General features: G+C 61.8%; 101 protein-coding genes, 2 tRNA genes and 1 pseudogene. 63 read left to right on the forward strand and 41 right to left on the reverse strand.

Annotated features, from left to right (window positions below):
• The 11 genes from ACW8PS_RS11970 to ACW8PS_RS12020 form a co-directional block, all read left to right on the forward strand.
• On the forward strand, nt 1-344 hold a 344-nt coding region (locus ACW8PS_RS11970; protein ID WP_491527673.1), incomplete at its 5' end, for a (d)CMP kinase.
• 80 nt (nt 345-424) lie between these two features.
• Entirely contained in the window at nt 425-1,120 is a 696-nt protein-coding gene (locus tag ACW8PS_RS11975; RefSeq protein WP_491527674.1) for a DsbA family oxidoreductase, read from the forward strand.
• A 278-nt stretch (nt 1,121-1,398) separates the two neighbouring features.
• A complete protein-coding gene (gene rpsA / locus ACW8PS_RS11980; protein ID WP_491527675.1) occupies nt 1,399-3,081 on the forward strand; it encodes a 30S ribosomal protein S1 in 1,683 nt (560 codons plus the stop codon).
• A gap of 272 nt (nt 3,082-3,353) precedes the next feature.
• A complete protein-coding gene (ihfB, locus tag ACW8PS_RS11985) occupies nt 3,354-3,644 on the forward strand; it encodes an integration host factor subunit beta (RefSeq protein WP_491527676.1) in 291 nt (96 codons plus the stop codon).
• A gap of 3 nt (nt 3,645-3,647) precedes the next feature.
• Nucleotides 3,648-3,989 (forward strand): lipopolysaccharide assembly protein LapA domain-containing protein, encoded by a 342-nt coding sequence (locus ACW8PS_RS11990; RefSeq protein WP_491527677.1) that lies wholly within the window; start codon nt 3,648-3,650, stop codon nt 3,987-3,989.
• A gap of 27 nt (nt 3,990-4,016) precedes the next feature.
• The gene (locus ACW8PS_RS11995) at nt 4,017-4,655 is read left to right on the forward strand and encodes a phosphoribosylanthranilate isomerase (protein ID WP_491527678.1); all 639 of its coding nucleotides are present in this window, start codon (nt 4,017-4,019) and stop codon (nt 4,653-4,655) included.
• 52 nt (nt 4,656-4,707) lie between these two features.
• The gene (locus ACW8PS_RS12000; protein WP_491527679.1) at nt 4,708-4,938 is read left to right on the forward strand and encodes an N-(5'-phosphoribosyl)anthranilate isomerase; all 231 of its coding nucleotides are present in this window, start codon (nt 4,708-4,710) and stop codon (nt 4,936-4,938) included.
• A 158-nt stretch (nt 4,939-5,096) separates the two neighbouring features.
• Entirely contained in the window at nt 5,097-6,326 is a 1,230-nt protein-coding gene (trpB, locus tag ACW8PS_RS12005) for a tryptophan synthase subunit beta (RefSeq protein ID WP_491527680.1), read from the forward strand.
• A 299-nt stretch (nt 6,327-6,625) separates the two neighbouring features.
• Nucleotides 6,626-7,180, forward strand: coding sequence for a hypothetical protein (locus ACW8PS_RS12010; RefSeq protein ID WP_491527681.1), 555 nt, complete (start codon nt 6,626-6,628; stop codon nt 7,178-7,180).
• 165 nt (nt 7,181-7,345) lie between these two features.
• Nucleotides 7,346-7,762 (forward strand): hypothetical protein, encoded by a 417-nt coding sequence (locus ACW8PS_RS12015; protein ID WP_491527682.1) that lies wholly within the window; start codon nt 7,346-7,348, stop codon nt 7,760-7,762.
• A 21-nt stretch (nt 7,763-7,783) separates the two neighbouring features.
• On the forward strand, nt 7,784-8,332 hold the full coding sequence (locus tag ACW8PS_RS12020) for a helix-turn-helix transcriptional regulator (RefSeq protein ID WP_491527683.1): 549 nt from the start codon (nt 7,784-7,786) through the stop codon (nt 8,330-8,332).
• 99 nt (nt 8,333-8,431) lie between these two features.
• Here ACW8PS_RS12020 and ACW8PS_RS12025 read toward each other — a convergent pair whose 3' ends face one another.
• Genes ACW8PS_RS12025 through pth form a run of 3 tightly spaced genes read right to left on the reverse strand, consistent with a single transcriptional unit; the run spans nt 8,432 to nt 10,121 of the window.
• Nucleotides 8,432-9,271: a DUF2332 domain-containing protein gene (locus tag ACW8PS_RS12025; RefSeq protein ID WP_491527684.1), complete on the reverse strand. Its 840-nt coding sequence runs from the start codon at nt 9,269-9,271 to the stop codon at nt 8,432-8,434.
• On the reverse strand, nt 9,241-9,450 hold the full coding sequence (locus tag ACW8PS_RS12030; RefSeq protein WP_491527781.1) for a hypothetical protein: 210 nt from the start codon (nt 9,448-9,450) through the stop codon (nt 9,241-9,243). Before ACW8PS_RS12030 ends, ACW8PS_RS12025 begins: the two co-directional genes overlap by 31 nt.
• Nucleotides 9,447-10,121, reverse strand: a complete 675-nt coding sequence (gene pth, locus ACW8PS_RS12035; RefSeq protein WP_491527685.1) for an aminoacyl-tRNA hydrolase — start codon at nt 10,119-10,121, stop codon at nt 9,447-9,449. Before pth ends, ACW8PS_RS12030 begins: the two co-directional genes overlap by 4 nt.
• 91 nt (nt 10,122-10,212) lie before the next feature.
• On the opposite strand from pth, the gene ACW8PS_RS12040 reads away from it, so the two are divergent.
• Nucleotides 10,213-10,899 (forward strand): FkbM family methyltransferase, encoded by a 687-nt coding sequence (locus ACW8PS_RS12040; RefSeq protein ID WP_491527686.1) that lies wholly within the window; start codon nt 10,213-10,215, stop codon nt 10,897-10,899.
• Nucleotides 10,900-11,002: 103 nt separating this feature from the next.
• Nucleotides 11,003-12,910: pseudogene (locus ACW8PS_RS12045) on the forward strand (FAD-dependent monooxygenase).
• Nucleotides 12,911-13,045: 135 nt separating this feature from the next.
• Here the strand turns inward: ACW8PS_RS12045 and ACW8PS_RS12050 are convergent.
• Nucleotides 13,046-13,711, reverse strand: a complete 666-nt coding sequence (locus ACW8PS_RS12050; RefSeq protein ID WP_491527687.1) for a 50S ribosomal protein L25/general stress protein Ctc — start codon at nt 13,709-13,711, stop codon at nt 13,046-13,048.
• Nucleotides 13,712-13,857: 146 nt separating this feature from the next.
• On the opposite strand from ACW8PS_RS12050, the gene ACW8PS_RS12055 reads away from it, so the two are divergent.
• Nucleotides 13,858-15,036: an MFS transporter gene (locus ACW8PS_RS12055; protein WP_491527688.1), complete on the forward strand. Its 1,179-nt coding sequence runs from the start codon at nt 13,858-13,860 to the stop codon at nt 15,034-15,036.
• Here the strand turns inward: ACW8PS_RS12055 and ACW8PS_RS12060 are convergent.
• Together ACW8PS_RS12060 and trpA are read right to left on the reverse strand one after the other, a co-directional pair.
• Complete coding sequence (locus tag ACW8PS_RS12060) at nt 14,991-16,154, reverse strand: alpha-hydroxy acid oxidase (protein ID WP_491527689.1); 1,164 nt, start codon at nt 16,152-16,154, stop codon at nt 14,991-14,993. The genes ACW8PS_RS12055 and ACW8PS_RS12060 overlap by 46 nt on opposite strands.
• A gap of 216 nt (nt 16,155-16,370) precedes the next feature.
• A complete protein-coding gene (gene trpA, locus ACW8PS_RS12065; RefSeq protein WP_491527691.1) occupies nt 16,371-17,162 on the reverse strand; it encodes a tryptophan synthase subunit alpha in 792 nt (263 codons plus the stop codon).
• Between the two features lie 193 nt (nt 17,163-17,355).
• Between trpA and ychF the strand changes: the two genes are divergently transcribed.
• Nucleotides 17,356-18,453 carry a redox-regulated ATPase YchF gene (gene ychF, locus ACW8PS_RS12070; RefSeq protein ID WP_491527692.1) on the forward strand — a complete coding sequence of 366 codons (1,098 nt, stop codon included), beginning with the start codon at nt 17,356-17,358 and terminating at the stop codon, nt 18,451-18,453.
• Between the two features lie 39 nt (nt 18,454-18,492).
• Here the strand turns inward: ychF and ACW8PS_RS12075 are convergent, their stop codons facing one another.
• Nucleotides 18,493-19,167: a lysophospholipid acyltransferase family protein gene (locus tag ACW8PS_RS12075; RefSeq protein WP_491527693.1), complete on the reverse strand. Its 675-nt coding sequence runs from the start codon at nt 19,165-19,167 to the stop codon at nt 18,493-18,495.
• Nucleotides 19,168-19,528: 361 nt separating this feature from the next.
• On the opposite strand from ACW8PS_RS12075, the gene ACW8PS_RS12080 reads away from it, so the two are divergent.
• The 10 genes from ACW8PS_RS12080 to rpoC all read left to right on the forward strand — a co-directional run bounded on the left by ACW8PS_RS12080 (nt 19,529) and on the right by rpoC (nt 32,465).
• Nucleotides 19,529-19,604 (forward strand) — tRNA-Trp (locus ACW8PS_RS12080).
• A gap of 174 nt (nt 19,605-19,778) precedes the next feature.
• Nucleotides 19,779-19,931 carry a hypothetical protein gene (locus ACW8PS_RS12085; protein WP_491527694.1) on the forward strand — a complete coding sequence of 51 codons (153 nt, stop codon included), beginning with the start codon at nt 19,779-19,781 and terminating at the stop codon, nt 19,929-19,931.
• Between the two features lie 303 nt (nt 19,932-20,234).
• Nucleotides 20,235-20,432: a preprotein translocase subunit SecE gene (gene secE / locus ACW8PS_RS12090; RefSeq protein WP_491527695.1), complete on the forward strand. Its 198-nt coding sequence runs from the start codon at nt 20,235-20,237 to the stop codon at nt 20,430-20,432.
• A 187-nt stretch (nt 20,433-20,619) separates the two neighbouring features.
• Nucleotides 20,620-21,153 carry a transcription termination/antitermination protein NusG gene (gene nusG, locus ACW8PS_RS12095; RefSeq protein WP_491527697.1) on the forward strand — a complete coding sequence of 178 codons (534 nt, stop codon included), beginning with the start codon at nt 20,620-20,622 and terminating at the stop codon, nt 21,151-21,153.
• A 130-nt stretch (nt 21,154-21,283) separates the two neighbouring features.
• The gene (gene rplK / locus ACW8PS_RS12100) at nt 21,284-21,736 is read left to right on the forward strand and encodes a 50S ribosomal protein L11 (protein ID WP_491527698.1); all 453 of its coding nucleotides are present in this window, start codon (nt 21,284-21,286) and stop codon (nt 21,734-21,736) included.
• A 3-nt stretch (nt 21,737-21,739) separates the two neighbouring features.
• Complete coding sequence (rplA, locus tag ACW8PS_RS12105) at nt 21,740-22,438, forward strand: 50S ribosomal protein L1 (protein WP_491527699.1); 699 nt, start codon at nt 21,740-21,742, stop codon at nt 22,436-22,438.
• 340 nt (nt 22,439-22,778) lie between these two features.
• Nucleotides 22,779-23,297 (forward strand): 50S ribosomal protein L10, encoded by a 519-nt coding sequence (gene rplJ / locus ACW8PS_RS12110; RefSeq protein ID WP_491527700.1) that lies wholly within the window; start codon nt 22,779-22,781, stop codon nt 23,295-23,297.
• Between the two features lie 76 nt (nt 23,298-23,373).
• Nucleotides 23,374-23,751, forward strand: coding sequence for a 50S ribosomal protein L7/L12 (gene rplL, locus ACW8PS_RS12115; protein ID WP_491527702.1), 378 nt, complete (start codon nt 23,374-23,376; stop codon nt 23,749-23,751).
• Between the two features lie 259 nt (nt 23,752-24,010).
• On the forward strand, nt 24,011-28,144 hold the full coding sequence (gene rpoB / locus ACW8PS_RS12120) for a DNA-directed RNA polymerase subunit beta (protein WP_491527703.1): 4,134 nt from the start codon (nt 24,011-24,013) through the stop codon (nt 28,142-28,144).
• 91 nt (nt 28,145-28,235) lie between these two features.
• Complete coding sequence (gene rpoC / locus ACW8PS_RS12125; RefSeq protein ID WP_491527704.1) at nt 28,236-32,465, forward strand: DNA-directed RNA polymerase subunit beta'; 4,230 nt, start codon at nt 28,236-28,238, stop codon at nt 32,463-32,465.
• Nucleotides 32,466-32,575: 110 nt separating this feature from the next.
• On the opposite strand, the gene ACW8PS_RS12130 is transcribed toward rpoC, so the two are convergent.
• A complete protein-coding gene (locus ACW8PS_RS12130; RefSeq protein ID WP_491527705.1) occupies nt 32,576-33,211 on the reverse strand; it encodes a sulfotransferase family protein in 636 nt (211 codons plus the stop codon).
• A 202-nt stretch (nt 33,212-33,413) separates the two neighbouring features.
• On the opposite strand from ACW8PS_RS12130, the gene ACW8PS_RS12135 reads away from it, so the two are divergent.
• Nucleotides 33,414-34,373, forward strand: coding sequence for a LysR family transcriptional regulator (locus ACW8PS_RS12135; RefSeq protein WP_491527706.1), 960 nt, complete (start codon nt 33,414-33,416; stop codon nt 34,371-34,373).
• Between the two features lie 160 nt (nt 34,374-34,533).
• On the opposite strand, the gene ACW8PS_RS12140 is transcribed toward ACW8PS_RS12135, so the two are convergent.
• Nucleotides 34,534-34,869, reverse strand: a complete 336-nt coding sequence (locus tag ACW8PS_RS12140) for an SHOCT domain-containing protein (RefSeq protein ID WP_491527707.1) — start codon at nt 34,867-34,869, stop codon at nt 34,534-34,536.
• Nucleotides 34,870-35,273: 404 nt separating this feature from the next.
• On the opposite strand from ACW8PS_RS12140, the gene ACW8PS_RS12145 reads away from it, so the two are divergent.
• The 16 genes from ACW8PS_RS12145 (at nt 35,274) to rplP (ending at nt 47,522) form a co-directional block, all read left to right on the forward strand.
• Complete coding sequence (locus ACW8PS_RS12145; protein WP_491527708.1) at nt 35,274-36,128, forward strand: glycosyltransferase; 855 nt, start codon at nt 35,274-35,276, stop codon at nt 36,126-36,128.
• Nucleotides 36,125-37,003, forward strand: coding sequence for a DMT family transporter (locus ACW8PS_RS12150; protein WP_491527709.1), 879 nt, complete (start codon nt 36,125-36,127; stop codon nt 37,001-37,003). Before ACW8PS_RS12145 ends, ACW8PS_RS12150 begins: the two co-directional genes overlap by 4 nt.
• A complete protein-coding gene (locus ACW8PS_RS12155; protein ID WP_491527710.1) occupies nt 36,996-37,835 on the forward strand; it encodes a glycosyltransferase in 840 nt (279 codons plus the stop codon). Before ACW8PS_RS12150 ends, ACW8PS_RS12155 begins: the two co-directional genes overlap by 8 nt.
• Before the next feature lie 263 nt (nt 37,836-38,098).
• A complete protein-coding gene (gene rpsL / locus ACW8PS_RS12160) occupies nt 38,099-38,470 on the forward strand; it encodes a 30S ribosomal protein S12 (RefSeq protein WP_491527711.1) in 372 nt (123 codons plus the stop codon).
• 12 nt (nt 38,471-38,482) lie between these two features.
• A complete protein-coding gene (gene rpsG, locus ACW8PS_RS12165) occupies nt 38,483-38,953 on the forward strand; it encodes a 30S ribosomal protein S7 (protein ID WP_491527712.1) in 471 nt (156 codons plus the stop codon).
• Between the two features lie 39 nt (nt 38,954-38,992).
• Nucleotides 38,993-41,110: an elongation factor G gene (gene fusA / locus ACW8PS_RS12170; RefSeq protein ID WP_491527713.1), complete on the forward strand. Its 2,118-nt coding sequence runs from the start codon at nt 38,993-38,995 to the stop codon at nt 41,108-41,110.
• 86 nt (nt 41,111-41,196) lie between these two features.
• Nucleotides 41,197-42,372, forward strand: coding sequence for an elongation factor Tu (gene tuf / locus ACW8PS_RS12175; RefSeq protein ID WP_491527714.1), 1,176 nt, complete (start codon nt 41,197-41,199; stop codon nt 42,370-42,372).
• Nucleotides 42,373-42,456: 84 nt separating this feature from the next.
• The gene (rpsJ, locus tag ACW8PS_RS12180; RefSeq protein ID WP_224813467.1) at nt 42,457-42,771 is read left to right on the forward strand and encodes a 30S ribosomal protein S10; all 315 of its coding nucleotides are present in this window, start codon (nt 42,457-42,459) and stop codon (nt 42,769-42,771) included.
• Nucleotides 42,772-42,784: 13 nt separating this feature from the next.
• The gene (gene rplC / locus ACW8PS_RS12185) at nt 42,785-43,510 is read left to right on the forward strand and encodes a 50S ribosomal protein L3 (protein ID WP_491527715.1); all 726 of its coding nucleotides are present in this window, start codon (nt 42,785-42,787) and stop codon (nt 43,508-43,510) included.
• Complete coding sequence (gene rplD, locus ACW8PS_RS12190; protein ID WP_491527716.1) at nt 43,507-44,127, forward strand: 50S ribosomal protein L4; 621 nt, start codon at nt 43,507-43,509, stop codon at nt 44,125-44,127. The genes rplC and rplD overlap by 4 nt, the downstream gene beginning before the upstream one ends.
• Complete coding sequence (locus ACW8PS_RS12195) at nt 44,124-44,420, forward strand: 50S ribosomal protein L23 (protein ID WP_491527717.1); 297 nt, start codon at nt 44,124-44,126, stop codon at nt 44,418-44,420. The genes rplD and ACW8PS_RS12195 overlap by 4 nt, the downstream gene beginning before the upstream one ends.
• A 447-nt stretch (nt 44,421-44,867) precedes the next feature.
• Entirely contained in the window at nt 44,868-45,710 is an 843-nt protein-coding gene (gene rplB, locus ACW8PS_RS12200) for a 50S ribosomal protein L2 (RefSeq protein WP_491527718.1), read from the forward strand.
• Between the two features lies 1 nt (nt 45,711).
• Entirely contained in the window at nt 45,712-45,990 is a 279-nt protein-coding gene (gene rpsS, locus ACW8PS_RS12205) for a 30S ribosomal protein S19 (protein ID WP_491527719.1), read from the forward strand.
• 3 nt (nt 45,991-45,993) lie between these two features.
• Complete coding sequence (gene rplV, locus ACW8PS_RS12210) at nt 45,994-46,374, forward strand: 50S ribosomal protein L22 (RefSeq protein WP_491527720.1); 381 nt, start codon at nt 45,994-45,996, stop codon at nt 46,372-46,374.
• Nucleotides 46,374-47,096 carry a 30S ribosomal protein S3 gene (rpsC, locus tag ACW8PS_RS12215; RefSeq protein ID WP_491527721.1) on the forward strand — a complete coding sequence of 241 codons (723 nt, stop codon included), beginning with the start codon at nt 46,374-46,376 and terminating at the stop codon, nt 47,094-47,096. The genes rplV and rpsC overlap by 1 nt, the downstream gene beginning before the upstream one ends.
• Before the next feature lie 12 nt (nt 47,097-47,108).
• The gene (gene rplP / locus ACW8PS_RS12220; RefSeq protein ID WP_491527722.1) at nt 47,109-47,522 is read left to right on the forward strand and encodes a 50S ribosomal protein L16; all 414 of its coding nucleotides are present in this window, start codon (nt 47,109-47,111) and stop codon (nt 47,520-47,522) included.
• Nucleotides 47,523-47,849: 327 nt separating this feature from the next.
• On the opposite strand, the gene ACW8PS_RS12225 is transcribed toward rplP, so the two are convergent.
• The 13 genes from ACW8PS_RS12225 to ACW8PS_RS12285 form a co-directional block, all read right to left on the reverse strand.
• Nucleotides 47,850-48,659, reverse strand: coding sequence for a division plane positioning ATPase MipZ (locus ACW8PS_RS12225; RefSeq protein ID WP_491527723.1), 810 nt, complete (start codon nt 48,657-48,659; stop codon nt 47,850-47,852).
• 351 nt (nt 48,660-49,010) lie between these two features.
• Nucleotides 49,011-49,232 carry a 50S ribosomal protein L31 gene (rpmE, locus tag ACW8PS_RS12230; RefSeq protein ID WP_491527724.1) on the reverse strand — a complete coding sequence of 74 codons (222 nt, stop codon included), beginning with the start codon at nt 49,230-49,232 and terminating at the stop codon, nt 49,011-49,013.
• 13 nt (nt 49,233-49,245) lie between these two features.
• Entirely contained in the window at nt 49,246-49,629 is a 384-nt protein-coding gene (gene rplS, locus ACW8PS_RS12235) for a 50S ribosomal protein L19 (protein WP_491527725.1), read from the reverse strand.
• 268 nt (nt 49,630-49,897) lie between these two features.
• Complete coding sequence (gene trmD, locus ACW8PS_RS12240) at nt 49,898-50,707, reverse strand: tRNA (guanosine(37)-N1)-methyltransferase TrmD (protein ID WP_491527726.1); 810 nt, start codon at nt 50,705-50,707, stop codon at nt 49,898-49,900.
• A 154-nt stretch (nt 50,708-50,861) separates the two neighbouring features.
• On the reverse strand, nt 50,862-51,380 hold the full coding sequence (gene rimM / locus ACW8PS_RS12245; RefSeq protein WP_491527727.1) for a ribosome maturation factor RimM: 519 nt from the start codon (nt 51,378-51,380) through the stop codon (nt 50,862-50,864).
• The gene (locus tag ACW8PS_RS12250; RefSeq protein WP_491527728.1) at nt 51,377-51,616 is read right to left on the reverse strand and encodes a hypothetical protein; all 240 of its coding nucleotides are present in this window, start codon (nt 51,614-51,616) and stop codon (nt 51,377-51,379) included. The genes rimM and ACW8PS_RS12250 overlap by 4 nt, the downstream gene beginning before the upstream one ends.
• A gap of 17 nt (nt 51,617-51,633) precedes the next feature.
• Nucleotides 51,634-52,044, reverse strand: a complete 411-nt coding sequence (gene rpsP / locus ACW8PS_RS12255; protein ID WP_491527729.1) for a 30S ribosomal protein S16 — start codon at nt 52,042-52,044, stop codon at nt 51,634-51,636.
• Between the two features lie 42 nt (nt 52,045-52,086).
• Nucleotides 52,087-52,383 carry a chorismate mutase gene (locus tag ACW8PS_RS12260; protein ID WP_491527730.1) on the reverse strand — a complete coding sequence of 99 codons (297 nt, stop codon included), beginning with the start codon at nt 52,381-52,383 and terminating at the stop codon, nt 52,087-52,089.
• A gap of 79 nt (nt 52,384-52,462) precedes the next feature.
• Nucleotides 52,463-52,990 carry a GNAT family N-acetyltransferase gene (locus ACW8PS_RS12265; RefSeq protein ID WP_491527731.1) on the reverse strand — a complete coding sequence of 176 codons (528 nt, stop codon included), beginning with the start codon at nt 52,988-52,990 and terminating at the stop codon, nt 52,463-52,465.
• A gap of 239 nt (nt 52,991-53,229) precedes the next feature.
• Nucleotides 53,230-54,735: a signal recognition particle protein gene (gene ffh / locus ACW8PS_RS12270; protein ID WP_491527732.1), complete on the reverse strand. Its 1,506-nt coding sequence runs from the start codon at nt 54,733-54,735 to the stop codon at nt 53,230-53,232.
• Nucleotides 54,736-54,896: 161 nt separating this feature from the next.
• Nucleotides 54,897-55,427 (reverse strand): hypothetical protein, encoded by a 531-nt coding sequence (locus tag ACW8PS_RS12275; protein ID WP_491527733.1) that lies wholly within the window; start codon nt 55,425-55,427, stop codon nt 54,897-54,899.
• A gap of 133 nt (nt 55,428-55,560) precedes the next feature.
• Nucleotides 55,561-56,055 carry a hypothetical protein gene (locus ACW8PS_RS12280; protein WP_491527734.1) on the reverse strand — a complete coding sequence of 165 codons (495 nt, stop codon included), beginning with the start codon at nt 56,053-56,055 and terminating at the stop codon, nt 55,561-55,563.
• A gap of 92 nt (nt 56,056-56,147) precedes the next feature.
• The gene (locus ACW8PS_RS12285; protein WP_491527735.1) at nt 56,148-56,735 is read right to left on the reverse strand and encodes an FMN-dependent NADH-azoreductase; all 588 of its coding nucleotides are present in this window, start codon (nt 56,733-56,735) and stop codon (nt 56,148-56,150) included.
• A gap of 107 nt (nt 56,736-56,842) precedes the next feature.
• Between ACW8PS_RS12285 and ACW8PS_RS12290 the strand changes: the two genes are divergently transcribed.
• Together ACW8PS_RS12290 and ACW8PS_RS12295 are read left to right on the forward strand one after the other, a co-directional pair.
• Nucleotides 56,843-57,733 (forward strand): LysR family transcriptional regulator, encoded by an 891-nt coding sequence (locus tag ACW8PS_RS12290; RefSeq protein WP_491527736.1) that lies wholly within the window; start codon nt 56,843-56,845, stop codon nt 57,731-57,733.
• 1 nt (nt 57,734) lies between these two features.
• Entirely contained in the window at nt 57,735-58,616 is an 882-nt protein-coding gene (locus tag ACW8PS_RS12295) for a DMT family transporter (protein ID WP_491527737.1), read from the forward strand.
• Nucleotides 58,617-58,703: 87 nt separating this feature from the next.
• Here ACW8PS_RS12295 and ACW8PS_RS12300 read toward each other — a convergent pair whose 3' ends face one another.
• A complete protein-coding gene (locus ACW8PS_RS12300) occupies nt 58,704-59,036 on the reverse strand; it encodes an ArsR/SmtB family transcription factor (RefSeq protein ID WP_491527776.1) in 333 nt (110 codons plus the stop codon).
• A gap of 144 nt (nt 59,037-59,180) precedes the next feature.
• Here ACW8PS_RS12300 and ACW8PS_RS12305 point away from each other — a divergent pair, with 144 nt between their 5' ends.
• From ACW8PS_RS12305 to ACW8PS_RS12335, 7 genes are all read left to right on the forward strand, one after another.
• Nucleotides 59,181-60,101, forward strand: coding sequence for a DMT family transporter (locus ACW8PS_RS12305; RefSeq protein ID WP_491527738.1), 921 nt, complete (start codon nt 59,181-59,183; stop codon nt 60,099-60,101).
• Nucleotides 60,102-60,271: 170 nt separating this feature from the next.
• Nucleotides 60,272-60,604, forward strand: coding sequence for an AtpZ/AtpI family protein (locus ACW8PS_RS12310; RefSeq protein ID WP_491527740.1), 333 nt, complete (start codon nt 60,272-60,274; stop codon nt 60,602-60,604).
• 81 nt (nt 60,605-60,685) lie between these two features.
• On the forward strand, nt 60,686-61,462 hold the full coding sequence (locus ACW8PS_RS12315; protein WP_491527777.1) for a F0F1 ATP synthase subunit A: 777 nt from the start codon (nt 60,686-60,688) through the stop codon (nt 61,460-61,462).
• A 79-nt stretch (nt 61,463-61,541) separates the two neighbouring features.
• The gene (locus tag ACW8PS_RS12320; RefSeq protein ID WP_491527742.1) at nt 61,542-61,766 is read left to right on the forward strand and encodes a F0F1 ATP synthase subunit C; all 225 of its coding nucleotides are present in this window, start codon (nt 61,542-61,544) and stop codon (nt 61,764-61,766) included.
• Nucleotides 61,767-61,849: 83 nt separating this feature from the next.
• Entirely contained in the window at nt 61,850-62,386 is a 537-nt protein-coding gene (locus tag ACW8PS_RS12325; protein ID WP_491527743.1) for a F0F1 ATP synthase subunit B', read from the forward strand.
• A gap of 4 nt (nt 62,387-62,390) precedes the next feature.
• Nucleotides 62,391-62,945 carry a F0F1 ATP synthase subunit B gene (locus ACW8PS_RS12330; RefSeq protein WP_491527744.1) on the forward strand — a complete coding sequence of 185 codons (555 nt, stop codon included), beginning with the start codon at nt 62,391-62,393 and terminating at the stop codon, nt 62,943-62,945.
• Nucleotides 62,946-63,061: 116 nt separating this feature from the next.
• Nucleotides 63,062-64,081 (forward strand): zinc-binding dehydrogenase, encoded by a 1,020-nt coding sequence (locus ACW8PS_RS12335; protein ID WP_491527745.1) that lies wholly within the window; start codon nt 63,062-63,064, stop codon nt 64,079-64,081.
• Between the two features lie 137 nt (nt 64,082-64,218).
• Here ACW8PS_RS12335 and ACW8PS_RS12340 read toward each other — a convergent pair whose 3' ends face one another.
• From ACW8PS_RS12340 to ACW8PS_RS12350, 3 genes are read right to left on the reverse strand one after another with little or no spacing between them, the layout of a single operon-like run.
• On the reverse strand, nt 64,219-65,214 hold the full coding sequence (locus ACW8PS_RS12340) for a P1 family peptidase (protein ID WP_491527778.1): 996 nt from the start codon (nt 65,212-65,214) through the stop codon (nt 64,219-64,221).
• Nucleotides 65,214-65,954, reverse strand: a complete 741-nt coding sequence (locus ACW8PS_RS12345) for an SDR family oxidoreductase (protein ID WP_491527747.1) — start codon at nt 65,952-65,954, stop codon at nt 65,214-65,216. Before ACW8PS_RS12345 ends, ACW8PS_RS12340 begins: the two co-directional genes overlap by 1 nt.
• A 51-nt stretch (nt 65,955-66,005) precedes the next feature.
• Nucleotides 66,006-66,776 (reverse strand): helix-turn-helix transcriptional regulator, encoded by a 771-nt coding sequence (locus ACW8PS_RS12350; protein ID WP_491527748.1) that lies wholly within the window; start codon nt 66,774-66,776, stop codon nt 66,006-66,008.
• 82 nt (nt 66,777-66,858) lie between these two features.
• On the opposite strand from ACW8PS_RS12350, the gene ACW8PS_RS12355 reads away from it, so the two are divergent.
• Nucleotides 66,859-70,062: a reductive dehalogenase gene (locus tag ACW8PS_RS12355; protein ID WP_491527749.1), complete on the forward strand. Its 3,204-nt coding sequence runs from the start codon at nt 66,859-66,861 to the stop codon at nt 70,060-70,062.
• A 10-nt stretch (nt 70,063-70,072) separates the two neighbouring features.
• Here the strand turns inward: ACW8PS_RS12355 and ACW8PS_RS12360 are convergent, their stop codons facing one another.
• Nucleotides 70,073-70,900 (reverse strand): universal stress protein, encoded by an 828-nt coding sequence (locus ACW8PS_RS12360; protein ID WP_491527750.1) that lies wholly within the window; start codon nt 70,898-70,900, stop codon nt 70,073-70,075.
• A 232-nt stretch (nt 70,901-71,132) separates the two neighbouring features.
• Here ACW8PS_RS12360 and ACW8PS_RS12365 point away from each other — a divergent pair, with 232 nt between their 5' ends.
• On the forward strand, nt 71,133-72,368 hold the full coding sequence (locus ACW8PS_RS12365) for a lytic murein transglycosylase (protein WP_491527779.1): 1,236 nt from the start codon (nt 71,133-71,135) through the stop codon (nt 72,366-72,368).
• 104 nt (nt 72,369-72,472) lie between these two features.
• Nucleotides 72,473-74,077, forward strand: coding sequence for a 5-guanidino-2-oxopentanoate decarboxylase (locus tag ACW8PS_RS12370; protein ID WP_491527751.1), 1,605 nt, complete (start codon nt 72,473-72,475; stop codon nt 74,075-74,077).
• A 17-nt stretch (nt 74,078-74,094) separates the two neighbouring features.
• On the opposite strand, the gene ACW8PS_RS12375 is transcribed toward ACW8PS_RS12370, so the two are convergent.
• From ACW8PS_RS12375 to ACW8PS_RS12390, 4 genes are all read right to left on the reverse strand, one after another.
• Nucleotides 74,095-75,324: an MFS transporter gene (locus ACW8PS_RS12375; protein ID WP_491527752.1), complete on the reverse strand. Its 1,230-nt coding sequence runs from the start codon at nt 75,322-75,324 to the stop codon at nt 74,095-74,097.
• The gene (locus ACW8PS_RS12380; RefSeq protein ID WP_491527753.1) at nt 75,321-75,977 is read right to left on the reverse strand and encodes an urease accessory protein UreH domain-containing protein; all 657 of its coding nucleotides are present in this window, start codon (nt 75,975-75,977) and stop codon (nt 75,321-75,323) included. Before ACW8PS_RS12380 ends, ACW8PS_RS12375 begins: the two co-directional genes overlap by 4 nt.
• 216 nt (nt 75,978-76,193) lie before the next feature.
• Nucleotides 76,194-76,269, reverse strand: a tRNA-Ala gene (locus ACW8PS_RS12385).
• A 639-nt stretch (nt 76,270-76,908) separates the two neighbouring features.
• Nucleotides 76,909-77,244: a TIGR02300 family protein gene (locus ACW8PS_RS12390; protein WP_491527754.1), complete on the reverse strand. Its 336-nt coding sequence runs from the start codon at nt 77,242-77,244 to the stop codon at nt 76,909-76,911.
• Between the two features lie 119 nt (nt 77,245-77,363).
• Here ACW8PS_RS12390 and ACW8PS_RS12395 point away from each other — a divergent pair, with 119 nt between their 5' ends.
• Both ACW8PS_RS12395 and ACW8PS_RS12400 read left to right on the forward strand, forming a co-directional pair.
• The gene (locus ACW8PS_RS12395) at nt 77,364-78,059 is read left to right on the forward strand and encodes a M48 family metallopeptidase (protein ID WP_491527780.1); all 696 of its coding nucleotides are present in this window, start codon (nt 77,364-77,366) and stop codon (nt 78,057-78,059) included.
• 27 nt (nt 78,060-78,086) lie between these two features.
• Entirely contained in the window at nt 78,087-78,743 is a 657-nt protein-coding gene (locus tag ACW8PS_RS12400) for a GntR family transcriptional regulator (protein WP_491527756.1), read from the forward strand.
• Nucleotides 78,744-78,988: 245 nt separating this feature from the next.
• On the opposite strand, the gene ACW8PS_RS12405 is transcribed toward ACW8PS_RS12400, so the two are convergent.
• The 10 genes from ACW8PS_RS12405 to ACW8PS_RS12450 all read right to left on the reverse strand — a co-directional run bounded on the left by ACW8PS_RS12405 (nt 78,989) and on the right by ACW8PS_RS12450 (nt 90,374).
• Entirely contained in the window at nt 78,989-79,141 is a 153-nt protein-coding gene (locus ACW8PS_RS12405; RefSeq protein WP_491527757.1) for a hypothetical protein, read from the reverse strand.
• Nucleotides 79,134-80,522 (reverse strand): dihydrolipoyl dehydrogenase, encoded by a 1,389-nt coding sequence (gene lpdA / locus ACW8PS_RS12410; RefSeq protein ID WP_491527758.1) that lies wholly within the window; start codon nt 80,520-80,522, stop codon nt 79,134-79,136. Before lpdA ends, ACW8PS_RS12405 begins: the two co-directional genes overlap by 8 nt.
• A gap of 334 nt (nt 80,523-80,856) precedes the next feature.
• Nucleotides 80,857-82,356, reverse strand: coding sequence for a 2-oxoglutarate dehydrogenase complex dihydrolipoyllysine-residue succinyltransferase (gene odhB, locus ACW8PS_RS12415; RefSeq protein WP_491527759.1), 1,500 nt, complete (start codon nt 82,354-82,356; stop codon nt 80,857-80,859).
• A gap of 3 nt (nt 82,357-82,359) precedes the next feature.
• The gene (locus ACW8PS_RS12420) at nt 82,360-85,326 is read right to left on the reverse strand and encodes a 2-oxoglutarate dehydrogenase E1 component (protein WP_491527760.1); all 2,967 of its coding nucleotides are present in this window, start codon (nt 85,324-85,326) and stop codon (nt 82,360-82,362) included.
• A 79-nt stretch (nt 85,327-85,405) separates the two neighbouring features.
• Complete coding sequence (locus tag ACW8PS_RS12425) at nt 85,406-85,894, reverse strand: hypothetical protein (RefSeq protein ID WP_491527761.1); 489 nt, start codon at nt 85,892-85,894, stop codon at nt 85,406-85,408.
• A gap of 90 nt (nt 85,895-85,984) precedes the next feature.
• Nucleotides 85,985-86,866, reverse strand: coding sequence for a succinate--CoA ligase subunit alpha (gene sucD, locus ACW8PS_RS12430; RefSeq protein WP_491527762.1), 882 nt, complete (start codon nt 86,864-86,866; stop codon nt 85,985-85,987).
• A gap of 186 nt (nt 86,867-87,052) precedes the next feature.
• Nucleotides 87,053-87,253: a hypothetical protein gene (locus ACW8PS_RS12435; protein ID WP_491527763.1), complete on the reverse strand. Its 201-nt coding sequence runs from the start codon at nt 87,251-87,253 to the stop codon at nt 87,053-87,055.
• Between the two features lie 99 nt (nt 87,254-87,352).
• Nucleotides 87,353-88,546, reverse strand: a complete 1,194-nt coding sequence (gene sucC, locus ACW8PS_RS12440) for an ADP-forming succinate--CoA ligase subunit beta (protein WP_491527764.1) — start codon at nt 88,544-88,546, stop codon at nt 87,353-87,355.
• Nucleotides 88,547-88,878: 332 nt separating this feature from the next.
• A complete protein-coding gene (gene mdh, locus ACW8PS_RS12445) occupies nt 88,879-89,841 on the reverse strand; it encodes a malate dehydrogenase (protein WP_491527765.1) in 963 nt (320 codons plus the stop codon).
• A 221-nt stretch (nt 89,842-90,062) separates the two neighbouring features.
• A complete protein-coding gene (locus ACW8PS_RS12450) occupies nt 90,063-90,374 on the reverse strand; it encodes a hypothetical protein (protein ID WP_491527767.1) in 312 nt (103 codons plus the stop codon).
• Between the two features lie 306 nt (nt 90,375-90,680).
• Between ACW8PS_RS12450 and ACW8PS_RS12455 the strand changes: the two genes are divergently transcribed.
• From ACW8PS_RS12455 to ACW8PS_RS12485, 7 genes are all read left to right on the forward strand, one after another.
• Nucleotides 90,681-91,538 carry an HpcH/HpaI aldolase/citrate lyase family protein gene (locus tag ACW8PS_RS12455; protein WP_491527768.1) on the forward strand — a complete coding sequence of 286 codons (858 nt, stop codon included), beginning with the start codon at nt 90,681-90,683 and terminating at the stop codon, nt 91,536-91,538.
• The gene (locus tag ACW8PS_RS12460; protein ID WP_491527770.1) at nt 91,538-92,089 is read left to right on the forward strand and encodes an NnrU family protein; all 552 of its coding nucleotides are present in this window, start codon (nt 91,538-91,540) and stop codon (nt 92,087-92,089) included. The genes ACW8PS_RS12455 and ACW8PS_RS12460 overlap by 1 nt, the downstream gene beginning before the upstream one ends.
• Nucleotides 92,090-92,167: 78 nt before the next feature.
• Nucleotides 92,168-93,199 carry a MaoC family dehydratase gene (locus ACW8PS_RS12465; protein ID WP_491527771.1) on the forward strand — a complete coding sequence of 344 codons (1,032 nt, stop codon included), beginning with the start codon at nt 92,168-92,170 and terminating at the stop codon, nt 93,197-93,199.
• A 52-nt stretch (nt 93,200-93,251) separates the two neighbouring features.
• On the forward strand, nt 93,252-93,662 hold the full coding sequence (locus tag ACW8PS_RS12470; RefSeq protein ID WP_491527772.1) for a hypothetical protein: 411 nt from the start codon (nt 93,252-93,254) through the stop codon (nt 93,660-93,662).
• 161 nt (nt 93,663-93,823) lie between these two features.
• The gene (gene sdhC / locus ACW8PS_RS12475) at nt 93,824-94,216 is read left to right on the forward strand and encodes a succinate dehydrogenase, cytochrome b556 subunit (RefSeq protein WP_491527773.1); all 393 of its coding nucleotides are present in this window, start codon (nt 93,824-93,826) and stop codon (nt 94,214-94,216) included.
• Between the two features lie 3 nt (nt 94,217-94,219).
• Nucleotides 94,220-94,591: a succinate dehydrogenase, hydrophobic membrane anchor protein gene (sdhD, locus tag ACW8PS_RS12480; protein ID WP_491527774.1), complete on the forward strand. Its 372-nt coding sequence runs from the start codon at nt 94,220-94,222 to the stop codon at nt 94,589-94,591.
• Nucleotides 94,592-94,616: 25 nt separating this feature from the next.
• On the forward strand, nt 94,617-95,563 hold a 947-nt coding region (locus ACW8PS_RS12485), incomplete at its 3' end, for an FAD-binding protein (RefSeq protein ID WP_491527775.1).

The raw sequence follows: 95,563 nt of genomic DNA on the forward strand, positions 1-95,563 counted from the left end.
TGGATTTTCAGCACGCCTTTGCGCGGCGTCTGGGCGGTGCGGTGCTGGACGGGCGCGATATCGGCACGGTGATCTGCCCGCAGGCGGATGTGAAGCTGTATGTCACCGCATCCGATGAGACCCGCGCCACAAGGCGGCACAAGGAATTGACCGAGGCCGGGCAGAAGATTTCGCCGGAGCAGGTTCTGGCCGATCTGCGCGAACGCGACGCCCGCGACAGCGCGCGCGCAACCGCGCCGCTGAAACCGGCCGAGGATGCGGTGTTGCTGGACACCACCGCGATGACGATCGCAGATGCGGTGAAAATCGCGGTGGGCCATGTCGAGACCAGGCTGGCCGGATGAAACGGCGGGCCGGACCTGTCCCGATGTGACGGGCCGGTTCGCCAAATAGCGGGAGCATCCTGCTGGAAAATGAGGATATTTTGACCCCGGTAAAGATCTCATACTATTCGGATGTGCTGTGTATCTGGGCCTATGTGGCCGAACGCAGGCTGGAAAAACTGGTGCAGGATTTTGGCCAGAAGATCCAGATCGAAGCCCGGTTCTGTTCGGTGTTTCCCGATGCCTGGGGCAAGATCGAAACCAATTGGGGGGCGCGTGGCGGCTTTGCCGGGTTCAACCGGCATCTCAATGAGGTGGCGGCAAGGTTTCCCCATATCGAGGTGGATGGCGACCTGTGGCAAAAGGTGCGGCCGCGCACATCGGCCAGTGGCCATCTGTTTTTGAAAGCGGTCGAGATCGAGGCCCGCGAACAGGATGGCGAAACCGATGACACTCCCTATTTCGACCGCCGGATGGTGCGGGCGGCGGCGGCGTTGCGGCGGGCGTTTTTTGTGTCCGCGCGGGACATATCGGACTGGCAGTGCTTTGGCGAACTTGCCGAGGAACTGGGGCTGGATTACGGGCGGATCGAGGCCCGGATACAATCGTCCGAGGCGGTGGCGGCGCTGGCGGCTGATTATGATCTGGCGCAGAAGCTGGGGGTAATCGGCAGCCCGACATTTCTGATGAATGAGGGGCGACAGAAGCTGTTTGGCAATGTCGGTTACCGCTTGCTGGAGGCGAATGTGAACGAATTGCTGCATGATGCGTCGGGCGATGAGGCAAGCTGGTGCTGAGCGGCCATTCGGGCCCCCGGTCCGGCCGCCTTCGATCAATCGCAGGCAGACCCCCGGGGGGCTTGCCTTGCTGGCCCATCGCCAGTATATACCGCGCGTCTACAAGGCGGATATGCCATAAAACAAAGAGACGAGCAGGGTCGGGACATTTCCGGCCCTCTTTGTTTTGCCGGACCGTCAAGACCAACCCGTTCCGCATCAATTGCGGGCACCAACCAAGACCGGCGGAGACAACCGCGCGGCCAGATAAAACGTTTGAAAAAGGAACCTGAGACCACATGGCTCAAAACACATCCATGGAGGAATTCGAAGCCCTCCTCAATGAAAGCTTCGAAATTGACACGCCCAAAGAGGGCTCGGTTGTCAAAGGCAAGGTTCTGGCGATCGAAGCCGGACAAGCCATCATCGATGTCGGCTACAAGATGGAAGGCCGCGTTGATCTGAAAGAATTCGCAAATCCCGGCGAAGCCCCTGAAATCGAAGTCGGCGATGAGGTCGAGATCTTCCTGCGCTCGGTCGAAAACGCCCGCGGCGAGGCTGTCATCAGCCATGAAATGGCCCGCCGTGAGGCCGCCTGGGATCGTCTGGAAAAAGCCTATGCCGACGAAGAACGCGTCGAAGGCGCGATCTTTGGCCGTGTCAAGGGTGGCTTCACCGTTGATCTGGGCGGCGCGGTTGCGTTCCTGCCCGGCTCTCAGGTCGATGTGCGCCCGGTGCGCGACGCCGGCCCCTTGATGAACCTCAAGCAGCCGTTCCAGATTCTGAAAATGGATCGTCGCCGTGGCAATATCGTCGTGTCGCGTCGTGCCATCCTGGAAGAATCGCGTGCCGAACAGCGCGCCGAAGTGATCGGCAAACTGACCGAGGGCGATGTGGTCGAGGGTGTCGTCAAGAACATCACCGAATATGGCGCGTTCGTTGATCTGGGCGGTGTTGACGGCTTGCTGCACGTCACCGACATGGCCTGGCGCCGTGTGAACGACCCCAAGGATGTGCTGTCGATTGGCGAAACCGTCAAGGTGCAGGTCATCAAGGTCAACAAGGAAACCCACCGTATCAGCCTGGGCATGAAACAGTTGCAGGAAGATCCGTGGACCCTGGTCGAAGGCAAGTATCCGCTGGAAAGCACCCATACCGGTCGCGTCACCAATATCACCGATTACGGTGCCTTTGTTGAGCTGGAACCGGGTGTCGAAGGTCTGGTTCACGTCTCTGAAATGTCCTGGACCAAGAAAAACGTGCATCCCGGCAAGATCGTATCCACCAGCCAGGAAGTCGAAATCATGGTGCTGGAGATCGACACCGCCAAACGCCGGGTCTCGCTTGGTCTCAAGCAGACCATGCGCAACCCCTGGGAAATCTTCCAGGAGCAATTCCCGGTCGGCACGCAGGTCGAGGGCGAAGTCAAGAACATCACCGAGTTCGGTCTGTTCGTGGGGCTCGAGAACGACATCGACGGCATGGTCCATCTCAGCGATCTGACCTGGGAAGGTCGCGGCGAAGATGTGATCGGCAACTACCGCAAGGGCGATATCGTGCAGGCCGTGGTGTCCGAGGTCGATACCGACAAGGAACGGATTTCACTGTCGATCAAGGCGGTCGAGGGCGATCCCTTTGCCGAGGCCATTGACGGCATCAAGCGCGGCTCGATCATCACCGTTACCGTCACCTCGATCGAGGATGGCGGCATCGAGGTCGAGCATGAGGGCATGAAATCCTTCATCCGCCGCTCGGATCTGTCGCGCGACCGCTCTGAGCAGCGCCCCGAGCGTTTTCAGGTCGGCGACAAGCTGGATGTGCGCGTCACCAATGTGGACAGCCGCTCGCGGCGTCTGGGTCTGTCGATCAAGGCACGTGAGATTGCAGAAGAAAAAGAGGCCGTCAAACAGTATGGCTCCTCCGATTCCGGGGCATCGCTTGGCGATATCCTTGGGGCCGCGCTCAAGGGCGACGACGAGTAATCCATCGCCTGCGCGAAAGAATCGGGGCTCCGCGGCAACGCGGGGCCCTTTTCCATTCCGGGTTCCATTCCGGGGCCGAATCACACCTGCGCGCAGCCGCGGATGACCCGGGGGCAGGCCCTGAAAACCGCTGGACAATCGGCAACAAGATGCCGGATCACGCGCATTGACCGCAGATTTCCCCGCTTTTCCAACGGCTTTCCGTTTCCCTGCCGCCGCTTTCTGCCTATAGTCGGCGGACAGAGACAAGAATCCGCGACCGGGGGGTTTGGATGATACGTTCGGAACTGATCCAGAAACTTGCTGATGAAAATCCGCATCTCTATCAACGCGATGTCGAGCGGATCGTCAGCGCCATCTTCGAGGAAATCATCGAGGCTCTGGCGCAGGGCAACAGGGTGGAACTGCGCGGTTTCGGCGCGTTTTCCGTCAAGAAAAGGGATGCAAGGATCGGACGCAACCCGCGCACCGGCGAAAGCGTCAATGTCGAAGAGAAACACGTTCCCTTCTTCAAGGCCGGAAAGCTGCTGCGCGACAGGCTGAACGGTTTGGAGGGGTCCTGACAAGTGCGCTACATCAAATACCTGTTTCTGGCCGCCATCGCCCTGGTTCTGGTTCTGCTTGCGCTGGCCAATCGTGCCCCGGTGACCCTGACCGTTCTGCCGACCGGCCTGGCCGAATGGGTCAACTGGAACTTCACCATCACGCTGCCGATGTTCATCGTCCTGCTGGGCGGTATCGTGGCGGGCCTGCTGATCGGCTTTGTCTGGGAATGGTTTCGGGAACATCGCCAACGCGCCGAGGCCAAGGCGCAGCGCAAGGAACGGGACCGCCTGGCGCGCGAGGTTGACGCCCTGCGTGGCCAGGCCCGCCAGGAACAGGATGATGTTCTGGCCCTGCTTGAGTAGCGGCCGGGCGCGCGTTAAGGCGGGGTCATGACCATCGCAATAAAATTCTGCGGCCTTAGCCGAGTGGATGACATCATCGCTGCGGCAGGGGCCGATGCGCGCTATGTCGGGTTCGTGCATTTCGAAAAATCGCCGCGCCATGTCTCTATTGCTGAAATGGCGGCGCTGGCGGTTTGCGTGCCTGCCGGCCTGGCCAAGGTGGCGCTGACGGTGAATGCCGATGATGCGGCTCTGGATGCGATGCTGGCGATTGTGCCGCTGGATATGTTGCAACTGCATGGCAGCGAATCCCCCGCCCGCGTGGCCGAGGTCAAGGCGCGCTATGGCCTGCCGGTGATGAAGGCGGTGGGCATTGCCGATGCCCGCGATCTTGCCGCGATTGATGCCTACGCGCCGGTGGCCGATCAGTTGTTGATCGACGCCAAGCCGCCCAGGGGCGCGGATCTGCCGGGCGGCAACGGGCTGGCCTTTGACTGGCGCTTGCTGGCGGGGCGCAAATACTGGACCCGACCCTGGATGCTGGCCGGTGGCCTCACGCCCGCCAATGTGGCCGAGGCGGTGCGGCTGACCGGTGCCCGCCAGGTCGATGTCAGTTCCGGCGTCGAAACCGCGCCGGGGGTAAAGGATGCGGGCCTGATCCGGTCCTTTGCCGACGCCCTGCGGTGAAACGCGCCACGCTTTAAGCATATCTTTACCTTGCCGCGTGATGGTTTCGGGCATGGCAGCATTACCCGAATATCTGACTGCGGAGCTTTGGCTGGATCAGGTTTTCTCCTCGAACGAGGCGCGTCGCGGCGGCGTGGTCAAGCGTCAGATCCGGGATGTCGAGCGTCTGGTCGGGCGCGCCGCATTTGCCAGGGCGGTGGAACGCAAAGGGTTTCAGGCGGTTGAAAACGGGCGTCATTTCGTGATCTTCTGCAATGGGCACCCGATCCGACGGCTGCGCTGAAAGGGCCTTCGAAGGCCCTTGCCCAAGCCGCTTCAAAGCGGCTTTCCACGCGGTTTCGAAACCGCGTTGCCAAAGGCGCGTCAAAGCGCCTTTGCCTTGTCCTTCACACCCGGCTCGCTTAGGAACGGGCGAACGATCCTGTGTGGGGAACCCAAGCAATGGCCGAAGACCTGATCAACTCATTCATGACCGGCCCCGACGAGGCCGGCCGATTCGGCGATTTTGGCGGGCGGTTTGTCAGCGAAACCCTGATGCCGCTGATCCTCGAGCTGGAAAAACAATACGAATACGCCAAGACCGATGACAGTTTCTGGGCCGAAATGAACGATCTCTGGACCCATTATGTCGGCCGCCCGTCGCCGCTTTACCTCGCGGATCGGCTGACAGCCCATCTGGGCGGTGCCAAGGTCTACATGAAGCGCGACGAGCTCAATCACACCGGTGCCCACAAGATCAACAATGTTCTCGGTCAGATCATCCTGGCCCGCCGCATGGGCAAGACCCGCATCATCGCCGAGACCGGTGCCGGCCAGCACGGCGTCGCCACCGCCACTGTCTGCGCCAAGTTCGGCCTGAAATGCGTGGTCTATATGGGCGCGCATGATGTTGAACGACAGGCCCCCAATGTCTTTCGCATGAAACTGCTCGGGGCCGAGGTGATACCCGTCACCTCCGGGCGCGGCACGCTGAAGGATGCGATGAATGACGCGCTGCGCGACTGGGTCACCAATGTGGGCGATACGTTTTATTGCATCGGCACCGTCGCGGGCCCGCATCCCTACCCGGCCATGGTGCGCGATTTCCAGACCATCATCGGCAAGGAAGCCAAGGCGCAGATGCAGGAGCGCGAGGGCCGCCTGCCCGACACGCTGATCGCCGCCATCGGTGGCGGCTCGAACGCCATGGGCCTGTTCTTTCCCTTCCTCGACGACAAATCGGTCGACATCATCGGGGTCGAGGCCGGCGGCAAGGGCGTCGATGACAAGATGGAACATTGCGCCAGCCTGACCGGCGGGCGCCCCGGCGTGTTGCATGGCAACCGCACCTATCTGTTGCAGGATGATGACGGCCAGATCCTCGAAGGCTACTCGATCTCGGCGGGGCTGGATTACCCCGGTATCGGTCCGGAACATTCCTGGCTGCATGAGATCGGCCGCGCCAGATATGTCTCGGTCACCGATGTGGAGGCGCTGGCCGCCTTTCAGCTTTGTTGCGAGCTGGAAGGCATCATCCAGGCGCTGGAGCCGAGCCACGCGCTGGCCCATGTCATCAAGCTGGCCCCGACGCTGCCCGCCGATCACATCATCTGCATGAACATGTGCGGACGCGGCGACAAGGATATCTTCACCGTCGCCCGCGTGCTCGGTTTCGAGATGGGTGGCCATTAGGTCAGGACCCATCGCTGCCTTTTTTCGGCCTATCGCGCGTCGCGCCTGATCGGATGCGAGCATTCATCACCCGGACCGAGGCATCGTTCGCGCAATCGAATGCGTTCGGGTCGGCCGGTGAATTCGATTTGGCGCGACGCGCTCTAAACCTCAGTTTATGGGCCTCAGCGCAGGTTTATGCGAGGGGGATTAAACCTCGCGTCAATGGCCCCAGCCCGGCACATGGCTGATTTGGGTCAACAGGCGGCAAGGCTCAGTCAGACCGAGTCGCCCTGAAAATTGACCCAAAGGAGAACGACATGAAACTGAAACCGATTGCCGCATTGACCGTAGGTGCCGCCCTGATCGCCACCGCCGGCCTGGCACAGAGCCAGAACCCCGTCATCAATGCCATCGTGGCGGAGCTTGAAGCCTCGGGTTACACCTATATCGAGGTTGATGCCTCGCGCACCAGAATCGAAGTCGAGGCCCGGGGTGCCATGGGTCAGATCGAACGCTACTACACTCCTGATGGCGTCTTGCTGCGCGAGGAAATCGAGGGGAACGGCGTGGAGATCGAACGTGTCTATGACGCGGATGGCAACGTCACCAGTGAAACAATCGACGATGACAGCAGCAGCTCCGACGATGACAGCTCTGACAGCAGCACCGACGATGACAGCTCCGACAGCAGCACCGACGATGACAGCTCCGACAGCAGCTACGACGATGACAGCTCCGACAGCAGCTCCGACAGCAGCTCCGACGATGACGACGACGAAGATGACGACGACGACGAAGATGACGACGACGACGAAGACGACGACGATGACGAAGATGACGACGACGACGACGATGACGACGACGACGACTGATCCGTCCCGATATGGCAATTGCTCCGCCAGAAATGGCGGAGCATCCCCCCTTCCCACATGGTTTGCGGCAGACCCGAGCCGCTCTTGCCAAAACGCGCTGTCAGACCGCATATCGAGGCCAATTTTTCGATGCTAATCAAACGCAAACTGATCTAGAGTGACATCATGCGCACCCTGACCCTCATTTTCTGTCTTGCCTTTGCGACGCCCGCCTTTGCGGATGGCGTGTCGGCGGCACGGCTTTGGATCGCCCAGTTGCAGGCCACGGGCTATTCCGAAATCGAGCAAGGTCGCACCTGGCTTGGCCGTATTCGTATCACCGCCGAACGCGGTGAAATCGAGCGCGAGATCATCCTCGACCGGACCACCGGCGAGGTTCTGCGCGATATTTCCCGCTCAGAGGACGGCGACGTTCACTCCCCGTATGAAGATGACGACGAGGATGAAGGCGACGAAGAAGAAGATGGCGACGGTGAGGGCGATGATGATGATGAAGACGATGAAGCCGACGACGACGACGATGATGACGATGACGACGATGATGGTGATGATGACGACGATGGTGATGATGACGATGATTGAGCGTAGAATGACGGCAGTGCAATGACCTGGGCGTTGCGGCTTCTGGTGATATTTCAGGCCGGTTTCACGGCTGTTTTTTTGTGGGATCTGGGGGCCAGCATACTTGGCCTGCGCAGCACACCCCTGTCGTGGCAAATGCGCGAGGTGATCGAGGTCGGGGCGGCCCTTGGTCTGCTGGCGGGTCTGATTGTGGGCACGCTGGTGCTGCGCAATGCCCGCGCCCGGCAAATTCTGGCCGAAGATAATCTGCGCGCCGCATCGGGTGAATTCATGGCCGTTGTCCATGATCGTTTTGCCGATTGGGCGCTGACGCCCGCCGAACGCGACGTGGCGCTTTTTGCGCTCAAAGGGCTCAGCCTCGCCGAAATCGCCGATCTGCGCGACACGTCCGAGGGCACGGTAAAGGCCCAGACCAACGCAATCTACCGCAAGGCAGGCGTCACCGGCCGGCCGCAATTGTTGAGCCTGTTCATCGACGATCTGCTGGCGACCGAACCCGATCAGACCTCCGCTCAACTCCGCATCGAAAAAGAAGATGCATTGCTGCAGATCGAACGCAAGGCTCCGTAATCGGCGCGTCGGCCCCGTGCCACCACGCCACCGGCACCCTATCGCGCGGCCATGCGCGGGCTATGGTGCCGCAGGCACCTGCGAAAGTCCGGGCCGGGATCAATCCGCCAGCCACCTGATCCAGCGGCCATGAAAATCAACCCGCGCCAACAGGGTTTCCTGACCCGAGGGCCAATACCGAACTGTCAGCGCCGCGCCATCCTCTGTCTCATCCGCCTCCATCGCCAAATGCGCCAGCGGGGCATCAATCGTCGCTCTGGCCCCTGCCGCCGCCAACGCTGCGCGGCACCGATCTGCTGTCTCCGGCGGGAAATACTGCCAGGCGATGGTATGGTAGACCATATGCAGAGTGCCGGGCCGAACTGGCGCCAGTCGTGCCTCAAGCCAGCCCGCCGCATCGCCCCGGTCGGGCCGGGTCCGGGCGATGGCGATGGCCGCCTGCGTCAGCGCCGCACGCTGTGGCTGGTCGGGCCAGAGATAGGCCAGCAGCCGCAAGGCCTGATCAGGGTCGGACGGGTCCAGCGGATTGAGGTCAACCCCGGCGCGATCAACGACATCAATCGGCCCCGCGCCGGGCCGCGGGCCCTCCCATTGCGGGGTCAGGGTCACCGGGCTGCCCGGACTTCCGATCCCGGCTGCCAGATAATAGGCGTCGAAATGCAGGTTCAGCCCGGCGCTGGCCCCCAGTTCCGACAGGACCAGCGGCAGGCCCGATTTACGCTGCACCCACGCCGCCCCGGCCAGCAAGGCCGCCGCCCGACGCACTTCATTGGTCTGCGGCGGTTGGTCCAGCCAAGCCAATATCTGCGCCGAATGGGCGTCGATGGCCGCAGCCACCGCCTGTTCCAGCACCTCATCCGAAACCACATGCGGCGGATAGGCCGCCATCAGCCCGGCATCGGCGCGCCTCAGCACCAGCGCGTGCAACGCGCCCGCCAACCGCAAAGGCCCATCGCCGTCGGATCCCCCGGCCAGCTCATCAGCCGCGCCGAAACCGGGCCGCTTCCGCCCTCGATGATGCGCCAGAAAAGCGGCAGCGCCCGGGCCATGAAAGGCGATCCGAGTGCAGCGCAGGCGCGCGCCTGGCGGGCAAAAGCCGCCGCCATCGAATGGATCACCGGAACCGGTCCATCAGCCGTTGCATCGCGCTGCGTTCCTCGGGTGGCGGTGCCGGCTCGGCAGGTTTGGCCGGTTTTGCCGGTTTGCTGGCAGAGGATCGCTGCGGCGTGGTGCGCAACGCCACCGCATTGGTGAACTTGCCCCCATCGCCCGCCGCCAGATCACCGGCCCCGTCCGAAATACCGGCCAGCAGATCCTCCAGCCAGCCCTGTTCGGCCTTGGCGAAATCCGACAGCACATAGGCCGAAACCCGGTCCTTGTGGCCGGGATGGCCGATGCCCACCCGCACCCGCATGTAATCCTCGCCGATATGGGCATGCAGCGACCGCAACCCGTTATGCCCGGCATGGCCGCCGCCGGTCTTGACGCGCAGCTTGCCGGGGGCCAGATCCAGCTCATCGTGAAACACGGTCACATCGCCCGGTTCCAGCTTGAAAAACCGCATCGCCTCGCCCACCGATTGGCCCGACAGGTTCATGAAGGTCTCGGGCTTCAGCAGCGCCACTTTCTCGGATCCGAACCGCCCCTCGCTCAGGCTGCCCTGAAACTTGGCGCGCCAGGGCGAAAACCCGTGATCGGCCGCGATCCGGTCCACCGCCATATAGCCGATATTATGCCGGTTACGCGCATATTTGGCCCCCGGATTTCCCAGACCCACCCATAATTTCATGCCGTCTCCGCCCGCGCTTGCCAAAAAAATGCCATGCGCGTTCTATAGGCGGGCGGAAGCGATCTTTCAATCAATCCGACAGGGCATCCCCATGACCACAGTCACCCTTCACGGCATCACGCTGGAGATCCCGCAGGCGGTGCAAACCCCCGGCCTGATGGGTCGCCTGACCCGCGGCACCTATGAGGAGGACGAGGCCCACGCCGCCAGAAAACGGATCCAGCCCGGCTTTCGGGTGTTGGAACTTGGGGCCGGGCTTGGCTTTGTCTCCAATATCTGCGCCGCGCAGGCAGGCCCCGAAAATGTGATCAGCGTCGAGGCCAACCCCGCCATGATCCCGGTCATTCGGGCAAATCTGGACCGTAACGGCCATCAAAAGGCGCAGCTCATTCATGGGGCGGTAACCGGCGGTGATGGCGGCGGCGACATCACCTTTCAGGCCAATGCGGCCTTTCTCGGCGGCTCGCTGGCGCGCCCTGATGCGGAACCCGCCGAACGGGTCGATGTGCCCCGGATCGGCATCCGCAGGCTGATCGCGCGCCACAGCCCGCAGGTCGTGCTGATGGATGTGGAAGGGGCCGAGGCCGAGCTGTTCGACGCGCCCTGGAACCCGCAGCTTCGCTTCCTGATCGTCGAACTGCACCCGCCGCGCTACGCCACATCCGTGATCAAGCGGATCGTCGATTGCATGTCGCAGACCGGGCTGACCTATGACCCGCTCACCTCGCGCGGGCGCATCCTGGGCTTTCGAAAGCTGTGGGCAGGGCAGGCGGGCTGACGGGCGCAAGGGCACCATTGATCCTGCTCAGACCGCGTAATGACCTGCCCGGCTGACAATGATATCACGCAGAGATGGCAGAACCGCCGCAGGAGGCATGGGCATGCAATATCATCTGGAAGGCTTCCGCGCCGGGGATCCGTCGATTGCCGCTGCCAATGCGCGCATGGCGCGTGATGGTGTCGATGTGCTCATCATCGGGTGCGGACCCGCCGGTCTGACGCTGGCAACCCAGCTCGCCATTCTCGGGGACATCTCGGTGCGCATCGTCGAGCGCAAGCCAGGCCCGCTGGAAATAGGCCAGGCGGATGGCATCGCCTGCCGCTCGCTCGAAATGTTCGAGGCGTTCGGCTTTGCCGGGCGTGTGATCGCGGAAGGCTACCAGGTCAACGAGGTGAGTTTCTGGCGCCCCGGCGCGGAGGGGGCACCACTCATGCGCGCCGATCGCATTCAGGATGTGGAAGACGATCTTTCCGAGATGCCGCATATCATCCTGAGCCAGGCGCGCATCCATGACTTCTACCTTGAAACCATGGCCCGATCGCCGATCCGCCTGACCCCTGACTATAATTGCGAACTGGTTTCGCTGACCCGCGCCGATGGCTCCGATTTTCCGATTGCGGCGGTGGTTGCCTGTCTGGACAGGGGCGGCAAGGCGGAAACCATCCGGGCCAGATATGTCGTGGGCTGCGACGGCGCGCATAGCAAAACGCGCGCTGAGATGGGGCTGGCGCTAAAGGGCCGCTCGGCACGACAGCTTTGGGGCGTGATGGATGTTCTGCCACGAACCGATTTTCCCGATATCAGGCTGAAATGCGCGATCCAATCGGCCGATCAGGGCAGTCTCCTGATCATTCCCCGCGAAGGCGGCTATATGGTCCGCCTCTATATCGAACTTGACGCATTGGCCCCCGATGAACGCGCATCCGATCGCGGCGTGACACCGGCACAGTTGATCGACAAGGCGCGCAGGATTCTGTCCCCTTTCAAGCTTGAGGTCGCGCAGGTCGCGTGGTGGTCCGCCTATGAGATTGGCCAGCGCGTCTGTGATGCCTTTGATGATGTCACCGAATCCGAAAGGGGTTCGAAAAGACCACGTGTTTTCATTGCCGGAGATGCCTGTCACACGCATAGCCCGAAGGCCGGGCAAGGCATGAATGTCTCTATGGCCGATGCCTTCAATCTCGGTTGGAAACTGGCGGCTGTCCTGCGCGGCCAGGCACCTGCCGAATTGCTCGACACCTATTCCTCCGAGCGCCGCGCCAAGGCGCAGGAACTGATTGATTTTGACCGCGACATGGCGCGCCTGTTCAGCGAAAGGCCAAAGACCCCAAAAGACGCCGCCCGGTTCCAGGCCTATTTCAGGAAACATGGCCGCTACACCGCAGGGGTCGAAACCTGCTATGCGCCTTCCCTGATAACAGGGGATGCGCGCCATCAGCGCCTGGCAACGGGGTATCGGGTGGGCAAGCGCTTCCATTCCGCGCCGGTTGTCAGGCTGGCCGATGCCAAACCAATGCAGCTTGGGCATGTCTTGAAGGCCGACGGGCGCTGGCGGATCATCGGTTTTGCGCCGTAAACGGATCCGGGTGACGCAGCCGGCCCGGTCGGTGCATTCTGTGCAGAGCTGGCGGGCCTGATCGATGCCGTGACCCCGCCGGGCGCGGATCGTGACGCGGTGATCGATATCCGCGCTGTCTTTCAGGGGTCACATCGCGACATCGATGTCGCCAAGCTGCCAGAGCTGCTGTTGCCCCGAAAAGGGTCTTTGCGCCTCTCCGATTACGAAAAGGTTTTCTGTGCCTCGCAGCGTGATGGGGATATCTTTGACATGCGCGGCATTGATCGCAATCAGGGTGCCGTCATCGTTGTGCGACCCGATCAATATGTCTGTTTGGTGACCCCGCTCACAGGCAGCGTCGAGATCAGGAATTTCTTTGCCGATGTGATGGCGTTCCAGGCCCCTGTCGCTGCACCAGATGCGCCAGGGCACCACCGAACTGAAGCTTGACCACAGGGCCGCAACCGCCGCGTCAGACGCGACAGGCTCTGGCGGACCCGGCCGGGTCAAGGGGTATTGCCAAAGAAAAAACGCGAGGCCGCCAGGCCCCGCGTTTCCAGTTCTGCACATGAAACCGGGAAGAACTTACTTTTCTGCGGCGTCTTCTTCTCCGACGACGGCCACTTCATCGGCCTCGATGGCACCATCCTCGTCCTCATCCGCATCCCCGCCACGGGCCAGACCCGACGGGGCCGAGATATTGGCAATGACGAAATCGCGATCGACGGTCACTTTGGCACCTTTGGGCAGGCTCACCGAGGAGATCGAGACATTGTCACCGATTTCCAGTTCCGACACGTCGATGGTGATGTGATCGGGAATATCGCCCGCCGTCACCTTCAGCTCCACCTCGGGGCGGATCAGCGTCAGAACGCCGCCTTTGGTCAGGCCGGGGCATTCCTCTTCGCCGACAACTTGGACCGGAATGAACAGCGCGATCTTGGTGGTGCGGCGCAGGCGGATGAAATCGACATGCGTCGGCAGGTCTTTCACCACATCACGCTGCACGGCGCGGCAGATTACGCGCACATCGTCCTGGCCCTCCATCTTCAGATTGAGAAGCGTCGACAGGAACCGACCCGCCCGCAGGCGCTTGATCAGTTCGTTAAAGGGGACTTGCAAGGCAATCGGGTCAACCCCGCCACCATAAACAACTCCGGGCACCATGCCATTGCGGCGTGCTTGACGGGCGGCCCCCTTGCCTGTCCCCGTCCGTGCCTCGACTACGAGATCAGGAATCTCTCCAGCCATAGGTATTCTCCATATGAATTATGGGCGGCCTCCAAGGGTGTCCGCCACGTGAAGCCGTGCCTATAGACGAGATGGCAGAGCTTGAAAAGGGCCAGGGTCTGCTTTGGCGTTTGCTTTGGGGGATGGCCCGTGGCAAGCGCAGGCCCATGTCGGTTCTCCGTGCTCTCAGCCTCACCCGTCGCCCCGCGCATGGCTTTGCCGTGATCGGGTTTCTGTGGGGCAGTTTCGCGGCGCAGTTGCCGGTGATCAAATCCGCCCTGGGGGTTGACGATACCCTATTCGGCATCCTGTTTCTGGGCACCGCATTCGGGCTGTTGACCACGATCTGGCTGGCGCCGCTGTTTGACCGGCTCCTGCGTCGCCGGGCCATGCCGGTTGCCGCCCTGATGGTCGCATCGGCGTTCCTTTTGCCGGGGCTGGTGACGCAGCCGGCGCTGTTCATGGGCGTGATGATGTTGCTCGGCCTGACATCGGGGCTGTTGGATGTCGTTGTCAATGCCCGCGTGTCCGAATTGGAGGCGGTCAATAACCGGTCCCTGATGAACGCCAATCACGGCGTCTTTTCACTGGCCTATGCGGCGGCGGCCATCCTGACCGGGCTGGGCCGCGAGTTTGGCCTGCCGCCGATCACCATATTCGCGGGCTTCTGGCTGCTGATCGTGGGGATGAGCACCCGCATGGCGATGGATCCGACCCCGGTGGGCGAGGCTGACCGCAAGGCGCAGGGCCGCTTTCCCTGGCGCATTGTCCTGATCTGTGGCGCCATCGTGCTGGTGGCGTTTTTCGTTGAGGCCACGGTCGAGACCTGGTCGGCGATCCATATTGAGCGCACCCTTGGCGGGCGCGCGGCCGAAGGCGCCTTTGGCCCGGCCGTTCTGGGCCTGACGATGGCGTTCGGGCGGTTTTCCGGGCAGGTGATCGCGGGCCGGTTTTCCCAAACCTTGGTGATCATCCTCGGCTCGTTGATGGCAGCGACAGGCGCGCTGATCGCGGCCGCGGCCCCCATGCCTGCCGTCGCCTATCTGGGTTTCGGCACCATGGGGCTTGGCATTTCGGTGGTCGGGCCGATGGGGCTGGCGCTGGTGGGCCAGCTTGTCCGCCCGGGCCGGCGCACCGCCGCCGTGGCCCGTGCCGCCGTGATCGGCTTCATGGGGTTCATGGCCGCGCCCGCCGTGATGGGCCTGATGTCGGGCGCGTTCGGCTTGCGCATGGCCTATGTCGCGGTGGCGGCCCTGGCGCTGATCGGGCCGGTGCTGGCATTGCTGATCCGGGCCAGCTTTCAGGCCCAACTGCCTTCGAAATCGGCGGGCACCAGCAGGTTGTGACGGCCCAGATCCGCCACGTTCCGTTCGCCACATAGCGCCATGGTGGTGTCCAGCTCCTTGTGGATCACCTCCAGCGCGGCGGTCACGCCAGCCTCGCCCATCGCCCCCAGCCCATAGACAAAGGCGCGCCCGATATAGGTGCTTCTGGCCCCCATCGCGACGGCCTTCAGCACGTCCTGACCCGACCGGATGCCGCTATCGAGATGCACCTCGACCTTGTCACCCACCGCATCCAGGATCGCGGGCAGCATCCTGATCGAGCTCAGCGCGCCATCCAATTGCCGCCCGCCATGGTTCGAGACCACAATGGCATCGGCCCCGATATCGACCGCCCGGCGCGCATCCTCGGCATCCAGAATCCCCTTCAGAATCACCGGCCCGTCCCACATCTTCCGCAATTCCCTGACCCGGTCCCAATCCAGCGCATGGTCAAATGCCTTGGCGGTCCATTCCGACAGCGAGGCGGGGTTGTCGACACCCTTGGCATGGCCCACGACATTGCCAAAGCTGCGCCGTTTGGTGCCCAACATGCCCAGACCCCAATGCAGCTTGGTCATCATGTTGGCAATCGCGGCGGGCGTCAGTTTTGGCGGGGCCGACAAGCCATTTTTGATATCCTTGTGGCGTTGCCCCATGATCTGCAGATCCACCGTGATCACCAGCGCCGAACAGGCGGCGGCCCTGGCCCGGTCAAACAGCCGCACCATGAAATCATCGTCTTTCAGGGTGTAGACCTGAAACCAGAACGGGGCGTCGGTGTTTTCGGCGACATCCTCGATGGAACAGATCGACAGCGTCGACAGCGTGTAAGGCACGCCAAATTTCGCCGCCGCGCGCGCCGCCTTGATCTCGCCATCGGCGCATTGCATGCCGGTCAGCCCGACCGGCGCCAGCGCCACCGGCATCGCCACATCCTGGCCCACCATCTGCGTCGCGGTGGAGCGATTGGTCATGTCAACGGCCACCCGCTGACGCAGGCGGATCTGCTCGAAATCAGAGGAATTCTCGCGGAATGTCTGCTCGGTCCAACTGCCCGATTCCGCGTAATCATAGAACATCCGGGGCGTGCGGCGTCGGTAGATACGCTTGAGGTCGTCGATGTTGGTAATGACAGGCATGTCGGGCGCTCCGGGCGAAATTGGTAAAATGGAATTACCAATTTACAGCGGCTGGCACAATGGCCCTGTTGTCAAAGGGGGCGTCAGAACAGGACCAGAGCCGCCAGGCCAGGGCCGACCAGCGGGCTGGGGACAAACAGAAAACCGGCGACCAACCCGCCCGAAATGGTCGGTCCGGCACCCAGGACTGCAAACAGGGCCAACGCAATCATCGCCTCAGGCCCGGTGCGCGCCGTCAGCCAGCGATCTGACGAAGCTCAGAACCTCGGCCACCGGCTTGCCCGCCGCGATCTCGCTGACAATGGCCGATCCGACGACCGCGCCATCGGCGATGCCGGCAATGGCCCGGGACATCTCCGGCGTGCGGATGCCAAAGCCCACGATGACCGGCAGATCGGTCTGCGATTTGATCCGCGCAACTTCCGGGGCGACATCGCCAGCCTCGGGGGCCGCGGCCCCGGTGATGCCGGTGATCGAGACGTAATAGACAAATCCGGAGGTGTTCTGCAGCACCTTCGGCAGGCGTTCATCATCGGTGGTGGGGGTTGCCAGCCGGATGAAATTCAGCCCCGCCGCCTGCGCCGGAATGCACAATTCGGCATCTTCTTCGGGCGGCAGGTCGACCACGATCAACCCGTCGATCCCGGCGGCTTTGGCCTCATCCAGAAACCGGTCGACGCCGCGGCTGTAGATCGGGTTGTAATAGCCCATCAGCACGATCGGCGTGGTGGTGTCGGTCTTGCGGAACTCGGTCGCCAGCGCAAGCGTCTTGAGCAGCGTCATGCCACCCGCCAGCGCCCGTTGCCCGGCCAGCTGGATGGTGGGGCCATCGGCCATCGGATCGGTAAAGGGAACCCCAAGCTCGATGATGTCAACGCCTGCGCCGGGCAGGCCCTTGACGATCTCCAGCGAGGTCTCGAAATCGGGATCACCCGCCATCACATAGGTCACAAAGGCCTTTTTGCCCGCCGCGTTCAGCCGCGCGAATGTGTCGTCGATCCGTGTCATATCGGTCCCCTGCCATCTCTCAGGCCCGGTTTGGCGAAAGCGGCGGCGGAAATCAATGGGCAGTCGGGCGGGCCGGTCGGGTCAGACCGGAATAATCGCGCGCGCTGTCGGCCGGATTATACGACAGCCACCGTTGCAGCGCCCCCGCCTTGGGCATAGAAGGCGCCGGTGATCAGCCAAGCGGAGTAAGCACATGGGTTTCAGAATGGGTATCGTCGGTCTGCCGAATGTCGGCAAATCGACGCTCTTCAATGCATTGACCCGGACCGCCGCCGCGCAGGCGGCCAATTTCCCCTTTTGCACGATCGAACCCAATGTCGGCGATGTCGCGGTGCCCGATGACCGTCTCGATACGCTGGCCGCGATTGCCGGATCGAAACAGATCATCCCGGCGCGGATGACCTTCGTCGATATCGCCGGCCTGGTGAAAGGCGCCTCACGCGGCGAAGGTCTGGGCAATCAGTTTCTCGCCACGATCCGCGAAACCGACGCCATCGCCCATGTGCTGCGCTGTTTCGAGGATGGCGATGTCACCCATGTCGAGGATCGCATCGACCCGATTGCCGATGCCGACACCATCGAGACCGAATTGATGCTGGCCGATATGGACAGTATCGAAAAGCGCCTGGTCAACATCACCCGCAAGCTGCGCGGCGGCGACAAGGACGCGGTGCAGCAGGAACGCCTGCTCCGGGCCGCGCTGACAATGCTGGAGAGCGGCAAACCGGCCCGCATGGTCGAGGTCGCCGCCGATGATGCCAAAGCCTGGAAGATGCTGCAACTGCTGACCGCCAAGCCCATCCTCTATGTCTGCAATGTCGATGAGGCCTCGGCCGCGTCCGGCAATGAATTCTCGGCCAAAGTGGCCAGGATGGCCGCCGATCAAGGTGCCGCGCATGTCGTGATCTCGGCCCGGATCGAAGAAGAGATCAGCCAGCTCGACCAGGATGAGGCGGCCATGTTCCTGGAGGAAATGGGGCTGGCAGAGGCGGGCCTCGACCGGCTGATCCGCGCCGGGTATGAATTGCTGCATCTGGAAACCTACTTCACCGTCGGCCCGAAAGAGGCCCGCGCCTGGACCATCCGCGCCGGCACCACCGCGCCGAAAGCCGCGGGCGTCATCCATGGCGATTTCGAACGCGGCTTCATCCGCGCCGAAACCATCGCCTTCCCCGATTACGTGGCCAACAAGGGCGAACAGGGCTCAAAAGACGCCGGCAAGATGCGCGCCGAGGGCAAGGCCTATGTGGTCAAGGATGGCGATGTGCTGCATTTCCTGTTCAATACCTGACGCGCCGCCGCCGCTTCCGGGCTGCGGGCACCGCTGCGCTCAGATCTGCGGCTGATCATGCCCCATGCGCCGGTCCGCTTCGGCACTGACATCATTCATGAACCCCTGCAGGTCCAGCGCCAGCGCTTCGGCCTGGCCGGGATGCAGCTTTCGCGGCACCGGGCACTCCCATTGCCGCCACAGCATTGTGATCTCGTTGAACGGTTTGGGAAACATCAGCCGGTCCCAGGTCGACCAGGTCCAGAACCGGCGGCAGGAAAAGGAAAAGACAAAGGTCGGGACCTGTGCGACCCGCGCCCATTGGATCGGGGTTGTCTTGGCGATGCGCGCCGGCCCCCTCGGACCATCGGGTGAAATCCCGATCGAGATGCCGGATTTCAATCCCTTGATGACGCTGCGCATTTCGGTGGTTCCCAATATGCCTTTGGGCATTGGAATGGTCTCATAGCCAAACCGCTGATGCAGCACACCAAACAGCCGTCCCGCCCGCGCGCTGGAGGTCAGGCTGCGGCATCGGGCCCGGTCGAAGCGGAACATGTAGGGTGTCATCACCAGCCGCTGGTGCCAGCAGACAATGATCACGCCACCATGATCATTGATCGCCTGCGCGACCGCGTCCCAGCCGTCCTCCTCAACGCGGGAACTGGCCTTGATCGCGCGTATCCAGGTGGAGAACAAGGCGGCCGCCACGCCCAGCGTGACCCGGTGGTTCAAAATGCGCCTGCGCAATGGCCTGAAAATATCGCCCCCCCAATTTCCAGATGATGCTCCTGGCGGGTGCATCTACCATGGGACCGTTTGGGTCAACGAAATTCGCGGGCCGGGCGGTCCTGGCCCTGGCATTGCGGCGGGAAATCCGGGCCGTATCCTGCGCCCGCGCCTTGACATCAAGACCGTGACGCGGCGGCAGGCGCTGGCGTGGTGGGATCGGCCGATTGACACCATCCCGCGCCCCATGAGGCCGCAATCTGCGCTGCCGGCCTGGCCACACTTGACGCGGCAGCGCAGAGTTTGGCCGCGTCCACGAACGGCTCTTGATTCCGGCTGGGCGATGGCATATCCGATGCCTCGGTCTAGGGGTGTAGCTCAGTTGGTAGAGCATCGGATTCCAAATCCGACGGCCGGGGGTTCGAGTCCCTCCGCCCCTGCCAGTTTTCCTTGTTTTTGTCCGCCGGCTCAGCCTGGCATTGCAAACTGGCACGCTCACCCGAAAGGGGCGGCGATGTCAGAGGAATTTCACCCCGATCATCTGGCGCGAATGGAGATGCTGAAAGACCTGACCGGGGCCAGCGTGGCCAACCTGGTGCCGGTGCCGGCCGACCGCCATGGCGCAGGCCGAACCGGTGCACGCGATCATCGCCGGATTTGGCTGCCATCGGCATCGCAGCCCGATCCTCGTGCGCCTCTCCACTCCGGACGAAGCGGCCTGTATCGCCTCGGGCGATTTCCCGCATCTGGCCGGGTTGAAGCAGGATTGACGCCAGAAAAGTGACACTTCTGTCATTTATAGCGCGTCGCGCCTGATCGGATTCGAGCATTCATCGGCCGGACCGAGGCAGCGTTCGTGCAATCGAATGCGTTCGGGTCGGCCGGTGAATTCGATTTGGCGCGACGCGCTCTAAAAGTGACACGGGCGTCATTTATTCGTGACAGATGCGTCATTTATTTGTGACGCCGGCGTCATTTTTTCTGTCTGGCATCCGCGAAGGCACCGCTTGCAACGGGGCGCGGCGATGCGTATATACCCCCGGTCAGACGCACGTAATTTCGGAAAATCCCCCATGGCCATGACCAACCCGCTTCAGTTCCTGCAACAGACCCGCTCGGAAATATCCAAGGTGGTCTGGCCGTCGCGCCGCGAGGTTCTGGTAACCACGCTGATGGTGTTTGCCCTGGCCATTGTCGGTGCCGCGTTCTTCTCCTTTGTCGATATCCTGATCCGCATGGGGCTGGAGCAGGTTCTGAGCCTTGGCGGCTGATCAAAGAAACCGTGGCTGAACCCCTTGATTCCCCGTTGTTTCAGGGATAGGTCACGCCTCAATTCCTATGAAATGGCGTGCGTCGATTCGTGATGTGCGCTGTTTTTTATTGGGGCCGATCAGGCAAGCCCTTGGGAACACATTGAATTTCGGGCCATTGGCCCACGCACGAGGAACGGGCTGCGATATGGCGAAACGGTGGTATTCGGTCTCTGTGCTCTCGAATTTCGAAAAGCGCATCGCCGAGCAGATCAAAACTGCCGTGGATGAGGGCGGTTTGCAGGACGAAATCGAAGAAGTGCTGGTCCCTGAAGAAGAAGTGATCGAGATCCGGCGCGGCAAGAAAGTGACCGTGCCGCGCCGGTTCATGCCGGGCTATGTTCTGGTCCGCATGGAGATGACCGACCGCGCCTATCACGCGATCAACTCGATCCAGCGCGTCACCGGATTTCTGGGCCCGCAAGGCCGCCCGATGCCGATGCGCGACGACGAAGTGAACTCGATTCTGAACCGGGTCGAAGAAGGCGAAGCCGCACCGCGCAACACGATCACCTATGAGATCGGCGAAAAAGTGAAGGTCAACGAAGGCCCGTTCGAAGATTTCGACGGCATGGTCGAGCAAGTTGATGACGAGAACCAGCGCCTCAAGGTGACGGTCTCGATCTTTGGTCGGGAAACCCCGGTCGAACTGGAATTCACGCAGGTCACGAAACAGACCTGACATACGCATTCGTGGGAGGCGAGGGGCACGCGTGCCCCGGACCGCACCACGCTAATCGAGAGGCCCGGAACGCGTTTCGGGCTTATAGGGTGGGTTTTCGGACCCGCCGATGACAAGAAGGAGAGGCCAGATGGCCAAGAAGCTTATCGGCAAGATGAAGCTGCAGATCCCTGCGGGCAAAGCCAACCCGTCGCCGCCCGTGGGCCCGGCGCTGGGTCAGCGCGGCATCAACATCATGGAGTTCTGCAAGGCGTTCAACGCCAAGACCCAGGATATGGAAGAAGGCGCGCCTTGCCCGACCATCATCAGCTATTATCAGGACAAGTCCTTTTCGATGGACATCAAGACGCCGCCTGCGTCGTATTTCCTGAAAAAAGCCGCCGGTCTGAAAAACGTCGGCAAACGCAACCGCCCCCGTGGCGCGGAACTGCCGGGTCGTGAGACCGTGGCCACCGTCACCGTCAAACAGGTGCGCCAGATTGCCGAGGCCAAGATGAAGGATCTGACCGCGAATGACATCGAAGCAGCGATGAAGATCATCGTCGGTTCGGCCAAATCGATGGGTATCGAGGTGAAAGGGTAAATCATGGCAAAGCTTGGAAAACGCACCCGCGCCGCCCGTGAGGCCTTCGCCGGCAAGAACAACATCACCGTCGAGGACGCCGTCGCCCTGGTCAAGGATAATGCCAAGGCCAAATTCGACGAAAGCATCGAGATCGCGATGAATCTGGGCGTCGATCCGCGCCATGCAGACCAGATGGTCCGCGGCACGGTCACCCTGCCCAACGGCACCGGCAAGACCGTTCGCGTCGCCGTGTTTGCCCGTGGCCCGAAGGCAGAAGAAGCCCAGGCCGCCGGGGCCGACATCGTCGGTGCCGAGGATCTGATGGAGGCGGTTCAGGCCGGCAAAATCGACTTTGAACGCTGCATTGCCACCCCCGACATGATGCCGATCGTCGGCCGTCTGGGCAAGGTTCTGGGCCCGCGCAACCTGATGCCGAACCCCAAGGTGGGCACGGTGACGATGGATGTGGCCGAGGCCGTGAAGGCGGCCAAGGGCGGTCAGGTTCAGTTCCGCGCCGAAAAGGCCGGTGTGGTTCATGCCGGTATCGGCAAGGCCAGCTTCAGCACGGAGCAATTGGTCGAAAACGTGCGCGCCTTTGTCGATGCCGTGTCGAAAGCCAAACCTGCCGGTGCCAAGGGGGCCTATATGGAGAAGGTGTCGCTGAGCTCGACCATGGGCCCAGGTGTGTCGGTGTCGATCGACAGCGCGACCGGCAACTGAGACCACCGGTGCGCCGCGGGCGCATCTTAACGAATTCCGGGCATGTCAGTGCCCGGATGACGGGGCCAGAATACCGGCCCCGTTCTGTCCGAGACGGAGGGTTGGGCGAAAGCCCGCTAATTCCTTCCTGAGATGGGAAGCGAGACCCAGGAATTTCCGAAGGGCACACCTTCGGGCGATCTTATGGCTCGGGACCCTGACTTGGACCCGAAGCGGTGGGGCAACCCACCATCAAGGGTCGGGGCAACCCGACATCAAGACTCGGGGCAACCCGATATTAAAGGTCGGGGTAACCCGATATTCATGAGCCGGGGGTTCGCCCCCAAATTGGAGTAATACTGTGGATAGAGCCCAGAAAGAGAAAGTGGTCGAGGAACTTGGCCAGATCTTCGAAAGCTCTGGCGTCGTCGTGGTCTCGCACTACGAAGGCCTCACGGTTGCCGAGATGCAGGATCTGCGCGCGCAAATGCGTGAAGCGGGTGGATCCGTTCGTGTCGCCAAGAACAGGCTCGCCAAGATCGCCCTTGAGGGAAAGCCGTGCGAAGGCATTGCCGACCTGATGACGGGCATGACCGTTCTGTCCTTTTCCGACGACCCCGTGGCAGCTGCCAAGGTCGCGGAAGCATATGCCAAGGCGAATGACAAATTTGTCATTCTTGGCGGTGCAATGGGCGAAACGGCACTGGATCCCGCCGGTGTGAAAGCCGTCGCAGCGATGCCATCCCGCGAGGAGCTCATTGCCTCCATCGTTGGCTGCATTGCGGCGCCTGCTGCAAACATCGCGGGGGCCATTGGCGCACCTGCATCGAACATCGCGAGCATCCTTTCGACCATCGAAGAGAAGGCGGAAGCCGCGTAACGCAACCTTTGAGACCGCATCGTAGGGCATGGCCCATACGACGTTGGAACACAAACCTAGAGACGGAACCTGTAATATGGCTGATCTGAAAGCACTCGCCGAAAGCATCGTCAACCTGACCCTGCTGGAAGCACAAGAACTGAAAACCATCCTCAAGGATGAGTATGGCATCGAGCCCGCCGCTGGCGGCGCCGTGATGATGGCAGCCGGTGGCGACGCCGGTGGCGAAGCCGCCGAAGAGCAAACCGAATTTGACGTGATCCTGAAGTCGCCCGGCGACAAGAAGATCAACGTCATCAAAGAGGTTCGTTCGATCACCGGGCTGGGCCTGAAAGAAGCAAAAGACCTGGTCGAAGCCGGCGGCAAAGCCGTCAAGGAAGGCGTCGACAAGGCCGAAGCAGAAGACATCAAGAGCAAGCTGGAAGCAGCTGGCGCAGAGGTCGAACTGAAGTGATTGCCATCCCGGCCGTTGCTGGCCGGGACGCGACATCAAATGGCTGGATCCGGGGGAAGCCCTCCGGGTCCGGCCAACCTCGTCTTAGCGAGGGCCCGCAAGATGGCGGGTCTTCTCTAAGGCGCGGTTCAATGGATCGGGAGCCTGCCGGTGGGACGGTGGGCACGAATTGGTCCGAACCCGCTGGTTTCAATGTGCGGCCGCGCCGGTGCCCCGACGGTGTGTGCAATACAAACGAAACGGAAAGGTGTTTGAGAGCATGGCTCAGACCTACGCAGGCCAGAAACGTATCCGCAAATTCTATGGCAAGATCGACGAAGTATTGGAGATGCCGAACCTGATCGAGGTTCAGAAATCCTCGTATGATCTGTTCCTGAAATCCGGTGATCAGGAAACCCCGACCGATGGCGACGGCATCAAAGGTGTCTTTCAATCGGTGTTCCCGATCAAGGATTTCAACGAGACCGCCGTGCTTGAATTCGTCAAGTATGAGCTGGAGCAGCCGAAATACGATGTTGAGGAATGCCAGCAGCGCGACATGACCTATGCCGCGCCGCTGAAGGTGACCCTGCGCCTGATCGTGTTTGATATCGACGAGGATACCGGTGCCAAATCGGTCAAGGATATCAAGGAACAGGACGTGTTCATGGGCGACATGCCCCTGATGACGCCCAACGGCACCTTTGTCGTGAACGGCACCGAGCGCGTCATCGTTTCCCAGATGCACCGCAGCCCCGGCGTGTTCTTTGACCATGACAAGGGCAAGACGCACAGCTCGGGCAAACTGCTGTTTGCCTGCCGCATCATCCCCTATCGCGGCTCGTGGCTGGATTTCGAGTTTGACGCCAAGGACATCGTATTCGCGCGCATCGACCGGCGCCGCAAACTGCCTGTCACCACGCTGCTTTATGCCATGGGTATGGATCAGGAAGGCATCATGGATGCCTATTATGACACCGTGACCTTCCGGCTTGAGAAAAACCAGGGCTGGGCCACCAAGTTCTTTCCCGAACGCGTGCGCGGCACCCGCCCGACCTATGATCTTGTTGACGCCGCCACCGGCGAAGTGATTGCCGAGGCAGCGAAGAAGATCACCCCGCGCGCGGTCAAGAAACTGATCGACGAAGGGACCGTGACCGAGCTGCTGTTGCCGTTCGACCAGATCATCGGCCGCTATGTTGCCAAGGACATCATCAACGAGGAAACCGGCGCGATCTATGTCGAGGCCGGCGATGAGCTGACCTGGGAGCTGGACAAGGAAGGCGAAGTGACCGGCGGCACGCTGAAGGAGCTGCTGGATGCGGGCTATACCGAGATCCCGGTTCTGGACATCGACAATATCAATGTCGGCCCCTACATGCGCAACACCATGGCCGTCGACAAGAATCTGGGCCGCGATACCGCGCTGATGGATATCTACCGGGTCATGCGCCCGGGCGAGCCGCCCACCGTGGATGCGGCTTCGGGCCTGTTTGATCAGCTGTTCTTTGACAGCGAGCGCTATGACCTCAGCGCCGTCGGCCGGGTCAAGATGAACATGCGTCTGGCGCTGGATGCCGAAGATACGATCCGCACGCTGCGCAAGGAAGACATTGTCGCCTGTATCAAGGCGCTGGTCATGCTGCGCGATGGCAAGGGCGATATCGACGATATCGACCATCTCGGCAACCGCCGGGTGCGTTCGGTCGGCGAGCTGATGGAAAATCAGTATCGCGTCGGCCTGTTGCGCATGGAACGCGCCATCAAGGAACGCATGTCATCCGTCGAGATCGACACGGTGATGCCGCAGGATCTGATCAACGCCAAACCGGCGGCGGCGGCAGTGCGCGAATTCTTTGGCTCCAGCCAGCTTAGCCAATTCATGGACCAGACCAACCCGCTGTCTGAAGTGACCCATAAACGCCGCCTGTCGGCGCTTGGGCCGGGCGGTCTGACCCGTGAACGGGCCGGGTTCGAAGTGCGCGACGTGCACCCGACCCATTATGGCCGGATGTGTCCCATTGAGACGCCGGAAGGGCCGAACATTGGCCTGATCAACAGCCTTGCCACCTATGCGCGGGTGAATAAATACGGCTTCATCGAGACGCCGTATCGCAGGGTCGTTGACGCCCAGGTGACCGACGAAGTTCAGTATATGTCGGCGACCGAGGAAATGCGCCATACCGTGGCGCAGGCCAACGCAACGCTGGACGAGAATGGCAGGTTCATCAACGAACTGGTGAACACCCGCCGCTCGGGCGAATATACGATGAGCCCGCGTGACAATGTGGACCTGATCGATGTCAGCCCCAAGCAGCTGGTTTCGGTTGCCGCCTCGCTGATTCCGTTTCTGGAAAACGACGACGCCAACCGCGCTCTGATGGGGTCGAACATGCAGCGTCAGGCAGTGCCTTTGTTGCAGGCGGATGCGCCGTTTGTGGGCACCGGGATCGAGGCTGTCGTGGCCAAGGATTCGGGCGCGGCCATCATGGCCAAACGCGGCGGTGTGATCGACCAGGTCGATGCACAGCGGATCGTCGTGCGCGCCACTGAGGATCTGGAGCTGGGCGATGCCGGTGTCGATATCTACCGCCTGCGCAAATTCCAGCGTTCCAACCAGAACACCTGCATCAACCAGCGTCCGCTGGTGAAGGTGGGTGACAAGGTCAGCAAGGATGAAGTGATTGCCGATGGCCCCTCCACCGATATGGGGGAACTGGCGCTTGGCAAGAACATCATCGTCGCGTTCATGCCGTGGAATGGCTACAACTATGAGGACTCGATCCTGATCTCCGAGCGCATTGCCCGCGATGACGTCTTTACCTCGATCCATATCGAGGAATTCGAGGTCGCCGCCCGCGATACCAAGCTGGGACCGGAAGAGATCACCCGCGACATCCCCAATGTCGGTGAGGAAGCGCTGCGCAACCTCGATGAGGCCGGCATCGTCTATATCGGCGCGGAGGTCGAGCCGGGCGATATCATGGTCGGCAAGATCACCCCCAAGGGCGAAAGCCCGATGACGCCGGAGGAAAAACTGCTGCGCGCCATCTTTGGCGAAAAAGCCAGCGACGTGCGCGATACGTCATTGCGGGTCAAGCCGGGTGATTTCGGCACCGTGGTCGAGGTGCGCGTCTTTAACCGCCATGGTGTGGAGAAAGACGAGCGTGCGCTTCAGATCGAGCGTGAGGAAGTGGAGCGTCTGAGCCGTGACCGCGACGACGAGCTGCATATTCTGGAACGCAACATCTATGCCCGCCTGAAGGGCATGATCCTTGGCAAATCCGCCGTGAAGGGGCCAAAGGGCGTCAAGTCGAATTCGGAGATCACCGAAGAATTGCTGGAGACACTGAGCCGTGGCCAGTGGTGGCAGCTGGCGCTGGGCGACGAACAGGACGCCGCCCAGGTCGAGGCGTTGAACGAACAGTTCGACATCCAGAAACGCGCGCTTGATCACCGGTTCGAGGACAAGGTCGAGAAAGTGCGCCGGGGCGATGATCTGCCGCCGGGTGTGATGAAGATGGTCAAGGTGTTCATCGCGGTGAAGCGCAAGCTGCAGCCGGGTGACAAGATGGCCGGGCGTCACGGCAACAAGGGCGTGATTTCCAAGGTCGTGCCGATGGAGGACATGCCGTTCCTCGCCGATGGCACCCCGGTTGATTTCGTGCTGAACCCGCTTGGTGTTCCCAGCCGGATGAATGTCGGTCAGATCCTGGAAACCCATATGGGCTGGGCCGCGCGCGGCATGGGGCTGAAAATCGACGAGGCGCTTGGCGAATACCGCCGGTCGGGCGACATGACCCCGGTGCGCGACGCCATGAAGATCGCCTATGGCGGCGTCTATGACGAAATCATGGTCGATATGGACGAGGATCGTCTGGTCGAAGTGGCCGGCAATGTCACCAAAGGCGTTCCGATTGCCACGCCGGTGTTTGACGGTGCCAAGGAGGCCGATATCAATGATGCCCTGACCCGGGCCGGGTTTGACACCTCGGGCCAGTCGGACCTGTTTGATGGCCGCACCGGTGAACAGTTTTCCCGTCAGGTGACGGTGGGTGTGAAATACCTGCTGAAACTGCATCACCTGGTCGATGACAAGATCCACGCGCGCTCTACCGGGCCTTACAGCCTTGTCACGCAGCAGCCTCTGGGTGGCAAAGCCCAGTTCGGCGGCCAGCGTTTCGGGGAAATGGAGGTCTGGGCGCTGGAGGCATATGGCGCGGCTTACACGCTGCAAGAGATGCTGACGGTGAAATCCGATGACGTGGCGGGCCGGACCAAGGTTTACGAGTCGATCGTCAAGGGTGAGGATAATTTCGAGGCCGGCGTGCCGGAATCGTTCAACGTTCTCGTCAAGGAAGTGCGGGGCCTCGGCCTCAACATGGAACTCCTGGATGCGGAGGAGGAAGAGTGACGGAAAAAGCGCCTTTGAAGGCGCTTTTCGAAGGCGCGTTGACGCGCCTTCCCCCCTCTTCACCGACGCACAGCCTGAGAAAGGTCAAGACATGAACCAGGAAATCACCAACAACCCGTTCAACCCGCTGGCCCCCCAGAAAGTGTTCGACGAAATCAAGATCTCTCTGGCCAGCCCCGAGCGGATCCTCAGCTGGTCTTACGGCGAGATCAAGAAGCCCGAGACCATCAACTACCGCACGTTCAAGCCTGAGCGTGATGGCCTCTTTTGTGCCCGCATCTTTGGCCCGGTCAAGGATTACGAATGCCTGTGCGGCAAATACAAGCGGATGAAATATCGCGGCGTCGTCTGCGAGAAATGCGGTGTCGAGGTTACGCTGCAAAAGGTCCGCCGCGAACGCATGGGCCATATCGAGCTGGCCGCACCGGTGGCCCATATCTGGTTCCTGAAATCGCTGCCCTCGCGGATCGGGTTGATGCTGGACATGACCCTGCGCGATCTGGAGCGGATCCTCTATTTCGAGAACTACGTCGTCATTGAGCCCGGCCTGACCGACCTGACCTATGGCCAGTTGATGAACGAAGAAGAGTTCATGGACGCCCAGGATGCCTATGGCATGGACGCGTTCCAGGCCAATATCGGTGCCGAAGCCATCCGTGAGATGCTGCAGGCCATCGATCTGGAACAGGAAGCCGCGACGCTGCGCGAAGACCTGAAAGTTGCCACCGGTGAGCTGAAGCCCAAGAAAATCATCAAGCGGCTGAAAATCGTCGAGAGCTTCCTGGAATCGGGCAACCGCCCGGAATGGATGATCCTGACCGTGATCCCGGTCATTCCGCCGGAACTGCGCCCGCTGGTGCCGCTGGATGGCGGTCGCTTTGCGACATCGGACCTGAACGATCTCTATCGCCGGGTGATCAACCGCAACAACCGCCTGAAGCGGCTGATCGAGTTGCGCGCGCCCGACATCATCATCCGCAACGAAAAGCGGATGTTGCAGGAATCTGTCGATGCGCTGTTTGACAATGGCCGTCGCGGTCGCGTCATCACCGGGGCCAACAAGCGGCCGCTGAAATCGCTTTCCGATATGCTGAAAGGCAAGCAGGGCCGGTTCCGGCAGAACCTGTTGGGCAAGCGGGTCGATTTCTCGGGCCGGTCCGTCATTGTGACGGGTCCCGAATTGCGGCTGCATCAATGCGGGTTGCCGAAAAAGATGGCGCTGGAGCTGTTCAAACCCTTCATCTATTCGCGGCTGGAGGCCAAGGGCCTGTCCAGCACCGTGAAACAGGCCAAGAAGCTGGTCGAAAAAGAGCGCCCCGAAGTGTGGGACATTCTCGATGAGGTGATCCGCGAACATCCGGTGATGCTGAACCGGGCACCGACGCTGCACCGGCTTGGCATTCAGGCGTTCGAGCCGGTGCTGATTGAGGGCAAGGCCATCCAGCTGCACCCGCTGGTCTGTTCCGCCTTCAACGCCGATTTCGACGGCGACCAGATGGCCGTGCATGTGCCGCTGAGCCTTGAGGCACAGCTGGAAGCCCGCGTTTTGATGATGTCGACGAACAACGTTTTGTCGCCCGCCAACGGCGCCCCCATTATCGTGCCGTCGCAGGATATGGTTCTGGGCCTTTATTACCTGACGCTTGAGCGCAAGGGCATGAAGGGCGAGGGCATGGCGTTTTCCGATATCGACGAGGTGAGCCACGCGCTGAATGCCGGTGAAGTGCATCTGCACGCCAAGATCCAGGCCCGCATTGCCCAGATTGATGACGAAGGCAACGAGATCAGCAAACGCTTTGAGACCACACCGGGCCGCCTGAAACTGGGCGAGCTTTTGCCACTGAATGCCAAGGCACCGTTCGACCTGGTCAACCGGCTGATGAAAAAGGGCCAGGTTCAGGAAGTGATCGACACCGTCTACCGCTATTGCGGCCAGAAGGAGAGCGTCATTTTCTGCGACAAGATCATGGGGCTGGGTTTCCGCGAGGCCTGCAAGGCCGGGATCTCGTTTGGCAAGGATGACATGGTCATTCCCGACACCAAATGGGAAATTGTCGATGGCGTGCGCGAGCAGGTCAAAGGCTTTGAGCGGCAATATATGGACGGGTTGATTACCCAGGGCGAGAAATACAACAAGGTCATTGATGCCTGGTCGAAATGTAACGATCAGGTCACCGCCGCCATGATGGAAACGATCTCGTCCAAAAAATTCGACGAAAGCGGCGTCGAGCAGGAGCCGAACTCGGTCTATATGATGGCCGATTCCAAGGCTCGTGGCTCGGTCACGCAGATGAAGCAGTTGGGCGGTATGCGCGGGTTGATGGCCAAACCTTCGGGCGAGATCATCGAAACGCCGATCATCTCGAACTTCAAGGAAGGTCTGACCGTTCTGGAATATTTCAACTCCACCCACGGGGCGCGCAAAGGCCTGTCGGACACGGCGTTGAAAACCGCGAATTCGGGCTATCTGACCCGGCGTCTGGTTGACGTGGCGCAGGATTGCATCGTGCGTCTGGTCGATTGCGGCACCTCGCGATCCATCACCACCGAAGCGGCAACCCGTGATGGTGAGGTCGTGTCATCGCTGGCCGAACGCATTCTGGGCCGGACGGCAGCCGAAGATGTGCTGGTTCCCGGCACTGATGAGGTTCTGCTGACTGAGGGTGAGCTGATCGACGAACGCAAGGCCGAAGCGGTTGACAAGGCCGGTGTTGCGCAGATGCGGATCCGGTCGCCGCTGACCTGCGAGTCCGAGGAAGGCGTTTGTGCCACCTGCTATGGCCGGGACCTCGCGCGCGGCACGCGCGTGAATACGGGCGAAGCGGTGGGTATCATCGCGGCGCAATCCATCGGTGAACCCGGCACGCAGCTGACAATGCGGACCTTCCACATCGGTGGGGTGGCCCAGGGTGGTCAGCAATCGTTCCAGGAAGCGGGGCAGGAAGGCAAGATCGAGTTCCGCAATGCCAGCCTTCTGGCCAATGAGGCCGGAGAACAGGTTGTCATGGGGCGCAACATGCAATTGGTCATTGTCGATGACCAGGGCGAGGAACGCGCCAGCTTCAAGCTCAGCTATGGCTCCAAGGTCCATGTTGCTGAGGGCGCATCTGTCGCACTTGGCGATCGTCTTTATGAATGGGACCCCTATACCCTGCCGATCATCGCCGAAAAGCCAGGCACGGTGAAGTTCGTGGATCTGATCAGCGGCATTTCGGTGCGGGACGATACCGATGATGCGACCGGCATGACGCAAAAGATCGTGTCGGACTGGCGATCGGCCCCGAAAGGCAACGAGCTGAAACCAGAGGTCATGATCATCGGCGAAGATGGCGAACCGATGCGCAACGATCTGGGCAATCCGGTGATCTACGCCATGTCGGTTGACGCGATCCTGTCGGTCGAGGACGGCCAGCAGGTGCCGGCCGGTGAGGTTATCGCGCGGATCCCGCGTGAGGGGGCCAAGACCAAGGATATCACCGGTGGTCTGCCGCGTGTGGCGGAACTGTTTGAAGCCCGTCGTCCGAAAGATCACGCAATCATCGCCGAAAAGGATGGTTATGTGAAGTTTGGCCGCGACTTCAAGAACAAGCGCCGCATCGCGATTGTTCCGGCCGACGAAGCGCAGGAGCCGGTGGAATACATGGTGCCCAAGGGCAAGCACATCCCCGTGGCCGAGGGTGATTTCGTCCAGAAGGGCGACTATATCATGGATGGCAACCCGGCCCCGCATGACATTCTGCGGATCCTGGGGATCGAAGCGCTGGCCAATTACCTGATCGACGAGGTGCAGGATGTCTACCGTCTGCAGGGCGTGAAGATCAACGACAAGCATATCGAGGTGATCGTGCGCCAGATGCTGCAAAAATGGGAGATCCAGGATTCAGGAGAAACCACGCTGCTGAAGGGCGAGAACGTCGATAAGGCCGAGTTTGACGAAGCCAATGAGAAGGCGATTGCCAAAGGCGGACGTCCGGCCACGGGCGAGCCGATCCTTCTGGGGATCACCAAGGCCAGCCTGCAAACCCGGTCGTTCATCTCGGCGGCATCGTTCCAGGAAACCACCCGCGTGCTGACCGAGGCATCGGTGCAGGGCAAGCGTGACAAGCTGGTCGGCCTGAAGGAAAACGTCATCGTCGGGCGTCTCATTCCGGCCGGCACCGGTGGCGCGACGCAGCAGGTTCGCAAGATTGCGCAGGAACGCGATCTGAAGGTGATCGAGGAAGCCCGCGCCCAGGCCGAAGCTGCCGCCGCATTGGCCGCACCCGAGCCCGATCCGGCCGAGGAGGGTCTCTTCAAGAAGCCGGTATCCGAGGATGAATAACCTCTGCGCCATCTGACAAGAAAACCCCCGCCGGTGAAAACTGGCGGGGGTTTTTCATTTGCGCCGGATAAACCGGCAGCAGGTGATGACCCGGTCAGAAAGATGAACCGTCAGGCCACCGCAGGCTCGCCCCCGAAATGCGCCCAAAACTCATCGCGGGCATTGCTGCGCGGGAACTCCGTGCCGGGGGCGGCCACACCAAGGAAACGGCACAGCGGATCCCAGCCATCCGACGGCGTGAAGATCAGCAGCCGGTCGGCCGGGATGGTGGCGCGGACTTTTTCATTGTTGCGCCGATAGGCGGCGATCGAGGTGTCCCGGTCCAGCCCGCCGAACACATCTTTCACAAGAAGCTTGTCCATCGTTTCGAATATGGCCGCGATCGGTGGCGGCAGGGGCAGGCTTTCACGATGGGCAAAGAACTTGCCGATTGTGGTTGAATAGCTGGCCCACCAGTCATCCTCGGGGCGTTCGGTATGGATCACCCTGGCATCGGGAAAGGCGATGGCAAGCTGGTGCCAGACCGCGGCACCGGGAAAATCGACCTGGCTGGTATAATCGGCAAAGACCTCTGCCCAATCCAGGTCCACACCCTTGGCAAGATCGGCCCAAAAGGCGGGCTGGGCCGGGTGTCCCATCACCTCGACCATGTGATGGCAGGGGCCAAAGCCCAATTCCTCGAGCGCCATTTTTGTTGACATCGTGCCTGTCCGGCCAAAGCCGGAGCCAATGATTTTCAATCCCATCGGAACGGGTCCTTTTCTGCTGAATGAATGTTGGTGCACTTTCGGAAAAACCTGCATCCCTGAACGCTGCCTGAAATCCTGGATTTCACCGCGTTAGGTGATACATCATGCCCCAGCTATTCCGAGAAGTGCCTTAGGTTGTGATGTGGGGCCAGATTGCGCCAACCCGCCACAGCCTGCAAACGAAAGGTTTTCAGCGGTCATGAAGGAAATTCAGCTACACCGGATCGACCTGAATCTGCTGGTGGTTTTCGAGGCCCTGATGGTGGAAGGCAGCGTCGCGGCTGCGGCCGGGAAACTGGGAAAGACGCCCTCGGCCGTCAGCCATGCGCTGGCGCGGCTGCGCGAGCAGGTGGGCGATCCGCTGATGGTCAAGGTTGGCGGGCGCATGCAGCCAAGCCCCTTTGCCATGACCCTGATCGAAGATGTGCGCCCGATCCTGCGCGCCATCAAGCGTATCCTTGCCCTGCCAGAGCCGTTTGATCCCGCCACCAGCGACCGGGTTTTTCGCGTAGCCTGCCCGATTTCGGGGCGGTTTTTGTCCGAGGTCATGAACCGGGTTCATCGCGCCGCCCCCGGGGTCAAGCTGGAATGGCTCTCGGCACCGCGCCAGGTCTATGCCGCCACCGCTGAAGGGTTGGTCGATATCGCCCATCTGGGCGGCGAAACCCGGCTGCCGGACGGGTTGGACGAGATCGAGGTTCCGAGTTTTCAATGGACGAGTTTCATGCGCGCGGGCCATCCGGCGCTGTCTGATTGGGGGGCTGAAGCCTGGTCAAGCTACGGCCATGTGCAGGTGAGTATTGCCAATGACTCGCCCAGCCCCCTGGAAAATCATACCGGTGCCCGGCCGCCGGAGCGGCATGTTGGCGCTATGATTTCGGAATTTTCCAGCCTGGGGCCGTTGCTGGCGCGCAGCGATCTCATTGGCACGTTTCCCCGGGTTCTGATGGCCTGGGACATGGAAACCTACGATCTGCAACCGCGGATCCCCCCGATATCGCTGCCGCCATTTCGAACCCGCTTTTTCTGGTCGTCGCGATTGGCAAATGATCCGGCTTCTAAATGGATCAGGGGTATCGTGTTGGATGCCTATTGCGAGGTTCATCACGAGGCCAACGCCCGGGTGGAGCGGGTTCTCGCCCTTGCCGGGGGTCAATAGGGGCTGACCCATGGCGCGGATTACCCAACTGATCTGAAAAAAAGCCCCCGCCGGTGAACACGGGCGGGGGGCTGTTGGTTTGGGGTGGGGCGGAACCAAGGGATCCCGCCCCTGAGCGTCTGGCCATCCCCGGAATATGTCCCGACGCGGCCAGACCGGGCTATTCGCCAAGCGCGCGTTTGCGTTCCTCGAACTCGTCGCGCTCAATCTCACCGCGTGCAAAGCGGTCCCTGAGAATATCGAGAGGGGCCTTGCCGGGCAGGGGCGCTGCCCCCGTGCCCTGACCGGGGGCCGCCCCGATCCAGCGCACTGCCAGGACGATCAGAGCGACGATACCGGCGAGGAAAAGGATCATCATCAGCGGCCCCAGGAACATCCACCCGCCACTGCTCCACATATGCGGTTCATACCCGTAGAGGGGCCGGATATCGGTTTGCGCCCAGGCTGCCACTGAAAGGGCGGGCAGGGCGATGGTTGAAAGGAGGAAGGGTTTCATGATCTGCTCCTTGATCTGTAAAGTCCGAGACATTTTCGGGCCATGGCGGCCCGGGCACGAGGGGCGGTTGACTCTGTCTGACGAACCGCCGCGACATGCTTCACATAAGGGGCGTGCGCGACGCCTTCCAGATCCGGCTGCCGGGCGTTTTGTATGGTTTTGTATGATGTTGCTGGCGCAGGGGAAATTCAATTGCCGCATTCTTGTCGCGGCCAGGGCAGTGCGCCGCATTCGGGCGCGCCTTGTTCCATGTCAACCGGCGCGCTGAACATTCGGGATCAAACCGCAAGGGCAGTTTTCTGGTTGGCTGAATCCTGTCCCGGATCCATTCCACCTTTGGGATTCCCTCATCCGGCCATTTCGCTTAGCATCGCGGCAAAGAAAAATCGCAAGAGAGCAGAGCCATGCCCCCCCCCTTCAACAATCAGATCGTCGGCCTGTGCCGGTTTTCCTATCTCGGCGAGGGCGGGTTCGAGGCCTCGAAACTGGGGATCGAGGCGCTGATGGAGGAGCTTTACGACCAGCAACGCATGAACCGGCGGTTTGCGTTTTTCGAGAAGCTCTGCCTGCCGTCGCTGGCGGCGCAGAGCGACCTCGATTTCAAGCTTGTGGTTCTGATCGGCACCTCGATGCCGATGCGGTTTCGCACCCGGCTGAAGGGCTTGGCCGATCAATACCCGTTTCTGCGGATCTGCGCATTCGAGCCGCACGGGCCGCTCAATTCGACAAGGCGGGCCTATCGCCGCGGGCTGAGCGACGGCGCCGATTTCATGACCGGGTTCCGGATTGATGATGATGATGCGGTGGCGGTGGATTACATCGAGAAAACCCGCGCCGCCGCCGATCACATGATCGCGGCCGGATGGGCCGATGCCGATCACCCGGTCGTGGTGGCGTTTCATCGCGGCATCTACTGGGACATGAACGACAAGGAGACCCCGTTTCACGATTTCCGCGAAATCGGGCCTCTGGGTCTGGCCAGCGCCATGATCACCAAACCCGATGACCAATCCAACATGTTTCGCTGGAACCATCGCCGGGTGGGGGCCTATACAAGGATGTGGACCGACCCGACCGACCTGATGTTCCTGCGCACCCTGCATCAGCATAATGACAGCGACCGGTCGATCCCGCCAGGCGCGGTGGTCATTGAAAAACCCAGGGCCAGGGCGATCTTGCGCAATCGGTTCGGGCTGGACCCTGACGTGGTGATGCCGCTGATGTGGCGCAAGTTCGGTGGCGCGGACGGGGCCGAATGACGCTATCGCCAAATCTGCGCGGCGCGGTCTATATGATGGGCAGCATGGCGGCATTCACCTTCAACGATGCCTGCGTGAAACTTCTGGCACCTGAGATGCCGCTGTTTCAGATCATCTTTTTGCGCGGCGTGCTGACCAGTGTTCTGATCGTCGGGCTGGCCTATGCGATGGGATTGCGGAGCATGCGCATTCCGCGCGGCGACCGTTGGCTTGTGGTCGGGCGCACGCTGGCCGAACTGGGGGGGATGGTCAGTTTCCTGACCGCGCTGTTGCATATGCCGCTGGCCAATATCAGCGCCTTTCTGATGTCATTGCCGTTGACGGTATCGCTGGCGGCGGCGGTTTTTCTGGGCGAACCTGTGGGCTGGAAACGTCTGATTGCGATTTTGGTCGGCATGATCGGCGTCTTGCTGATCGTGCAGCCGGGGACGGCGGGGTTCAATTCCTATTCGCTGCTGGTCTTGCTGGCGGTGGCGCTGTTCACCGCGCGGGACATCTTTACCCGGCAGCTGTCGGACGCGGTGCCGTCGCTGGCGGTTGCGGTGATCACGGCGGTCTCGGTTGCCGGTTTTGGCGGGGTGATGATGATCCCGCAGGACTGGGCGGCAGTCTCGTCACGCGGGGCGGTGCTGGTGGCGTTGGCGGCGGTGTTCATCATCGCGGGCTATCTGTTGTCGATCATGGTGATGCGGGTGGGCGAGGTCAGCTTTGTGGCGCCGTTTCGCTATACCATGTTGATCTGGGCGCTGGCATTGGGCTGGTATCTGTTCGGTGACTGGCCGGATGTCCTGACGCTGGCGGGGGCGGGCGTTGTGGTGGCAACCGGGATATTCACGATCTATCGCGAAAGCAGGGTGAGGGCGGCCAATGGATAGCGATCCCAGATTGCAGGTGCTGGGCCTGTGCCGGTTTTCCTATCCGGCCGAACTGGAGGGGTTTCAGACCCGCCATGCCACGATGGCCGAGCGGCGGGCGGCGCTATATGATCCGGCGCGGATGGAAACCCGTCTGTTCTGGTTCGAACATATCGCCTTGCCCGGGCTCAGGGCGCAGACGCGGGATGATTTCACGCTGCTGTTGCTGATGGGCGATGATCTGCCGCAACCCTATAGGGCCCGGCTGCTGGCGATGATCGCCGATGTGCCACAGATCCGGCCGCTATTTCGCGCCACCGGGCCGCACCGGTTGGTCTATCGTGAGATCCTGCGCGCGGCGCGCGATCCGGCGGCCGATATGGTGGCCGAGTTCCGGCTGGACGACGATGACGCGGTGGCGGTGAACTATGTTCAGATGATCCACCGGGCGGCACCGCAGATCCGCCCGTTATTTCGGCAAAAGGGCCGGGTTGCGCTGGATCAGGGCAAGGGCGTGGTGGTGAGCGCTGACGGGGCCGAGATTGCACTGACCCCGGTGATCAGCCATTGTTGGGCGGCGGCGCTGACGGTGTTCCTGAAGCCCGGTGATGCGGCCTGTGTGATGGATTTCCCGCATCAGAAGGTCTGGCAGCGGATGCCGCTGGTTTCGCATACCGGCCAGCTGATGTTTCTGCGCGGTGTGCATGCCACCAATGACAGCCCCGTGGGCCTGGCCGGCACCGGCACGTTTCGGTTGGACCCCGAGGATTGCCCCGACCTGCTGGCGCGCCGCTTTGGTGTCGATATCGCCGCGTTTCGGGCCGGCTGGGCGGCATTATCGCACCGCCTGTGATGCGGCGGCCAGATGGCCCCGGTGCGGCTGTTGACACCCCATCCGATTCCCCCTATATCCCGCGCCACTTGACCCCTCATGCGTTCATCGCTTTTGGGGCCATACAAACAGATTTGAGTGGTCATGATCCGGGCAAATAGTGCCTCGATCCTCTGAAACTTCCACCGCTGTGTCCTCCAGGTAGGGAAAGGGCACATGCGGTATTGGCGTTTTCGCGTGTGCGTTGGCGTCAGATGACATGAACGAGCGAGACGGGGAACCGAATGCCAACGATTCAACAGCTGATCCGCAAACCGCGGCAGCCCAAAGTAAAACGGTCCAAGTCGCAGCACTTGGAATCTTGCCCTCAGAAACGTGGTGTCTGCACCCGCGTCTATACCACGACTCCGAAAAAGCCGAACTCGGCGATGCGGAAAGTGGCCAAGGTGCGTCTGACCAACGGGTTTGAGGTGATCAGCTATATCGGTGGTGAAAGCCACAACCTTCAGGAACACTCGGTTGTCCTGATCCGCGGCGGCCGGGTGAAAGACCTTCCCGGTGTCCGCTACCACATTATTCGCGGTGTTCTCGATACGCAGGGCGTGAAAGACCGCCGTCAGCGTCGTTCGAAATACGGCGCCAAGCGCCCCAAATAAGAGGATCATCCGATGTCCCGTCGTCACGCCGCCGAGAAGCGCGAAGTTCTGCCCGACGCCAAATTTGGCGATAAGGTTCTGACCAAATTCATGAATAACCTGATGATCGACGGCAAGAAGTCGATCGCAGAGCGCATCGTCTACAACGCCTTTGACCGGGTTGAGGAAAAGCTGAAGCGCGCGCCCGTGGAAGTGTTTCACGAAGCGCTGGAGAATATCAAACCCGCGCTTGAGGTCCGGTCCCGCCGGGTCGGTGGTGCCACCTATCAGGTGCCCGTCGAGGTTCGCCCCGAACGCCGCGAAGCGCTGGCCATCCGCTGGTTGATCAAGGCCAGCCGGACCCGCAATGAAAACACGATGGAAGAACGTCTGGCCGGTGAACTGGTCGATGCCGTCAATTCGCGCGGCTCTGCCGTGAAGAAACGCGAAGACATGCATAAGATGGCCGACGCCAACAAAGCGTTCTCACATTACCGCTGGTAACTCCGGCTTCTCGTAAATTCCGCCCAAGGATCTAATTCAATGCCACGCGACTATCCGCTCGACCGCTACCGCAACTTCGGGATCATGGCCCATATTGATGCGGGCAAGACCACCTGCACCGAGCGTATCCTGTATTACACCGGCAAATCGCACAATATCGGCGAAGTCCATGATGGCGCGGCCACCATGGACTGGATGGAGCAGGAGCAGGAGCGCGGCATCACCATCACCTCGGCTGCGACCACCACGTTCTGGGAACGCACCGAAGATGGCGAAACCACGGATACCGAAAAGCACCGCCTGAACATCATCGACACCCCCGGCCACGTGGATTTCACCATCGAGGTCGAGCGGTCGCTGGCGGTTCTGGATGGCGCGGTTGCCGTTCTGGATGCCAATGCCGGTGTCGAGCCGCAGACCGAAACGGTGTGGCGTCAGGCCGACCGCTACAAGGTGCCGCGGATCGTGTTCGTCAACAAGATGGACAAGATCGGTGCGGATTTCTTCAACTGCGTCCACATGATCAAGGATCGCACCGGGGCCACACCGGCTCCGATTCAGATCCCGATCGGATCCGAGACCGAGCTGGAAGGCATCATTGACCTGGTCACCATGGAAGAATGGGTTTGGGAGGGTGAAGATCTGGGCGCCACCTGGGAAAAACGCCCGATCCGCGACAGCCTGAAAGAGACCGCCGAAGAATGGCGTGCCAAGCTGATCGAGATCGCGGTCGACATGGATGACGACGTGATGGAGGCCTATCTGGAAGGCGAAGAGCCTGACGTGCCGACGCTGCGCCGCCTGATCCGGGCCGGCACGCTGGCCATCAAGTTCATCCCCGTTCTGGCTGGCTCTGCCTTCAAGAACAAAGGGGTTCAGCCGCTTCTGAACGCCGTGATCGACTATCTGCCGAGCCCGATGGACGTGGTCGATTACATGGGCTTCAAACCCGGTGACGAAACCGAGACCCGCAACATCCCGCGTCGCGCCGATGATGACATGCCGTTCTCGGGCCTGGCCTTCAAGATCATGAACGATCCCTATATGGGCACCCTGACCTTCACCCGGATCTATTCCGGCAAGATTGCCAAAGGTGATACCTTCCTGAACTCGACCAAAGGCAAGAAAGAGCGCATCGGCCGCATGGTGATGATGCATTCCAACAAGCAAGACGAGATCACCGAAGCCTTCGCGGGTGACATCATCGCGCTGGCCGGTCTGAAAGACACCACAACCGGCGATACGCTATGCGCGATCAACGATCCGGTGGTTCTGGAAACCATGACCTTCCCCGATCCGGTGATCGAGATCGCGGTTGAGCCCAAGACCAAGGCTGACCAGGAAAAGATGAGCCAGGGTCTGGCGCGTCTGGCGGCCGAAGATCCGTCTTTCCGGGTGGAAACCGATATTGAATCGGGTCAGACCATCATGAAGGGCATGGGCGAATTGCACCTCGATATCCTGATTGACCGGCTGCGGCGGGAATTCAAGGTCGAGGCCAATATCGGCGCGCCGCAAGTGGCCTATCGCGAGACCATCGGCCATGAGGTCGAACATAGCTACACCCACAAGAAACAGTCGGGTGGGTCGGGTCAGTTTGCCGAAGTGAAGATGATCATCAGCCCGACCGAGCCCGGTGAAGGCTATTCCTTCGAGAGCAAGATCGTTGGCGGGTCGATTCCCAAGGAATACATCCCCGGCGTCGAAAAAGGCATCAACTCGGTCATGGATAGCGGCCCGCTGGCCGGCTTTCCGGTGATTGATTTCAAGGTCACCCTGATCGACGGCAAGTTCCACGATGTGGATTCCAGCGTTCTGGCCTTCGAGATCGCGGCACGGATGTGCATGCGCGAAGGTATGCGCAAGGCCGGTGCGAAGCTGCTGGAACCGATCATGAAGGTCGAAGTCGTGACGCCCGAAGAATATACCGGTGGCATCATCGGCGATCTGACCTCGCGTCGCGGTCAGGTGCAGGGCCAGGATTCGCGCGGCAATGCCATCGCGATTGATTGCTTCGTGCCGCTGGCCAACATGTTTGGCTATATCAACACCCTGCGGTCGATGTCTTCGGGGCGGGCGAACTTTTCCATGCAGTTCGATCACTATGAACCGGTGCCGCAGAACATCTCGGAAGAGATCCAGTCGAAATTCGCATAATCGGGATGGCGGGGTGAACCCCGCCCTACCCAAACCGTAGGGTGGGTTTTCAATCCACCACCCAAAGGAAAATCAAGGAGGCCAATATGGCAAAGGAAAAGTTTGACCGCAGTAAACCGCATGTGAACATTGGCACGATCGGCCATGTTGACCACGGCAAGACAACGCTGACAGCGGCAATCACGAAGTATTTCGGTGATTTCAAGTCCTATGACCAGATCGATGGCGCGCCCGAGGAAAAGGCCCGCGGCATCACGATCTCGACGGCGCATGTCGAATATGAGACCGAGAACCGCCATTACGCGCATGTCGACTGCCCCGGCCACGCCGATTACGTCAAGAACATGATCACCGGCGCGGCCCAGATGGACGGCGCAATCCTGGTGGTGAACGCGGCTGACGGCCCGATGCCGCAGACCCGTGAGCACATCTTGTTGGGGCGCCAGGTCGGCATTCCCTACATGGTCGTCTACATGAACAAGGTCGATCAGGTCGATGACGAGGAGCTGCTGGAACTGGTCGAGATGGAGATCCGCGAGCTGCTGGATAAATATGAGTATCCCGGCGACGATATCCCGATCATTCCGGGTTCGGCCCTGGCCGCTCTGGAAGGGCGCGACGAGGAAATCGGCGAGAAATCGATCCGCGCTCTGATGGCGGCTGTTGACGAATATATCCCGACCCCCACCCGCGCGATCGACCAGCCGTTCCTGATGCCGATCGAGGATGTGTTCTCGATCTCGGGTCGTGGCACGGTTGTCACGGGTCGTATCGAACGTGGCGTGATCAATGTTGGCGACAGCATTGAAATCGTTGGCATCAAGGACACCAAGACCACGACCTGCACCGGTGTGGAAATGTTCCGCAAGCTGCTGGATCGCGGTGAGGCGGGCGACAATGTCGGCGTCCTGCTGCGCGGCATCGAACGTGACGGTGTTGAGCGCGGTCAGGTGCTGTGCAAGCCGAAATCGGTCAACCCGCACACCAAATTCGAGGCCGAGGCCTATATCCTGACCAAGGAAGAGGGTGGCCGTCACACGCCGTTCTTTGCCAATTACCGTCCGCAGTTCTACTTCCGCACGACGGATGTGACCGGCACCGTGATGCTGCCCGAGGGCACGGAAATGGTGATGCCCGGTGACAACCTGAAATTCGAGGTCGACCTGATCGCCCCCATCGCCATGGAAACCGGCCTGCGTTTCGCCATCCGCGAAGGCGGCCGCACCGTTGGTGCCGGGGTCGTTTCGAAGATCATCGACTGAATACGACCTACGGGTTCGATGAGGGCTACCGGATGAGCCGGTGGTCCTCCTATCAACTCCAACGCCCTTGAAAGGCTGATACCAATGGCAGTCCAAAGCCAAAATATTCGCATCCGGCTCAAGGCCTTTGACTATCGCGTTCTGGATGCCAGCACGCAAGAGATCGTCAATACGGCCAAGCGCACCGGTGCGCAGGTGCGCGGGCCCATCCCGCTGCCGAACAAGATCGAGAAATTCACCGTTCTGCGTGGCCCCCACGTGGACAAGAAATCGCGCGACCAGTGGGAAATCCGGACCCATAAGCGTCTGCTCGATATCGTGGACCCGACGCCGCAGACCGTGGACGCGCTGATGAAGCTCGACCTGGCCGCCGGTGTTGACGTTCAGATCTCGGTTTGAGGAGGGCAATCAGATGCGCTCTGGAGTAATCGCGAAAAAGGTGGGCATGACCCGCCTGTTCATGGATGACGGCAAGCAGATTCCCGTCACCGTTCTGCAACTCGACAACCTGCAGGTTGTCGCACAACGCACCGCTGAAAAGGATGGCTATTCGGCTGTTCAGCTTGGCGCCGGCACGGCCAAGGTCAAACGCGTCAGCCAGGCCATGCGTGGCCATTATGCGGCGGCATCGGTCGCCCCGAAGCGCAAGCTGGCCGAGTTTCGGGTATCGCCTGAAAACCTGATCGAAGTGGGGGCCGAAATCTCGGCCGAGCACTTCCTTGAGGGGCAAAAGGTCGATGTCTCGGGCATCTCGATCGGTAAAGGGTTTGCCGGTGCGATGAAGCGGTGGAATTTCAAGGGCCTGCGCGCCACCCATGGCGTGTCGATCAGCCACCGTAGCCACGGCTCCACCGGCCAGTGTCAGGATCCCGGCAAGGTGTTCAAGGGCAAGAAGATGGCCGGTCACATGGGTGCCGCCCGTGTCACCACCCAGAATCTCGAAGTTGTCCGCACCGATGCGGATCGCGGCCTGATCATGATCAAGGGCGCGGTTCCGGGATCGAAAGGCGGATGGGTGACCATCAAGGACGCCATGAAGAAGAAACTGCCTGAGGGTGTTCCCTTCCCCGCCGCGCTGAAAGGCGCCGCCGTGGAAGAGGCTCCTGTCGAGGCTCCGGCTGAAGGAGCGGAAGAATGAAGGCTGATGTCATCAAACTGGACGGCGGCAAGGCCGGCACCGTGGATCTGGATGAGGCCCTGTTTGGCCTGGAACCGCGCGCCGATATCCTGCATCGCGTTGTCCGCTGGCAGCGCAACAAGGCGCAGGCCGGCACCCACAAGGTGAAAACCCGGTCCGAAGTGAATTACTCGACCAAGAAGATCTATCGCCAAAAAGGCACCGGTGGCGCACGCCATGGTGCCCGTTCGGCCCCGATCTTCCGCGGTGGTGGTGTTTACAAAGGCCCGACACCGCGCAGCCACGCCCATGATCTGCCCAAAAAGGTGCGGGTTCTGGGGCTGAAACACGCCCTGTCCGCAAAGGCGGCAGCCGGTGAACTGGTGGTGATCGACTCCATCGCGATGGATGCCGCCAAGACCGGAACCCTGGCCAAGCAGGTCAAGGAACTGGGCTGGAAGCGGGCGCTGATCATCGACGGCTCGGAAGTGGACGCAAACTTTGCTCTGGCGGCAAGCAATATCGAAGGTCTCGATATTCTGCCGACCATGGGCGCAAACGTCTATGATATCCTCAAGCGTGACACCTTGGTGATCACACGCGCAGGTATCGAAGCACTGGAGGCTCGTCTGAAATGAGTGCCAAAGCTGAACATTACGACGTGATCCGCAAGCCGGTCATCACGGAAAAGGCAACCATGGCATCAGAGGCCAACGCGGTTGTGTTCGAAGTGGCGATCGACGCGAACAAACCCCAGATCAAGGAGGCGGTTGAAAGCCTCTTTGGGGTCAAGGTCAAAGCGGTCAACACGATGATCACCAAAGGCAAAACCAAACGGTTCCGGGGTGCACTCGGGCGCCGCAAGGACGTGAAAAAGGCCTATGTGACGCTCGAAGAGGGCAACATGATTGACGTGTCTACCGGTCTGTAAGGGCGGGGATGAATGACTGGAAGGGCCTTCACGATTGTGAGGGCCCTTTGTCATTGAGACATGCCGAAGATACCGCGGTTTTCGTAATGCTGTGTTCAGCCGCACCGATCCGGGATTGGCCCGGCCTCAACCAGACCGCCCCCTGGGCTGGCGATTGGTCGACCTGCGCATATCGCTCAAGGGTCTTCTGGATCTGGCGGGTAAAAAGTGGTCAGGATTAGCCTTGCATCGCCATCGCGCGGTCTGGCCATCGCGCGGACTGGGCTCTTTCTTTCGACGCCCTATTGACCCTGTTGGTGCCCTCCACTACTAGACCCCATCGGCTTGGCCCCGGATTCGTCCGGGGCTTCGCTTTTGGTCTCAAGGCCGCAAAACAGGGCACCTACGGGGGCCTATAGCATCAGGGTCATTCACGTGACCCACACAAGCAAACGGAAGACAGTAAACATGGCACTCAAGTCGTATAAGCCAACGACGCCGGGCCAGCGTGGGCTGGTTCTGATCGACCGTTCGGAGCTGTGGAAAGGACGTCCTGTCAAATCCCTTACTCAGGGTTTGAGCAAACATGGCGGCCGGAACAACACCGGACGGATCACCATGCGCCGCATTGGTGGTGGCGCAAAGCGTCTCTATCGCATCGTTGATTTCAAGCGCAACAAGATGGATGTTCCGGCAACCGTCGAACGCATCGAATATGACCCCAACCGGACCGCGTTCATTGCGCTGATCCGCTATGAAGACGGCGAACAGGCCTATATTCTGGCCCCGCAGCGTCTTGGTATCGGGGACAAGGTGATTGCGTCCGCCAAAGCAGATATCAAACCGGGCAACGCAATGCCGTTTTCCGGCATGCCGATCGGCACCATCATCCACAATATCGAGCTGAAGCAGGGCAAGGGTGGCCAGATCGCCCGTGCCGCCGGCACCTATGCCCAGTTCGTCGGTCGTGATGGTGGTTATGCGCAGATCCGCCTGTCCTCGGGCGAATTGCGCATGGTGCGTCAGGAATGCATGGCCACCGTTGGTGCCGTGTCGAACCCCGACAATTCGAACCAGAACCTTGGCAAAGCCGGTCGCAACCGCCACAAGGGCATCCGCCCCTCTGTGCGTGGTGTGGTGATGAACCCGGTCGATCACCCCCATGGTGGTGGTGAGGGTCGGACCTCTGGTGGTCGTCACCCGGTTACGCCCTGGGGCAAGCCGACAAAGGGTGCCAAGACCCGTAACAAGAACAAAGCGTCCAGCAAGCTGATCATCCGCTCGCGTCACGCCAAGAAGAAGGGCCGCTGATATGAGCCGCTCAGTCTGGAAGGGCCCTTTTGTCGACAGCTATGTCCTCAAGAAGGCCGAGAAATCCAAGGAATCGGGTCGTCACGAGGTCATCAAGATCTGGTCGCGCCGGTCTACCATCCTGCCTCAGTTCGTGGGTCTTACCTTTGGCGTCTATAATGGCCGCAAGCATATTCCGGTGAATGTCACCGAGGACATGATCGGCCAGAAGTTTGGTGAATATTCGCCGACGCGGACCTTTTACGGTCACGCGGCTGATAAAAAAGCGAAGAGGAAATAAGCCATGGGCAAGGATAAAAATCCCCGCCGCGTGGCGGATAACGAGGCGATGGCCAAGCTGAAGATGCTGCGCACTTCGCCTCAGAAACTGAATCTCGTGGCTCAGATGATCCGTGGCAAGAAAGTGGAAAAGGCGTTGACCGATCTCACCTTCTCGAAAAAGCGGATTGCGATTGATGTGAAGAAATGCCTTCAATCCGCCATCGCCAATGCCGAAAATAACCATAACCTCGATGTCGACGAACTGGTCGTGTCCGAGGCCTATGTCGGCAAGAACATGGTCCTGAAACGCGGCCGTCCCCGTGGCCGTGGCCGGTTTGGCAAAATCGTCAAGCCGTTTTCGGAACTGACCATCACTGTGCGTCAAGTTGAGGAGCAAGCCTAATGGGACATAAAGTCAATCCGATTGGCATGCGCCTTCAGATCAACCGCACCTGGGACAGCCGCTGGTATGCCGATACCAAGGACTACGGAAACCTCCTGCTGGAGGACATCAAGATGCGCGCGTTCATTCATGAGGAGTGCAAGCAGGCGGGTGTTTCCAAGGTCATCATCGAACGTCCGCACCGCAAGTGCCGCGTCACCGTCCACACGGCGCGCCCGGGCGTGATCATCGGCAAAAAAGGTGCCGATATCGAAACCCTGCGCCGCAAGCTGGCCGCCATGACCGCCAGCGATCTGCATCTCAACATCGTCGAGATCCGCAAGCCGGAACTGGATGCGCAATTGGTTGCGGAAAGCATCGCACAGCAGCTGGAACGCCGGGTGTCGTTCCGTCGTGCGATGAAACGCGCCGTGCAGAACGCGATGCGGATGGGCTCGCTCGGGATCCGTGTCAACGTCGCGGGCCGCCTTGGCGGGGCCGAGATTGCGCGCACCGAATGGTATCGTGAAGGCCGTGTGCCCCTGCACACATTGCGCGCCGATATCGATTATGCCCATGCCGAGGCAAAGACGGCCTATGGCATCATCGGCATCAAGACCTGGATCTTCAAAGGCGAGATCATGGAGCACGACCCGTCGGCCCATGATCGCCGTCATGCCGAGGCTCAGGAAGGTGGCGGTTCGCGTCCTCAAGGCGGCGGTCGTCCCCGCCGTGACCGGTAAGGAGTAGAGAAGATGCTGCAACCAAAGCGCACCAAATTCCGCAAGATGCACAAGGGCCGTATCCGGGGCCAGGCCAAGGGCGGGTCTGACCTGAACTTTGGCACCTTCGGGTTGAAGGCGATCGAGCCCGAGCGGGTCACCGCCCGCCAGATCGAGGCCGCCCGCCGCGCCATGACGCGTCATATGAAACGTCAGGGCCGGGTCTGGATCCGGATTTTCCCGGACACGCCGGTGACCTCCAAACCGGTCGAAGTGCGGATGGGCAAGGGTAAGGGTTCGGTCGATTACTGGGCCTGCAAGGTCAAGCCCGGCCGCGTGATGTTCGAGATCGACGGCGTGAACGAAGACATCGCGCGTGAGGCCCTGCGCCTTGCCGCGATGAAACTGCCGGTCAAGACCCGCACCATTGTTCGGGAAGACTGGTAACCGTCCTTTCCGCTTCATGGGAATGACGTGGTTGAGAATAGACAAACCCCCGCTGAAAGATCAGCGGGGGTTTTCTGATCTGGCGCGGGCACTTTTGGCAATGCGCCTCAGCGCCGATCAATAGCACCTCTCAGAAAACCTGAACCCCTTAACGCTGCCTGAAATCAAAGATTTCAACGCGGTTCAAGCGATGCACCCTGGCTCAGCTATTGGCGAGAAGTGTTTTAAGGAAGCCTTGCGGTTTCCGGAGGTGCCGGTTCGGAGATGCCCGCGCAAATCCGGATCGCGCCGCAGGTGACATCGAAAGCGTTCCGGCATGCCGAGGCGTCAGAAATCGACCGTCACGCCCGGCAAATTCATCGCCTTGACCAGATCGCGCACTTCCTGGCGGGCGGCGACATTCGAGATGTTCATCTTCTCCACCCCCATCTCGCGCAGATCCAGAAGCGTCATGCCGGTGGGGAACAGTTCCCGAAAGATCACCCGTTCGGACAGGCCGGGTGCCACACGAAACCCAATCCGCTTCGACAGCGCGGTCAGGGCGTCGCCGACCTTGCGCTTGTTATGCATGTATTGCGCGCCCAGGCGGTTGCGAACCACGATCCAGTCGATCGGGGTCAGCCCGGCGCGGGCGCGAAGCTGGCGGGCGTGCCAGACCATTTCCGAATAGACCGACGGGCCCTTGATGTCATAGGTCTCGGGGTCGATCCGGGCCAGCAGGTCGAAATCGACAAAGCTGTCATTCAGTGGCGTGACCAGCGTATCGGCCAGCGAATGCGCCACCTGGCTGAGCCGGGTATGCGAGCCGGGGCAGTCGATAACGATGAAATCACAGCCGCTCTCGAGATTGCTGACAGCCGCCGAAAGGCGCAGGTCATAGATATTGTCGTCAGGGCCAAGCTGGCTTGGGTCGACCTCCGGCAAGTCGATCAGCATCGGGGCCGCCAGCGTCAACTGACGTCTGGTGATGGTGGCCTGCCGGTTCTCGATATAGCGGCCAAAGCTTTGTTGGCGCAGATCCAGATCCAGCCCGCCAACCCTGTGTCCCATGCGGGCCAGCGCGGTTGCCACATGCATGGCCGAGGTCGATTTGCCCGAGCCGCCCTTTTCGTTGCCGAAAACGATGATATGCGCCACCGCTGTCCCCTTATTATTGTCTGGCCGCGGTTTTCTTTGCGATAGCTGGCCCGATGCGGCGCAATATACGGAACCGCGCGGCCAGTGTTAAGCGCGAAACCACGCCATCTCCGATCAGGGCGCATTATTCCTATCTGTCCCAGGATTGGCTCGGACTGTCAGGTGCTTCCTGTCCGGCCGGAAAGAGCACAACCAATTCCCGGCACCGTCACAGGCCCGGATCGCGGGCAGAAGGAGGCAATGTCGCGGTCCACGCGCCATTGGGCTGAAGCCAAGCAAACCGCCCTGAATGCGAAAACGCCGCCCCGGACAAGGGCGGCGTTTTTTTGTAAATCCGAGATGGTCGCAGGTTCAGAAACCCAGACCTTCGTATTTTTTCTTGAACTTGGACACGCGCCCGCCAGTGTCCATCAGACGTGCGCCGCCACCGGTCCAGGCCGGGTGAACGGTGGGGTCGATATCCAGCGCCAGCTGGTCGCCTTCGGACCCCCAGGTGGATTTCATCTGGATGACATCGCCATTCGTCATCTTGACGTCGATGATGTGGTATTCGGGATGGGTATCTTTTTTCATGACATCCGCTCCTTCAGGTTTCAGCGCCGGATTTGGGCTTGTAATTGGTGACTTCCGCGATCCGGGCCGATTTGCCGCGACGCGCGCGCAGGTAATACAGCTTGGCACGGCGCACACGGCCACGACGCACGACGGTGATGCTGTCGATATTGGTGGAATGCAGCGGGAACACACGTTCCACGCCTTCGCCAAAGCTGATTTTGCGGACGGTAAAGGATCCCGCAATGCCCGCGCCGTTCTTGCGCGCGATGCAGACGCCTTCGTAGTTCTGGACACGGCTGCGCGTGCCTTCGGTCACTTTGTAACCGACGCGGATGGTGTCACCCGCTTTGAAATCCGGGATGTCTTTTCCCAGGGCGGCAATCTGCTCCGCCTCGATCTGTGCGATCAGGTCCATCGCAATTCTCCAACAATGATCACGGTTTGCCCGCGAATGTGATGTCGCCCCAAGCGCTCTTGGTCTTCTTCCGGGTCCGCCGCTGCGCCCGCCAGAGATCAGGTCAACTTTTCCTTCTTGCGCGATGTGATCTTGAGGGGCCGCAAGGGCAGGGCGAAGAAACCCCGTTTGCCGTGGCCCGGCCAAACACAAAACGGTTCCGCTGAGTCGGATCAACCCGACCGGAACGGGCGGTGTGTAGGGCAGGGCGCGCGCATATGCAAGGGTGTTAGCGGGGTTTGCGGGCCAGATAGGCGGCCCAAAGATCGGGGCGTCGGTCTTGCGTCAGTTTTTCGGCCTGATCCCGGCGCCAATCGGCAATGCGTTTGTGGTTGCCGGACAGCAGCACTTCGGGGATTTCGTGGCCCAGCCATTCGGCGGGTTTGGTATATTGCGGATGTTCCAGCAGACCGTCAGAGAAGCTTTCCTCGATCGTCGAGGCCTGATTGCCCAGAACATTCGGGATCAGCCGGACGGTGGCGTCGATCAGCGCCTGGGCGGCGATCTCGCCGCCTGTCATGACAAAATCGCCAAGGCTCAGCTCTTCCATGTCGAAATGCTCGATCACGCGCTGATCGACCCCTTCGAACCGGCCGCATAGCAGCGTCATGCCCTCGGCTTTTGAAAACCGCGCCGCGTCGGCCTGGGTGAAGGGCTTGCCCCTGGGCGACAGGAAGACACGCGGCCAGCGGGCGCTATCGGCGGGCGTGCCGCGCGATGCCAGGCCCAGGGCGCGGCCCAGAACATCGGCGCGCATCACCAGACCGGCCCCGCCGCCGGCGGGCGTATCATCGACCTTGCGATGCTTGCCGATGCCAAAGGCGCGCAGGTCGATGGGCTCCAGCGCCCACAGCCCGTGCTGCAGCGCCTTGCCGGTCAGCGATTGACCCAGAACGCCCGGGAATGCCTCGGGGAACAGGGTGATGACCCTGGCCCGCCAGGCCCCTTTCAACTGCGGCGTGGGCGTCACCAGATCGCGTGGCGTATGGCTGGCGCTGATCGACAGGCGGCCATGGGATTTGTTCAAAGGCGTGGACATGGCCGAAGGCGTTACCGCGATTGGGCTGGCAAGACAACCGCCGCAACGCCAGGCTTGGGACAAGTGATTTCAGGAGGTCCGCCTGCAAGCGGCCTGTTCGGGGGGGCATGCAAATTGCCCTGCCGATGGCGGCGGCATTGCCTTTTGCAGGCGGTCATGGTCCATCGCCGTCGAAAAGCCCCTCTGGCGGATCAATCACAACCCGGCCCGCGCTCAGATCGACCGTCGGCACCACGGCCCGCGTGAAGGGCACCAGAACGGTGCCTTTCTGGCCCTGGACGCGCAGCTCCAACAGATCGCCGCCGCCGTGATTGTGGACGGCGTGGATCCGGCCCAGATCGGCACCGCCGGTATCAACGGCGGCCATTCCGATCAGATCGGCATAGTAGAACTCATCATCGGGCAGGGCAGGCAGCGCATCACGCGGGGCGAAAAGCGTGGTGCCGCGCAGCGCGTCGGCGGCTTCCTTGGTCTTGACGCCGGACAGGCGCACCGCAAAGCCGCCTTTGACCGGGCGGGTGATGGTCAGCGTGTAGGTGGTGGTGCCGTCTTCCGTGCTCAAGGGGCCGTAATCGCCCAATGCAGAGGGGTCGGCGCAAAAGCTTTTGACCCGTGCTTCGCCACGCACGCCATAGGATCCGGTGATGGCACCAACGCAGATACGATCGGTCATGTTGCGGCCATCCCTTCGGATATCAGGTTGAGTTCGGCCCGGGATCTTTCGAACTGGTTCCGGCGAAAGGCCATGCCCCGATGGCGCGGCGATGTCGCGAAATGCTGGAGATCGCGCAGCGGGTGCAGCAGCACCTGGTTTTCGTCTTTTCCGTGCGACATGGCCACAAACCCGGCCGCCTGCGCGGCGCGGGCCTGTGCCTGATGGATGATACCTGTCCAGTATCGGGGGGCCATGTCTGAGGACGTCCCGCTTATTGTGTGGTTTCTTCTGCGGCGGCTTCCTCGACCGGGGCCTGTTCTGGCGCGGCAGGGGCTTCAGCAGCTTCCGCGGCCTTGGCGGCCTTTTGTTCGGCGCGGTCGGTTGCTTTCTTGCCGGGGACGCCTTTTTTCGGGTTCGAGCGGGTCGTTTTCTCAACCACACCAGCAGCTTCCAGGAAACGCGCCACGCGGTCGGTGGGCTTTGCGCCTTCGCCGAGCCAGTATTGCACGCGTTCCATGTTCATCTGAACCCGGTCTTCGCTGTCTTTGGGCAGCAGCGGGTTATAGGTGCCCAGTTTCTCGATATAGCGGCCATCGCGGGGCATGCGGCTGTCGGCGGCCACGATGCGATAGAAGGGGCGCTTTTTCGAGCCACCACGGGCGAGACGGATTTTCATGGCCATTTGAGTTTCTCCTTTGAAATGGCGGGTGCGGGCAAAAGCCCGTTATTCCTGGTGTTTCTTGTGATGTTGGATGACTTCCTGAATGACGAAATTCAGGAATTTCCTGGCGAATTCGGGGTCCAGATCGGCCTGTTTTGCCAGATCTTCGAGACGCGCGATCTGGGCTTTTTCGCGCGCGGGGTCTGATGGCGGCAGGGCGTGTTCGGCTTTCAGCCGGCCCACGGCCTGGGTGTGTTTGAAGCGCTCGCCCAATGTGTAGACAAGGATCGCGTCGAGCCGGTCGATGCTCTCGCGGTGGTCTTTCAGCAAGGTGGCGGCGCGGGTGGCGGGGGTGCTCATGTCAGGCCTCCGTTGGGCGAAATCGGCGATGCACACCCCGTGCACACCCGGTGCACATCCTGTGCATACAGTCGGCGCATCATGTCAGGGCCTCCGGCGCGGGGTGGCGGTAGATGTCGCAGGGGCCAAAACGGTCATGTTCAAAACTGCCGTCGAGCGTGGCCCCCATGCGTTTGGCCAACGCCGCCGACCGGATATTGCCGCAGGTTGTCATGCTGATGGCGGTGGTCCAGCCGAGCATGTCATAGGCGTAGGCGCGGGCGGCCAGCGCCGCCTCCAGCGCGATGCCGCGGCCTTCGGCCTCCTCCATCAGGGTCCAGCCGATTTCGCGCTCGGGCCAACCGGCGGGGAACCAGAGGCCGGCCCGCCCCAGGTAGTGGCCGGTGGATTTTTCCTCGATGGCCCAGAACCCGAAACCGCGCAGCGCCCAATGCCCGAGGAAGGCCGCGATCATGCGCCAGGTCTGTTCGGCGCTGAGCGGGCCGCCGACATGTTCGGCGCGCGGCGAGGCGTAGAAGGCAGCTTCGGCGGCGATGTCCGAGGCCTGATGGGCCCGCAGGATCAGCCGGCCGGTTTCCAGCCTGGGGATGGTGAAAGTGGCCGTCATTGCACCGCCCCCGGTGCCGGGTGGCGGTGGGCCGGAACGGCCCTGCCCATCCGCGGCGCGCGTCGGGCAGGGCGGTTCGTCTCAAGCGAGGGGATATGCAGGTCAGCGGTCATGATCTCAGCCAAATTGACGCGCTGCCGCGCGGCTCTGATTCTGGCAGGGGGTGCCGGGTCGTCTTGCCGGGAGGGCAGTGCGGATGCGGGCGTGTGGATTTGAGTATTTGGACAAAGAAGAAGCCATTATTTCTTTTTTCCCAGACCGGAGAGACCGGGCGGCAGCGCCGCGCCCCCGAGGCCGGGCAGGGTGGGGGATTGGCCCATTTGGCGGGCGGCAGCCTCCATTGCGGCCGGATCCATGCCGGGGCCAGCGCCGGGCATGCCGGGCATGCCGCCGCCTTTGCCGAACAGCGCGCCAAGGCCGCCGCGCATCATGCCCTTTTTGCCCATCTTGCCGAGCTTTTTCATTGCATCCGACATCTGGCGGTGCATTTTCAGAAGCTTGTTGAGGTCCGAGACATCCTGCCCGGCGCCGGCTGCGATGCGTTTCTTGCGGCTGGCCTGCAGCAGGCCGGGATTGGCGCGTTCGCGTTTGGTCATCGAATTGATCAGGGCGATCTGGCGGCGCAGGACGGAATCGTCAAAGCCGGAGTTCTGCATCTGTTTGGCCATCTTGCCCATGCCGGGCATCATCGACATCATGCCCTCCATGCCGCCCATCTTGAGCATCTGATCAAGCTGGCTGCGCATGTCGTTCATGTTGAACTGGCCCTTCTGGAACCGCTTCATCATGCGCTCGGCCTGTTCGGCCTCCAGGGTTTCCTGTGCCTTTTCGACCAGCGCCACGATGTCGCCCATGCCGAGGATGCGCCCGGCGATGCGCTCGGGCTCGAAGGTTTCCAGCGCGTCCAGTTTTTCGCCGAGACCGACAAAGCGAATGGGTTTGCCGGTGATCGCGCGCATGCTGAGCGCCGCACCACCGCGCCCGTCGCCATCCATCCGGGTCAGCACCACGCCGGTGACGCCGATCTTGTCGTCGAATTCGGATGCCACATTGACCGCGTCCTGACCGGTCAGGCCATCGACCACCAGCAGCGTTTCGCGCGGCGTTGTGATGTTGCGGATTTCCTGTGCCTGGGCGATCAGTTCAGCGTCGATATGCAGGCGGCCTGCGGTGTCGAGAATATAGACATCATAGCCGCCGAGGCTGGCCTGGGTCTTGGCGCGTCTGGCGATCTGCTGGGCGGTTTCGCCTTTCACGATCGGCAGGGTATCGACGCTGATCTGGGTGCCGAGGATGGCGAGCTGTTCCATCGCGGCGGGGCGGTTGGTGTCGAGCGAGGCCATCAGCACGCGCTTGCCCTCGCGGTCTTTCAGGCGCTTGGCGAGCTTGGCGGTGGTGGTGGTCTTGCCCGAGCCCTGCAGCCCGACCATCAGGATCGGCGCGGGCGGGTTGTCGATTTTCAGCGTGCCGGGGTCGCCATCGCCGGTCAGGGTGGAAATCAGTTCATCATGGACGATCTTGATGACCTGCTGGCCGGGGGTGACCGATTTGGTAACGGCGGCACCGGTGGCCCTGGCCTCGACCGCCTTGATGAAGGACCGGGCCACGGGCAGCGAGACATCGGCCTCCAGCAGGGCCACGCGGACCTCGCGCATCGCGGTCTTGACGTCATCCTCGGACAGGGCACCCTGCTTGGTCAGGCGGTCAAAGACACCAGAGAGGCGTTCGGACAGGTTTTCAAACATCGGGCGCGGCCCTTTCCTTTTGGTCGTCATCTGCCCCCTTGAGATAGGGGACATGCCGGAATGCACCAACACCCCCGTGGGCGAAACCTCGCTGACGGGGGGCGATCCTGAGTATTGCCCCAGGACCGGAAGACAGGTGCTTCCGGGTATTGCGGCGGGGTTTAGTCGCCGAGCGCGGGCGAGTCAACACAAGCCGCAGTCAGCGACGTGATGTCACCTGCCAGCCAATCCCGGCTTTCGATGGAGTGCAGCAGGAAAGATCGGCGCAGGTCGAAGCTGTCCCATTCTTCCTGGGTGATCGGCGGGCGATCATAGGGCCACTGGCCTGCCTCGCCATAAAGCGTGACCGTCATCGGGCCGCGAAATTCCTGACCGACAAAGGTCAGCCCCTCGACATCGACGGCATAGAGCCCGACCAGATTGGCGGCCTGGTCGCGGCTGGTGCTGATGACCGACCACAGGCGCCCGGCGATGTCGCCGTCCAGCACCATGGTGCCGGTGACCAGATGACCGATTGCGCCGCCTTCCTGCCGGAAGGAGCGCACGGTTTCGAACTGGGCCGAAACCGACAGGGTCGTGCCCGGCGGATAGGGGCCGATGCCCTGGGTGACCACCAGATCAAAGCTGAGGGTGCAGGTCAGGGCAAAGGCGGTTCGGGGGAGAAGAAAAAAGAGGATTGCGATACGCCACATGGGATCAGCCTAGCACGGGCAAACCAATGGCAACATGGTGTTGTCTCTTGCCTATGCGGCGCATCCTGGAATCGGTGCGCCTGTTCGGCCCGGATGTAGGGCACCGGGAAGGGTCACCAAAAACAGAATGCCATCACTCGCCTCTTGTTTGGTCCAACCAGGACGCCACCGCAGAATGGGCATTGTTGGCGGCGGTTTTTGTCAAGAAATTACTGATCTTGAGTTCGGAAAGCCCGGCACTTTCGCGGGGCGCAAAAACGAGAACAGAATAATCCGTTCGATAACGTCCCCTCAACATAGTCTCGGTCCGCATGACGACATGTTCCAGATCGCTGAGTGCCATCTTCATGTTCTTCTGTCCGAAGGGGAGATGAACGGAAAAGCGGATCATGTCCTGATCGCGGTCAAGGGTCAGTGAATGGTGTGTTTTAAGGCCTATGAAGCCAAGCAGAATCATAAAAATCCCGAGGGCGGCAAAACTCCATCCGAACCATTCGCTGTCGCCTTCTGCAACAATCTTCAGCCCAAGCCAGATCGCGCCCGGACCCATTGCGATGACCGCAAGCGCGACCAGACGTTGATGGCCCGTCAGGACAAGGCGGCGGTCGGTATTGGTTGTGACCTTCAAAGGTGGCTCTCCGGTTGGGCGAGGGACAATCGGGGCAGGCTAGAGGGCCGGGGTCGATCTGTCCAGAAACGGAGAGCCAGCTTATCAATGGCTCAGGCTGCAATGACCAGATCGTTCACCTGATCATGGGCGGATTTCAATGTCGCTTCAGGATCGATGCCCAACCGGTCGGCGGTGATGAAATCAACCTCGGTGATGCCGATGAAACCCAGGACATGGCGCAGGTAACCGGTGGCAAAATCAATCGGTGACCCGGCTTCGGTTCCGCCCGAGGCGACAGCGATAATGGCCCGCTTGCCGGTCAACAGGCCTTGGGGGCCGGTTTCGGAATATTTGAAGGTAACGCCGGCGCGGGCGACCAGATCGACCCAGGCCTTGAGCGCGGCGGGCACGCCGAAATTGTAGATCGGCAACCCGATGACGATTGTATCGGCACCCTGAAGCTCGTCGATCAGCCTGTCTGACAGGGCCAGCACGTCACGTTGCGCCGGGTTGCGGTCGCCCTCGGGCGTGAAATTCGCGCCAACCCAGACCTCGTCAATCAGCGGCAGACCATCGGCGAGGTCGCGGGTGGTGATGTCGGCATTCGGAAACCGGGCAAGGATACGGGCCGTCAGGTCGCGGGAGACGGAGCCCTGGCGGCGCGCGGAGGCGTCGATGCGCAAGATGGAATGGGGCATGGGTATGGTCCTGTCTGAGAGCGTTGCTGTGGTGGACAGGATATTGGCCCTTGCGCGATCAGGCACAATCTGGACAAATGAGAGAGTATAGGTGCAGGAACGCGCAGATGTCATTTGACCATTGGGATGAAATTCGCACCGCCTATCAAGTGGCGCGCATGGGAACCGTCAGCGGCGCGGCGGATGTGCTGGGGGTCCATCATGCGACCGTCATCCGCCATATCGACGCGCTGGAGAAGCGTTTGGGTGCAAAACTGTTCCAGCGCCACGCGCGCGGCTACACGCCGACCGAGGCCGGGCAGGATCTGCTGAGTGTCGGGACACGGGCCGATGATCAGTTCACCCAGCTGGCAGGCCGCATCAAGGGACGCGGCAACGAGGTGACCGGCGATCTGGTCGTCACCTCGATCAGCGGGCTGTCGGCCCTGCTGGTGCCGGCCATGGGCGAGTTTCAGGAACGTCACCCCGATTTGCGGGTGCAGCTGATCACCGATCCCCGCCTGTTCCGCATGGAATACGGCGAGGCGCATGTCGCCATTCGCGCCGGCAAACCGGGCGACAGCCCCGACAATATCGTGCAGCCGTTTTGCACCAGCTCGGTCGGGCTCTATGCCAGCAAGGAATATGTTGCCGCGCATGGCTATCCCGATGACACCAACCTGGACAGCCACCGGTTCATCGGAACCACGATCGAACATTCGCGGGCACCGTTTCTGCGCTGGATGAACGAAATGGTGCCCGATGATTGCATTGTTTTCCGCACCAACGAGATGGATACGTTCCGCCATGCGGTGCGGGCCGGGATGGGGATCGGGTTCATTTCGCGCGCCGAGGCAATGGATGATGACGAACTGGTCGAAGTGCTGCCGCCGCTGGAAGAATGGTCAACCAAACTGTGGCTGGTCACGCATATGGATCTGCACCGGACCGCAAAGGTGCAGACCCTGTTGCGGTTCCTGAAGGAAAAGGTGCAGGACTGGCCGGTGGATCCGGCCTGACATGGGCGGTATTTCACGCGGGCATCTGGCGATGCTGGGTTTTTCGGCGCTGGTGGCGGGGTCATTTTCGCTGGGGTCGCTGGCGGCCAATCATATTTCGCCCATTGCGCTGAATGCGGTGCGGTTTGTCATTGGAGCCTGCGTGCTGGCCGGGGTCGCAATAGCGACCGGGGGATTGCCCGCGCGGGCCTGTCGCGCGCCTTGGCGCTATCTGGTTCTGGGCGGGCTGTTCGGCTTTTATTTCGTGATGATGTTCGAGGGGCTGAAGACGGCCCCGCCGGTATCTGCCGCGGCTGTCTTTACATTGACACCGGCGATGGCGGCCGGGTTCGGCTATCTGCTGCTGCGCCAGCATATGACGGGGCGGATGGCGGTGGCGCTGGGGTTTGGCGCGGTCGGCGCTCTCTGGGTGATTTTTCGGGCCGATCTGGGCGCGCTGCTGGCGTTCGAGATCGGGCGGGGCGAGGCCATCTATTTCATCGGCTGCATTGCGCACGCGCTCTATGCGCCGCTGGTCCGGGTGCTGAACCGCGGCGAAACTGCCGTGGTGTTCGCCTTTGGCACCATGGTCGGTGGGGCCGTTATGCTGATGGGCTGGGGCTGGCGGGATGTGGTTGCGACCGATTGGGCGGCCCTGCCGGGCATCGTCTGGATCACGCTGGCCTATACGGCGGTGTTTGCCAGCGCCGCGACCACGGTGTTGTTGCAGTTTGCAGCGCTGCGTCTGCCGGCCTCGAAAGTCATGGCCTATACCTATCTCACCCCCAGCTGGGTGATCTTGTGGCAGGTCGCCCTGGGCAATGGCGTGCCGAGCGCGCTGGTGCTGGTGGGCGTGGCGCTGACGGCAGTGGCGCTGCTGTTGCTGTTGAAGGATGAGCATTGATGCGGCGGCCGGGCGGGTTTGCGGCGCGGGGTTTCGTGGGGGCCAGCCCCCACACCCCCGAGGTATTGGAACCAAGATGAAAGAGGGTCAATCGGGTGGTTCGTTAAGTTCCTGTGCCAGGAATGCTTCGAACGCATCCAGGTTGACCGGCTCGAACTGCCCGAATCCCTGCATCCAGACCGAGGCCGGTTTCATCGCGTCGGGATCAAGTTTGCACCACTTTACCCGGCCGCGTTTTTCCTGCGTGATCAGGCCCGCCCCGGCCAGGATCGTCAGATGTTTGGAAATCGCCGCCAGCGACATCTCGAACGGCTCGGCCACATCGGTGACGGCCATGTCATCCTCCAGCAGCATCGTCAGGATGGCGCGGCGGGTGGGGTCGGCGAGGGCCGCGAAAACAGTATCGAGAGAGGTGGCCATGGCGCTCACGCTACGCGGGGCCGCGCGAAAGGGAAAGGCCCCGCCATCGCGCCATGTGATAACGCGTATCACAAAGGATGAATTGTGCATGGGTCAGGTTTGGCGCTAGGGTGGCGCGGTTTTTCGGAGGCAGGGTTTCATTCAATGTCATTGCGCCACTGGTTGATCATTTTCCTGCTTGGCATGGGCTGGGGGTCGTCGTTTTTCTTCAACGAGATCCTGTTGCGCGAACTGGGACCGATCACGGTTGGCCTGGGCCGGGTCGCGATGGGGGCGCTGGGCTGCTGGATCTGGCTGGTGATGCGCAAGAAGGCCTGGGCGGTTCCGCGCGTCGCGATCGCGCAGCTTGCCGTTTTCGGCATGGTCCAATATGCGATCCCGCTGACGATCTATCCTGTCATGCAGCAGTTCATCACGTCGAGTGCCGCCGGTATCGTCAATGCGATCACGCCCATCATGGTGGTTCTGGTCAGCCATGTCTGGCCCGCAGGCGAGCGCGCGACGCCGCTGAAATCGGTCGGCGTGGTTCTGGGGTTTCTGGGGATCATGGTGATGACGGTGCCGAGTTTTCAGGGCCAGGGGGCGTCGAACCCATGGGCGCTGATCGCAACCATGGCGGCACCTTTGTGCTACGGTGTGGCGGTGAACCTGTTGCGCCGCATGGACGCCTTGGACCGGACGGTGCTGACGGCCTGGTCGCTGAGTTTCGGGGCCTTGATGATCGCGCCGCTGGCGCTGTGGGCTGAAGGCATTCCGGTCATCACCCAGGCGGCAACCCTGGGCGCGCTTGTCATCATCGGTTTTGTGCTGACCTCGGTGGCGTTCATCGTGCTGTTCTGGCTGGTTCCCATCGTCGGGGGCACCACGGCCTCGACCATCACCTTCATTGCGCCGATATCTGCGGTTTTGTTGGGGGTATTGGTGCTGAACGAAGTGATCGGTGTTTTCCATATTGCCGGTATGGCGCTGATCTTTGCCGGGCTTTTGTTCATTGACGGGCGATTGATGCGGATTTTTCGGTCGCGTGTCGGCGATGCAGCCCCGGATGTTCAACCAAAAGGTTGAATATGGCGATTGGCCGATTTGGGGGGCGGGCCGCGTGGGCAGAATGCCATGGGTAGAAATTACCTTGATATTTCAAATGGTTATGCGGCCTTCCCTGGGCCAAACTTCGCGTTGACTCCGCCCGCCTGGCTGCCTAGGTTCCGCGGAACGCCTCTGACGGGGGAATTTCGATGTCTGACCACCCTGATCCCGAGCGCTTGCGGGCGCTGGAAGACCGGCTGGCGCGGCTGAAAGGCAAGGACGACGAAAAGCCCCATACCGAGGAACATTATTCCATGGCGCAGCATGCCTGGCGGATGGTGATAGAGCTGGTGGCCGGTCTGGGGATCGGATTTTTGATTGGCCTTGGTCTGGATGTCCTGTTTGGCACCAAGCCCTGGTTGATGGTGATATTTACGATGCTGGGTTTCGCGGCCGGGATCAAGACGATGATCCGATCGGCGCAGGAAATGCAGCGCGACGCGATGGCCGCCGAGGCCGCGCAAGACGACGAGAGGGAATGACAGGTGTCTGAAGATACAGCATCCAGCGGCGCGGAAGCCCTTGTGGAAAGTGGCTCTGGCCATGCGGAAACGGCGGGTGCCATCGCCACCGGCGGAACGAGCCATGATATACCCGGCGTCGCGCCGAGCGGTTTGCAGATCCACCCGATGGAGCAGTTCGAGCCTGCGCGCCTGTTCGGCGAGGGTGATATCTTCTGGTATACGCCCACCAATGTGACCCTTTGGATGTTGCTGGCGGTTCTGGCCGTTGCCCTGATGATGGTGGCCGGCGCTTCGGGCCGCGCGATCATTCCCAGCCGGGCTCAATCCATCGCTGAACTGACCTATGGCTTTGTGCGCAAGATGGTCGAAGATGTGGCCGGCAAGGATGCGCTGGCCTTCTTCCCCTATATCCTGACCCTGTTCCTGTTCATATTGATGGCAAATTTCCTGGCGCTGCTGCCGATGAGCTTTTCCACCACCTCGCAGATCGCGGTGACGGCGGTGCTGGCGATGGCGGTGTTCCTGACGGTAACCGTGGTCGGATTTGTCAAGAACGGCACCAAGTTTCTGGGGCTTTTCTGGGTCTCTTCGGCCCCGTTGGCGCTGCGCCCCATTCTGGCGATCATCGAATTGATCTCGTATTTCGTGCGCCCGGTCAGCCACTCCATTCGTCTGGCCGGCAACATCATGGCGGGCCATGCGGTGATCAAGGTTTTTGCGGGCTTTGCCGGCGTCCTCGGTGTGGGGGCAGTGCTGCCGATCCTGGCGATTACCTCGATGTTCGCGCTCGAGGTCCTGGTGGCCTTCATCCAGGCCTATGTCTTTGCCATCCTGACCTGTGTTTATCTGAGGGACGCATTGCACCCATCCCATTGACGTGGCGGCGGGTTCAACCCGTGCCACGGCATCCGAAACAACCACCTATTCAAAACTTCCAATCGTAAGGAGAACTCTCATGGAAGGCGAACTCGCACATATCGGCGCAGGTCTGGCAGCAATCGGTTCCGGCGCAGCCGCAATCGGTGTCGGCAACGTGGCCGGCAGCTTCCTGTCCGGCGCATTGCGCAACCCGTCTGCCGCCGCCGGCCAGACCGCGACCCTCTTTATCGGCATCGCATTTGCAGAAGCTCTGGGGATCTTCTCGTTCCTCGTTGCCCTGCTGCTGATGTTCGCCGTCTAAACCCCTCGCGGACCATCCTTACGACCGGATCGCAGGCCGCATGGGCCGGCGGTCCGGGGTAACCCGGTTCCCTGGAGGACAAGATGGCTGAAAATGTGTCAGAAGTTGCAGAAGCTGTAGAATCCGCCCCCGGAATGCCGCAACTCGACTTTTCTACTTACCCGAACCAGATCTTCTGGCTCGTCGTTGCCATTGTGGCGATCTATCTGATCCTGACGCGCGTGGCGCTGCCCCGGATCGGGGCCGTTCTGGCCGAGCGACAGGGCACGATAACGAATGATATCGCCGCCGCCGAGGATCTGAAACGCCAGGCCACGGATGCGGAGGCTGCCTATAACAAGGCGCTGGCCGACGCCCGCGCACAAGCGCAGGCCATTGCGGCCGAGGCCCGGGCCGAGATCATGGCCGACCTGTCGGATGCCATTGCCAAGGCGGATGCCGAGATTGCCGCCAAGGCTGCCGAATCCGAGGCCCATATCGCCGAGATCCGCGCCGGAGCGCTGGAGGCGGTGGAAGCCGTCGCGCGCGATACCGCGGTTGAGATCGTGGCAGCCCTTGCCCCCACCGCGGCCGATGATGCGGGCATTGCCGCAGCTGTCGCCGAACGCGTGAAAGGATAGAGTCATGAAACGTCTGACCCTTCTGTTCGTTCTGATCGGCAGCCCGGCTTTTGCGGCGGGCGACTATTTCTTCTCATTGTTCAACACCGATTTCGTGGTCGTTCTGGCCTTCCTCGTGTTCATCGGCGTGTTGCTCTATTTCAAGGTGCCCGGCCTGCTGATGGGTCTGCTGGACCAGCGTGCCGAAGGCATCCGCAACGATCTGGATGAGGCGCGCGCCCTGCGTGAAGAGGCGCAGACCATCCTTGCCTCCTATGAGCGCAAGCAGCGCGAAGTGGCCGAGCAGTCGGAACGAATCATCGCCCAGGCCCGCGAAGAGGCACAGCTTGCCGCCGCACAGGCGCGGGCCGATCTGGAAGCCTCGATCACGCGCCGGGTTGCAGCCGCGACCGATCAGATCGCCTCGGCCGAGGCCGGTGCCGTGCGTGAAGTGCGCGACCGGGCCGTATCCATCGCGGTTGAAGTGGCCGCACAGGTGATTGCATCGAAAACCAGCGCCGCACAGGCCAACAAGCTGATCGACGCGGCGATTTCGGATGTGAAGACGCGCCTGCACTGAGCCGTTCCTTTTCGGGACAGTTACAATCCCCCGGGCTGACCTCGCGTCGGGCCGGGGTTTTCCTTTGCGGGTTCCGACCCCAGCTTGCAATGATCCGTCAGCAAGGAGACCCGGCAATGGCCCTGCCTGCAACAATGACTGCCCTGGTATTGCGCGAAGATGGCTATGCCACCGACCGCGCCACCGATATGCCCCGCGACCTTTCCCCCTATCTGGATCTGGCCGATATTGCCGTGCCCGAGCCCGGCCCGGGCCAGGTGCTGATCAAACTGGCCCGCGCGGCGGTAAACCCGTCTGACCTGATGTTTGTGGCCGGGCTTTACGGCCAGCGCCGCGTCAAGGGCAGCCCGGCGGGGTTCGAGGGCGTGGGCGAGATTGTGGCCGGCGACACACCGCTGATTGGTCACCGGGTCAGCTTTTTCGCCAGCGGATCGGGCAGCTGGGCCGAATATGCCCTGACCGATGCCAATATGATGATCCCGGTCAGGCCGGATCTGCGCGATGAGGACGCTGCCGGGTTAATCGTCAATCCGGTCACTGCGATGGCGATGTTCGATATCGTGCGCGCCGATGGTGCCGGCAGTTTCATCCTTACCGCCGGGGGATCGCAGCTTGGCAAATTCCTGATCGGTCTGGGCAAGGATAACGGGATCGCCCCGATTGCGGTGGTGCGCCGGGGTGAACAGGTCGAGGCGCTGAAGGCCATGGGGGCGGCGGAGGTGCTGGTCAGCTCGGCCCCGGATTTCGCCGCCCGAATGGCTGCCGTGATCAAGGCAGATGGGCCGCGCATCCTGCTGGATGCCGTCGCCGATCAGGTCTCGGCCGATATTTTCTTTGCGATGCCGCGCGCGGCCCGTTGGGTGCCATATGGGCGGTTGGCCACCACGCCCCCGGTTCTGACTGAAATGGGGCAGTTCATTTTCATGGGCAAGAAGATCGAAGGCTTCTGGCTGAGCGCCTGGATGCGCGCCACGCCGGTTGAAAAACAGGGTGCCGTGATCTCGCAAGTGCAGGCGCGCTTTGCCAGCGGGGCCTGGCGCACCGATATTTCCGAGACCCTGCCGCTGGATCAGGCGCTTGGCCGGTTTCGCGCCGCGCTGTCGGTTGGCGGCGCGAAGTTACTGCTGGCCCCTTGAGGTCAGGGCCGGTCGATCCTGCGCCACCGGTTTGAGCGATCTTTTCATGATCAGCGCAGGGCGCATGAAAAAACGCCTTTGCGGCGCAATGGCGGTCAGGGTCGCGGTCGCCATGTCCCGAGGGCGCTCTGGCCTTGTCAGCCCGGTCTGAACCGGTCGCGCCAGCTGGGCAGCGTATCGCCCGGCGCGGGCGTTGCATGCCAGACGCCGCGCGCAATGGCCCGCGACAGGCACAGCGCCGCTGCATGGCCAAGCTGCAACGGGTCCCAGATCGGATCGCGCATTGGGCGGGCCCCGGTTGCGGCGGCAAAGATCAGATCGCCATCCATCGGAGTGTGGCTGGGATAGATCGCGCGCGCCATGCCGTCATGCGCGGCGGTGGCCATGCGGGTGGCCTGGGCCTGGGTCAGATCGGCATCGGTGGCGACAATGGCGATGGTGGTGGCCTCGCCGATGCGGCCCTTGTGCAGAGGCATCGCAGCCGGGTCGAAACCGGCGGCCGGGCCGAGACCGCCAAATTCGTCCGCCATCTCAAACGGGGCGGCCCAGAAATGCGGGCTCTGCCCGACGGTGACCTGGCCAAGCGCATTGACCACGACCAGCGCACCGACCATATGGCCCGAGGGCAGACGCAGCGAGGCCGACCCGAGGCCGCCCTTGAGATCGGCAATCGTGGCCCCGGTGCCCGCGCCGGCAGTGCCAAGCGCGAATTTCGTGCCCGCCGCCTGCAACGCCGCAGCGCCAAGTCGTTTATAGGGGTTCTGGGGCCAATTCTTGTCGCCGCCACTCAGCAGATCAAACATGATCGCGGCGGGCACGATCGGCACGCGCTGATCACCGACGGCAAAGCCGCGCCCCTGTGCGCGCAGCGCGTCGGCCACGCCCGATGCCGCATCCAGCCCGAAGGCCGATCCGCCCGACAGCACCAGCGCATCGACCTGTTGCACAATCTTGTCGGGGGCCAGCAGGTCGGTCTCCCGCGTGCCCGGCGCGCCGCCCATGACATGCAGGGCGGCGGTAAAGGGGCGGTCCGACAGCAGCACCGTGGCCCCGGTCTTGACCTCATCATCCTGCGCATTGCCGACCCGAAGCCCCGCCACATCGGTGATCAGGTTGAGGGGGCCGGGGGTCATCATATGCAGCGCCCTCCATCCACTTCCATCGCCACGCCGGTGACCATGGCGGCCTCATCCGAGCACAAATAAAGCGCCGCATTGGCGATGTCCTGCGGCGTCGAAAACCGGCCAAGCGGAATCGTGGACAGAAACTTTGCGCGGATCTCGGGCGTGTCCTCGCCCATGAAGCTTTTCAGCAAGGGCGTTTCGCCCGCCACCGGATTGACCGCATTGACGCGGATGCCAAACGGGGCCAGTTCCACCGCCATGGTCCTGGTCGCGGTGATCATCCAGCCCTTTGAGGCGTTATACCAGTTCAGGTTGGGCCGCGGTGACACCCCCGCCGTCGAGGCCACATTCAGGATCACGCCTGCGCCCGCAGCTTTCATATGCGGGACAATGGCGCGCGCCGTCAGATAGACCGATTTGGCATTGACCGACAGGACCCGGTCAAATTCTTCCTCGGTCACATCCTCCAGCGGTTTCGGCTTATGGGTGATGCCCGCATTATTGACCAGAATGTCGATCCGGCCCCATTTGGCCAGCGCCGCCTCGGTCATCGCGGCCACATCGCTGGCAAGGCTGACATCTGTCACTTGCGCGGTTGCGCCGATATCGCTGGCCACGCCCTGCGCCGCGTCCGGGTTCAGATCTACCACCAGAACCTGCGCGCCCTCAGTCACGAACCGCGCCGCGATGCCCGCGCCAAAGCCCGACCCGGCCCCGGTTATGATCGCCGTTTTTCCATCCAAACGCATATGTGCCCCCTTTGCCGCCAAGGTTCCATGAAACGGCGGGATCGAAAACCCCTATCGCGCGTCGCTGAGCACAAGGGCCACCAGTTGCGCGGCCGATGCGGTGCCAAGTTTGCGATAGGCCCGGCGGCGCAGGGTGCGGATGGTGTTCTCGGACACCCCCAGTTCCAGGGCGCTGCCCGCCACGGTGACGCCGCGCACGATCAGGTCGCAAACCTGTGCCTCACGCGGCGACAGGGTGGCGAACCGGGCGACATTGCGTTCCCTGAGTGCGGATGCGCTGGCGCGGCTGGAAAAATGGAAGGCCTCCGACCCCACGATCCGGTGGCGCAGCCCGATCAGTTCATGGGCCAGCGGCAAGACCTGTTTCAGCCGGGTGAACTCCGCGTCTTTGATCCAGCCGGCCTCCGCGCCGCGCAGATAGAAAGACAAGAACCCGGCCCGGCCCGACCGCGACGAAACCGTGACCCGTTCGATCACCCCGTCGCGGATATAGATCGGCGCGCGCGGATCATCGGCGGGCGGGTGCCAGCGTTCAACCGCCAGCCCGCCGCCCTTGGCGCGGGCAACGCGGGCCACGATGTCATCGCGCAGCAAATCATTGGACAGGATGGTGCGGGCGTTGCGGGTGAACCAGTAATCGCTCATCTCGCCCGACCAGACCGACAGCACCGGGTCGGGGCGCGCCATATCGGCGATGTAGAAGGCACCGAAATTGGCGATGCTGGCGGCGGCGCGGATATGGGCCAGCAGATGCTGCCCGAAATCCGGCCCCGGCACCGAAGCGGCAAGCCGCGCCGCCGAGTCGCGGGGAAGGGGGATCATATTGTCATCCATTCGGGTGACATGACTATCGCCGCTGGTGCCGCTATTCAAGGCACAGCCCCGGCCCGGCGGAAGGAAGCAGATGACGCGCATTTTCTCGGACAAGAACCGCCCCGTTCATCTCGGCCCCTTCCCGCTTGAACGCCTAGTGCGGGTGGAGGCCGTTGATCTGGGCGCGGTGCCGGCGATGGTGCCCCTGTCCTTTCGCAGACCGGATGCCCCCGAAAGCATCGTCAATGCGATGGCGGATTATCAGGCGATGATGGATGCGATCCGCGACGGGCTGGTCAACAAGGCGATGGCTGAAATTCCCGCCGACCCGGTCGAGCGCGCCAATCATCTCAAGGCGTTCGGCTATTTCTCGGATGCCGCGATGGTGGGGATTTGTGCCTTGCCGCAATCGGCGCTGCTGGCCAGCCCGATCACCAACCCCGATATTGACCGTCTGGCGCAGGATTTACGCACCCGGCAGACCAAAACGCTGGCCTCGGGCATCGACGTGATCATGGCCGATCTCAAGGAAAGCATGCAGGCCCCGCCCGGCACAATTGATGGCCACACCCATGCGATCGTGTTTTTGTATGAGAACCCGCGCAGCCCCGATGAGGATGAGGAGGGGTGCGAGTGGTTGCAGAATGCGCTGGCCCATCGCGCCTGCATCCGGGCCACTGAAACCGCCTGCGTGCTGGCCAATTACATTCGGCTGTTGGGCTTTGACGCCAAGGCCCATTCGGCTGCGGCCAGCGATGTTGACCTGAACAAGCTGACGGTCGCGGCGGGGCTGGCCTGGGGCGGTGATGACGGGCTGGTGGCCCCCTATATCGGGGATCGGTTCGGCGTGGCGGTGGTGACCTGCGCCATGGACCTGGCCTGTGACCAGCCGCTGGCCGCGCCGGACCGGCAACCGGCATTCAGGACACGCGGCCCGGCCTGGTGGGTGGGCAAGGGCTTTGCCCGCTCGGCGCTGAATGCCAACCCCTATGACAAGCGCCGCTTCGTCGATGGCGCGCATCCGTTCGAGAAACTGACCCGCGTCGACACCCCCACCACCTATATTGACGAGGCCCGCGTGGCCCGGGTTCCCAAACGCGCCGACATGTTCGCACGGGCGCAGTTTGGCGATATGGGCAAGGCCTTGCAGGACGGGGCCAGGGGCGGGCATTATGTGCGCAAGGCGGCCCCGGCTTTCGCGCAGCGCCGCGCGCTTGGGGCCTTCGTGCTGTTGCAGGACGGGCCCGCGGGCGACGGTTCGCGCCCCGATGATGCCGCCCGCAACGCGGCCAATATCAAGGCGGCAAGCTATTTTCTGGGGGTCGATGCGGTCGGCATCAGCCGCTGCCCGGACTGGACCTGGTATTCCCATGATGCCACCGGCCAGCCCATCGACCCGCCGCATGATCAGGCCATTTCGATGATCATCGACCAGGGCTATGAAACCATGGAAGGCTCATCGGGCGATGACTGGATCGCGGTGGCGCAATCGATGCGCGCCTATCTGCGGTTTTCCCTGCTTGGCGGCGTGATCGCGGCGCAGATCCGCAATCTCGGCTACAAGGCCAAGGCGCATTCCGTGATGGATGGCGAAGTGCTGCAACCGCCGCTTTTGTTGCTCGCGGGTCTGGGTGAGGTCAGCCGCATTGGCGAGGTCATCCTGAACCCCTATCTGGGCCCGCGGCTGAAATCGGGCGTGGTCACCACCGATATGCCGATGACCCATGACAAACCGATTGATTTCGGCCTGCAAAAGTTCTGCGAATCCTGCAATAAATGCGCCCGCGAATGCCCCTCGGGGGCCATCACCGCCGGGCCGAAACTGATGTTCAACGGCTATGAGATCTGGAAATCCGACAGCCAGAAATGCGCCACGTACCGGATCACCACCAAGGGCGGCGCAATGTGCGGGCGCTGCATGAAAACCTGCCCCTGGAACCTTGAGGGGCTGTTCAAGGAGGCCCCGTTCCGATGGGCGGCGATGAAGATCCCGCGCGCCGCGCCGCTCTTGGCCCGGCTCGATGATGCGGTGGGCAATGGCGGCCTCAACGATGTCAAGAAATGGTGGTGGGATATCGAATTGCAGCCCGATGGTTCCTATCGCCCGTCCCGCCATTCGGTGAACCGCCGTGATCTGCAAAAGGATCTGGACCTGAAATTTGAGGATCAGACGCTGGCGGTCTATCCTGCGCCGCTGGCCCCGCACCCCTGGCCCTACCCGTTTGCGATGGATCGCGAAAAGGGTATCGAGGCCTATCAGGCCATGATCACGGCGCGCGAATATCAGGCGCGTCTGAAAGCGGGCGAACGCGATTTTCTGCATGAATATCAGGTGCCCGGCGATGCGCCGGTGATTCAGGTCGTGGTGAGCAAGGCTGAGGCGATGGCCCCCGATGTCACCAAATACGAGTTTCGCAGCCTGGATGGCAGTGATTTGCCGCAATGGAGCGCGGGGGCGCATCTCGATATCGTGGTGGCCCCGGAATTTCTGCGCCAATATTCGATGTCGGGCGATCCGGCGGACCGTAGCAAATACCAGATCGGCGTGTTGCGCGAAGATGCTGGGCGCGGCGGCTCCCGGCTGATGCACCGGATCTTCAGCGAAGGGCGCAAGATATTTGTCTCAAAGCCGATCAATCATTTCGAGCTGGTGGAAAGCGCCAGCAAGACCTTCCTGATGGGCGGCGGCATCGGCATCACGCCGATGATCGCCTTTGGCCACCGGCTGCATGCCATCGGGGCGGATTTCGCGCTGCATTATTCCTGCTCCAGCCGGGCCGGGGCGGGGTATTTCGAGGATCTGGCGGCGATGCCCTGGGCTGCGCATGTTCATCTGCATGTCTCGGATGAAGGCAGCCGGGCCGATCTTGCGGCTATTCTGGGCAGATACCAGCCCGGCCAGCATGTCTATACCTGCGGGCCTGATCGCTACATGCAGGGCGTGATTGCGGCGGCAGAGGATGCGGGCTTTCCCGAAACGGCGCGGCATCTGGAATATTTCTCGGTGCCCGAAATGCCGGATTATGAAAACCACGCTTTTACCCTGCGGCTGAGGGACGGGCGCGACATTGCGGTGCCGGCGGACAGATCAGCGGCCGAGGCGTTGCAGGCGGCGGGCTTTGCCATCGACATCAAATGCGAGGATGGCATTTGCGGGGTGTGCAAATGCGGCGTCCTGTCGGGCGCGGTCGAACATCGCGATTTTGTGCTGTCCAAGGCGCAGCGCGAAACCGCGATGATCACCTGCCAAAGCCGCGCGGCGGATCCGGGCGGGGTGATCGAGCTGGACCTCTAAACGCGCCGATTCAATGGCTCATCAGAACCGGAATTCGGGCCGATTTAAGGATCTCATGGGTCACGCCACCAAACAGATCCTGCGAGAACTTGCTGTGCTCAAACGCCCCCATGACCAACAGCTCGGCCCCGACCTTTTGGGCGGCCTCGTCGATGATCCTGGCAATCGAGCGCCGGTCGCGCGGCATATGCAGGCTGGCGGCATGAACGCCGTGACGCTCCAACAGCGCCATGATACCGCCGCCCGGCACCACCTCGGGCGGCGAATTGCCGATCGTCAACACCGTGACCTTTGGTTTTTGCTCAAGCGTCTGCATCGCGTCGCCAAGCGCGCGGGCGGCTGATTTCTTGCCGTCCCAGGCAATGATGGCGTGGCGCGACAGGCCCTCGGCCTCGTAGCCTTCCGGCACGATCAGCACCGGACGACCGCTGTTCAGGGCAATGCTTTCGGGGTTGGCGGCCATATGGGCATCGGTCAGGGCGCTGCCTTGCGTGCCGGTGACGATCAGGTCGTAATAGCGTGCCAGTTCCGACAGGCGCAGCCCATCTTCGGGTTCGAGATCGATGAATTCCGACCGCTCAGCCATGCCCGATTTTTCCATGGTCTTGGTGAATTTGCGCGCGATCTCCTGGATATGGTCCCGCTCTGCGGCGCGCAGCCGGTCCATGATGTCGCGCGGGATCATGCCCTGAAACCGGGTCTCCATCGGCGCGCGGCCATGGCGCAGAACGCCGGTCAGGTAACTGTCATGCTGTTTGGCAAGGCGCAGCGCGTGGCGCAGTTCGCCGCCACCGGCTGTCTCGCCGCTATAGGCGCAAAGGATGGATTTCAGGCTCATGTCAGATTCCTGTCTGTCGTTGTGGCGGGGCTTGGTCGATCCGGGGTGTTTCACAAATTCATCAAGCCTCACATGCCTGTAACATATAACAGCCTGCGCCAAAACCGAAAGAATGGAAAAAAGGGGCAGGGTGTCGCGGTATCGGGCCATGAGCGTGGCCCGTCCCATTGCCAGCCCGCGGAATTTCGGTGCAATCTGGCGCAGGCCGAACGCAGGAGGTGCCGCCATGCCGATCCAACCCACCCGTCGCGCCGTGGCCCTTGGCTTGCCTGCCCTGGCACTTGCGGGCTGCGCCACGGGCCTCAGCTTGCCGACGCGGGCCGCAAATGAATGGCGCAGGGTGCCCAATGCCGATTTCGACGCCTGGTTGGCGGGGTTTCGGGCCCGGGCGGTGACAAATGGCATATCCGAGCCGACCATGGCCCAGGCTGCGCGGGCCATGGGCTATGTGCCGCAGGTCATTGAACGCGACCGAAACCAGGCCGAATTCAACCGCACGATGGAGGATTACCTGGCCATCGCGGCCTCCGATGAACGCATTGCAGAGGGGCGCGCCAAGATGCGCCAGCATGCCCGCACTCTGGCGGCCATCGAGGAAAGGTTCGGCGTCGAGAAACAGGTTCTGGTCGCACTGTGGGGGATGGAGAGCTTTTACGGCACCCGGATGGGCGATGTGCCGGTGCTGGCGGCGCTGGCGACGCTGACCTTTGATGGCCGCCGCGAACGGCTGTTCAACGCGCAGCTGATGGCCGCCCTCAGGGCGATTGATCGCGGCGAGGCGCGGGTTGCGGATATGCGCGGATCCTGGGCCGGGGCCATGGGCCACACCCAGGTGATGCCGGAAGTGCTGGAGAACTATGGCGTCGATTTCAACGGCGACGGGCGCAAGGGCGTCTGGGATGCCGACCCGACCGATGCGCTGGCCACGACCGCCAATTATCTGGCCCGGTTCGGCTGGCAGCGCGGCCAGCCCTGGGCGGTCGAAATTCAGGTTCCGGAGGGGTTCGATACCGGTCTGACCGGGCGCGGCAACCGGCGCGCCGCAAATGCCTGGGCTGCGATCGGCGTGCGCGACATGGATGGCGCGCGGGTGCCGGATCATGGCGAGGCCTGGATCCTGCTGCCGATGGGCATCAACGGGCCGGGTCTGATGGCATTTGGCAATTTCCGCTCGATCTGGCGCTATAACCCGGCCGAAAACTATGTCATCGGCATTGGTCATTTGTCGGACCGGTTGATCGGTGGCCCGCCCATTCGCGGCAGTTTTCCACCCGATGAAAACGGGCTGACCCGGGCCGGGCGGCTGGATGTGCAGCGTCTTCTGACCCGGGCGGGGTTCGATACCGGCGGTGTCGATGGCGTGATCGGCCCGGCCTCGCAAGCGGCGATCCGGGACTATCAGCGCGCCAACGGGCTGGCCGTCGATGGCATCGCCAGCGCGGCGCTGCTGACCCATCTGCGGCGCTGACCCGGGGGGTCGGATCCGGCCCGCGAAACGGGCTGGCATTCCCGGTGCGGGGGTGGTCAAGATATGGCAATGCGGTATCGGCCAGCGAAAGGGAGACCCCCGGGATGAGCATGACTTGCGGTGAGGCGACGATGCGCCTTTTGGCGCGCTATGGCGTGACCACGGTGTTCGGCATTCCGGGCGTTCACACGCTGGATCTGTGCCGGGGCCTGTCGGGCGGGGCCAATTCGGGTGCCATCCATCACGTGCGGGCGCGCAATGAACAGGGCGCGGGCTTTATGGCCGAAGGCTGGGCGCGCGCCACGGGCCAAGTGGGCGTCGCCGTGGTGATATCGGGGCCCGGCGTGACCAACGCGGCCACCGCGGTAGGGCAATGCCATGCCGACAGCCTGCCGATGCTGTTGATCTCGGCCGAGCCTGACAGCCGATCCCTGGGCAAGGGCTGGGGCGTGCTGCATGAGATCACCGATCAGAAACGCGTGACCGAACCGATGACGGCCTTTTCGGCAACCGCCGCCTGCGCCGCCGATATTCCCGACCTGATGGCGCGCGCCTTTGCGGTTTTCGCCAGCAGCCGGCCGCGGCCTGTCCATATTTCGCTGCCGATGGATGTGCAGGCCGAGCTGGTCGAGGAGATCTGGGAACCGGTGCCGCTGCCGGGGCGCCCCGCGCCTGATATGGGCCTGATCGGCCAGGCGGCGGATCTGTTGCGCGCGGCAAAGCGGCCTTTGATCTTGGTCGGAGGCGGGGCCAACGGGGCCTCGGCCGACCTCACGGCCATCACTGAGATGCTTGGCGCGGCGGTGATTCCGTCCAGCGCCGGCAAGGGCATCGTTGCCGATGATCACCCGCTGTCGCTGTCGGCTTCGATGGGCAAACCGGAGGTGCGCGATTTCGCGGCCCGCGCCGATGTGATTCTGGCCCTGGGCACCGAACTGGCCGAAACCGATAGTTACGTGCCAAGGATGGACCTGCCCGGCGATATCATCCGGGTCGATATCGACCCGGCCAAGATCAGCGATCTCTATCCGCCGAAACTGGGTATCGTGGGCGATGCCGGGCCGGCCATGGCGGCGCTCAGGGCCGCGCTTGGCGATGCCACCCCCGCAGGCGATATCAAGCCCGAACTTGACAGCCTGCGCGCCAGCATCGAGGCGACGCTGAACCCCTCAGAGCGCCAGCATATGCGCCTGTTGCGGCTGCTGGATGATTGTGCGCCGGACGGGATCATCTGGTCCGCCGATGCCACCCAGATCGCCTATACCGCGCTGTTTGGCCTGCCCGCCCGCGCGCCCCGGCGCTGGATGTATCCGGCCGGGTTCTGCGCGCTTGGCAATGCGTTGCCCAATGCGATCGGGGCCAGGATGGCCTGTCCTTCGGCCCCGGTTGCGGTGATTGTCGGCGATGGCGGGTTCATGTTCACCATGCCGGAACTGATGGCGGCGGCCGAACAGGGCATGTCGCTGCCCATCATCTTGTGGAACAATGGCGCGCTGAAACAGATCCGCGACGATATGGACCTGCGCGATATCGACCGGGTCGGAGTGGATGGGCTGAACCCCGATTTTGCGATGCTGGCCCGATCCTGCCATTGCGCGGCGGCAGCCCCGGATAGCGAAACCGCCTTCCGCGACGCCTTCGGTGCCGCCTTGCGTGCCGATCGGCCAACCCTGATCGAGGTCCATGAAGACAGCGAATGGTTGTTGTGAAGGCCATGGGCCTGCGCTTAATGGCGCGACGCAAGAAACGCAGCCTGACCGATGGCCGCGGCGCAGGCGACAAGGAAAACGGTCCATATCCCCAGGCCTGCCACCGCAAAGCCGCCTGCAATCGGCAACACGAAAGCGGGCGCGGTCAACGCGTTGAAATAGCCGCTATAGGCGGGGCGTCGGTCATCGGGTGATATCTCCATCAACAATCCGATCACCGCGATGGTCAGGCCATTCGACAATGCGCCGAGCCAGAAAAACACGACCAGCAGGGCCGTCATCACCGCCGCCTGCGGCACCGGTATCAGCAGCAGGCCCAGAAGGATGAGCGGCGGCACCAGCCGGGCGATGGCAACCCCGCGCATCAGGCTGAGCTTGCCCCGGCGATCGCCCCACCAGCCCCAAAGCGGATTGGCAACAAGCGCGCCAGCGGTCTGAACCCCCAGCAACAGCGCTACGTTTTCAAACCCCACCCCAAGCGTTCCTGCCGCCACGATGAAAAACGGCGCAGCCATCAGAACCGCCCCGCCACACCATTGCGCAAAGACGAAACGGCGGAATAACGGGTCATTACGGAACACCACGAACCCTTCGCGCAGATAGGCCATGAAGCCCGGTGCGGATTTGGGCGCGGCAGGGCGGTCGGGCTCTCCCATCGCGACGAAGATCACCGAGGAAAACACCATCAACAGGGCCGCAATGGCCAGCACGGCGGCATAGGAGAGCGGAAAATCGAGCACCCGCAGCAGCCTGTCGGCCAGCACGGCAACCCCAAGCGCGACCAGCCCGCCGCCAAAAAAGCGGATCGAGAGCATCCGGCTTCTGAGATCGGAGGGCACGGATCGCGCGACGATATCATTATAGGGCACGCCGACAATGCCGCTGAGAAAGGCGTAGATGACCCACAGCGTCAGCGTTGCCGCGCCGATTGCGGCATATGACCAGCCGGCGATTGCGCCGAACCAAAGAATGACGGCAAGGGCCGCGATGGCCAGGCTGCGCCCGAAGGCACCGATGATATAGAACGGCATCGAGGAGCCGCCGCGACCGGCGAAATAGCCGACAAAAAGCTGCGGCAAAAGCCAGCCGAGCCGCAAGATGGTCGAGACGGCCCCGACCGCGACGGCGCTGCCGGTCAACTGAAACACCAGCGCCGACATGACCGTCGCACTGTCGACCGCCGCCGAGCCTGCCTGAAAGGCGGTGCCCGCGCCCGCCACGTGCCAAAAGCGGCGGCGCGGTGTCATGTGCCGCTCCAGTCGATCGGATCGACAAACAGACCGAACCAGACCGACCAGATGCCAAGAATGATGAAGACCCCGCCCAACAGCCAGCGACGCGGCCGCAACCAGTCAGCCAGCCGGTCGAGCGGCTCGGCCAGGCGCGGCGCGACGCTGAGCGGCAGCAACGGCAGCGACAGCGCCAGTGCGAAGACCGCCATCATCAAAAACCCCGTCATGGCCGAGCCGCTGACCGTCGCGGTGCCGATCAGCCCAAACAGGATCGGTGCCGCGCAGGCGGGAATGTTGAGCCCGAAAGCCAATCCCTGAAGCAACGGATTCGACGCCGCTTTCCACCGCTCCGGGGCCATTCGAATGCGGTGCCGCATCGCCTTGTCCCATCCGGCAAGGATTGCGAGGCCAAGAGCAAGGTAGATGGTGCCGAACACCAGCCATGTGCCGGTCTGCACGCCGATAAGGCGCTGCCCCAACATCACGATCAGACCACCGAACCCGCCCATCACGACGAGCCTGGCCAGCAAAAAGACCGATGCCGCGCCAAGACGTGCGCTTATCGGTCGGCCCCTTTGGCCACCAAGGAAAAGCATATGGGCCCCGATCGTGCAGGGCTCAACGAACCCCAGCAAGCCAAGGCCAAAGGCAAGCAGCAGCGTTTGCATCGTAATGTCCATCGAGAACCGCCCATTGATTGTTCGCGCCCATGGTGGGCCTTCCACCGGCTGGAGCCTCAAGCGTTAATCTTGCTGGCCGCATCCGGCCAATGACAGAATTGTGACATGTGGACCGGTCGGGTCAGCCTGAGACGGCCCGACTTGATCGACGCGATGCCGCCCGGAAGCCGAATTTCGCGACTTTCGCAATGATCTGGAAAAGATTGGTGGAGCCTAGCGGGATCGAACCGCTGACCTCCTGCATGCCATGCAGGCGCTCTCCCAGCTGAGCTAAGGCCCCATCTACATCCGCCGATGCGAATGTAGGGGCGGTTTAGGTGGTTGCGCGGGGCAGATCAAGCGGAAAAACTGCCTGTGCCGACCCAATTTCCCGGCCCGGCGCAGCGCGGCAATTCTGCTCTGTATCGGCCCCGAGGCTCAATGGGTCCGGGCCCCAGGCAGCCGGCGCGCAACCGATCCCGGCCCCGACCGGGTTCAAGCCCCCATCGACGGGTGCTGCCCGCGACTTCATTGGCCATATCCACTACCCCTGGACAAGGCGTGTTTCACTCAGTGTCGTGAAGGGGGCTTGGAACTGTTCGAAACCCGGACCGCGCCCGTGACACCGATCATCATGTTCCGGTAGCCCATGGGCATTGTCGTTCGCGGCCCAGCCTTTCCCTCCGGCCCTTCCCTCCGGCCCTTCGCGCAGAAAATCGGCGCGGGGCGGGTGGGGGAATTGGAGGAACAGGAAAAGACCGGGAATACAAAAGCCGATTTTGGCAAGGATGCCCCGGATCGACATTGCAGCTCGCCAGGGGTCCCGATCCGAATTCATCCGGTCGGGTTGGACCAAGCATAGCCAGACCGGGCCGATTCCGATCAATCCACATAAAGACGCGCGGGCGTGTTCGCGCCCGCGCCGATCAGGGTCCTGACCCTAGCTGTCGTCGTCATCGGCGGCGACATCGGCAATATCGTCCAGCGCGACAGTGTCGTCATCATCGTCATCCAGCAGATCATCGTCCAGATCGATATCTTCTTCAACGACAGGTTCCACTTTTTCGACAACCGCGTCGTCATCAGCGGGTTTGGCCTTGGCTTTGGTCGCCGCCTTGTCGGGCTTGTCAGCCACCAGGGTGCGCGATCCCTTGCCGGTGTCGATATTCACCACTTCGCCGGAATACGGGCTGACAACGGGTGTTTTGTTGAGATCGAAAAACCGTTTTCCGGTGGTCGGGCAGACCCGCTTTACGCCCCATTCTTCTTTGGGCATGACACCTCCTTCAATCATCGCTATCGAGTGAATGCGGCACCTGACACAATGTTCGGGGGCTGTCAAAGCCTTTCCGTGAAGGGCGGGGCGCCAATCAGGGCAGAAGCAGGCACATGGCCATGAAATTCCATATTCTGGCGGGCGATCCGCCGATCGAGGTGGCCCTGAAACGACACCCTCGGGCGCGTCGGTTTACGCTTCGTGTCTCGAAATCATCGCGCATGGTCAGCCTGTCGATGCCCGCGCAGGCGCGGGAAAGGGAGGCGCTGGAGTTTCTGACCGAACGGGCCGGGTGGGTGCGCAAACATCTGGATGCTGCGCCCGAGATGCAGCGCCCCGCCATCGGGGCTGAGTTTCCACTCTTGGGCGTGGATCGCCCGATCGTGGCCGGGCCGGGTCGTGTGGCGCGATTTCGCGAGGGGCAGATCCTGATGCCGGAAAATGGCCGTTGCGGGCCCCTGCTGGCGACGCTGCTCAAAGCGATGGCGCGCGAGGCGCTGGTTGCACGCTGCGATCACCACGCAGGCCGGCTTGGCCGCCCGTTTGGCCGGATCACGCTGCGCGATACCCGGTCGCGCTGGGGCAGTTGTTCGAGCCGCGGCGATCTGATGTTTTCCTGGCGGCTGATCATGGCCCCGCCCGAGGTGCTGGATTATGTTGCCGCCCATGAGATGGCACATCTGGTCGAAATGAACCATTCTCCCGCGTTCTGGGCTGCTTGCGCGCGACTTTGCCCGGGCTACCAGGCCCCACGCCGCTGGTTGAAGACCCATGGCAGCGCGTTACAGGCGTGGCGCTTCGACAGCTTGCCCTGAGATCGTGCTTGTGATCACGTGGGCACCATGTTGCTGACCCAACGCCCCAGTGAAACCGGTGCCGTCCAGGTGGCGCATGATCGTGTCTTTCGCGCGCTGCGCGCCCGGATCATGCATGGCGAGATTGCGCCCGGAAAAGCGCTGACCCTGCGGGGCATCGGCAAGGAATACGGGGTCTCGATGACGCCCGCGCGCGAGGCGGTGCGGCGGCTGGTCAGCGAGGGTGCGCTGTCATTGTCCTCATCGGGCCGGGTGGCGACGCCGGAACTGAGCAATGACCGGATCGAGGAACTGGCGGCCATTCGCGCGCTGCTGGAGCCGGAGCTGGCGGCCCGCGCCCTGCCACGGGCGCATATCGCCCTGCTGGAGCGGCTTGATACAATCAATAACGGCGTGGCCGAGGCCGTTGCAAAGCGCGATGCGGTTGGCTATATCCGGGCCAATCTGGAGTTTCACCGGGCGTTGTATCTGCGCGCGCAAGCCCCGGCGATGCTGGCACTGGCGGAAACTGTCTGGTTGCAGATGGGCCCGACGATGCGGGCGCTTTACGGGCGGTTGCGGCGGACCGAGCCGCCGCGTCATCACCGTCTGATTCTGGCGGCGCTGAAGGCGGGCGATGAACCGGGGTTGCGTCTGGCGGTGCGGGCCGATGTCACGCAAGGGTTGCGTCTGATGGCGGGCTAAGGCACTTCTGGCCAATGCCTGAGACAGGGTGCATTGCTTAACGTGTTGAAATCTTGGATTTCAGGCAGCGTTAAGTGGTTCATGTTTTCTGAGAAGTGCTCTGGGGGTCGACGCGGGCTTTGCCGCGCCGACCGGTTGGGGGGCCAGCCCCCCAAACCCCCCGAGGTATTTTCGCCAAGATGAAAGATCAGGTCTTTTCGATATGGGTGGTGGGGAGCCAGCCTTCGCGTCCTTGCGGGTGCCCGTCAGGATATCTGCGGGTTTTCGACCCATTGCCAACCGGGGTATTCGTCGCTCTTGCGCCCCGGCGTGACGGTGTCGCCTGCGCGTATCGCAAGCGCCGGATCATAGTTTTCGCGCCACGTTTTGGTGACGCGCAACGCTTTTGTCTCAGGCATGGATCGCGCCATCGCCGCAGGCAAGCGCGGCTTCGCGCACGGCCTCGGAACAGGTCGGGTGGGCGTGGCAGGTCAGGGCCAGATCCTGCGCTGAGGCTCCGAATTCCATCGCCACGCAGACCTCATGGATCAGCTCGCCCGCGGCGGGGCCGATGATATGTGCGCCCAGAATGCGATCCGTGTCCTTGTCGGCCAGGATCTTGACGAAGCCCTCGCCCTGATGGATCGCCTTGGCGCGGGCATTGCCCATGAAGGAAAATTTTCCGACCTTGTAGGCGCGGCCCTCTTCTTTCAGGGATTCCTCGGTCTTGCCGACGGTCGCCACCTCGGGTGTGGTGTAGATGACGCCGGGAATGACGCCATAATTGACATGGCCATGTTTGCCCGCCAGAATCTCCGCCATGGCCATGCCCTCATCCTCGGCCTTGTGGGCCAGCATCGGGCCGGTGATGGCATCGCCGATGGCGTGGATGCCTTTGATGTTGGTGGCCCATTGGGCATTGGTCCGGATCTGGCCGCGGTCGGTCATTTCGACGCCAAGCGCTTCCAGCCCCAGACCGTCGACGAAAGGCTTGCGGCCGGTGGCGACCAGAACCACATCGGCATCCACCTGATGAACGCTGTCATCCTTGCGCAGCTTGTAATTCACCTTGGCCTTGGTTTTCAGCGCCTCGACGCTTTGAACCGCTGCCCCCATGATGAATTTCAGCCCCTGTTTCTTCAGAATGCGCTGGAAGGTCTTGGCGACATCGGCATCCATGCCGGGCGTGATCGCGTTGAGATACTCGATCACTGTAACCTCGGCCCCCAGACGGGCATAGACCGAGCCCAGTTCCAGCCCGATCACGCCTGCGCCAATAACCACCATCTTGCGGGGCGTTTTGGAGAGGCTGAGCGCGCCCTCGGAGGTTACGACGATCTTTTCATCGATCTCGACACCAGGCAGCGCGGTCGGTTCGGACCCGGATGCGATGATGATGTTCTTCGCGTCATGAACATCATTGCCGACCTTGACCTTGCCGGGCGCAGGGATCGACCCCCAGCCTTTCAGCCAGTCGATCTTGTTCTTCTTGAACAGAAATTCAATGCCCTTGGTGTTCTGGCCGATGACGTCATCCTTATAGGCCAGCATCGTCGGCCAATCGACCGAGGGTGATTTTCCCTTGAGGCCCATCTTGGCAAAATTATGCTCGGCCTCATGCAGCATATGGCTGGCATGCAGCAGTGCCTTGGATGGGATGCAGCCGATATTCAGGCAGGTGCCGCCAAGGGTGTCGCGCCCCTCGACCACGGCCGTTTTCAGGCCCAGTTGCGCGCAGCGGATGGCGCAGACATAGCCGCCGGGGCCGGCACCGATGATGATGACGTCATAGCTTGCCATTCTGGATGTCTCCTTTGGGTCGGATTTTGGCCGATTTCCCAAAGGAATGGGCGTTGCCGTGATCTGGGTCAACCGGTTTCGGAAAACTGCGACAAAAGACATGTGGTTTTTCGGGCGAATTTTTTTGCGACGTAGTTTTTGTGATCACAAAGAGACAGCGCTGGCCCCGACCTGTGACGAAACCCATCCGGATGGCAGGAGGACGAAAAGGAGAAACCGGGGGAAATGAAAGCGCCCGCCGGTGGATTGGGCGGGCGCTTGCAGGAAAAATCTTCCTGAAGATTTTTCGGGGCGGAAGAATTTTCGGGAAAATTCTTCGCCCCGTGGCAAGCCTTTACAAATCCACCAACAACCGCCGCGGGTCTTCCAGCGCTTCCTTGACCCGCACCAGGAAGGTCACGGCACCTTTGCCATCAACGATGCGGTGATCATAGCTCAATGCCAGATACATCATCGGGCGGATCACGATCTCGCCGTTGACCACCATCGCGCGGTCCTGGATCTTGTGCATGCCCAAAATGCCCGATTGCGGAGGGTTCAGGATCGGCGAGGACATCAGTGAACCATAGACACCGCCGTTGGAAATCGTAAAGGTGCCGCCCTGCATCTCGGCCATGGAGAGCTTGCCATCGCGCGCCCGGCGACCCTTCTCGGCAATTGCTTTTTCGATCTCGGCAAAGCTCATCTGATCGGCGTTGCGGATGACCGGCACCACCAGCCCCTGCGGTGTGCCCGCAGCCACGCCCATATGAACGAAGTTCTTATAGACAATATCGGTGCCGTCGATCTCGGCATTGACCTCGGGCACTTCCTTCAGCGCGTGGCAGCAGGCCTTGGTGAAGAAGGACATGAAGCCCATGCGCACGCCGTGCTTTTTCTCGAATGCCTCCTTGTAGGTGTTCCGCAGTGCCATCACCTCGGTCATGTCCGCCTCGTTATAGGTGGTCAGGATCGCGGCGGCGTTCTGGGCGTCTTTCAGGCGGCGGGCGATGGTCTGGCGCAGGCGGGTCATCTTGACCCGTTCCTCGCGGGTTGCATCCTCGGCTGCCACCGGTGCGCGCGGCGCGGCAGCGGCGGGCGCGGGTGCCGGGGTGGGGCTGGCCTTCATCACATCTTCCTTCATGATCCGGCCATCGCGGCCCGAGCCCTGAATCCGGGCCGGGTCGATGCCTTTTTCGGCCATCAACTTGTTGGCAGAGGGGGCGTTTTCAACATCCTTTGCGCCTGAAGTCTGGGCCAGTGCCGGTGTCTGGGCCGGTGTCGGCGCGAACGGGGCCGCGGGTGCCGCAATGCTGCCGCCGATCACGGCCAGTTTGGCGGAGGCCTCGACCGTGCTGCCCTCAGGGGCCAGAATCTCGGTCAGAACACCCGCGGCGGGGGCCGGAACCTCGACCGAGACCTTGTCGGTCTCCAACTCACACAGCATTTCATCGCGCGCGACCGTGTCGCCTATATTCTTGAACCAGGTGCTGACGGTGGCCTCGGTGACGCTTTCGCCAAGGGTGGGCACCATCACGTCAATTGCGTTGCCAACAGGCGCGGGGGCCGGCTCAGCCGCAGGGGCCACTTTTTCGGCAGGGGCCGCAGCAGCAGCGTCACCGGCATTCAGCGTCGCCAGCAGCGCGTTCACACCCACGGTTTCGCCTTCGGCGGCGACGATCTCGGCCAATGTGCCAGCCGCGGGCGAGGGAACTTCGACCGTCACCTTGTCGGTTTCCAGCTCGCAGAGCATCTCATCAACCGCCACCGCATCGCCGGGTTTCTTGAACCAGGTGGCAATCGTTGCTTCGGTAACACTTTCACCCAAAGTGGGCACGCGGACTTCTACGGACATGATTCAGTTCCCTTCGATCGTAAGCGCATCGTTCACGAGTGCTGCTTGCTGTGCTTTGTGCATGGAGGCGAGGCCGGTGGCGGGCGAGGCGGAGGCATTGCGCCCGACATAGATGGGGCGCGTATGTTTGGCACCGATCCGGGTCAGAACCCATTCGATATTAGGCTCGACGAAGTTCCAGCCGCCCTGGTTCTTGGGCTCTTCCTGGCACCAGACAATCTGCGCCCCCTTGAAGCGTTCCAGTTCCTTGACCAGCGCCAGCGCCGGGAACGGATAGAACTGTTCCAGCCGCAGCAGATAGATATCGGTGATGCCGCGCGCGTCGCGTTCTTCCAGCAGGTCATAATAGACCTTGCCCGAACACATCACCACGCGCCTGATCTTGTCATCGGCGACCAGTTCGGTATCGGAATTGCCTTTCTGGGCGTCATCCCACAGGCAGCGGTGAAAGCTGGATCCGGTGATGAAATCGGCTGTATCGGACACCGCCATCTTATGCCTGAGCAATGATTTCGGCGTCATCAGCACCAAAGGCTTGCGGAAATCGCGGTGGATCTGGCGGCGCAGGATATGGAAATAATTTGCCGGGGTGGTGCAGTTTGCAACGATCCAGTTATCCTCGGCGCACATTTGCAGGAACCGCTCCAGCCGGGCCGAACTGTGTTCCGGCCCTTGCCCCTCGAACCCGTGTGGCAGCAGCATCACCAGCCCCGACATGCGCAGCCATTTGCGTTCGCCCGAGGAAATGAACTGATCGAACATAATCTGCGCGCCATTGGCGAAATCGCCAAACTGCGCCTCCCACAGCACCAATGCATTGGGTTCGGCCAGGCTGTACCCATATTCAAAGCCCAGAACCGCGTATTCCGACAGCATCGAATCGATGACCTCAAAATGCGATTGTCCTTCGCGGATATGGTTCAGCGGGTAGTAGCGTTCCTCGGTGTCCTGATCGACCAGGCCGGAATGGCGCTGGCTGAAGGTGCCGCGGGTGCTGTCCTGGCCTGACAGGCGCACCGGATAGCCCTCGGTCAGCAGGCTGCCGAAAGCCAGCGCTTCGGCCGTGGCCCAGTCAAAGCCGGTGCCGCTTTCGACCATGGCTTTTTTCGTTTCCAACAGACGGGCTACCGTCTTGTGCAGGTTGAACCCTTCGGGCGCGCGGGTCAGGGCGGCGCTGACCTCGGCGAAGGTTTCGGGGCTGATCGAGGTCTTGCCACGCTCATATTCGCCCTTGTTGCGATCCAGATGCGACCAGCGGCCATCCAGCCAATCGGCCTTGTTGGGCTTGAAATCCTTGCCGGCCTCGAATTCCTCGTGCAGATGGGCCTGGAAAGCAGCCTTCATATCCTCGATCTCGCCCTCGGGGATCAGCCCGTCGCGCACCAGGCGTTCGGTGTAAAGCTGTAGCGTTGTCTTCTGCGTCTTGATTTTCTTATACATGATCGGGTTGGTGAACATGGGCTCGTCGCCCTCGTTGTGACCGAACCGGCGGTAGCAGAAGATATCGAGCACCACATCCTTGTGAAATTTCTGGCGAAACTCGGTGGCGACCTTGGCGGCGTGCACCACGGCCTCGGGATCGTCACCATTGACGTGGAAAATCGGCGCTTCGACCATCAGCGCAATATCGGTGGGGTAGGGGCTGGACCGGCTGAAATGCGGCGCGGTGGTAAAGCCGATCTGATTGTTGACGATGATATGCATGGTGCCGCCGGTCCGGTGGCCGCGCAGACCGCTGAGGCCAAAGCCCTCGGCAACCACACCCTGACCGGCAAAGGCCGCATCGCCATGCAGCAACACCGCAAGAACCGAAGTGCGGTCCGGATCCTTGATCTGGTCCTGCTTGGCGCGAACCTTGCCGATGACCACGGGGTTCACCGCCTCAAGGTGGCTTGGATTGGCCGTCAGGCTGAGATGGACGGAATTGCCATCAAAGCTGCGGTCGCTGGAGGCCCCCAGATGGTATTTCACATCGCCCGAACCATCGACATCCTCGGGCTTGAAGCTGCCGCCCTGAAATTCGTTGAAAATCGCGCGGTAGGGTTTGGCCATCACATTGGCCAGCACCGAAAGACGCCCGCGATGCGGCATCCCGACAACGATATCGCGCACGCCAAGCGCGCCGCCGCGCTTGATGATCTGCTCCATCGCCGGTATCAGCGCCTCGGCCCCGTCCAGCCCGAAACGCTTGGTGCCCATGTATTTGACATGCAGGAATTTCTCGAACCCTTCGGCCTCGACCAGCTTGTTCAGGATCGCCTTGCGCCCTTCACGGGTGAATTTGATTTCCTTGTCGAACCCTTCGATGCGTTCCTTCAGCCAGCCAGCTTCTTCGGGGTTGGAAATATGCATGTATTGCAGCGCGAATGTGCCGCAATAGGTGCGTTTCACGATCTCCAGGATCTGCCGCATCGAGGCGACCTGAAGCCCAAGCACCAGATCGATGAAAATGGGCCGGTCCATATCGGCCTCGACAAAGCCATAGCTGGCCGGGTCCAGTTCCGGGTGCTGCTTGTTATCGCGCATGCCCAACGGGTCCAGATCGGCCACCAGATGGCCCCGGATCCGGTAGGCCCGGATCAGCATCAGCGCGCGCAAACTGTCCAGAACGGCGCGTTTCAGAGCCTCGTCGGAGATCGAAACACCTTTTTCCGCGGCCTTATCGGTGATCTTCCTGGCGGCGGCGTCGGCCTCTGCCGGGGCTGATTCCGGCCAATCCCCGGTCAAGGCGTTGGTCAGATCATCATCGGGCTGCAGCGGCCAGTCACTGCGCGCCCAACTGGGGCCCGTGGCCTCGGCCTTCACATCCAGTTCCGCATCACCCAGGCTTTGGAAAAACGCGGCCCATGCGGCATCAACCGCGCCCGGATCATTGGCGTATTGGGCGTAGAGCTGCTCCAGATATTCGGCATTGTGGCCTTGCAAAAAGCTGGAGGATTGCAACGCGTCATTGGGGCTTTGGTCGGTCATCGGTAATTCCTCTTACGGGTTGGGACCAAAAGGAAGGCGGGGGGCGTGGCGGTGTTCGGGGCAGGGAAAAACCATCGCATCATATCCTGAGTTCTTCATATGGAAGGGTCAGCGAGGGCACCGCTGCGGCCCCGTTCAGCCCGATATCGGGCAGGTGAAACGAGATCCCGAAACGGCGGGTGCCACGCTCCAGCGGCTGGCCGGTGCTGAGTATCCAGGCCCGGCCAACCGGCATCGCCACGGGCGGCAGCAGCGCGACCATGTCACGCAGTTCGGCGTTGATATCGGCAGAGCCTTCGCCCGGGATCAAAGTGCAGATGGCCATTTCACCGCGCCCGGACATGATGGCCCGAAACTGCAACAACCAGCCATCCGCGCCTTGCCAGATCGTTATCCGGTCGCGGTCCAGCCGGTCTTGCAGGCGGATAAGGGATTGCGCCGCGTTGTCTTGCATTGCGGCCATCGCGTCGGCAAGCGGTGACATGACGGCCCCTTGCGCGGCCGCGGGCAGGGGCACGGCAATGGCGGCCATGGTGGCTATCCAGACAGCTGTCAGCGCGGGTCGCATGGGCAGGGTGCCTCCGTGGCGTTTTCGCTTCGCAACCTGGCGCAAGGGGCCCTTGCGCCAGATTTTTTCCTGGGGTGCCGGCAGGGGCCGTTACCCAATCGCCTTCAGCACAGCCTCCCCCAGACCGGCGGGGCTTTCGGCCACGACGATACCGGCGGCCTGCATGGCCTCGATCTTGTCTTCGGCACCGCCCTTGCCACCGGCCACGATGGCACCGGCATGGCCCATGCGACGACCCGGCGGCGCGGTGCGCCCGGCGATGAACCCGGCGGTGGGCTTCCAGCGGCCCTTTTTGCGCTCATCGGCCAGGAACTGGGCGGCGTCTTCTTCCGCCGAGCCGCCAATCTCGCCGATCATGATGATCGAATGGGTTTCGGGATCGGCCAGGAACATCTCCAGCACGTCGATATGTTCGGTCCCCTTTATGGGGTCGCCACCGATGCCCACGGCGGTGGACTGGCCCAGGCCGATATCGGATGTCTGTTTGACCGCCTCATAGGTCAGCGTGCCCGACCGGCTGACGACACCGACCGATCCCCGCTTGTGGATATGGCCGGGCATGATGCCGATCTTGCAGGCCCCGGGGGTGATGATGCCGGGGCAGTTGGGACCGACAAGGCGCGAACTGGAGCCTTCCAGCGCCCGCTTTACCTTCATCATATCGAGCACCGGGATGCCTTCGGTGATGCAGCAGATCAGCTCCATCTCGGCATCGATGGCCTCAAGGATGGAATCGGCGGCAAAGGGCGGCGGCACGTAGATTACCGAAGCATTGGCCCCGGTCACGGCGCGCGCTTCATGGACCGAGTTGAACACCGGCAGATCCAGATGCGTCTGCCCGCCCTTGCCCGGCGTCACGCCGCCAACCATCTGCGTGCCATAGGCGATGGCCTGTTCGGAATGAAAAGTGCCCTGAGAGCCGGTGAAGCCCTGACAGATAACCTTGGTGTTTTCGTTGACGAGTACGGCCATGTTGCCTGTCCCTCTTTTCTGGTTTGGTCGGCGGGCGGCGGCAGCCGCTCCACATTGTTGAATGTCGCAAGGCTGACCGGGTCGGCGAGAAGCCCGGATAAAGCCGCTATGTCGAAACTGTGGCGGACCGATCTGAAAACGAGGGATCGTTTCACCTGCAGTTTCCGTTTCCTCAGTCCGTGGCCATCAGAATTGGCGATTGGAATAAACGCTCTGCCCGTTCAGGATGACACCGGGATGCCCCGGCCGGTCCAGCTCCCGCTCTATCTGAGTTGTTGAGATGGGCGGAAAGAACGAGTGGCCGCGATTGGGCAAAACGCTGCGCGCACAGCCCGCCAGGCTGAGGATCGCGACGCTTGCGATGGTGATTTTCATGATGGCAGTCATGGCTGTCTCCCTTTCGGTTTGGTTTCGCGTGCCACGGCCCTGGCCATGCTGTTGCGGCTGCGGCGCGCGCAAGCGGCCCGCAGCCCAATGCATCGACCGTTACCCCTTTACCGCCGCCACAATTTTCTCGGCCCCGTCTTTCAGATCATCGGCCGCGATCACGCCAAGCCCGGAGCTGTTGATGATCTCCTTGCCCTTTTCCACATTGGTGCCTTCCAGCCGCACCACCAGCGGCACTTTCAGGCCCACTTCCTTGACCGCCGACACCACGCCCTCGGCGATGATGTCACAGCGCATGATGCCGCCGAAGATGTTGACCAGAATGCCCTTCACCTGCGGGTCGGAGGTGATGATCTTGAAGGCTTCGGTCACCTTTTCCTTGGTGGCACCGCCGCCGACATCGAGAAAGTTGGCAGGCTCCGAGCCATAGAGCTTGATGATATCCATCGTCGCCATCGCCAGCCCGGCACCGTTCACCATGCAGCCGATCTCACCATCCAGCGCGATATAGTTCAGATCGAACTTGGACGCGGCCAGTTCCTTGGGGTCTTCCTCGGTCTCGTCGCGCAGGGCGGCCACATCGGCATGGCGGTAGATGGCATTGTCATCGAAGCTTACCTTGGCATCGAGCACTTTCAGATCACCGCCATCGGTCACGATAAGCGGATTGATCTCCAGCATTTCCATGTCCTTCTCGGTGAAGGCCTGGTAAAGCTGGCCCATCAGTTTGACGCATTGTTTGACCTGGCCCCCATTCAGACCCAGGGCAAAGGCAATGCGGCGCCCGTGGAAACCCTGATATCCGGTGGCGGGATCAACGCTGAAGGACAGGATCTTTTCGGGGGTCGCCGCGGCCACTTCCTCGATATCCATGCCGCCTTCGGTCGAGCAGACAAACGAGATCCGGCTGGTCTGGCGATCGACCAGCAGTGCCAGATACATCTCGGTCTCGATGCCCGATCCGTCTTCGATATAGATCCGGTTGACCTGTTTGCCGGCCGGGCCGGTCTGGTGGGTCACAAGGGTGCGGCCCAGCATCTTCTTGGCCTCATTGGCGGCTTCTTCCACCGATTTGGTCAGGCGCACGCCGCCCTTTTCGCCGGCATCGGCCTCCTTGAAGCTGCCCTTGCCGCGTCCACCGGCATGGATCTGGGCCTTGACCACCCAAAGGGGGCCGTCCATTTCGCCTGCGGCTGTCTTGGCGTCTTCGGCTTTCAGAACCACGCGGCCATCACTGACCGGGGCGCCATATTGGCGAAGCAGAGCTTTCGCCTGGTATTCATGAATGTTCATGAAACTGTCCCGTATTGCTTTCGGTTGGCCCGACTAAACACAAAACTCCCTTGTAAAGAAACGGCATTCTGCCGCAGTCGGGCTGTTTGGCGGGAAAAGCGCGAATTTGTGATCACACGAATAAAAACTGTGATCACAAATAGGCAACCGGAATGGCGACAGGCAAAAGATGTGTTGCGAATCATGTTTGCGGTATCAGGGTTCGGGATCTTCGGTGGCCGGTTTGAAGCAGGACTGGCGGGCCGGACATGGCATCTTTCCCCACAAACCGCGCCCAATAGAAAGGGCCGGAGGATGTCCTCCGGCCCCAGTTCCGAGCGTGCGAATATTGCCTATTTCAGGCTCTCGTCGATGGCTTTGCAGGCCGCGACCAGGCCTTTCACAGCCTCGACCGATTTGATGAAGCCGGCCTGCTCGCTCTTGGATAGTTTGACCTCGACAATACGCTCGATCCCGCCGGCACCGATGATGGTGGGCACGCCGACATACATGCCATCAAGGCCGAACTGACCGTCGCAATAGGCCGCGCAGGGCAGCACGCGCTTTTGGTCTTTCAGAAAGGCCTCGGCCATTTCGATGGCGGCGGTCGCCGGTGCGTAATAGGCAGATCCGGTTTTCAGCAGGCCGACAATCTCGGCCCCGCCATCGCGGGTGCGCTGCACGATCGCGTCCAGTTTTTCCTGCGTGGTCCAACCCATTTCGACCAGATCGGGCAATGGGATGCCGCCAACGGTGGAATAGCGCACTGACGGCACCATGGTGTCGCCATGGCCGCCCAGAACGAAGGCCGTCACATCGCGCATCGAGACGCCGAATTCCTCGGCCAGAAAGTGGCGGAACCGGGCAGAGTCCAGAATGCCCGCCATGCCGACGACCTTGGCATGCGGCAGGCCGGAGTATTCACGCAGCGCCCAGACCATCGCATCCAGCGGATTGGTGATGCAGATCACAAAGGCATCGGGCGCATTGGCGGCGATGCCCTGGCCCACCGATTTCATGACTTTCAGGTTGATGCCGAGCAGGTCATCGCGGCTCATGCCCGGTTTGCGGGGCACGCCTGCGGTGACCACGATCACATCGGCCCCCGCGATATCGGCGTAATCGGTGGTGCCTTTGAGATTGGCGTCAAAGCCTTCGGACGGGCCGGATTCGGCAATATCCAGCGCCTTGCCCTGCGGCACGCCATCCGCAATGTCGAACAGGACGACATCGCCCAGTTCCTTGAGTGCTACCAGATGAGCGAGCGTTCCGCCGATCTGTCCTGCGCCGATAAGGGCGATCTTGGGTCTGGCCATGAGAGAAAGTCTCCAAGCTCGGTTGATGTTGGAGCGTGGCCTAGCGCCAGATGCCGGTCTGCGCAAGGGTCATGCGGCGCGGCGGAAAGCCCATGACGGGGGATCGACCGGCGCAGAACCTGCCAGGTGGTTGAAACCTAATTCTTTTTCCTGCGCCAAGGGCGTGGAATAGTGTATACTATTGTATGCCGAGAGGGGGTTTCCGGCATCTCGCGCGCGATTCAGAGCGGCTCACCAGCCGGAAGCGGCAGCAGATTTTCCCAGAACCGGCCTGCCGCAACCAGGCAGGTCGTGCCATTGGGCGCGGTAATGGTGATGGTCCAGGTGCCGGTTTCTTCCGAGGCGAACACCTCTACGATGCGATTATTCGGTCCCATCCCCCAGCTTTGCGGGGTCTCGCCAAACCGGCCGGTCAGCGTTTCAACGATCTGATCGCGGTCGCCACAGATGGTGCGGGTTGTCTGGGCCTGGGCGGCGTTCAGGGTGGTCAGAAGGGCAAGAGCCCCGCCGATAAATGCATGTGCCTTGGTCATAGTCCTGCCTTTCAATTGCATGAGGGCAGAACAGGCGACAGCGGTATCCGAAGGGTCATGCGACGGATCCGCCCCGCAGCTCGCCCCCCGTTTTCCTGTCGGGCCCGTCCTGGTGACGGATCATCTCCGACTATGGCTCCAAAATACCAAAAATTCGGTTAAAGCGCGAATAACCCTTTCTCACCTTCCGCGGCGCAGCTGTGATCGCGCAAGAATATTTCGCTACGCTGCGGCGAAACGGAACTTGCGTTCGCAGCGCTCTTTGTGTTCTTTGCCCCCGACCTTGCCAGCAACAGGACCGCCCCGATGGATCAGGCCGCCCGCCCGTATCGCTCTGTTCTCTATATCCCTGCGTCGAAGGCGCGCGCGCTGGACAAGGCGCGCGGCCTGCCTGTCGATGCCATCATCTTTGATCTCGAAGATGCCGTTGCGGTCGAGGAAAAGGTGAATGCGCGCGCGGTGCTGACGGATACGCTGGCTGATGGCGGCTTTGGCAACCGGGTGCGGATTGTGCGCATTAACGGGCTGGATACTGAATGGGGCGCGGCCGATGCCCGGGCCGCCGCCTTGATGAATTGCGATGCGGTGCTGCTGCCCAAGGTCGAGACGGCGGCCCAACTGGATGCTCTCGCCGCCCTTATCGGCGACAAACCGATCTGGGCGATGATGGAAACCCCGCGCGGGGTGCTGAACGCCGCCGCCATCGCCGCACATCCGCAATTGCAGGGCTTTGTGATGGGCACCAATGACCTGGCCAAGGATATGAACACGCGGTTTCGTCCCGACCGGCTGCCGATGATGGCGGGGCTTGGGGCGTGCCTGCTGGCAGCCAAGGCGCATGGCATCGTGATTGTCGATGGTGTCTATAATGCCTTCCGCGACGAAGATGGCCTGCGCGCCGAATGCGACCAGGGCCGCGACATGGGCTTTGACGGCAAGACGCTGATCCATCCGGCGCAGGTCGCCATCGCCAATGCCGCATTCGCCCCAAGCGCGGCAGAGATCGACCTGGCCCGCCGCCAGATCGCCGCGTTCGAATTGGCCGAGGCCGCAGGGCAGGGGGTTGCCGTTGTCGATGGCAAGATTGTAGAGAACTTGCATGTTGCCACCGCCAGGGCCACCTTGGCAAAAGCAGCCGCAATCGCAGAACTGGAAACCGCCTGATGTCTCTCCTTCTCCTCCTCGCTGGTCTCGCCCTTTGGGCCGGGGCGCATTTTTTCAAACGCCTTGCGCCGGATGCGCGTGCGCGGATGGGCAAGGCGGGAAAAGCCGTGATTGCTCTGCTGTTGGTCGGGTCCATCATATTGATGGTCAAAGGCTATGGCGGCATGGAATTCATCGCGATCTGGCAGCCGCCCGCGTTCCTGACCTCGGTCAACAATCTGTTGATGCTGGTTGCGCTGTTTTTCTTCGCGGCCGGCGATACCAAGGCCGCTTTGGTAAAAAACATCCGCCACCCGATGCTGATCGGCATGAAGGCCTGGGCGGTGTCGCATTTGCTGGTCAATGGCGATCTGGCCTCGATCATCCTGTTTGGCGGGCTTTTGGCCTGGGCGGTGGCACAGGTCATCGTGATCAACCGCGCCGAGCCGGTCTGGGAGCCGCGTCAGGGCACGTCGATGCGCGGCAATATCATCGCGCTGGTGGGCGCGGTCGTGCTGATGGGCGTGATCGGCTTCATCCATAATTGGATCGGCCCGTGGCCGTTCGGGTAACCTTGGTGAAACGCGACCGAATTGCCAACAGGGCGGGCATCAATTCACCCGATACCAGGCGGGGGGCGCATTAATCTCATGGCCAAAACCAACCCCGGCAATTTCTTTGAAGACTACCGCCTTGGTCAGCGGATCGAACACGCGGTGCCGCGCACCATATCGGGGGGTGAGCGCGCCCTGTATCATGCGCTTTATCCGGCCCGCCACGCGCTGCATTCCTCGGATGAATTTGCCCGCGCCTGCGGCTTGCCCGCGTCGCCGATGGACGATCTGGCTGCGTTTCACGTGGTGTTCGGCAAGACCGTGCCGGATCTGTCGCGCAATGCCGTCGCCAATCTGGGCTATGCCGAGGGGCGGTTTCGGATACCTGTCTATCCCGGCGATACGCTGCGATCCGTGTCCGAGGTCATCGGGCTGAAACAGAACTCCAACGGCAGGACCGGCGTGGTCTATGTCCGCACGGAAGGGCTGAACCAGCGCGGCGAAGTGGTGCTGGATTACGTGCGTTGGGTCATGGTGCGCAAACGTGATCTGGACGCGCCCGCGCCCGAAACCGTGATCCCGGATCTGGCAGAGGTGGTTCCGGCCGATGATCTGGTGATCCCCGAGGGGCTTGATTTTCGTCGTTACGATTTCGCCCTGGCGGGCGATCCGCACCGATGGGCCGATTACGCGGTGGGCGAGATTATCGACCATGTCGACGGCGTTACCATGGAGGAGGCCGAACATATGCTGGCCACGCGCCTCTGGCAGAACACCGCCAAGGTGCATTTCGACGCCACCTTTCGCCCCGATGGCCAGCGCCTGATCTATGGCGGGCATGTGATTTCGATGGCCCGCGCGCTATCCTTCAATGGCCTTGCCAATGCCCAGATCATCGCCGGCATCAACGCCGGTGCCCATGCCAATCCCTGTTTTGCGGGCGATACCGTCAAGGCGTGGTCCGAGGTGCTGGACAGGGCCGAAACGCCCGCGCCGGGGGTTGGTGCGCTGCGGTTGCGGCTTGTGGCCTGCAAGGGGGGCGCGCCGGGACAGTTGAAAGATGCGGGTGGTAAATATCTGCAACATGTTCTGCTCGATCTTGATTACTGGGTCTTGATGCCGGTTTGACCTGCGCCACAATCGGGTTACGGTGCCGTAAAACAACGCGGAGCCCCTACCGATGATGTCCCTTTCCCTGACGCTTTACGGGCTTGCCGCCTTTGGCACGCTCGTTGTTGCCGCGATTTATCTCTTTGGCAGCGTGCCCGCCTCCCATCACCGCGAGATCCTTGAAAAAGAGGGTATTTCTCTCAGTCCGGGTCTGGAGCATGTGATGACTTCGCTGTGCCGGGTTCTGGGGGCGGGGCTGATGGCAAGCGGCGTCTCGGCGCTGCTCTTTGCGCTGGCCATTCAGGCTTCTGATCCGGTGCTGATCAAGATGCGCCCGCTTTTGATCGGGCTGATCATCGGTGTGCCCAGCGTGATCTATCCGCACCGGGTGGAAATGGCCACCGGTGTGCGCACGCCCTGGCGTTCCGCGGCCGGGCTGCTGGCGGTGATGTTGGCAGGCTTTGTGGCATCACTTATGTGATCACACCACCAAATCCCGTGATCACAAACCCGCTTTCTGCGGCGTTTCGACCCAGGAAAATGGCAATTTCCGCCAATGCCCCCCGTGACTCAGCCGAAAAACTGGGTATTCATTGGGGAAATGACATAGCAAGTTCAGCCAATCCTGAAAGGGTGTCCGCCATGGCAGATGTAAACCGGGGCAATCGGCCCCTATCGCCCCACCTGCAAGTCTACCGCTCCGAGATCAACATGGTGACGTCGATCCTGAACCGGATCGCCGGTGTCGCGTTGCTTGGCGGCGCGGTCCTGATCGTGTGGTGGCTGATGGCCGCCGCCACCTCCGAAGCCTATTTCGCTTATGTCGACTGGCTGCTGACCTCGATTCTGGGCGATATCGTGATGACGCTGTCGGTTCTGGCGCTGTGGTATCACGCGCTGGCCGGTATCCGGCATCTGGCCTGGGATATGGGCTATGGCTTTGATCCCGATACCGCCGACAAATCCAGTTGGGGCATCATCATCGGGGCCTTCGCCCTGACATTCCTGACCATCATTGCCATCTGGGGAACCTGAGCCATGGGCATGCTGACCGACCGCAAACAGGTCGAAGGACTGGGGTCCGCCAGATCGGGCACGGATCATCACTGGAAAACCACGCTGACATCGGTGGCGCTGCTGATCATCGTTCCGATGTTCCTGTTCTCGGTCGGGCCGCTTCTGGGCAATCCCCATGCCGAAGTTCAGGCCGCCCTTTCGCGGCCCTTCCCGGCGGTTTCCGCCGCGCTGATGCTGATCGTCGGATTTTACCATTTCCGCCTTGGGATCCAGATGGTGATCGAGGATTACATGCAGGGCGTATCGCGCAAGGTTGCCATCGTGGCGATGGCCTGCCTCAGCTATGGTCTGATGGCCCTCGGCCTTATCTCGCTGGCTCTAATCGCGCTCTAATTTCATTCAGGGGGCAATCTCGCTCATGACCGCTTCGCACGAAATCATTCATCACAGCTATGACGTCGTTGTCATCGGGGCCGGCGGTGCCGGGCTGCGTGCCACGCTTGGCATGGCCGAACAGGGGCTGAAAACCGCCTGTGTCACCAAAGTGTTCCCGACCCGCAGCCACACCGTTGCGGCCCAGGGCGGCATTGCTGCCAGCCTGTCGAATATGGGCCCCGACAATTGGCAATGGCACATGTATGACACCGTCAAGGGATCAGACTGGCTGGGCGATACCGACGCGATGGAATATCTGGCGCGCGAGGCCCCCAAGGCGGTCTATGAGCTGGAACATTACGGCGTGCCTTTCAGCCGCACCGAAGATGGCAAGATCTATCAGCGCCCGTTTGGCGGCCACACCACCGAATTTGGCGAAGGCCCGCCGGTGCAGCGCACCTGCGCCGCCGCCGACCGCACCGGCCATGCCATCCTGCACACGCTTTATGGCCAGTCGCTGAAACATAATGCCGAATTCTATATCGAGTATTTCGCCACCGATCTGCTGATGTCCGATGATGGCCAATGTCAGGGCGTCGTCGCCTGGAAGCTGGATGACGGCACCCTGCATGTCTTCAACGCCAAGATGGTGGTGCTGGCAACCGGCGGCTATGGCCGCGCCTATTTCAGCGCCACCTCGGCCCATACCTGCACCGGCGATGGCGGTGGCATGGTGGCGCGCGCGGGCCTGCCCTTGCAGGATATGGAGTTCGTGCAGTTCCACCCCACCGGCATTTACGGCGCGGGCTGTCTGATCACCGAAGGCGCGCGCGGCGAAGGCGGCTATCTGACCAATTCCGAGGGCGAACGCTTCATGGAACGCTATGCGCCGCAATACAAGGATCTGGCGCCGCGCGATTACGTGTCACGCTCGATGACCATGGAGATCCGCGAAGGGCGCGGCGTGGGGCCCGAGGGCGATCACCTGCA

The sequence above is a fragment of the Alterinioella sp. genome (assembly GCF_058343375.1).

Excerpts from the sequence above, each read along its gene's own strand:
- ACW8PS_RS12140 (WP_491527707.1), bottom strand. The coding sequence starts at position 34,869 with ATGAAACCCTTCCTCCTTTCAACCATCGCCCTGCCCGCCCTTTCAGTG.
- ACW8PS_RS12290 (WP_491527736.1), top strand. The coding sequence starts at position 56,843 with ATGTCATTTGACCATTGGGATGAAATTCGCACCGCCTATCAAGTGGCG.
- ACW8PS_RS12250 (WP_491527728.1), bottom strand. The coding sequence starts at position 51,616 with ATGGCCCCCCGATACTGGACAGGTATCATCCATCAGGCACAGGCCCGC.
- ACW8PS_RS12405 (WP_491527757.1), bottom strand. The coding sequence starts at position 79,141 with ATGCCTGAGACAAAAGCGTTGCGCGTCACCAAAACGTGGCGCGAAAAC.
- ACW8PS_RS12395 (WP_491527780.1), top strand. The coding sequence starts at position 77,364 with ATGAAATTCCATATTCTGGCGGGCGATCCGCCGATCGAGGTGGCCCTG.
- rimM (WP_491527727.1), bottom strand. The coding sequence starts at position 51,380 with ATGACCGATCGTATCTGCGTTGGTGCCATCACCGGATCCTATGGCGTG.
- ACW8PS_RS12060 (WP_491527689.1), bottom strand. The coding sequence starts at position 16,154 with ATGCCTGTCATTACCAACATCGACGACCTCAAGCGTATCTACCGACGC.
- ACW8PS_RS11995 (WP_491527678.1), top strand. The coding sequence starts at position 4,017 with ATGACCATCGCAATAAAATTCTGCGGCCTTAGCCGAGTGGATGACATC.
- sdhC (WP_491527773.1), top strand. The coding sequence starts at position 93,824 with ATGGCAGATGTAAACCGGGGCAATCGGCCCCTATCGCCCCACCTGCAA.
- ACW8PS_RS12420 (WP_491527760.1), bottom strand. The coding sequence starts at position 85,326 with ATGACCGACCAAAGCCCCAATGACGCGTTGCAATCCTCCAGCTTTTTG.
- ACW8PS_RS12470 (WP_491527772.1), top strand. The coding sequence starts at position 93,252 with ATGATGTCCCTTTCCCTGACGCTTTACGGGCTTGCCGCCTTTGGCACG.
- trmD (WP_491527726.1), bottom strand. The coding sequence starts at position 50,707 with ATGTCCACGCCTTTGAACAAATCCCATGGCCGCCTGTCGATCAGCGCC.
- ffh (WP_491527732.1), bottom strand. The coding sequence starts at position 54,735 with ATGTTTGAAAACCTGTCCGAACGCCTCTCTGGTGTCTTTGACCGCCTG.
- ACW8PS_RS12425 (WP_491527761.1), bottom strand. The coding sequence starts at position 85,894 with ATGCGACCCGCGCTGACAGCTGTCTGGATAGCCACCATGGCCGCCATT.
- ACW8PS_RS12330 (WP_491527744.1), top strand. The coding sequence starts at position 62,391 with ATGAAACGTCTGACCCTTCTGTTCGTTCTGATCGGCAGCCCGGCTTTT.
- ACW8PS_RS12450 (WP_491527767.1), bottom strand. The coding sequence starts at position 90,374 with ATGACCAAGGCACATGCATTTATCGGCGGGGCTCTTGCCCTTCTGACC.
- lpdA (WP_491527758.1), bottom strand. The coding sequence starts at position 80,522 with ATGGCAAGCTATGACGTCATCATCATCGGTGCCGGCCCCGGCGGCTAT.
- sdhD (WP_491527774.1), top strand. The coding sequence starts at position 94,220 with ATGGGCATGCTGACCGACCGCAAACAGGTCGAAGGACTGGGGTCCGCC.
- rpsL (WP_491527711.1), top strand. The coding sequence starts at position 38,099 with ATGCCAACGATTCAACAGCTGATCCGCAAACCGCGGCAGCCCAAAGTA.
- ACW8PS_RS12345 (WP_491527747.1), bottom strand. The coding sequence starts at position 65,954 with ATGCGTTTGGATGGAAAAACGGCGATCATAACCGGGGCCGGGTCGGGC.
- rpoB (WP_491527703.1), top strand. The coding sequence starts at position 24,011 with ATGGCTCAGACCTACGCAGGCCAGAAACGTATCCGCAAATTCTATGGC.
- ACW8PS_RS12055 (WP_491527688.1), top strand. The coding sequence starts at position 13,858 with ATGTCGGTTCTCCGTGCTCTCAGCCTCACCCGTCGCCCCGCGCATGGC.
- trpB (WP_491527680.1), top strand. The coding sequence starts at position 5,097 with ATGGCCGAAGACCTGATCAACTCATTCATGACCGGCCCCGACGAGGCC.
- nusG (WP_491527697.1), top strand. The coding sequence starts at position 20,620 with ATGGCGAAACGGTGGTATTCGGTCTCTGTGCTCTCGAATTTCGAAAAG.
- ACW8PS_RS12455 (WP_491527768.1), top strand. The coding sequence starts at position 90,681 with ATGGATCAGGCCGCCCGCCCGTATCGCTCTGTTCTCTATATCCCTGCG.
- ACW8PS_RS12260 (WP_491527730.1), bottom strand. The coding sequence starts at position 52,383 with ATGAGCACCCCCGCCACCCGCGCCGCCACCTTGCTGAAAGACCACCGC.
- ACW8PS_RS12000 (WP_491527679.1), top strand. The coding sequence starts at position 4,708 with ATGGCAGCATTACCCGAATATCTGACTGCGGAGCTTTGGCTGGATCAG.
- fusA (WP_491527713.1), top strand. The coding sequence starts at position 38,993 with ATGCCACGCGACTATCCGCTCGACCGCTACCGCAACTTCGGGATCATG.
- ACW8PS_RS12375 (WP_491527752.1), bottom strand. The coding sequence starts at position 75,324 with ATGACACCGCGCCGCCGCTTTTGGCACGTGGCGGGCGCGGGCACCGCC.
- rplL (WP_491527702.1), top strand. The coding sequence starts at position 23,374 with ATGGCTGATCTGAAAGCACTCGCCGAAAGCATCGTCAACCTGACCCTG.
- ACW8PS_RS12130 (WP_491527705.1), bottom strand. The coding sequence starts at position 33,211 with ATGGGATTGAAAATCATTGGCTCCGGCTTTGGCCGGACAGGCACGATG.
- ACW8PS_RS12435 (WP_491527763.1), bottom strand. The coding sequence starts at position 87,253 with ATGACTGCCATCATGAAAATCACCATCGCAAGCGTCGCGATCCTCAGC.
- rpsP (WP_491527729.1), bottom strand. The coding sequence starts at position 52,044 with ATGGCCATGAAAATCCGTCTCGCCCGTGGTGGCTCGAAAAAGCGCCCC.
- rplK (WP_491527698.1), top strand. The coding sequence starts at position 21,284 with ATGGCCAAGAAGCTTATCGGCAAGATGAAGCTGCAGATCCCTGCGGGC.
- rpsS (WP_491527719.1), top strand. The coding sequence starts at position 45,712 with ATGAGCCGCTCAGTCTGGAAGGGCCCTTTTGTCGACAGCTATGTCCTC.
- rplA (WP_491527699.1), top strand. The coding sequence starts at position 21,740 with ATGGCAAAGCTTGGAAAACGCACCCGCGCCGCCCGTGAGGCCTTCGCC.
- rplS (WP_491527725.1), bottom strand. The coding sequence starts at position 49,629 with ATGGACCTGATCGCACAGATCGAGGCGGAGCAGATTGCCGCCCTGGGA.
- odhB (WP_491527759.1), bottom strand. The coding sequence starts at position 82,356 with ATGTCCGTAGAAGTCCGCGTGCCCACTTTGGGTGAAAGTGTTACCGAA.
- rplD (WP_491527716.1), top strand. The coding sequence starts at position 43,507 with ATGAAGGCTGATGTCATCAAACTGGACGGCGGCAAGGCCGGCACCGTG.
- trpA (WP_491527691.1), bottom strand. The coding sequence starts at position 17,162 with ATGACACGGATCGACGACACATTCGCGCGGCTGAACGCGGCGGGCAAA.
- ihfB (WP_491527676.1), top strand. The coding sequence starts at position 3,354 with ATGATACGTTCGGAACTGATCCAGAAACTTGCTGATGAAAATCCGCAT.
- rpsJ (WP_224813467.1), top strand. The coding sequence starts at position 42,457 with ATGGCAGTCCAAAGCCAAAATATTCGCATCCGGCTCAAGGCCTTTGAC.
- ACW8PS_RS12360 (WP_491527750.1), bottom strand. The coding sequence starts at position 70,900 with ATGAGCCTGAAATCCATCCTTTGCGCCTATAGCGGCGAGACAGCCGGT.
- ACW8PS_RS12305 (WP_491527738.1), top strand. The coding sequence starts at position 59,181 with ATGTCATTGCGCCACTGGTTGATCATTTTCCTGCTTGGCATGGGCTGG.
- ACW8PS_RS12350 (WP_491527748.1), bottom strand. The coding sequence starts at position 66,776 with ATGATCCCCCTTCCCCGCGACTCGGCGGCGCGGCTTGCCGCTTCGGTG.
- secE (WP_491527695.1), top strand. The coding sequence starts at position 20,235 with ATGGCCATGACCAACCCGCTTCAGTTCCTGCAACAGACCCGCTCGGAA.
- ACW8PS_RS12390 (WP_491527754.1), bottom strand. The coding sequence starts at position 77,244 with ATGCCCAAAGAAGAATGGGGCGTAAAGCGGGTCTGCCCGACCACCGGA.
- rplV (WP_491527720.1), top strand. The coding sequence starts at position 45,994 with ATGGGCAAGGATAAAAATCCCCGCCGCGTGGCGGATAACGAGGCGATG.
- tuf (WP_491527714.1), top strand. The coding sequence starts at position 41,197 with ATGGCAAAGGAAAAGTTTGACCGCAGTAAACCGCATGTGAACATTGGC.
- ACW8PS_RS12460 (WP_491527770.1), top strand. The coding sequence starts at position 91,538 with ATGTCTCTCCTTCTCCTCCTCGCTGGTCTCGCCCTTTGGGCCGGGGCG.
- ACW8PS_RS12145 (WP_491527708.1), top strand. The coding sequence starts at position 35,274 with ATGCCCCCCCCCTTCAACAATCAGATCGTCGGCCTGTGCCGGTTTTCC.
- ACW8PS_RS12020 (WP_491527683.1), top strand. The coding sequence starts at position 7,784 with ATGACCTGGGCGTTGCGGCTTCTGGTGATATTTCAGGCCGGTTTCACG.
- ACW8PS_RS12135 (WP_491527706.1), top strand. The coding sequence starts at position 33,414 with ATGAAGGAAATTCAGCTACACCGGATCGACCTGAATCTGCTGGTGGTT.
- ACW8PS_RS12265 (WP_491527731.1), bottom strand. The coding sequence starts at position 52,990 with ATGACGGCCACTTTCACCATCCCCAGGCTGGAAACCGGCCGGCTGATC.
- ACW8PS_RS12465 (WP_491527771.1), top strand. The coding sequence starts at position 92,168 with ATGGCCAAAACCAACCCCGGCAATTTCTTTGAAGACTACCGCCTTGGT.
- rpsG (WP_491527712.1), top strand. The coding sequence starts at position 38,483 with ATGTCCCGTCGTCACGCCGCCGAGAAGCGCGAAGTTCTGCCCGACGCC.
- pth (WP_491527685.1), bottom strand. The coding sequence starts at position 10,121 with ATGAAATTATGGGTGGGTCTGGGAAATCCGGGGGCCAAATATGCGCGT.
- ACW8PS_RS12285 (WP_491527735.1), bottom strand. The coding sequence starts at position 56,735 with ATGCCCCATTCCATCTTGCGCATCGACGCCTCCGCGCGCCGCCAGGGC.
- ACW8PS_RS12320 (WP_491527742.1), top strand. The coding sequence starts at position 61,542 with ATGGAAGGCGAACTCGCACATATCGGCGCAGGTCTGGCAGCAATCGGT.
- rpoC (WP_491527704.1), top strand. The coding sequence starts at position 28,236 with ATGAACCAGGAAATCACCAACAACCCGTTCAACCCGCTGGCCCCCCAG.
- ACW8PS_RS12085 (WP_491527694.1), top strand. The coding sequence starts at position 19,779 with ATGGCGCAGGCCGAACCGGTGCACGCGATCATCGCCGGATTTGGCTGC.
- rplB (WP_491527718.1), top strand. The coding sequence starts at position 44,868 with ATGGCACTCAAGTCGTATAAGCCAACGACGCCGGGCCAGCGTGGGCTG.
- ACW8PS_RS12050 (WP_491527687.1), bottom strand. The coding sequence starts at position 13,711 with ATGGCTGGAGAGATTCCTGATCTCGTAGTCGAGGCACGGACGGGGACA.
- ACW8PS_RS12040 (WP_491527686.1), top strand. The coding sequence starts at position 10,213 with ATGACCACAGTCACCCTTCACGGCATCACGCTGGAGATCCCGCAGGCG.
- rpsA (WP_491527675.1), top strand. The coding sequence starts at position 1,399 with ATGGCTCAAAACACATCCATGGAGGAATTCGAAGCCCTCCTCAATGAA.
- sucD (WP_491527762.1), bottom strand. The coding sequence starts at position 86,866 with ATGGCCGTACTCGTCAACGAAAACACCAAGGTTATCTGTCAGGGCTTC.
- ACW8PS_RS12275 (WP_491527733.1), bottom strand. The coding sequence starts at position 55,427 with ATGTGGCGTATCGCAATCCTCTTTTTTCTTCTCCCCCGAACCGCCTTT.
- ACW8PS_RS12300 (WP_491527776.1), bottom strand. The coding sequence starts at position 59,036 with ATGGCCACCTCTCTCGATACTGTTTTCGCGGCCCTCGCCGACCCCACC.
- ACW8PS_RS12325 (WP_491527743.1), top strand. The coding sequence starts at position 61,850 with ATGGCTGAAAATGTGTCAGAAGTTGCAGAAGCTGTAGAATCCGCCCCC.
- ACW8PS_RS12150 (WP_491527709.1), top strand. The coding sequence starts at position 36,125 with ATGACGCTATCGCCAAATCTGCGCGGCGCGGTCTATATGATGGGCAGC.
- ACW8PS_RS12400 (WP_491527756.1), top strand. The coding sequence starts at position 78,087 with ATGTTGCTGACCCAACGCCCCAGTGAAACCGGTGCCGTCCAGGTGGCG.
- ACW8PS_RS12310 (WP_491527740.1), top strand. The coding sequence starts at position 60,272 with ATGTCTGACCACCCTGATCCCGAGCGCTTGCGGGCGCTGGAAGACCGG.
- rpsC (WP_491527721.1), top strand. The coding sequence starts at position 46,374 with ATGGGACATAAAGTCAATCCGATTGGCATGCGCCTTCAGATCAACCGC.
- ACW8PS_RS12355 (WP_491527749.1), top strand. The coding sequence starts at position 66,859 with ATGACGCGCATTTTCTCGGACAAGAACCGCCCCGTTCATCTCGGCCCC.
- ACW8PS_RS12335 (WP_491527745.1), top strand. The coding sequence starts at position 63,062 with ATGGCCCTGCCTGCAACAATGACTGCCCTGGTATTGCGCGAAGATGGC.
- sucC (WP_491527764.1), bottom strand. The coding sequence starts at position 88,546 with ATGAACATTCATGAATACCAGGCGAAAGCTCTGCTTCGCCAATATGGC.
- mdh (WP_491527765.1), bottom strand. The coding sequence starts at position 89,841 with ATGGCCAGACCCAAGATCGCCCTTATCGGCGCAGGACAGATCGGCGGA.
- rpmE (WP_491527724.1), bottom strand. The coding sequence starts at position 49,232 with ATGAAAAAAGATACCCATCCCGAATACCACATCATCGACGTCAAGATG.
- ACW8PS_RS12295 (WP_491527737.1), top strand. The coding sequence starts at position 57,735 with ATGGGCGGTATTTCACGCGGGCATCTGGCGATGCTGGGTTTTTCGGCG.
- rplP (WP_491527722.1), top strand. The coding sequence starts at position 47,109 with ATGCTGCAACCAAAGCGCACCAAATTCCGCAAGATGCACAAGGGCCGT.
- ACW8PS_RS12380 (WP_491527753.1), bottom strand. The coding sequence starts at position 75,977 with ATGCAAACGCTGCTGCTTGCCTTTGGCCTTGGCTTGCTGGGGTTCGTT.
- ychF (WP_491527692.1), top strand. The coding sequence starts at position 17,356 with ATGGGTTTCAGAATGGGTATCGTCGGTCTGCCGAATGTCGGCAAATCG.
- ACW8PS_RS12010 (WP_491527681.1), top strand. The coding sequence starts at position 6,626 with ATGAAACTGAAACCGATTGCCGCATTGACCGTAGGTGCCGCCCTGATC.
- ACW8PS_RS12340 (WP_491527778.1), bottom strand. The coding sequence starts at position 65,214 with ATGACCCCCGGCCCCCTCAACCTGATCACCGATGTGGCGGGGCTTCGG.
- ACW8PS_RS12155 (WP_491527710.1), top strand. The coding sequence starts at position 36,996 with ATGGATAGCGATCCCAGATTGCAGGTGCTGGGCCTGTGCCGGTTTTCC.
- ACW8PS_RS12370 (WP_491527751.1), top strand. The coding sequence starts at position 72,473 with ATGAGCATGACTTGCGGTGAGGCGACGATGCGCCTTTTGGCGCGCTAT.
- rplC (WP_491527715.1), top strand. The coding sequence starts at position 42,785 with ATGCGCTCTGGAGTAATCGCGAAAAAGGTGGGCATGACCCGCCTGTTC.
- ACW8PS_RS12195 (WP_491527717.1), top strand. The coding sequence starts at position 44,124 with ATGAGTGCCAAAGCTGAACATTACGACGTGATCCGCAAGCCGGTCATC.
- ACW8PS_RS12015 (WP_491527682.1), top strand. The coding sequence starts at position 7,346 with ATGCGCACCCTGACCCTCATTTTCTGTCTTGCCTTTGCGACGCCCGCC.